Origin of the sequence: Mitsuaria sp. WAJ17, from assembly GCF_014174515.1 — a bacterium.
GTDB lineage: Bacteria > Pseudomonadota > Gammaproteobacteria > Burkholderiales > Burkholderiaceae_C > Roseateles_B.
Genome location: NZ_JACJUG010000010.1, coordinates 56395 through 170665, shown reverse-complemented (window position 1 = coordinate 170665; position 114271 = coordinate 56395). Strand labels below are relative to the sequence as shown.

General features: G+C 66.1%; 95 protein-coding genes, 8 tRNA genes and 1 pseudogene (2 of these 104 running past the window's edge). 67 read left to right on the top strand and 37 right to left on the bottom strand.

Translation table 11 applies throughout. The features are described from left to right. The 7 genes from scpA to H5407_RS10610 all read left to right on the top strand — a co-directional run. On the top strand, window positions 1–1933 hold the 3' portion of the coding sequence (gene scpA / locus H5407_RS10640) for a methylmalonyl-CoA mutase (protein WP_183104416.1). It extends 239 nt beyond the left edge of the window; the window shows 1933 of its 2172 coding nt (coding positions 240–2172); the start codon falls outside the window, past its left edge; its stop codon occupies window positions 1931–1933. Then, window positions 1933–2364, top strand: coding sequence for a GNAT family N-acetyltransferase (locus H5407_RS10635; protein WP_183104415.1), 432 nt, complete (start codon window positions 1933–1935; stop codon window positions 2362–2364). Before scpA ends, H5407_RS10635 begins: the two co-directional genes overlap by 1 nt. After that, entirely contained in the window at window positions 2361–3455 is a 1095-nt protein-coding gene (meaB, locus tag H5407_RS10630; RefSeq protein ID WP_183104414.1) for a methylmalonyl Co-A mutase-associated GTPase MeaB, read from the top strand. The genes H5407_RS10635 and meaB overlap by 4 nt, the downstream gene beginning before the upstream one ends. 10 nt (window positions 3456–3465) lie before the next feature. After that, window positions 3466–4998 (top strand): acyl-CoA carboxylase subunit beta, encoded by a 1533-nt coding sequence (locus tag H5407_RS10625; protein WP_183104413.1) that lies wholly within the window; start codon window positions 3466–3468, stop codon window positions 4996–4998. Window positions 4999–5005: 7 nt separating this feature from the next. Then, the gene (locus tag H5407_RS10620; protein WP_183104412.1) at window positions 5006–5611 is read left to right on the top strand and encodes a hypothetical protein; all 606 of its coding nucleotides are present in this window, start codon (window positions 5006–5008) and stop codon (window positions 5609–5611) included. A 178-nt stretch (window positions 5612–5789) separates the two neighbouring features. Beyond that, window positions 5790–7865: an acetyl/propionyl/methylcrotonyl-CoA carboxylase subunit alpha gene (locus H5407_RS10615; protein ID WP_183104411.1), complete on the top strand. Its 2076-nt coding sequence runs from the start codon at window positions 5790–5792 to the stop codon at window positions 7863–7865. 8 nt (window positions 7866–7873) lie between these two features. Then, the gene (locus H5407_RS10610; RefSeq protein ID WP_183104410.1) at window positions 7874–8338 is read left to right on the top strand and encodes a VOC family protein; all 465 of its coding nucleotides are present in this window, start codon (window positions 7874–7876) and stop codon (window positions 8336–8338) included. A gap of 22 nt (window positions 8339–8360) precedes the next feature. On the opposite strand, the gene H5407_RS10605 is transcribed toward H5407_RS10610, so the two are convergent. Continuing rightward, window positions 8361–9104, bottom strand: coding sequence for an ABC transporter substrate-binding protein (locus H5407_RS10605; RefSeq protein WP_183104409.1), 744 nt, complete (start codon window positions 9102–9104; stop codon window positions 8361–8363). A 199-nt stretch (window positions 9105–9303) separates the two neighbouring features. Here H5407_RS10605 and H5407_RS10600 point away from each other — a divergent pair, with 199 nt between their 5' ends. The 29 genes from H5407_RS10600 to H5407_RS10460 all read left to right on the top strand — a co-directional run bounded on the left by H5407_RS10600 (window position 9304) and on the right by H5407_RS10460 (window position 40249). Further along, the gene (locus H5407_RS10600; RefSeq protein WP_183104408.1) at window positions 9304–10239 is read left to right on the top strand and encodes a LysR family transcriptional regulator; all 936 of its coding nucleotides are present in this window, start codon (window positions 9304–9306) and stop codon (window positions 10237–10239) included. Window positions 10240–10272: 33 nt separating this feature from the next. Then, the gene (gene leuC / locus H5407_RS10595) at window positions 10273–11685 is read left to right on the top strand and encodes a 3-isopropylmalate dehydratase large subunit (RefSeq protein ID WP_183104407.1); all 1413 of its coding nucleotides are present in this window, start codon (window positions 10273–10275) and stop codon (window positions 11683–11685) included. Window positions 11686–11694: 9 nt separating this feature from the next. Further along, entirely contained in the window at window positions 11695–12339 is a 645-nt protein-coding gene (leuD, locus tag H5407_RS10590; RefSeq protein WP_183104406.1) for a 3-isopropylmalate dehydratase small subunit, read from the top strand. Between the two features lie 28 nt (window positions 12340–12367). Then, a complete protein-coding gene (locus H5407_RS10585; protein WP_183104405.1) occupies window positions 12368–12646 on the top strand; it encodes a hypothetical protein in 279 nt (92 codons plus the stop codon). A 24-nt stretch (window positions 12647–12670) separates the two neighbouring features. Then, window positions 12671–13786, top strand: coding sequence for a 3-isopropylmalate dehydrogenase (gene leuB / locus H5407_RS10580; RefSeq protein WP_183104404.1), 1116 nt, complete (start codon window positions 12671–12673; stop codon window positions 13784–13786). 93 nt (window positions 13787–13879) lie between these two features. Beyond that, window positions 13880–15010, top strand: a complete 1131-nt coding sequence (gene asd / locus H5407_RS10575; protein ID WP_183104403.1) for an aspartate-semialdehyde dehydrogenase — start codon at window positions 13880–13882, stop codon at window positions 15008–15010. A gap of 250 nt (window positions 15011–15260) precedes the next feature. After that, the gene (locus tag H5407_RS10570; protein ID WP_255501181.1) at window positions 15261–17819 is read left to right on the top strand and encodes a FimV/HubP family polar landmark protein; all 2559 of its coding nucleotides are present in this window, start codon (window positions 15261–15263) and stop codon (window positions 17817–17819) included. Window positions 17820–17987: 168 nt separating this feature from the next. Beyond that, entirely contained in the window at window positions 17988–18776 is a 789-nt protein-coding gene (gene truA, locus H5407_RS10565) for a tRNA pseudouridine(38-40) synthase TruA (RefSeq protein ID WP_183104402.1), read from the top strand. A 34-nt stretch (window positions 18777–18810) separates the two neighbouring features. After that, window positions 18811–19452, top strand: a complete 642-nt coding sequence (locus H5407_RS10560; RefSeq protein WP_183104401.1) for a phosphoribosylanthranilate isomerase — start codon at window positions 18811–18813, stop codon at window positions 19450–19452. Between the two features lie 44 nt (window positions 19453–19496). Further along, entirely contained in the window at window positions 19497–20795 is a 1299-nt protein-coding gene (gene trpB, locus H5407_RS10555; protein WP_183104400.1) for a tryptophan synthase subunit beta, read from the top strand. After that, window positions 20792–21601 carry a tryptophan synthase subunit alpha gene (trpA, locus tag H5407_RS10550; protein WP_183104399.1) on the top strand — a complete coding sequence of 270 codons (810 nt, stop codon included), beginning with the start codon at window positions 20792–20794 and terminating at the stop codon, window positions 21599–21601. Before trpB ends, trpA begins: the two co-directional genes overlap by 4 nt. 91 nt (window positions 21602–21692) lie before the next feature. Next, entirely contained in the window at window positions 21693–22565 is an 873-nt protein-coding gene (gene accD, locus H5407_RS10545) for an acetyl-CoA carboxylase, carboxyltransferase subunit beta (RefSeq protein WP_183104398.1), read from the top strand. Window positions 22566–22634: 69 nt separating this feature from the next. After that, window positions 22635–23996, top strand: coding sequence for a bifunctional tetrahydrofolate synthase/dihydrofolate synthase (gene folC, locus H5407_RS10540; protein ID WP_183104397.1), 1362 nt, complete (start codon window positions 22635–22637; stop codon window positions 23994–23996). Between the two features lie 99 nt (window positions 23997–24095). Next, on the top strand, window positions 24096–24941 hold the full coding sequence (locus tag H5407_RS10535) for an SPOR domain-containing protein (RefSeq protein ID WP_183104396.1): 846 nt from the start codon (window positions 24096–24098) through the stop codon (window positions 24939–24941). 4 nt (window positions 24942–24945) lie between these two features. Continuing rightward, window positions 24946–25434 (top strand): CvpA family protein, encoded by a 489-nt coding sequence (locus H5407_RS10530; protein WP_183104395.1) that lies wholly within the window; start codon window positions 24946–24948, stop codon window positions 25432–25434. Window positions 25435–25511: 77 nt separating this feature from the next. Continuing rightward, on the top strand, window positions 25512–27026 hold the full coding sequence (gene purF / locus H5407_RS10525) for an amidophosphoribosyltransferase (protein WP_183104394.1): 1515 nt from the start codon (window positions 25512–25514) through the stop codon (window positions 27024–27026). Beyond that, window positions 27023–28264 carry an O-succinylhomoserine sulfhydrylase gene (locus tag H5407_RS10520; RefSeq protein WP_183104393.1) on the top strand — a complete coding sequence of 414 codons (1242 nt, stop codon included), beginning with the start codon at window positions 27023–27025 and terminating at the stop codon, window positions 28262–28264. The genes purF and H5407_RS10520 overlap by 4 nt, the downstream gene beginning before the upstream one ends. Further along, window positions 28264–29670, top strand: a complete 1407-nt coding sequence (gltX, locus tag H5407_RS10515) for a glutamate--tRNA ligase (RefSeq protein WP_183104392.1) — start codon at window positions 28264–28266, stop codon at window positions 29668–29670. The genes H5407_RS10520 and gltX overlap by 1 nt, the downstream gene beginning before the upstream one ends. Before the next feature lie 124 nt (window positions 29671–29794). Further along, window positions 29795–29870, top strand: a tRNA-Ala gene (locus H5407_RS10510). A gap of 44 nt (window positions 29871–29914) precedes the next feature. Then, window positions 29915–29990 (top strand) — tRNA-Glu (locus H5407_RS10505). Between the two features lie 81 nt (window positions 29991–30071). Continuing rightward, window positions 30072–30148, top strand: a tRNA-Asp gene (locus H5407_RS10500). Between the two features lie 79 nt (window positions 30149–30227). Further along, a tRNA-Ala gene (locus H5407_RS10495) sits at window positions 30228–30303 on the top strand. Window positions 30304–30348: 45 nt separating this feature from the next. Next, a tRNA-Glu gene (locus tag H5407_RS10490) sits at window positions 30349–30424 on the top strand. Window positions 30425–30491: 67 nt separating this feature from the next. Next, window positions 30492–30568, top strand: a tRNA-Asp gene (locus H5407_RS10485). 548 nt (window positions 30569–31116) lie between these two features. Next, window positions 31117–32499 carry a TIGR03013 family XrtA/PEP-CTERM system glycosyltransferase gene (locus H5407_RS10480; protein ID WP_183104391.1) on the top strand — a complete coding sequence of 461 codons (1383 nt, stop codon included), beginning with the start codon at window positions 31117–31119 and terminating at the stop codon, window positions 32497–32499. Window positions 32500–32567: 68 nt separating this feature from the next. After that, on the top strand, window positions 32568–34685 hold the full coding sequence (gene prsK, locus H5407_RS10475) for an XrtA/PEP-CTERM system histidine kinase PrsK (RefSeq protein ID WP_183104390.1): 2118 nt from the start codon (window positions 32568–32570) through the stop codon (window positions 34683–34685). Then, complete coding sequence (gene prsR / locus H5407_RS10470; RefSeq protein WP_183104389.1) at window positions 34682–36049, top strand: PEP-CTERM-box response regulator transcription factor; 1368 nt, start codon at window positions 34682–34684, stop codon at window positions 36047–36049. Before prsK ends, prsR begins: the two co-directional genes overlap by 4 nt. Before the next feature lie 31 nt (window positions 36050–36080). Continuing rightward, window positions 36081–38855 (top strand): XrtA/PEP-CTERM system TPR-repeat protein PrsT, encoded by a 2775-nt coding sequence (prsT, locus tag H5407_RS10465; protein ID WP_183104388.1) that lies wholly within the window; start codon window positions 36081–36083, stop codon window positions 38853–38855. 104 nt (window positions 38856–38959) lie between these two features. Next, the gene (locus H5407_RS10460) at window positions 38960–40249 is read left to right on the top strand and encodes a GNAT family N-acetyltransferase (RefSeq protein WP_183104387.1); all 1290 of its coding nucleotides are present in this window, start codon (window positions 38960–38962) and stop codon (window positions 40247–40249) included. Window positions 40250–40467: 218 nt separating this feature from the next. On the opposite strand, the gene H5407_RS10455 is transcribed toward H5407_RS10460, so the two are convergent. Both H5407_RS10455 and H5407_RS10450 read right to left on the bottom strand, forming a co-directional pair. Then, the gene (locus tag H5407_RS10455; protein WP_183104386.1) at window positions 40468–41280 is read right to left on the bottom strand and encodes a PEP-CTERM sorting domain-containing protein; all 813 of its coding nucleotides are present in this window, start codon (window positions 41278–41280) and stop codon (window positions 40468–40470) included. Window positions 41281–41468: 188 nt separating this feature from the next. After that, complete coding sequence (locus tag H5407_RS10450; protein WP_183104385.1) at window positions 41469–42539, bottom strand: nitroreductase family protein; 1071 nt, start codon at window positions 42537–42539, stop codon at window positions 41469–41471. Window positions 42540–42707: 168 nt separating this feature from the next. On the opposite strand from H5407_RS10450, the gene H5407_RS10445 reads away from it, so the two are divergent. From H5407_RS10445 to H5407_RS10365, 17 genes are all read left to right on the top strand, one after another. Continuing rightward, a complete protein-coding gene (locus tag H5407_RS10445; RefSeq protein ID WP_183104384.1) occupies window positions 42708–43583 on the top strand; it encodes a ThiF family adenylyltransferase in 876 nt (291 codons plus the stop codon). A 248-nt stretch (window positions 43584–43831) separates the two neighbouring features. Then, entirely contained in the window at window positions 43832–44458 is a 627-nt protein-coding gene (locus H5407_RS10440; RefSeq protein ID WP_183104383.1) for an XrtA/PEP-CTERM system exopolysaccharide export protein, read from the top strand. Window positions 44459–44558: 100 nt separating this feature from the next. Then, entirely contained in the window at window positions 44559–46133 is a 1575-nt protein-coding gene (locus H5407_RS10435; RefSeq protein ID WP_183104382.1) for an XrtA system polysaccharide chain length determinant, read from the top strand. 2 nt (window positions 46134–46135) lie between these two features. Next, window positions 46136–47164: an XrtA-associated tyrosine autokinase gene (locus H5407_RS10430; protein WP_183104381.1), complete on the top strand. Its 1029-nt coding sequence runs from the start codon at window positions 46136–46138 to the stop codon at window positions 47162–47164. Then, window positions 47154–48704: a TIGR03016 family PEP-CTERM system-associated outer membrane protein gene (locus tag H5407_RS10425; protein ID WP_183104380.1), complete on the top strand. Its 1551-nt coding sequence runs from the start codon at window positions 47154–47156 to the stop codon at window positions 48702–48704. The genes H5407_RS10430 and H5407_RS10425 overlap by 11 nt, the downstream gene beginning before the upstream one ends. Before the next feature lie 4 nt (window positions 48705–48708). Continuing rightward, the gene (locus H5407_RS10420) at window positions 48709–49818 is read left to right on the top strand and encodes an XrtA/PEP-CTERM system-associated ATPase (protein WP_183104379.1); all 1110 of its coding nucleotides are present in this window, start codon (window positions 48709–48711) and stop codon (window positions 49816–49818) included. Then, window positions 49815–50675, top strand: coding sequence for an XrtA system polysaccharide deacetylase (locus H5407_RS10415; RefSeq protein WP_183104378.1), 861 nt, complete (start codon window positions 49815–49817; stop codon window positions 50673–50675). Before H5407_RS10420 ends, H5407_RS10415 begins: the two co-directional genes overlap by 4 nt. A gap of 109 nt (window positions 50676–50784) precedes the next feature. Continuing rightward, entirely contained in the window at window positions 50785–51993 is a 1209-nt protein-coding gene (locus tag H5407_RS10410) for a TIGR03087 family PEP-CTERM/XrtA system glycosyltransferase (RefSeq protein ID WP_183104377.1), read from the top strand. Next, window positions 51987–53561, top strand: a complete 1575-nt coding sequence (gene xrtA, locus H5407_RS10405; RefSeq protein WP_183104376.1) for an exosortase A — start codon at window positions 51987–51989, stop codon at window positions 53559–53561. The genes H5407_RS10410 and xrtA overlap by 7 nt, the downstream gene beginning before the upstream one ends. A 40-nt stretch (window positions 53562–53601) precedes the next feature. Next, window positions 53602–54882, top strand: a complete 1281-nt coding sequence (locus tag H5407_RS10400; RefSeq protein WP_183104375.1) for a nucleotide sugar dehydrogenase — start codon at window positions 53602–53604, stop codon at window positions 54880–54882. A gap of 156 nt (window positions 54883–55038) precedes the next feature. After that, a complete protein-coding gene (locus tag H5407_RS10395) occupies window positions 55039–57009 on the top strand; it encodes an XrtA/PEP-CTERM system amidotransferase (protein ID WP_183104374.1) in 1971 nt (656 codons plus the stop codon). Window position 57010: 1 nt separating this feature from the next. Continuing rightward, entirely contained in the window at window positions 57011–58240 is a 1230-nt protein-coding gene (locus tag H5407_RS10390) for a TIGR04063 family PEP-CTERM/XrtA system glycosyltransferase (RefSeq protein WP_183104373.1), read from the top strand. Between the two features lie 52 nt (window positions 58241–58292). Next, complete coding sequence (locus H5407_RS10385) at window positions 58293–59522, top strand: glycosyltransferase family 4 protein (RefSeq protein ID WP_220800545.1); 1230 nt, start codon at window positions 58293–58295, stop codon at window positions 59520–59522. Between the two features lie 81 nt (window positions 59523–59603). Continuing rightward, window positions 59604–60770, top strand: a complete 1167-nt coding sequence (locus H5407_RS10380; protein WP_183104372.1) for a TIGR03088 family PEP-CTERM/XrtA system glycosyltransferase — start codon at window positions 59604–59606, stop codon at window positions 60768–60770. Continuing rightward, window positions 60767–60991: a hypothetical protein gene (locus H5407_RS10375; protein WP_183104371.1), complete on the top strand. Its 225-nt coding sequence runs from the start codon at window positions 60767–60769 to the stop codon at window positions 60989–60991. Before H5407_RS10380 ends, H5407_RS10375 begins: the two co-directional genes overlap by 4 nt. Then, window positions 60984–62297, top strand: coding sequence for a putative O-glycosylation ligase, exosortase A system-associated (locus H5407_RS10370; protein WP_183104370.1), 1314 nt, complete (start codon window positions 60984–60986; stop codon window positions 62295–62297). The genes H5407_RS10375 and H5407_RS10370 overlap by 8 nt, the downstream gene beginning before the upstream one ends. 20 nt (window positions 62298–62317) lie before the next feature. Next, window positions 62318–64555 carry a polysaccharide deacetylase family protein gene (locus H5407_RS10365; protein WP_183104369.1) on the top strand — a complete coding sequence of 746 codons (2238 nt, stop codon included), beginning with the start codon at window positions 62318–62320 and terminating at the stop codon, window positions 64553–64555. A 45-nt stretch (window positions 64556–64600) separates the two neighbouring features. On the opposite strand, the gene H5407_RS10360 is transcribed toward H5407_RS10365, so the two are convergent. Then, window positions 64601–65914: a chondroitinase-B domain-containing protein gene (locus H5407_RS10360; protein ID WP_183104368.1), complete on the bottom strand. Its 1314-nt coding sequence runs from the start codon at window positions 65912–65914 to the stop codon at window positions 64601–64603. A gap of 36 nt (window positions 65915–65950) precedes the next feature. Between H5407_RS10360 and H5407_RS10355 the strand changes: the two genes are divergently transcribed. Then, complete coding sequence (locus tag H5407_RS10355; RefSeq protein WP_183104367.1) at window positions 65951–67018, top strand: GNAT family N-acetyltransferase; 1068 nt, start codon at window positions 65951–65953, stop codon at window positions 67016–67018. Window positions 67019–67037: 19 nt separating this feature from the next. Here H5407_RS10355 and H5407_RS24275 read toward each other — a convergent pair whose 3' ends face one another. From H5407_RS24275 to H5407_RS10340, 4 genes and pseudogenes are all read right to left on the bottom strand, one after another. Continuing rightward, a complete protein-coding gene (locus H5407_RS24275; protein WP_255501187.1) occupies window positions 67038–67391 on the bottom strand; it encodes an FKBP-type peptidyl-prolyl cis-trans isomerase in 354 nt (117 codons plus the stop codon). 24 nt (window positions 67392–67415) lie between these two features. After that, window positions 67416–67760, bottom strand: a pseudogene (locus tag H5407_RS24270) (FKBP-type peptidyl-prolyl cis-trans isomerase); the annotation flags it as partial. A gap of 63 nt (window positions 67761–67823) precedes the next feature. Continuing rightward, window positions 67824–68747: a tRNA glutamyl-Q(34) synthetase GluQRS gene (gene gluQRS, locus H5407_RS10345; RefSeq protein ID WP_183104365.1), complete on the bottom strand. Its 924-nt coding sequence runs from the start codon at window positions 68745–68747 to the stop codon at window positions 67824–67826. Further along, on the bottom strand, window positions 68744–69655 hold the full coding sequence (locus tag H5407_RS10340) for a LysR family transcriptional regulator (RefSeq protein ID WP_255501186.1): 912 nt from the start codon (window positions 69653–69655) through the stop codon (window positions 68744–68746). The genes gluQRS and H5407_RS10340 overlap by 4 nt, the downstream gene beginning before the upstream one ends. Before the next feature lie 187 nt (window positions 69656–69842). Between H5407_RS10340 and H5407_RS10335 the strand changes: the two genes are divergently transcribed. Further along, window positions 69843–70580, top strand: a complete 738-nt coding sequence (locus H5407_RS10335) for a pirin family protein (RefSeq protein ID WP_183104363.1) — start codon at window positions 69843–69845, stop codon at window positions 70578–70580. A 70-nt stretch (window positions 70581–70650) separates the two neighbouring features. Further along, window positions 70651–71370: a DUF599 domain-containing protein gene (locus H5407_RS10330; protein ID WP_183104362.1), complete on the top strand. Its 720-nt coding sequence runs from the start codon at window positions 70651–70653 to the stop codon at window positions 71368–71370. A gap of 421 nt (window positions 71371–71791) precedes the next feature. On the opposite strand, the gene H5407_RS10325 is transcribed toward H5407_RS10330, so the two are convergent. From H5407_RS10325 to H5407_RS10280, 10 genes are all read right to left on the bottom strand, one after another. Beyond that, window positions 71792–72559, bottom strand: a complete 768-nt coding sequence (locus H5407_RS10325; protein WP_183104361.1) for an ABC transporter ATP-binding protein — start codon at window positions 72557–72559, stop codon at window positions 71792–71794. Window positions 72560–72563: 4 nt separating this feature from the next. Beyond that, window positions 72564–73682 (bottom strand): succinylglutamate desuccinylase/aspartoacylase family protein, encoded by a 1119-nt coding sequence (locus H5407_RS10320; RefSeq protein WP_183104360.1) that lies wholly within the window; start codon window positions 73680–73682, stop codon window positions 72564–72566. Window positions 73683–73736: 54 nt separating this feature from the next. Continuing rightward, complete coding sequence (locus tag H5407_RS10315) at window positions 73737–74423, bottom strand: ABC transporter permease (RefSeq protein WP_183104359.1); 687 nt, start codon at window positions 74421–74423, stop codon at window positions 73737–73739. 12 nt (window positions 74424–74435) lie between these two features. After that, window positions 74436–75128 (bottom strand): ABC transporter permease, encoded by a 693-nt coding sequence (locus tag H5407_RS10310; RefSeq protein WP_183104358.1) that lies wholly within the window; start codon window positions 75126–75128, stop codon window positions 74436–74438. Window positions 75129–75255: 127 nt separating this feature from the next. Then, on the bottom strand, window positions 75256–76047 hold the full coding sequence (locus H5407_RS10305; RefSeq protein ID WP_183104357.1) for an ABC transporter substrate-binding protein: 792 nt from the start codon (window positions 76045–76047) through the stop codon (window positions 75256–75258). A gap of 72 nt (window positions 76048–76119) precedes the next feature. After that, entirely contained in the window at window positions 76120–77088 is a 969-nt protein-coding gene (locus tag H5407_RS10300) for an alpha/beta fold hydrolase (RefSeq protein ID WP_183104356.1), read from the bottom strand. 4 nt (window positions 77089–77092) lie between these two features. Further along, window positions 77093–77866, bottom strand: coding sequence for a sulfurtransferase (locus H5407_RS10295; RefSeq protein ID WP_183104355.1), 774 nt, complete (start codon window positions 77864–77866; stop codon window positions 77093–77095). Between the two features lie 49 nt (window positions 77867–77915). After that, entirely contained in the window at window positions 77916–78890 is a 975-nt protein-coding gene (locus H5407_RS10290) for a hypothetical protein (protein ID WP_183104354.1), read from the bottom strand. A gap of 8 nt (window positions 78891–78898) precedes the next feature. After that, window positions 78899–79894 (bottom strand): peptidylprolyl isomerase, encoded by a 996-nt coding sequence (locus tag H5407_RS10285; RefSeq protein ID WP_183104353.1) that lies wholly within the window; start codon window positions 79892–79894, stop codon window positions 78899–78901. Window positions 79895–80014: 120 nt separating this feature from the next. Beyond that, window positions 80015–80389, bottom strand: coding sequence for a VOC family protein (locus H5407_RS10280; protein WP_183104352.1), 375 nt, complete (start codon window positions 80387–80389; stop codon window positions 80015–80017). 169 nt (window positions 80390–80558) lie between these two features. On the opposite strand from H5407_RS10280, the gene dnaE reads away from it, so the two are divergent. Continuing rightward, a complete protein-coding gene (gene dnaE / locus H5407_RS10275; protein WP_183104351.1) occupies window positions 80559–84068 on the top strand; it encodes a DNA polymerase III subunit alpha in 3510 nt (1169 codons plus the stop codon). A gap of 18 nt (window positions 84069–84086) precedes the next feature. On the opposite strand, the gene H5407_RS10270 is transcribed toward dnaE, so the two are convergent. Next, window positions 84087–84254: a hypothetical protein gene (locus tag H5407_RS10270; RefSeq protein WP_183104350.1), complete on the bottom strand. Its 168-nt coding sequence runs from the start codon at window positions 84252–84254 to the stop codon at window positions 84087–84089. A gap of 261 nt (window positions 84255–84515) precedes the next feature. On the opposite strand from H5407_RS10270, the gene H5407_RS10265 reads away from it, so the two are divergent. Continuing rightward, window positions 84516–85793: a patatin-like phospholipase family protein gene (locus H5407_RS10265; protein WP_255501180.1), complete on the top strand. Its 1278-nt coding sequence runs from the start codon at window positions 84516–84518 to the stop codon at window positions 85791–85793. Here H5407_RS10265 and H5407_RS10260 read toward each other — a convergent pair. Continuing rightward, a complete protein-coding gene (locus H5407_RS10260) occupies window positions 85765–86148 on the bottom strand; it encodes a helix-hairpin-helix domain-containing protein (protein WP_183104349.1) in 384 nt (127 codons plus the stop codon). The two genes, H5407_RS10265 and H5407_RS10260, sit on opposite strands and share 29 nt — an antisense overlap. Continuing rightward, on the bottom strand, window positions 86120–87913 hold the full coding sequence (gene msbA / locus H5407_RS10255) for a lipid A export permease/ATP-binding protein MsbA (protein WP_183104348.1): 1794 nt from the start codon (window positions 87911–87913) through the stop codon (window positions 86120–86122). Before msbA ends, H5407_RS10260 begins: the two co-directional genes overlap by 29 nt. Before the next feature lie 64 nt (window positions 87914–87977). Between msbA and H5407_RS10250 the strand changes: the two genes are divergently transcribed. Beyond that, on the top strand, window positions 87978–89120 hold the full coding sequence (locus H5407_RS10250) for a glycosyltransferase (protein ID WP_183104347.1): 1143 nt from the start codon (window positions 87978–87980) through the stop codon (window positions 89118–89120). Between the two features lie 70 nt (window positions 89121–89190). Here the strand turns inward: H5407_RS10250 and H5407_RS10245 are convergent, their stop codons facing one another. The 13 genes from H5407_RS10245 to gyrA form a co-directional block, all read right to left on the bottom strand. Further along, window positions 89191–90207, bottom strand: a complete 1017-nt coding sequence (locus H5407_RS10245) for a glycosyltransferase family 2 protein (RefSeq protein WP_183104346.1) — start codon at window positions 90205–90207, stop codon at window positions 89191–89193. A 7-nt stretch (window positions 90208–90214) separates the two neighbouring features. Next, entirely contained in the window at window positions 90215–91189 is a 975-nt protein-coding gene (locus H5407_RS10240; protein WP_183104345.1) for a glycosyltransferase family 32 protein, read from the bottom strand. Further along, window positions 91186–91932 carry a glycosyltransferase gene (locus H5407_RS10235; RefSeq protein WP_183104344.1) on the bottom strand — a complete coding sequence of 249 codons (747 nt, stop codon included), beginning with the start codon at window positions 91930–91932 and terminating at the stop codon, window positions 91186–91188. Before H5407_RS10235 ends, H5407_RS10240 begins: the two co-directional genes overlap by 4 nt. After that, complete coding sequence (lapB, locus tag H5407_RS10230; RefSeq protein ID WP_183104343.1) at window positions 91932–93080, bottom strand: lipopolysaccharide assembly protein LapB; 1149 nt, start codon at window positions 93078–93080, stop codon at window positions 91932–91934. The genes H5407_RS10235 and lapB overlap by 1 nt, the downstream gene beginning before the upstream one ends. Continuing rightward, window positions 93070–93363: a lipopolysaccharide assembly LapA domain-containing protein gene (locus H5407_RS10225; RefSeq protein ID WP_183104342.1), complete on the bottom strand. Its 294-nt coding sequence runs from the start codon at window positions 93361–93363 to the stop codon at window positions 93070–93072. Before H5407_RS10225 ends, lapB begins: the two co-directional genes overlap by 11 nt. Window positions 93364–93467: 104 nt before the next feature. Next, window positions 93468–93773 (bottom strand): integration host factor subunit beta, encoded by a 306-nt coding sequence (locus H5407_RS10220; protein WP_183104341.1) that lies wholly within the window; start codon window positions 93771–93773, stop codon window positions 93468–93470. 114 nt (window positions 93774–93887) lie between these two features. Next, window positions 93888–95597: a 30S ribosomal protein S1 gene (rpsA, locus tag H5407_RS10215; protein ID WP_183104340.1), complete on the bottom strand. Its 1710-nt coding sequence runs from the start codon at window positions 95595–95597 to the stop codon at window positions 93888–93890. A gap of 216 nt (window positions 95598–95813) precedes the next feature. Continuing rightward, on the bottom strand, window positions 95814–97826 hold the full coding sequence (locus tag H5407_RS10210; protein ID WP_183104339.1) for a bifunctional 3-phosphoshikimate 1-carboxyvinyltransferase/cytidylate kinase: 2013 nt from the start codon (window positions 97824–97826) through the stop codon (window positions 95814–95816). Window positions 97827–97876: 50 nt separating this feature from the next. Next, window positions 97877–98761: a prephenate dehydrogenase/arogenate dehydrogenase family protein gene (locus H5407_RS10205; RefSeq protein ID WP_183104427.1), complete on the bottom strand. Its 885-nt coding sequence runs from the start codon at window positions 98759–98761 to the stop codon at window positions 97877–97879. Between the two features lie 20 nt (window positions 98762–98781). Beyond that, window positions 98782–99894: a prephenate dehydratase gene (pheA, locus tag H5407_RS10200; protein WP_183104338.1), complete on the bottom strand. Its 1113-nt coding sequence runs from the start codon at window positions 99892–99894 to the stop codon at window positions 98782–98784. Then, window positions 99887–101008 (bottom strand): 3-phosphoserine/phosphohydroxythreonine transaminase, encoded by a 1122-nt coding sequence (gene serC / locus H5407_RS10195; RefSeq protein WP_183104337.1) that lies wholly within the window; start codon window positions 101006–101008, stop codon window positions 99887–99889. Before serC ends, pheA begins: the two co-directional genes overlap by 8 nt. Before the next feature lie 31 nt (window positions 101009–101039). After that, complete coding sequence (locus tag H5407_RS10190) at window positions 101040–101639, bottom strand: DUF2059 domain-containing protein (protein ID WP_255501179.1); 600 nt, start codon at window positions 101637–101639, stop codon at window positions 101040–101042. 17 nt (window positions 101640–101656) lie between these two features. Then, window positions 101657–104335 carry a DNA gyrase subunit A gene (gene gyrA, locus H5407_RS10185; RefSeq protein ID WP_183104336.1) on the bottom strand — a complete coding sequence of 893 codons (2679 nt, stop codon included), beginning with the start codon at window positions 104333–104335 and terminating at the stop codon, window positions 101657–101659. 268 nt (window positions 104336–104603) lie between these two features. On the opposite strand from gyrA, the gene ompA reads away from it, so the two are divergent. Next, a complete protein-coding gene (gene ompA, locus H5407_RS10180) occupies window positions 104604–105260 on the top strand; it encodes an outer membrane protein OmpA (RefSeq protein ID WP_183104335.1) in 657 nt (218 codons plus the stop codon). Between the two features lie 224 nt (window positions 105261–105484). Here ompA and efp read toward each other — a convergent pair whose 3' ends face one another. Both efp and earP read right to left on the bottom strand, forming a co-directional pair. Next, window positions 105485–106039 (bottom strand): elongation factor P, encoded by a 555-nt coding sequence (efp, locus tag H5407_RS10175; protein WP_183104334.1) that lies wholly within the window; start codon window positions 106037–106039, stop codon window positions 105485–105487. A 258-nt stretch (window positions 106040–106297) separates the two neighbouring features. Continuing rightward, window positions 106298–107383 carry an elongation factor P maturation arginine rhamnosyltransferase EarP gene (earP, locus tag H5407_RS10170; RefSeq protein ID WP_183104333.1) on the bottom strand — a complete coding sequence of 362 codons (1086 nt, stop codon included), beginning with the start codon at window positions 107381–107383 and terminating at the stop codon, window positions 106298–106300. A 33-nt stretch (window positions 107384–107416) separates the two neighbouring features. On the opposite strand from earP, the gene uvrC reads away from it, so the two are divergent. From uvrC to H5407_RS10135, 7 genes are all read left to right on the top strand, one after another. Further along, window positions 107417–109537: an excinuclease ABC subunit UvrC gene (gene uvrC / locus H5407_RS10165; protein ID WP_255501178.1), complete on the top strand. Its 2121-nt coding sequence runs from the start codon at window positions 107417–107419 to the stop codon at window positions 109535–109537. Next, the gene (locus H5407_RS10160; RefSeq protein WP_310737636.1) at window positions 109524–110126 is read left to right on the top strand and encodes a hypothetical protein; all 603 of its coding nucleotides are present in this window, start codon (window positions 109524–109526) and stop codon (window positions 110124–110126) included. Before uvrC ends, H5407_RS10160 begins: the two co-directional genes overlap by 14 nt. A gap of 63 nt (window positions 110127–110189) precedes the next feature. After that, entirely contained in the window at window positions 110190–110756 is a 567-nt protein-coding gene (gene pgsA / locus H5407_RS10155; RefSeq protein WP_183104332.1) for a CDP-diacylglycerol--glycerol-3-phosphate 3-phosphatidyltransferase, read from the top strand. Window positions 110757–111064: 308 nt separating this feature from the next. Beyond that, complete coding sequence (locus H5407_RS10150; RefSeq protein ID WP_183104331.1) at window positions 111065–111337, top strand: HU family DNA-binding protein; 273 nt, start codon at window positions 111065–111067, stop codon at window positions 111335–111337. Window positions 111338–111351: 14 nt separating this feature from the next. Continuing rightward, window positions 111352–111427, top strand: a tRNA-Val gene (locus tag H5407_RS10145). Window positions 111428–111597: 170 nt separating this feature from the next. Next, window positions 111598–113514, top strand: coding sequence for a SurA N-terminal domain-containing protein (locus tag H5407_RS10140; protein WP_183104330.1), 1917 nt, complete (start codon window positions 111598–111600; stop codon window positions 113512–113514). A gap of 78 nt (window positions 113515–113592) precedes the next feature. Next, window positions 113593–113668: transfer RNA gene (locus tag H5407_RS10135), tRNA-His, on the top strand. A 224-nt stretch (window positions 113669–113892) separates the two neighbouring features. On the opposite strand, the gene H5407_RS10130 is transcribed toward H5407_RS10135, so the two are convergent. Continuing rightward, window positions 113893–114271, bottom strand: the 3' portion of a protein-coding gene (locus H5407_RS10130) for a response regulator transcription factor (RefSeq protein WP_183104329.1). 365 nt of this gene lie beyond the right edge of the window; only the last 379 of its 744 coding nucleotides appear in the window; the start codon falls outside the window, past its right edge — the gene reads right to left on this strand; its stop codon occupies window positions 113893–113895.

Sequence of the window (114271 nt, the reverse complement as noted above, 5' to 3'; positions counted from 1 at the left end):
GCGCCCCTGGACGATCCGCCAGTACGCCGGTTTCTCCACAGCCGAGGAATCCAATGCTTTCTATCGCAAGGCGCTGGCCGCCGGCGGGCAGGGCGTTTCGGTGGCCTTCGACCTGGCCACCCATCGCGGCTATGACAGTGATCACCCCCGCGTGACGGGCGACGTGGGCAAGGCCGGCGTGGCGATCGACTCCGTGGAGGACATGAAGATCCTGTTCGACGGCATCCCGCTGGACAAGGTCTCCGTCTCCATGACCATGAACGGCGCCGTGCTGCCGGTGCTGGCCGGCTATGTGGTCGCGGCAGAGGAGCAGGGCGTTTCGCAGGACAAGTTGAGCGGCACCATCCAGAACGACATCCTCAAGGAGTTCATGGTCCGCAACACCTACATCTACCCGCCTGAGCCGTCGATGAAGATCATCGGCGACATCATCGAGTACACGAGCCAGAACATGCCCAAGTTCAACTCGATCTCGATCTCGGGCTACCACATGCAGGAAGCGGGTGCCAACCAGGCGCTGGAGCTGGCTTTCACCCTGGCCGACGGCAAGGAATATGTGAAGACCGCCCTGGCCAAGGGCCTCGATGTGGACGACTTCGCCGGCCGTCTGTCCTTCTTCTGGGCCGTGGGCATGAACTTCTATCTTGAGATCGCCAAGATGCGGGCCGCGCGCCTGCTGTGGTGCCGGATCATGAAGGGCTTCAACGCCAGGAACCCCAAGAGCCTGATGCTGCGCACGCACTCGCAGACCTCGGGCTGGTCCCTCACCGAACAGGATCCCTACAACAACGTGGTGCGCACCACCATCGAGGCCATGGCCGCAGTCTTCGGCGGCACGCAGAGCCTGCACACCAACTCGCTGGACGAAGCCATCGCCCTGCCCACCGAATTCAGCGCGCGCATCGCTCGCAACACGCAGCTGATCATCCAGGAAGAGACCCACATCACCAACGTCGTCGATCCCTGGGCCGGCAGCTACCTGATGGAGTCCCTGACCCAGGACATGGCGGACAAGGCCTGGGCCATCATCGAGGAAGTCGAGGCCATGGGTGGCATGACCAAGGCCGTGGACTCGGGCTGGGCCAAGCTCAAGATCGAGGCCAGCGCAGCCGAGAAGCAGGCCCGCATCGACTCGGGCAAGGACGTCATCGTGGGCGTCAACAAGTACCGCCTGGCCAAGGAAGACCCCGTCGAGATCCTGGAGGTGGACAACCTCAAGGTGCGCGACGCCCAGATCTCCCGCCTGCAGTCCACACGGGCCAGCCGCGACAGCGCCGCTGTGCAGGCCGCGCTGACCGCGCTGACCGAGGCCGCGAAGAGCGGGCAGGGCAATCTGCTGGACCTGTCCATCAAGGCCATTCGCCTGCGCGCCACGGTGGGCGAGGTGTCGGATGCGCTGGAGTCGGTGTATGGTCGCCACCGTGCCGACACGCAAAAGGTGACCGGGGTGTATGCCGCCGCCTACGATTCCGCTGAGGGCTGGGCCAAGCTGCAGGCCGAGATTCAGGCCTTTGCCGACGATCAAGGCCGTCGGCCTCGCGTCATGATCGCCAAGCTGGGCCAGGACGGCCATGACCGCGGCGCCAAGGTCGTGGCCACCGCCTATGCCGACCTGGGCTTCGACGTGGACATGGGCCCGCTGTTCCAGACCCCCGAGGAATGCGCTCGTCAGGCCATCGAGAACGACGTGCATGCCGTGGGCGTCTCGACCCTCGCCGCTGGCCACAAGACCCTGGTGCCGGCCATCATCGCCGAGCTGAAGAAGCAGGGCGCGGATGACATCATCGTCTTCGTCGGCGGCGTGATCCCGCAGCAGGACTACGACTACCTCTACGAAGCCGGTGTCAAGGGCATTTACGGCCCCGGCACGCCCATCCCGGCCAGTGCCAAGGACGTGCTGGAGCAGATCCGCAAAGCCACGGTGGCCGCCTGATGCTGAAGCTGGCGCCGGTCGCGGCCGAGGACTTCGAGGCGATGCTGGCGCTTCGCATCGAGGCCCTGCGCGAGAGCCTGGAGCGGCTCGGCCGCTTCGATCCACAGCGGGCGCGCGAGCGCCTGGCCTCTCAGTTCGAGCCCGCCGCCATGCAGCACATCGAGCGCGATGGCCAGCGCATCGGCTTCTTCACCGTCAAGCCCCTGGCCGACGGCACGATGAGGCTGGAGCATCTGTACATCCGCCCGGGCGCCCAGGGGCAGGGCGTGGGACGCTGGGTGCTGGACGGCCTCAAGCGGCAGGGCCGGGACATCCATCTCTCGGCACTGAAGCTCAGCGACGCCAACCGCTTCTATGTGCGCGAGGGCTTTGTCGCGGTGGGCGAAAGCGACGTTGACATCGACTACTGCTGGAAGGCAGGCGCCGCATGAGCCTCGCCCCGCTCATCGTTGGCAGCCCCGGCCCGGCCCAACGCCGCGCCATGGCCAAGGCCATCACGCTGCTGGAATCCACCCGCGCCGACCACCGCGCCCAGGCCGACGCCCTGCTCGGTGAGTTGCTGCCTCACACGGGCCGCTCGCTGCGGCTCGGAATCTCGGGCGTGCCCGGGGTGGGCAAGAGCACATTCATCGAGGGGCTGGGCCTCTTCCTGATCGAGCGCGGCCACCGCGTGGCGGTGCTGGCCGTGGACCCGTCGAGCACGGTCTCGGGTGGGTCCATCCTCGGGGACAAGACCCGCATGGAGCGCCTCTCCATGGACGAGCGTGCCTACATTCGTCCCAGCCCCAGCAGCGGCACGCTGGGCGGCGTGGCTGAGAAGACGCGCGAGGCCATGCTGGTCTGCGAGGCCGCCGGCTTCGACGTGGTCATCGTCGAGACCGTCGGCGTGGGCCAGAGCGAGACCGCCGTGGCCGGCATGACCGACATGTACGTGCTGCTGCAACTGCCCAACGCCGGCGACGAGCTCCAGGCCATCAAGAAGGGCGTCATGGAGCTGGCCGACCTGGTGGTGATCAACAAGGCCGACGTGGACCCGGCGGCGGCCACCCGAGCCCAGGCCCAGATCATGTCTTCGCTGCGTCTGCTGGGCATGCACGGCCGGCCCGAGCATGCAGCGCATGACGAGACGCTGTGGCACCCCAAGGCCCTGCAGCTCAGTGCACTCAAGTTCCAGGGCCTGAGCGAGTTCTGGGCTGCAGTCGAGCAGTTCCGTCAGCTGCAGACTTCCGGCGGACGCTGGGCCGAGAAGCGCCAGAAGCAGGCCTTGTCCTGGATGTGGGAACGCATCCAGGGCGGGCTCAAGGCCGCCTTCATGGCCGATGCCACCGTGCGCGCGCGCCTGCCCGAGGCCACCGAGCGAGTGCTCGCCGGCCGCCTGGCACCCTCGACGGCTGCCCGCGAGCTGCTCAACGCATTCCACGGCCCGGCCTCTGCGCCCGGCCCGGCGCTCCCGACCTCCGACTCCCCCAGTTCCCAGGTGCCAGGTCTTGCCTCGCAGGCAGCTCCCGGCACTGCCCCGTGAAAGGACCGTTATGCACGACATCCAACAAATGCTTGAAGAGAAGCGCGCCAAGGCGCGGCTGGGCGGTGGCGAGAAGCGCATCGCCGCCCAGCACGCCAAGGGCAAGCTGTCGGCGCGCGAGCGCATCGAGCTGCTCTTCGACGAAGGCACCTTCGAGGAATGGGACATGTTCGTCGAGCACCGCTGCGTGGACTTCGGCATGGCCGACAACAAGATCCCCGGCGACGGCGTGGTGACGGGCTACGGCATGATCAACGGCCGCCTGGCCTTCTGCTTCAGCCAGGACTTCACCGTCTTCGGCGGCGCGCTGTCGGAGTCGCATGCCGAGAAGATCTGCAAGATCATGGACCAGGCCATGAAGGTTGGCGCTCCGGTGATCGGCCTCAACGACTCCGGCGGTGCGCGCATCCAGGAAGGCGTGGCCTCCCTTGGCGGCTATGCCGACGTGTTCCAGAAGAACGTGCTGGCCTCCGGCGTGATCCCACAGATCAGCCTGATCATGGGCCCCTGTGCCGGTGGCGCCGTGTACTCGCCGGCCATGACCGACTTCATCTTCATGGTGAAGGACAGCTCCTACATGTTCGTCACCGGCCCCGAGGTGGTGAAGACGGTGACGCATGAGGAAGTCACGGCCGAGGAACTGGGCGGCGCCGGCACCCACAGCAGCAAGAGCGGCGTGGCGGACCTGGCCTTCGAGAACGACGTCGAGGCCATCATGATGCTGCGGCGCTTCTTCAACTACCTGCCGCTGAACAACCGCGAGAAGCCGCCGAGCCGTCCCAGCGGCGATCCCGGCAGCCGCATGGACCTCTCGCTGGACACCCTGGTGCCGGACAACCCCAACAAGCCCTATGACATGAAGGAGCTGATCCTGAAGGTCGTCGACGACGGGGACTTCTTCGAGCTGCAGCCCGAGTACGCCAAGAACATCCTCACCGGCTTCGCCCGCATGGACGGCCAGACGGTGGGCATCGTGGCCAACCAGCCGCTGGTGCTGGCCGGCTGCCTGGACATCAAGAGCTCCATCAAGGCCGCCCGCTTCGTGCGCTTCTGCGACGCCTTCAACATCCCGGTGATCACCTTCGTCGATGTGCCCGGCTTTATGCCTGGCACCTCGCAGGAGTACGGCGGCATCATCAAGCACGGCGCCAAGCTGCTGTACGCCTATGCCGAGTGCACCGTGCCCAAGGTCACCGTCATCACCCGCAAGGCCTATGGCGGCGCCTACGACGTGATGGCGTCCAAGCACCTGCGTGGCGACGTCAACTTCGCCTGGCCCAATGCCGAGATCGCGGTGATGGGCGCCAAGGGCGCGGTGGAGATCATCTTCCGCGAAGACAAGGGCGACCCAGCCAAGCTGGCGGCCCGCGAGGCCGAGTACAAGGCCCGCTTCGCCAACCCCTTTGTGGCGGGCGCCCGGGGCTTCATCGACGACGTCATCCAGCCGCACGAGACGCGCAAGCGCATCTGCCGCTCGCTGGTGATGCTCAAGGACAAGAAGCTCGAGAACCCGTGGCGCAAGCACGGCAACATCCCTCTCTGACGCAACGATGCTGCCTGCGCTCCTGCTCATGGCCGCCCTGACGCCTGCCGCTGCCACGCCCGCATCCCCTGCGGACGTGGGCGCCTGCGTGGCGCTGCGGGCGCTGCCGTCGCAGAGCCTGGACCTGCTGGCGGCCCGTCACACCGAGGAGGGCCTCGCGGCGCTGATGGCGCTGGCGCAGACCGGTGGCGTGGCTGTCGAGGATCAGGCCTGGTGGCGCGAGCAGTTGACCGAGGCTGGTGAGGCCGGTGAGGTCGATGGCGATCGCCTGCGTCACTGGGCGGAGCAGGGCTTCGAGCGCTGCGCGGCCCGCCTGGCACCGCACAGCCCGCCCGAGCAGCGCGCGCTGTGTGGGGCCGACCTGGACACGCTGCCGGTGATCCTGCTCTACCGCGTGGATGGCGTGGCCCTGCCGGACGCCCGCCGCGACCTGAGCGAGGGCACGGCGGCGTTGGCCGACGGCGTCGAGCAGGGGCGGGCGCAAGCCATGCTGCGCTTCAGCTACGAAGGCGCCGCACCCCGCAGGGAGGCCGCCAGCCGCTGGATGCGCGAGCGCCAGGAACGTTGGGTCGCGCGCTGCCTGCAGGCGCGCGGGGCTGGGGCGCGCCCATGAACCACTGTCTGAAATTCGAATCGAAGGCTGGCGCTCTGCCAGCTTGGAGGCACCATGTTTAAGAAGATCCTCATCGCGAACCGGGGTGTTCGCGCCTCTGGCGCGGTCGCGTCAGCGACACATTGCGTGGCGGCCGGCGCAGCCGGTCGTGCAGGCGAGTTCACCACGGGGGCACAGCATGTTTAAGAAGATCCTGATTGCCAACCGGGGTGAAATCGCCTGCCGCGTGATCAAGACGGCCCGCAAGATGGGCATCCAGACCGTCGCCGTCTATTCTGAGGCCGACAAGGACGCCCGCCACGTTGAGCTGGCCGACGAGTCTGTGCTGCTGGGCCCGGCCCCGAGCCGTGAGTCCTACCTCGCGGCGGACAAGATCATCGCCGCCTGCAAGGCCACCGGCGCCGAGGCCCTGCATCCGGGCTACGGCTTCCTGTCCGAGAACGAGGACTTCGCCCGCCGCTGCGAGGAGGAGGGCATCGTTTTCATCGGCCCCAAGCACTATTCCATCGCGGCCATGGGCGACAAGATCGCCTCAAAGAAGCTGGCCAACGAAGCCAAGGTCAGCACGATCCCCGGTCACAACGAGCCCATCCTCTCGCCCGAGGAGGCTGTCGAGATTGCGAAGAAGATCGGTTATCCGGTCATGATCAAGGCCAGCGCCGGCGGCGGTGGCAAGGGCCTGCGCGTGGCCTTCAACGACAAGGAGTGCTTCGAGGGCTTCAGCTCCTGCCGCAACGAGGCGCGCAACAGCTTTGGCGATGACCGCGTCTTCATGGAGAAGTTCGTCGAGCAGCCGCGCCACATCGAGATCCAGGTGCTGGGCGATGCGCACGGCAACGTGGTTTACCTGCACGAGCGCGAGTGCTCCATCCAGCGCCGCCATCAGAAAGTGATCGAGGAGGCACCGTCGCCCTTCATCAGCGACGCCACCCGCCAGGCCATGGGCGAGCAGGCAGTGGCCCTGGCCAAGGCGGTGAAGTACCAGAGCGCGGGCACGGTGGAGTTCGTGGTCGGCAAGAACCAGGACTTCTATTTCCTCGAGATGAACACCCGCCTGCAGGTGGAGCACCCGGTCACCGAGTGCATCACGGGCCTGGATCTTGTCGAGCAGATGATTCGCGTGGCCGCCGGCGAGAAGCTGGGCTTCGGCCAGGCCGACATCCGCAAGGAAGGCTGGGCCATCGAGTGCCGCATCAATGCCGAGGATCCCTTCCGCAACTTCCTGCCCTCTACCGGCCGCCTGGTGAAGTACCAGCCGCCGGCCGCCGACCTGGAGCAGGGCACGCCGACGCTGCAGGGCCAGGCCTATGCCCTGGCGTCCTTCGGCGGCGTGCGCGTGGACACTGGCGTGCAGGAGGGGGGCGAGATCCCGATGTTCTACGACTCGATGATCGCCAAGCTCATCGTGCACGGGAAGGACCGCAACGAGGCCATCGCGAAGATGCGCGAGGCGCTCAACGGGTTCGTGATCCGCGGCATCTCCAGCAACATCCCCTTCCAGGCCGCGCTGCTGGCGCACCCGGACTTCGTCAGCGGCAACTTCAACACCGGCTTCATCGCGCAGCATTACGGCGGCGGCTTCCGTGCCGAAGACGTGCCGCATGCGGACCCGCGCTTCCTGGTGGCGCTGGCGGCCTTCATCCGCCGCAAGACCCGCGAGCGCGCCGCCGGCATCAGCGGCCAACTGCCCGGCCATGAGGTGCGCATCGACAGCGACTGCGTGGCCGTGGTGAACGAGGGCGCCGGCCAGCACACGCACCATGCAGTCCATGTGTCGGAGTTCGTGGGTCACAAGGGCGAGGCCACGGTCGAGGTGGGCGGCCAACGCTACCTGATCGTTTGCAACTCGCGCCTCAATGACATCCGCCTGGACGGCACGGTCAACGGGCAGCCCTTCGTGGCCCAGGCCGAGCGCGGGGCCGGAAAGAATCCGCTGGCCTACCGCATCAGCCACAACGGCTTCGCGATGGATGTCACCGTGCTGCCACGTCGCGCCGCAGAACTGCTCAAGCTGATGCCCTACAAGGCGCCGCCCGACACCAGCAAGTTCCTGCTCTCGCCCATGCCGGGCCTCCTGGTGCACGTCGCGGTGCAGCCGGGCCAGATGGTGCAGGCCGGCGAGCGGCTGGCCGTGATCGAAGCCATGAAGATGGAGAACATCCTGGTCGCCGAACGCGACGTGAAGGTGGCCGAAGTCATGGCGAAGACGGGCGAGAGCCTGTCCGTTGACCAGCCCATCCTTCGCTTCGAGTGAACCGCGCCATGAGCACCAAACCCTATCGAATCCTCGGTATCCAGCAGATCGCCATCGGCGGTCCCGACAAGCAGGCCCTGCGCAAGCTGTGGGTCGATGTGCTGGGCCTTGCTGTGACCGGCAACTTTGTCTCCGAGCGCGAGAACGTGGACGAGGACATCTGCGCCATCGGCAGCGGCCCGCACAAGGTCGAGGTCGATCTCATGCAGCCTCTGGACCCTGAGAAGAAGCCGGCCGTGCACGCCACGCCGCTCAACCACGTCGGCCTGTGGGTGGATGACCTGCCCAAGGCCGTCGAGTGGATGAGCGCGAATGGCGTGCGTTTCGCGCCTGGCGGCATCCGCAAGGGCGCTGCGGGCTTTGACATCTGCTTCATCCATCCCAAGAGCAACGACGAGTTCCCCATCGGCGGGGAAGGGGTGCTGATCGAGCTGGTGCAGGCGCCGCCGGAGGTCGTGGCCGCGCTGGGCTGAGATCGTTCCCTGGCCGGCTTGATCAGAGGCGGTAGCGCTCGCGCAACTGCTCAATCAGGCCGGCTTCCTGGGTGACGAAACGGTTCAGCGCCCTGATCAGCTCGTGCTGGCGCAGGCTGGATGCACGGTAATGCGAGGTCTTCAGGGGCATCAGGACGGTGTCTGGCACCAGGGCACCGGGCACGCCCATTTCCTGGAGCTGGTAGCTGGCGACTTCCAGTGGCATGTAGGCCCCGTCTATCCTGCCGCGCAGCACCATCTTCAGAAGGCTGGCGGGCTCGATGGCGCTTTCCGCCCGAAGCCCGCCGACCCGGATGCTCTCCTGGAACTTCCACGGTGTGAATCCATGCACCAGGCCCAATGAGCGCAGGGCTTGTCCGGGCGGCGGGCGCACCATGACGGCATCCTGAAAGGTCACCACATCAAAGGAATAGAGCAGCGGGGCCTGGTCCTTCTGCTCGGCATGCCATCTGGGCTCGTCGGGAAAGACGAGATCGACCTCGCCGGCCAGGTGGGCGGCCGTCAGGCGCTGGACGGGCAGCACCTTGTAGTGAAAGCGATGGCCGGCAGAGCGGGCGAACGCGTCCAGCACGTCCCTCGCGAAGCCTTCGTAGCTGCCGGCGCGACCCCGGGCAATCGGATACAGGTTCAGGTCTTCGATGCCGACCGTGTAGTCCGCCGCGCGGGCGGGCCCGGCCGCGGTGCCCAGGGCCAGCCAGAGGCCGGCAGCGACTAAAAGGCGTACACCCGGCAGCGATCTGTGCATGGGCACTTCCTGGAGGGAGCAGGGACAGTCAAATTGCAGTGAGGTGACCGGGACCGCGGCGGCGCGCGAGGCTGGTTCGCGCGGGTTCGCCAGTCCCCCCTCCATCGTGTATGCTTCGCTTTGCGCGAAGGCTTGTTTGGGTGATTGGGTAGTAACAAAGTCTTCCGCGAAGACTAAATTACTGCCAAGGCCACTCACCATGCGACTCGACCTCACCACCCTGAACCTCGTGCTGGCGATTGAACAGACCCGTTCGATCACCCGCGGCGCGGAGCGCGAGCACCTCGCGCTGGCTGCCGCCTCCAAGCGGATTTCCGACCTGGAGACGCGCCTGGGGGTGCAACTGTTCGAGCGCCGCGCCCGCGGCGTCGAGCCCACCGAGGCCTGCCGTGCGCTGGTGCGCCACATCCGTTCCCTGCATGCCTCGCTGCATGCACTGGAAAGCGAGGTGATGGAGTTCGCCCGCGGCATCAAGGGGCATCTGCGCATCGTGGCCAACAGCGGCGCCATCGCCGAGGCCCTGCCGCCGGACTTGGTGGCCTTCTCGCAGGCCCACCCGCAGATCCGCATCAGCCTGGAAGACCTGACCAGCGCCGAGGTGCAGGCCGCCGTGGCGGAAGGGCGCGCCGATGTGGGCGTCTTCACCGCGCCGCTGCTGGACAGCCGCATGCAGACCTTCAACTACCGCTCCGGCCGGCTGGCCGTGCTGGTGCCGGAAGGTCACGTCCTGGCGGACCGCGCCTCGATCAGCTTTGACGAGCTTCTGGATTACGACCTCGTCGGCCTGCATGCCGGCGCCGCCGCCCAGGAGCTGATGCGCGAGCAGGCTCTGGCCCGCGGTCGCACCCTCAACGCGCGGCTGCAGGTGCGCGGCTTCGATGCCATTGCCCAGCTCGTGGAATCGGGCCTGGGCGTCGCCGTGCTGCCCCAGGCTCCGGCCGAACGTTTTGCCCAAGTCTTCAAGGTCCGCCAGCTGCGGCTGGAGGAAGACTGGGCCCGGCGCGACTACGTGCTGGGCGTGCTGCGCCAGGAGCGCCTGCCCACTGTGGTCCAGCGATTCGTGGACGCCCTGTGCCCGCCCGAGACCCGGACCGAGACCACGGCCTCCACTCAACCCCTGCGCGGCACCGCCTGACCCGCCCGCCGCATCACAGCCAGAGAGACCCACATGAGCGCACGCACCCTCTACGACAAGCTCTGGGACGAGCACGTCGTGCACACCGAGGAAGACGGCACGGCCGTGCTCTACATCGACCGCCACCTCGTCCATGAGGTGACAAGCCCGCAGGCCTTCGAAGGGCTGGACATGGCCGGCCGCAAGGTCTGGCGCCTGTCCGCCAACCTGGCGGTGAGCGACCACAACGTGCCCACCACCGACCGCAGCGCCGGCATCGCCGACCCGGTCTCCCGCCTGCAGGTCGATACCCTGGATGCCAACTGCGACCGCCACGGCATCACCCAGTTCAAGATGAGCGACCGCCGCCAGGGCATCGTGCACGTGATCGGCCCCGAGCAGGGCGCCACGCTGCCCGGCATGACCGTGGTCTGCGGTGACAGCCATACCTCCACCCACGGTGCCTTCGGCGCACTGGCCCATGGCATCGGCACCTCCGAGGTCGAGCACGTGCTGGCCACGCAGACCCTGCTGGCCAAGAAGGCGAAGAACATGCTGGTGCGCGTCGAGGGTCAGGTTTTGCCTGGTGTCGGCGCCAAGGACATCGTGCTGGCCATCATCGGCAAGATCGGTACGGCCGGCGGCACGGGCTACACCATCGAGTTCGCCGGCTCCGCCATCCGGGCCCTGAGCATGGAAGGCCGCATGACCGTCTGCAACATGGCCATCGAGGCAGGCGCTCGCGCCGGCCTGGTTGCGGTGGACGACACCACCATCAACTACGTCAAGGGTCGCCCCTTCTCGCCGCAGGGCGTCGAATGGGAGCAGGCCGTTGGCTACTGGCGCACCCTGCACTCCGATCCCGGCGCGCATTTCGACGCCGCCGTGGAGCTGGACGCCGCCCAGATCCGCCCGCAGGTCACCTGGGGCACCTCGCCCGAGATGGTGCTGTCCATCGAAGACCGTGTGCCGGACCCTGACAAGGAGAAAGATGCCGTCAAGCGCGGCGCCATCGAGCGTGCCCTGACCTACATGGCTCTGGAGCCCAACAAGGCGATCAGCGACATCCGCATCGACAAGGTCTTCATCGGCTCGTGCACCAACAGCCGCATCGAGGACATGCGTGAAGCCGCCGCCGTGGTCAAGCGCCTGGGTGGCCGCATCGCCAGTCATGTGCGTCTGGCCCTGGTGGTGCCGGGCTCGGGCCTGGTGAAGGCGCAGGCCGAGGCCGAAGGCCTGGACCAGGTCTTCAAGGCCGCGGGCTTCGAGTGGCGCGAGCCAGGCTGCTCCATGTGCCTGGCTATGAACGCTGACCGGCTCGAGCCGGGCGAGCGTTGCGCCTCGACCAGCAACCGCAATTTTGAAGGCCGGCAGGGGGCGGGCGGACGCACGCACCTGGTGAGCCCGGCCATGGCCGCAGCGGCGGCCATGCAAGGCCATTTCGTCGACGTCCGCAAGATTGCCTGAGGCCCCGTCATGGAAAAGTTCACCCTCCATAAGGGCCTGGTCGCGCCCATGGATCGCGACAACGTCGATACCGACGCCATCATCCCCAAGCAGTTCCTGAAGTCCATCAAGCGTACCGGCTTCGGCCCCAATCTCTTTGACGAGTGGCGCTACCTGGACAAGGGCGAGCCCGGCCAGGACCCGTCCTCGCGCAAGCCCAATCCGGACTTCGTGCTGAACCAGGCTCGTTATGCCGGGGCCTCCATCCTGATCGCCCGCAGCAACTTCGGCTGCGGCTCCAGCCGCGAGCACGCGCCCTGGGCCCTGGAGCAGTACGGTTTCCGGGCGCTGATCGCGCCCAGCTTCGCCGACATCTTCTTCAACAACTGCTTCAAGAACGGCGTCCTGCCCATCGTGCTGCCGGAGAGCCAGGTGGCGCGCCTGTTCGACGAGGTCCATGCCTTCCCCGGCTACCAGCTGACGGTGGACCTGGCGCGCCAGGTGGTGCTCAAGCCCGACGGCTCCGAGCTGCCCTTTGACGTGCAGCCCTTCCGCAAGTACTGCCTGCTCAACGGCTTCGATGACATCGGCCTGACCCTGCGCCATGCCGAGAAGATCAAGGCCTTCGAGGCAGAGCGCCTGCTGGTCAAGCCCTGGCTGGGCCGGCGCATCTGAGGCGGGCGAGGGGGCAGCCGTGACCGCCATGAGAACCTGGTTCCGTCGCGTGGTGCTGGCCAGGCCCTGGCTGGCCTTTATCGTGATGGTGCTGAGCTTCTTCGCCTTCGGCATCGGCACGCTCAATCTCTTCCACCTGCTGTCCGCCAACGGCCGCTTCCTGCTAGAGCACGGATGGGACGCCATCGTGGAGGGCGGACTGCGCCAGCTGCTGGAGCTGCTGCTCAACGGATTCCTGGCCATGATGGCCTATGTGGTGTTCAAGGCCTGCGAGCACCGCCTGAGCCACTGGCTGTCTGACGACTGAACTCATTTTCGAGACTGACCCACAATGAAGATCGCAATCCTGCCCGGCGATGGCATCGGCACCGAGATCGTCGCTGAAGCCGTCAAGGTGCTGAAGGTCCTGGACCTCCCCTTCGAGATGGAGACCGCCCCCGTGGGCGGCGCGGCCTACGAGGCCGCCGGCCATCCGCTGCCCGAGAGCACCCTGGCCCTGGCCAAGGCGGCGGACGCCGTGCTCTTCGGCGCCGTGGGCGACTGGAAGTACGACACCCTGGAGCGCCGCCTGCGCCCCGAGCAGGCCATCCTGGGCCTGCGCAAGGAACTGGGTCTCTTCGCCAACTTCCGTCCGGCCATCTGCTATCCCGAGTTGACCCACGCCTCCAGCCTCAAGCCCGAGCTGGTCGCCGGGCTGGACATCCTCATCATCCGAGAGCTGACCGGCGACATCTACTTCGGCCAGCCCCGCGGCCGCCGTACGGCCGTGGACGGCCATTTCCCCGGTGCCGAGGAAGCCTTCGACACCATGCGCTACTCGCGCCCGGAGATCGAGCGCATTGCCCACGTGGCCTTCCAGGCCGCCCGCAAGCGCCACAAGAAGGTCACCAGCGTCGATAAAGCCAATGTGCTGGAGACCTTCCAGTTCTGGAAGGACGTGGTCACCGAGGTCCATGCCCAGTACCCCGATGTCGAGCTCGAGCATATGTACGTGGACAACGCCGCGATGCAGCTCGTGAAGGCGCCCAAGAAGTTCGATGTGGTGGTAACCGGCAATATGTTCGGTGATATCCTGTCCGACGAAGCGGCCATGCTGACGGGTTCCATCGGCATGCTGCCCTCGGCCTCGCTGAATGCGGCCAACCAGGGCCTGTATGAGCCCAGCCACGGCAGCGCGCCCGACATCGCCGGCAAGGGGATTGCCAATCCCTTGGCCACCATCCTCTCCGCTGCCATGATGCTCAAGTTTTCCCTCAACCAGCCGGAAGCCGCCGCCCGTATCGAGGCTGCGGTGCAATCCGTGCTGTCGCAGGGCCTGCGCACCGCCGACATCTACTCGGAAGGCACGCGCAAGGTGAGCACCCGCGAGATGGGTGATGCCGTGGTTGCCGCTGTCACGGGGAATTCCGTGGCGGGCGCCACCATGACCAAAACCATTAAGGGCTGATCCAGCTCCGGTTCGTCTCGCCTCCACAAACCCGGCGAACGAGCCGGAGAAGGACCGGAAGGGTTTGTGGTGTGAGATGACAAAGGAAGCAAGATGACGACTCTCGTAGGTTTGGTGGGCTGGCGTGGCATGGTCGGCTCGGTGCTCATGGACCGCATGACGGCCGAGGGCGATTTCGACCTGATCGAACCGCTGTTCTTCAGCACCTCCAACGCCGGTGGCCAGGCCCCGGCCCAGGCCAGGAACGAAACCAAGCTGCAGGACGCCTTCGATGTCGAGCAGCTGAAGCGCTGCGAGATCATCATCACCGCGCAAGGCGGCGACTACACCAGCGAGGTCTTCCCCAAGCTGCGCGCCGCGGGTTGGAACGGCCACTGGATTGACGCCGCGTCCACGCTGCGCATGAAGGACGACGCCGTCATCATCCTGGATCCTGTCAACCTGCCAGTGATCAAGGATTCGCTGGCCAAGGGCGGCCGCAACTGGGTGGGTGGCAACTGCACCGTCTCCTGCATGCTGATGGGCGTGGGCGCACTCTACAAGGCCGGCCTGGTCGAGTGGATGAGCACCCAGACCTACCAGGCGGCGTCTGGCGGCGGGGCCCAGCACATGCGCGAGCTTCTCACCCAGTTCGGCACCCTGAATGCCGAAGTGCGGGAGCTGCTGGCAGATCCCAAGAGCGCCATTCTCGAGATCGACCGCAAGATTATCGCCAAGCAGCGCGGCTTGAGCGCCAGCGAGACGGCCAATTTCGGCGTGCCCCTGGGCGGCTCGCTGATCCCCTGGATCGACAAGGACCTGGGCAATGGCAGCTCCCGCGAAGAGTGGAAGGGCATGGCCGAGACCAACAAGATCCTGGGGCAGGGCGAGGGCTTCGGCTCGCCGGCCGTGCCGGTGGACGGCTTCTGCGTGCGCGTCGGTGCCATGCGCTGCCACAGCCAGGCCCTGACCTTCAAGCTGAAGAAGGACGTGCCGCTGGCTGACGTCGAGGCCATGATCGCCGCCGACAACCAATGGGTGAAGGTCGTCCCCAATACCCGGGAAGCCACCATCCAGGACCTGACGCCAGTGGCCGTCACCGGCACCCTGACCATCCCGGTCGGCCGCCTGCGCAAGATGGCCATGGGCCCCGAGTACCTGGGCGCCTTCACCATCGGTGACCAACTGCTGTGGGGTGCGGCCGAGCCGCTGCGCCGCATGCTGCGCATCCTGCTGGCTCGGTAAAATCCCTGCTTCGCCTTCACTACCCGTTGCCCACATGCGACAGCTGGTAACCGGTAGTGAACCAGACGCTTGTCAAGGGTGAAATTCAGCCTTTGCATGAGTTGTCAGGCGTATATGCTTGACACTGTTGTGATTTCTGCAGCGCTGAAGCCGTGTACGACAGCATCTCGAGGGCTGTGATCCACATAACAAACATCGTCGAAACAGGCGGACACCCTGGGGTGCCCGCTTTGTTGCTTTGGGGGACGCCTTGAACAAGTACTCTCGCGCTTTCGGGCGCTTTGCCTTGACCCGCGTTGCGGTGGCCGCCTTGTCTCTGGCCAGCTTGCAGGCCTGGGGCCTCGGGCTGGGGAGCTCAAAAGTCCAGTCTTCGCTGGGCGAGACGCTCAAGGCCGAGATCGATGTGAGCAGCATGACGGCCGACGAGGCCGGCTCGCTGAAGGTGCGCATCGCTACGCCGGACGTCTACCGCGCCAGTGGCGTCGAATTCAATGCGGTGCTGACTTCCACCCAGGTCCAGCTGCTGCGTCGCCCCGACGGCCGCCCCTATCTGCGCATCACCAGTGATCGCGCCGTGCAGGAGCCCTTCGTCGATCTGATCCTGGAGCTGAACTGGTCCACGGGCCGCCTGACGCGTGAATACACGCTGCTGTTCGATCCGCCCGCGCTGGCCCGCCCGGCGGCGCCCAGCGAGGTCACCACGGCGCCGGTCATCGCCGCCGCCCCGGCGGAGTCCAGGTCCGTGGCCAGCCAGTCTCCCCAGCGTCCGGCCACGCAGCGTCCTGCCGTGACCGCACCGGCACCTCGTGCGGAGGTCAAGCCCGCCCCAGCGCCCGCCCCGGTGAACCCGACGGCCGCCAGCGACTATGCGGTGAAGCCGGGTGACACTCTGTCCCGCATTGCCGGCAAGACGCAGGTGGATGGCATCTCGCTGGACCAGATGCTCGTGGGGCTCTACCGCGCCAACCCCGACGCCTTCGTTGACAACAACATGAACCGGCTGAAGGCCGGCGTGGTGCTGAAGGTGCCCGGCAGCGAGAAGCTGGGCGAGCTGAGCCCGGCCGAAGCCCGCCAGGTCATCCAGGCCCAGAGCGCCGACTTCAACAGCTACCGCCAGCGCCTGGCCTCGGGCGCACCGCTGATCCGCCAGGACGAGAGCGACAAGTCCGCCAAGGGTCGCGTGCAGGCCGAGGTGGCCGACAAGAAACCCGCCGCCGCGGCCGCGCCGGACAAGCTGACACTCAGCAAGCCCAGCGCCACGACTGGCACTGAGGCCAAGGCCTCCAAGGACACCGAGAAGAAGGACTCCGCTGCGCGCGTCGCCGAGCTGACCCGCAATGTGGAAGAGCTGAAGAAGCTGTCCAGTCAGACCAAGCCGACCGTCACGCCTGCGCCGACCCCGGCACCGGCCCCTGCGCCCACGTCGGCACCGGCACCGGCACCGGCAGTGACCCTGCCAGCCGCGATGCCCACGCCTGCCAGCGCGCCCAGCCCGGCTGCGTCCGCCGCCGCGCCGGCGGCCTCGGAGGCCGCTTCCGCGGCCAGCCGACCCAAGCCTGCGGCCTCGCGCCCCAAGCCTGCTCCGGCACCTGCGCCTGAGCCCAGCTTCATCGATTCACTGACCGACGGCCCCATTCTGCCCATCCTGGCTGGCGTGCTGGTGGTGGCCCTGGGTGGCCTGGGACTGATGCGCCTGCGCAACCGCCGTCCGGAATTCAAGGCCGAGACCGCCTTCACCGAAAGCCGCCTGCAGCCTGATTCCTTCTTCGGCGCCAGCGGTGGCCAGCGTATCGACACCCGTGAGTCGGGTAATTCCAGCCAGAGCTCCATGAGCTACTCGCTGAGCCAGCTCGATGCCATCGGAGACGTGGATCCGGTCGCAGAAGCTGACGTCTATCTCGCCTATGGTCGCGACCTGCAGGCCGAGGAAATCCTGAAGGAGGCCCTGCGCGCCAATCCGGAGCGCCTGGCCATCCGCCTGAAGCTGCTGGAGGTCTACGCCAAGCGCCGTGACACCAAGGCGTATGAGCAACTGGCCTCGCAGCTCTATGCCGAGACCCAGGGCCAGGGTGAAGACTGGCCCAAGGTGCAGGAACTGGGTCGCCAGATCGACCCCGAGCATCCGCTGTACCAGCCTGGTGGCATGCCAGCTGCATTGGCCGCTGGTGACGCCGAGCAGCGCCCTGAGCCTATGAACGCGACCACCTTGCCTGCGAGCGCCGGCATGTTGGGTACGCCGGCGATGGATCCGGGCCCGGCGAGCAGCCTGGATCTCGATCTGGACCTCGATCTCGGTGGCTCCAGCGCCTCCATGCAGGCCACGCAGGCGCTGCCGGTGTCCGCGGCCCAGGCGCCCCTGCGCATGGATGTGGATCTGGGTGCGCCCAAGCTGCCGGAATCGGCCCAGGCGGCGGCAGCTGATCTGCAGTTCGACCTGAACGAGCTGGGTGACTTCGATGCCGCCACCGCGGCAGCCCCGCTGCCGCCGGATGCCCAGAGCCTGGACTTCGACCTGTCGTCCATCGACCTCGACCTGCCCGCGACGGCCGCTCCGGCGCCCACTGCCACAGTCGTGGATCAGCATGGCCTTGAGGCCCCCGGCCGCAGCGCTGCTGACCAACTGGCCGATGCCATCGATGCGTTGGCTGACGACGAAGGCGATCCCCTGCAGCGCCAGCTGGAACTGGCTGAGGAATTCCGCCAGATCGGTGACGTGGAGGGTGCCCGCGACGTCCTGCAGGAATTGGTGATGAAGGCCGAGGGCAGTCTTCGCGCCAAGGCCCAGGCCATGCTGGACGAGCTGCGCTGATCGGCGGAGCCACCGTGCGCGGCGCAATGTCCGCGACAATGACAAGGCGCCCGAGCTTCGGGCGCCTTTTTTCTTGGCCGCAAGACCTGACCCCGGTGCCGGGCCTGCGGTTCCTGTTGGCGGCATGCGCGGGGCGGCTGGCCCGGCATTTCCTGTGAGGACGATTCGATGACGCAGCGTGTGGCCCTGGGGGTCAGTTATCGCGGAGACGGCTACCTGGGCTGGCAATCGCAACCCAATGGCCGCACCGTGCAGGATGCCCTGGAGAAAGCGCTGTCCCAGTTTGCCGATGCGCCCATCCGCACCATCTGCGCCGGTCGCACGGACACGGGTGTGCACGGGCTCAACCAGGTCGTGCACTTCGACACCCAGGCTGTCCGCGAGCCCTTTTCCTGGGTGCGCGGGACCAACCGCTACCTTCCGCCCGACATCGCCACCCAGTGGTGTGCCTTCCCGGGGGCCGACTTCCACGCCCGCAACCACGCCCGTGGGCGGCGCTATGCCTATTTGCTGCTGGAGTCCGCTGTGCGGCCGGCCATCGAGAGCGGGGCCTGCGGCTGGGTGTTCCGTCCGCTCGACGGGGATGCCATGCGAGCCGCCGTGCAGCACCTGCTGGGCGAGCATGACTTCTCCTCCTTCCGCTCGGTGCAATGCCAGGCCAACTCGCCCGTGAAGGTGCTGCGCGCCATCGACATCCACCGCCGCGGCGCCTACTGGCGCTTCGAGTTCGACGCCTCTGCCTTCCTGCACCACATGGTGCGCAACATCATGGGCTGCCTGATCACAGTGGGCAGTGGCCTGAAGGCGCCCGAGTGGATGGCCGAGGTGCTGGCCGCGCGCAGCCGACAGGCGGCAGCGCCCACCTTCTCGCCGGCAGGGCTGTACTTCCTCGGCCCGTACTACGATGCCCCTCTGGGCCTGCCGGAGCGCACGGCAGCCATGGATTGGCTGCCGTGAGGCCGGCGCCGCGGTCCAGCCTGGGAGATCAGCCATGACCCGAACACGCATCAAGATCTGCGGCCTGACCCGCGAACAGGACCTGGACTTCGCCGTCCAGGCTGGGGCAGATGCCATCGGTTTTGTCTTCTACGAGAAGAGCCCCCGCCACGTGAGCCCGCTGCGTGCGGCCGAGCTTGCCCGGCGCCTGCCGCCTTTCGTCACACCCGTGGGCCTCTTCGTCAACGCCAGTGACGAGTTGCTGGCCGAGGCCATGGCGGCGCTGCCGAACATGCTGCTGCAGTTCCATGGCGATGAGACACCGCAGCAGTGCGAGCGCCTGGCACGCCCCTATTTCCGCGCGGCTCGCATGAGCCCCGGTTTTGATTTGCTAGACTTCGCCCAACAGTTCTCTAGCGCCCAGGCCATACTCGTTGACGCCCACGTCGATGGCTATGGTGGTGGTGGAAAGGTCTTCGATTGGTCACTGCTTCCTCGAAACGTGCCCTCTCCAGTCGTTTTGTCTGGTGGGTTGCATGCCGGAAATGTGATCGAAGGGATTCTTCGCGCCCGGCCCTGGGCCGTTGACGTCAGCTCCGGGGTGGAGGAGGCCAAGGGCCTCAAGAACCCGCTGCTGATGCGTCAGTTCTGCGAGGCTGTCCGTGAAGCGGACGCCCGCCTTGAAGATGCTGGCTGAGTCCGCCCGGGATGGGTGGCTCGGCCCCTGAAGAGAGAACCATCATGTCAAAGTACAACATGCCGGATGCCCGCGGGCATTTCGGGCCCGTGAACGGTCAGGTCTACGGCGGCCGCTTCGTCGCCGAGACCCTGGTCCATGCCCTGGATGAGCTCAACGAGGCCTACGCCCGCTACAGCCAGGACCCGGACTTCATCGCCGAGTTCAAGAAGGAGCTGGCCCATTTCGTGGGGCGTCCAAGCCCCATCTACCACGCCGACCGCCTCAGCCGTGAGCTGGGCGGTGCCCAGATCTACCTGAAGCGCGAGGACCTCAACCACACCGGCGCCCACAAGGTGAACAACACCATCGGCCAGGCGCTGCTGGCGCGGCGCATGGGCAAGAAGCGCATCATTGCCGAGACCGGTGCAGGCCAGCATGGCGTGGCCACGGCCACCATCTGTGCCCGCTACGGCATGGAATGCGTGGTCTACATGGGCAGCGAGGACGTCAAACGGCAGTCGCCCAATGTCTACCGCATGAAACTGCTGGGCGCCACCGTGGTGCCGGTGGACTCTGGCTCCAAGACCCTCAAGGACGCCCTCAACGAGGCCATGCGTGACTGGGTCACCAACGTCGAATCGACCTTCTACATCATCGGCACCGTGGCCGGCCCGCACCCCTATCCCATGATGGTTCGCGACTTCCAGCGCATCATCGGTGACGAGTGCCTGGAGCAGATGCCCCCCATGATCGGCCGCCAGCCGGATGCCGTCGTGGCCTGCGTGGGCGGGGGCTCGAATGCCATCGGCATCTTCTATCCCTACATCCCGCATGAGCAGGTGCGCCTGATCGGCGTCGAGGCGGCAGGCGAAGGCCTGGATGGGCGCAAGCACGCCGCCACGCTGAGCCTGGGCAGCCCCGGCGTGCTGCACGGCAACCGCACCTACCTGCTGCAGGACGAGAACGGCCAGATCATCGAGACGCACTCCGTCTCCGCCGGCCTGGACTATCCCGGTGTGGGCCCCGAGCATGCCTACCTGAAGGACATCGGCCGCGCCGAATACGTGGGCATCACCGACCAGGAAGCCCTGGACGCCTTCCATCGCCTGTGCCGCACCGAGGGCATCATTCCTGCGCTGGAATCCAGCCATGCTGTGGCCCACGCCATGAAGCTGGCGCCGACCCTGCGACCGGACCAGCACATCCTCGTCAACCTTTCCGGCCGGGGTGACAAGGACATCGGCACCGTGGCCGATCTGTCCAAGGCAGACTTCTACTGTCGCCCCTCCTGCCGCGGCCAATCGGTGAAGGGTGCTGACGCCGTGCTTGTCAACCTGCCCGCGAAGGGAGGTGCGCAATGAGCCGCATCCAAGCCACCTTCGCCCGACTGGCCGAGCAGGGCCGCAAGGCACTCATTCCCTATGTGACGGCTGGCGATCCCTACCCGGACTGCACGGTCGAGCTGATGCTGGCCATGGCCCGCGCCGGTGCCGACGTCATCGAGCTGGGCGTGCCATTCTCCGACCCCATGGCAGATGGCCCCGTGATCCAGAAGGCGGCCGAACGCGCGTTGGCGCACGGTATCGGCCTGAAGCAGGTGCTGGCCTATGTGCGGGCCTTTCGAGAGCAGGATGCCCAGACGCCCGTGGTCCTGATGGGCTATGCCAACCCGGTGGAGCGCTACGGCCAAGCGGCTTTCGTGACCGATGCCAAGGCGGCCGGCGTGGATGGTGTGCTGATCGTCGACTACCCGCCCGAGGAATGCGAGGCCTTCGCCGGGCTGATGAAGGCCGCCGGGCTGGATCCCATCTTCCTGCTGGCGCCCACGTCCACGGATGCGCGCATGGCCAGCGTCGGCAAGGTGGCCAGTGGCTATGTCTACTACGTCTCGCTGAAAGGCGTGACCGGGGCAGGGCACCTGGACACGGAGGCCGTGGCTCGCATGGTGCCGCGCATCCGGGCGCAGGTCTCGGTGCCGGTAGGGGTGGGATTCGGCATCCGCGATGCCGCCAGCGCCCAGGCCGTGGCGCGGGTTTCCGATGCCGTGGTGATCGGTTCCCGCCTGGTTCAGCTGCTGGAGGTCGAAGCACGCGATAATGTGCCCTCCACGGGGGCGGCCTTCATCCGCGAGATCCGCGAGGCGCTGGACGCCTTGCCTCGCAGCTGAAACCGCTGAAGCCCCTGTTGCACCCGGTGCCCCACGACCCAAAAGGCCGCGCGGTGCCCGACAACGAGACCTGAGACGAAGGAGTCTGCCCATGAGTTGGCTTGAAAAACTTCTGCCGCCCAAGATGCAGCAAAGCGAGGCCGCCGAGCGTCGCACCGTGCCTGAAGGGCTGTGGATCAAGTGCCCCTCCTGCGAGACGGTGCTCTACAAGACCGATCTTGAGCAGAACATCAACGTCTGCCCCAAGTGCAGCCATCACCACCGCATCGGCGCCCGCGCACGCCTGAATGCCTTCCTGGACGGGGAAGGGCGCTACGAGATTGGCCAGGAGGTCATCCCGGTCGATGCCCTGAAGTTCAAGGACAGCAAGAAGTATCCGGATCGCCTCAAGGAAGCGTTGGAGACCACCGGCGAGACCGATGCCCTGGTGGTGATCGGCGGGGCCGTGATGAGCGTGCCTGTGGTGGCTGCCTGCTTCGAGTTCGACTTCATGGGCGGCTCCATGGGCTCCGTGGTCGGCGAGCGCTTCGCCCGCGGCGTGGAGACGGCGCTGGAACAGAAGACGCCCTTCATCTGCTTCACTGCCACCGGCGGCGCCCGCATGCAGGAAGGCCTGCTGTCCCTGATGCAGATGGCCAAGACCAATGCGGCGCTGACCCGCTTGGCCAAGGCCAAGCTCCCCTACATCAGCGTGCTGACCGACCCGACCATGGGCGGCGTCTCGGCTTCCTTTGCCTTCGTGGGTGACATCGTCATCGCCGAGCCCAAGGCCCTGATCGGCTTTGCCGGCCCGCGCGTGATCGAAAACACCGTGCGCGAAAAGCTGCCGGCGGGCTTCCAGCGTGCCGAGTTCCTGATGGAAAAGGGTGCCGTGGACATGATCGTGGACCGCCGCCAGCTGCGCGAGACCATCGCCCGCCAACTGGCCATGTTGCAGCGCCAGAGCTCTGACGCCGTCGCCTGATCCGGCAGCGTCGCCTACTTGCGGCCAGGCCCCCAGCCTGGCCGTTTTGCATTCCGGACCCTCCCGCCCATGACTACCGCCCCGACTGCTCCCCAGAGCCCGCCAGCAAGTGCCGCCCAACAGCGCCTGGACGACTGGCTGGCCCACTGCGAGCGCTTGCACCCCAAGGAAATCGACATGACCCTGGCACGGGTCAATGCGCTGCGGGATCGCCTGGGCCTGCGCTTCCAGGTCCCGGTCGTGATGGTGGCGGGCACCAATGGCAAGGGCTCGACCTGCGCGATGCTGGAGTCCATCGCCCTGCAGGCGGGCTATCGCGTGGGCCTGTACATCAAGCCGCACCTGGTGCATTTCCAGGAGCGCTGCCGGGTGGCTGGGGCGCCGGTGGAGGCCGACAGCCTGCTGCCGCACTTCGAGGCCGTGGAGGCGGCGCGGGGCGAGGTGGCCCTGACCTACTTCGAATTCACGACCCTGGCCATCCTGAGCCGCCTGGCCGCGGAGCCGCTGGACCTGGTCATTCTGGAAGTGGGCTTGGGCGGGCGCCTGGATGCCGTCAACACCATCGACGCCGATTGCGCGGTGATCACCAGCATTGACCTTGATCATGTGGAATATCTGGGCCCGGACCGCGAGTCCGTCGGTCGGGAGAAGGCTCACATCATGCGACCGGGCAAGCCGGTGGTGGTCAGTGATCCCATGCCGCCGGCCAGTCTGGCCGCGCATGCAGCGGCTGTTGGCGCGGACTTGCGCCAACTGGGCAAGGACTTCAGCTATGGCGGCGATCGCCAGCAATGGCAGTGGGCGGGGCGTCAGCGCAAGTACAGTGGCCTGGCCTTTCCGGCGCTGCGCGGCGTGAACCAGTTGCTGAACGCCTCGGGCGTGCTGGCCGTTTTCGAGGCCTTGTATGAACAGCTGCCCATCAGCGCCCAGGCCGTGCGCACCGGACTGGCGCTTGTGGAGTTGCCCGGCCGATTCCAGGTGCTGCCGGGCCAGCCGGCCCTGGTGCTGGACGTGGCCCACAATCCCCATGCCATCGCAGCTCTGGCCCAGAACCTGGACCAGATGGGCTTCTTCCCGCGCACCCATGCTGTCTTCGGCGCCATGGCGGACAAGGACCTCGCCGAGATCCTTGCCCGCATCGCACCCCTGATCGACCGCTGGCACTTCTGCGACCTGCCGCTGCCCCGGGCCGCGACGGCGGCCGCGCTGGCCGAGCGTTTTGCCGCACTGCAGTCGCAAGGCGGGCTGAAACCGCCCAGGGACGTGCAAGTTGCCCAGCACTCGGACCCGCAATCCGCCCTCGCCGCTGCCGCTGCCGAGGCGGACCCCGCTGATAGAATTGTGGTCTTCGGTTCCTTCTACACCGTGGGCGGTGTGCTGAAGGACGGTGTGCCCAGGCTGATGGCCGGTGCAGCGGCTGCCAAGCCCTGAGCCTGCTCCCGCCCGCCGCCGGGCCGGCCGAGCCTCAACGCCTGTCTCACGCGGCCCTGGCGCCGTCCATCTCCGGCTCTCCAAGGTGCCGCATCACACATGGGTTTGCTGTCATTCTTCAAGCGTGCCGAGGACAACAAGACGGCAGCCAAGCCGGTGGCTGAGGGGCTAGATGCCGTGCAGCAACTGCGCCTGCGGGCCCGGCGCCGCTTGATTGGCGCAGCGGTACTGGTGGCGGCGGGCGTGATCGCCTTCCCATTGGTCTTCGAGACACAGCCTCGTCCGGTGCCAGTAGACCTGCCCATCGAGATCCCCAAGAAAGACAGCCTGCCGCCCCTGAATGTGCCGGCGGCCACGGCGTCGGCCACCAGCGCCGAGCGTCATGCCGCGGCGCCCGCGGACCAGGGCTCCGGCATCGTGAATGAAGGGCCGCCGCCGGTGGCCGAACCGGCCAAGCCTGTTGAGGTGCCCCGAACAGCGTCTCATCCGGAGCCTCGCAAGGAAGCCTCCAGCAAGCCTGAACCCAAGGCCGAGGCCAAGCTCGAGTCGCGCAAGGTCGCGGACAAGGCGCCGGAAAAGCCTCTGGACAAGGCCCAGGACAAACCTCATGCCCGCCCGCAGCCCGAGCGCGATGCCGACGCCGCGCGCGCCCAGGCCCTCCTGGAAGGACGCGAACCGCCCAAGCCGGCGGACAGGAAGGCCGATGCGCTTGCCGGCGCGCGCTTCATCGTGCAGGTGGGCGCCTTTGCCGAGGCCAAGGCGGCGCAGGACGTGCGGGGCAAGGTTGAGAAGCTGGGACTGAAGACCTACACGCAGGCCATCGAAACGCCTGATGGCAAGCGCATCCGCGTGCGCGTGGGGCCCTTTGCCAGTCGTGAAGAGGCTGATCGCGCCGCCGCCAAGCTGCGGGGCGGCGGCCTGTCCGGCACGGTGCTGACGCTCTGATCCGATGGGTTGGGTCGATCTGTCTCTGCTGATCGTGCTGGGCCTGTCCGTCGCGGTCGGGCTGTGGCGGGGCCTCGTGTATGAGGTGCTTGCGCTCGCCGGCTGGTTGGTCGCCTACCTGCTGTCACCGTGGCTGGCGCCTGTGGTGCAGGGCATGCTGCCCGAGGGCCGCCTGGGCCCGGCGCTGAGCCATGCGGCTGGCCTGGTGCTCGCCTTCATCGCCATCCTGGTGGTCTGGAGCCTGGTGGCCAAGCTGGTCAGGGCATTGGTCCAGGCCTCGCCCTTGTCCTGGCTAGACCGCCTGGGGGGCGGAGGCTTCGGGGCCTTGCGGGGGCTGTTCGTCGGTCTGCTGGTGGCCTTGTTGGTGGGCATGACGCCCCTGGCGCAATCCGAACCCTGGCAAGGCTCCGCGCTGGCACCCTGGCTGCAGTCGGGGCTGCGGGTGCTGCACCCCCTGCTGCCGGAGTCGGTCAACAAATTCATCCCGGCCTGAGCGCCACAAGCGCACGGGCCCTGTGTATCGTAGCGAGTGCTTCCAGCCCAGGAAGCCGACAAGTCGAGGAAGAGAACATGTGTGGCATCGTTGGTGTGATATCCCAGACGCCGGTCAACCAGCTGATCTATGACGCGCTGCTGCTGCTCCAGCATCGCGGCCAGGATGCTGCAGGCATCGTCACCATGCAGGGCAACAAGTGCTTCATGCATAAGGCTCGCGGCATGGTGCGGGATGTCTTCCGCACCCGCAATATGCGAGCGCTGCCGGGCAATGTGGGCCTGGGCCAGGTCCGCTATCCGACGGCGGGCAATGCCTACAACGAGGAAGAGGCCCAGCCCTTCTACGTCAATGCGCCGTTCGGCATCGTGCTGGTGCACAACGGCAACCTGACCAACGCCCATGCATTGAAGCAGGAACTCTTCGCCGTCGATCGCCGTCACATCAACACCGAGAGCGACTCCGAGGTGCTGCTCAACGTGCTGGCCCACGAGCTGGAGCAGGTCGCCCGCGAACTGCCGCTGACGCCCCAGGCCGTGTTCAAAGCCGTGCGCGCCGTGCACAAGCGCATCAAGGGTTCCTATGGCGTGATCGCGCTGATCGCGGGCCACGGCCTGCTGGCCTTTCGCGACCCCTTTGGCATCCGTCCCCTGTGCTTTGGCCACGGCGCCAACGGTGACGTGATGGTGGCTAGCGAGAGCGTGGCGTTGGAAGGCACGGGCGTCAAGCTGGACCGCGACGTGGCGCCTGGCGAGGCCATCTTCATTGACACGCAGGGCCAGGTCCACACCGAGCAGTGCGCCGAGAGTCCCTCGCTGAATCCCTGCATGTTCGAGTTCGTCTACCTGGCGCGCCCGGACTCCGTGATGGACGGCATCTCCGTCTACCAGGCCCGCCTGAACATGGGCGAGACCCTGGCTCAGCGGCTGATCTCGACCATGCCGCCCAGCGAGATCGACGTCGTCATCCCCATCCCCGAGTCCAGCCGCCCCTCCGCCATGCAACTGGCGCACAAGATCGGCAAGCCCTACCGCGAGGGCTTCGTGAAGAACCGCTACGTGGGCCGGACCTTCATCATGCCGGGGCAGGGCGCGCGCAAGAAGTCGGTGCGCCAGAAGCTCAATGCCATCGGCCTGGAGTTCAAGGGCCGCAATGTGCTGCTGGTGGACGATTCCATCGTGCGCGGCACCACGTCCAAGGAGATCGTGCAGATGGCCCGCGAGGCCGGTGCCAACAAGGTCTACCTGGCCTCGGCCGCACCGCCGGTGCGCTTCCCCAATGTCTACGGCATCGACATGCCGACCAAGGAAGAGCTGATCGCCCACGGCCGCAGCATCGAGGAAGTGCGCCAGTACATCGGGGCCGACGCCCTGATCTACCAGGACGTGGACGCCATGAAGCGCGTCGTGGCCGCGCTGAAGCCGGGTCTCAAGGGCTTTGAGGCGTCCTGCTTCGACGGCAACTACATCACCGGCGATGTATCAGCCGAGGACTTCGCCACCATCCAGGCTCAACGCAAGAGCCAGGGCGACGAGGAAGACGGCCCGGCACGCACCCGCCTGGCCCTGCAGAGCGGGGGCGATGCTCAATGAGCCAGAACGAGGAAGCGCGCCGCCTGGCGCGTGCTCAACTGCCCGGGGGCCTGCGTCCCGAGACCCTGGCCGTGCGCACGGCCCTCGCGCCCAGCCAGCATGGCGAGAATTCGGAGGCCCTGTTCCTGACCAGCGCCTACGTGCAGCCGGATGCCGCGACCTCCGCCCAGCGCTTCTCGCAGTCGGAGGACTTCACCTATTCGCGCACCAGCAATCCCACCGTGCGCAGCCTGGAGGCCCGCCTGGCCGCCATGGAAGGCACGGAGGCCGCCATCGCCACGTCCAGCGGCATGAGCGCCATCCTGCTGCTGTGCATGGGCCTGCTGAAGGCGGGTGACCACGTCATCTGCTCGCGCTCGGTGTTCGGCTCCACCATCAATCTTTTTGCCAAGGAGTTCGGCAAGTTCGGCGTTGAGACCAGCTTTGTCTCGCAGACCGACCTGCAGGAATGGAAGGATGCGCTGCGCCCTTCCACGCGGCTGCTCTTCGCCGAGACGCCCACGAACCCGCTGACCGAGGTCTGCGACATCCAGGCCCTGGCCGACATCGCCCATGCCGTGGGGGCCTTGCTGGTGGTGGACAACACCTACTCCTCCCCCGTGCTGCAGCAGCCCGCCAAGATGGGGGCCGACGTGATCATGCATTCGGCCACCAAATACATGGACGGGCAGGGTCGCGTGATGGCCGGAGCCCTGTGCGGCCCGAGCAAGCTGATCAAGGACGTCTTCGGCCCCGTGGTGCGCACAGCCGGCATGGTGCTGTCGCCCTTCAATGCCTGGGTTGTGCTCAAGGGCCTGGAGACGCTGAGCCTGCGCATGAAGGCCCAAAGCGAACAGGCCCTGGCCGTGGCGCACTGGCTAGAGACCCGACCTGAAGTGGCACGTGTCTACTATCCCTCGCTGCCCTCGCATCCGCAGCATGAACTGGCTATGCGCCAGCAATCGGGGCAGGGCGGGGCGGTGCTGTCCTTCGAGCTGAAGGGCGACACGCCCGAGGCCGCGCGGGCCGCGGCCTTCCATGTGATCGACAGCACGCGCGTGCTGAGCATCGCCACCAATCTGGGTGATACCAAGTCCATCATCACCCACCCGGCAACTACCTCGCACGGCCGGCTGAGCGAAGCACAGCGCCAGGCAGCCGGCATCGGCCAAGGGCTGATTCGCCTGTCGGTCGGGCTGGAGCATCTCGACGACATCACCGACGACCTGCTGCGCGGACTTTCCACCTTGAATCACTGATGAGCACCACTGCACTCACTCCCGTGCGCACCCGCATTGCGCCGTCCCCCACTGGATTCCTGCACCTGGGCACCGCCCGTACGGCGCTGTTCTCATGGGCCTTTGCCCGCCACCACGGCGGTGAATTCGTGCTGCGCATCGAAGACACCGACGTCGCGCGCTCCACCCAGGACTCGGTCGATCAGATCCTGGCCTCCATGCACTGGCTGGGCCTGGCATACGACGAGGGCCCCGTCTATCAGATGCAGCGCCTGGACCGCTACCGGGCCGTCGTCGATCAGTTGATCGCCGAGGGCAAGGCTTATCGCTGCTACACCACGCCCGAACAGCTGGAGGCCATGAAGGCCGCCCAGGAAGCGCGAGGGGAGAAGCGCCGTTATGACGGCACCTGGCGTCCGGCCCCTGGCAAGACCTTGCCCGCTATCCCCGAGGGCGTGCAGCCGGTGATCCGCTTTGCCAACCCAGTGGACGGCAACGTCACGTGGGACGATCTCGTCAAGGGCCCGATCACCATCGGCAACAAGGAGATCGACGATCTCATCATCATGCGCGCCGACGGCGTGCCCACCTACAACTTCGCCGTGGTGGTGGATGACTGGGACATGCGTATCAGCCATGTCTTCCGAGGTGACGAGCACGTCAACAACACGCCCTGGCAGATCAACATCTTCCAGGCCCTGGGAGCGCCGTTGCCCAAGTTCGGCCACGTGCCGGTGATCCTGGGTGATGACGGGCAGAAGCTGTCCAAGCGCCGCGGCGCCGTCAGCGTCACCGCGTACGAGGAAAACGGCTATCTGCCCGAGGCCATGCTCAACTACCTGGCCCGACTGGGCTGGAGCCACGGTGACGACGAACTGTTCAGCAGCGAGCAGTTGGTGGCCTGGTTTGATGGCAGCCATCTGTCAAAGAGCCCGGCTCAATGGGATGCCGCCAAGCTGGAGTGGGTGAACGGCCAGTACATCAAGCAGGCCGATGACGCCCGCCTGGCTGCGCTGGTTGCTCAGCAGATGGGTAAGCGGGGTCAGGTCGTGCCTGATGCCGCCCGCCTGGCTCGGATGTGTGCCTTGTTCAAGGATCGCTGCAGCACCACGGTCGCCCTGGCGGACTGGCTGTCCATGTATGGTGCCGAGGTCCGGGCCAGTGACGATGAGCGGGCCCAGCACCTGACCGATGCCGTCCGGCCGGCGCTGCAGGCCCTGGCTGACAAGTTCGGCGAACTGGAATGGACCAAGGCAGCCATCCAGGGTGCCATCAAGGAAGTGATCGCCGCCCATGGCCTGAAGATGCCCCAACTGGCCATCCCGGTGCGAGTGCTCGTGTGCGGTCGCGCGCAAACCCCCTCGGTCGATGCGGTGCTGGAGCTCTTCGACAAAGAAATTGTTGTGAAACGCTTGCGCTCCTTCTGAAAAGCGTTCTATAATCTTTTTCTCGCTTGAACGGCGCAACAAACAAAGCGCAACGCGATGGCTACCGAGCTTGGCTTGAGTGGCAGCAGTGTTGAGTGGCGTTTGCCCAAAGAAGAGATTCGATGGGGGTATAGCTCAGCTGGGAGAGCGCTTGCATGGCATGCAAGAGGTCAGCGGTTCGATCCCGCTTACCTCCACCAAATTCAAATGAATGGGTGGCGCGCAGTTCAAGAATGAAGGTTTAGTCCCCTTCGTCTAGAGGCCTAGGACACGACCCTTTCACGGTTGTAACAGGGGTTCGAATCCCCTAGGGGACGCCAAGTTTGACAAGGCTTGGCAGTTTGTTGAAAAACAGATTGCAAACTTGTTAAATATTGTGGTTATAATACGCTGCAATATTTGGAGTGGTAGTTCAGTTGGTTAGAATACCGGCCTGTCACGCCGGGGGTCGCGGGTTCGAGCCCCGTCCACTCCGCCAACAATTTGTATGCAGTTAACAAATACTGTGTATAATATATATAGCTTGAACGGCGCGCCGTTATTGAGCCAGGCTCAATGGGGGTATAGCTCAGCTGGGAGAGCGCTTGCATGGCATGCAAGAGGTCAGCGGTTCGATCCCGCTTACCTCCACCAAATTTCTTTTGAAATGGTGGCGCGCGGTTCAAGATAGAAGGTTTAGTCCCCTTCGTCTAGAGGCCTAGGACACGACCCTTTCACGGTTGTAACAGGGGTTCGAATCCCCTAGGGGACGCCAAGTTTGACAAGGCTTGAGGGCATTGCTCTGAAACTTGTTCTGTGCCGCCTCGCACGAGGCGGCATCAGGAGTGGTAGTTCAGTTGGTTAGAATACCGGCCTGTCACGCCGGGGGTCGCGGGTTCGAGCCCCGTCCACTCCGCCAAATTCAAAGCCCTGGTTGCAATGCAGCCAGGGCTTTTTCTTTTGTCCCTGCGATCTTGCTGTGCGGTGTTGCCTGGCTTCTGCAGGCTGGTTCATCGGCATTTCAGGCCGGCACGATTTTTGCCGTTGCTGTCAACTAGGAGCTGCTGTGGCAAATCATCGCAGGAAGGGTATGGTCGGGGAATATCGATCGTACGGAAGAAAATATTGCTGGCGAACGCAATGGGGGCAGTTTCTTCTGCCTCGCGTGGAGTGGGGTGTGGCCTCCGCGACCAGGAGCCGTCAATAATCCTTCACGGTTCGCCGCTAATCTTGCATACGATTTCATCGTGACATTTTCCATAATCATTGGGGTGCGGTGAAACAAAAGGTATCGGCGCGCCCTTGTGAACTACCGCACCAACTCAGGGGGCGCCCCTCCAAACAGGGGGCTTTCATCGAAGGGGCCTGGAGGCATGATGCACCGCACTGCAAGTCCGGCGGAGTCCTGATGGCGCAGAAGGCCATTGGGGCAGCCCGTTTGATCGGGAAGCGTGTTTGGGGATTGGCATGATCAGAATTTTTAACCACTACCTTCATCGGCGCACGCTGATGCAAGTTGCGCTCGACCTGGGCCTGATCTTCCTGGCAACGATGCTTGTCGTGATGGCAAAAGGGGATTCGGCCGATGCGCTCATTCCTTTCGCCGCTTCGCAGGGCCTGTCTTTGGCAGGCTTCATGTTTGTCATCAATTCCGCTTCTGGCCTGTATCAGCACACGCATAACCGCTCGCTGACGCAGTCTTGCGCCCGAGCACTGCTGGCTACCCTGGTGGCGCTGCCTCTGGCTTATGGCTTCTCGCGCCTGGTACCGGCTTCCATTCCCCATCGTGACCTGCTGGTGCTGGCGGCCATGGCTGCCATCGCTGCCGTGATGGTGCATCGCGTCTATGCCGCGCATTCTTCGGTCCATGCGCGCTCGCGCACCAAGATCCTGATCTTCGGTGCCGGCCCCGTGGCGAAGTCTGTTGGGGCCACACTGAACTCCGCCGATCCACATGCGGAGATCGTGGGTTATTTCGCCGGTCCCAATGAGACCGAGACGGCTGTGGCTCATGCACACATCATCCAGCCGCAAGGCACCCTGACTGAAACGGCGCTGCGCTTGGGCGTCGATGAGATCGTCGTGGCCCTGAGCGAGCGTCGCGGCGGCAGCATGCCGCTGCGTGAACTGCTGGACTGCAAGATCTACGGCGTGCGCGTCGTGGACATCGCAACCCACTTCGAGAAGACGCTGGCCCAGATCAAGATCAGCCATGTGAATGCGGGCTGGCTCATCTTCGGTGACGGCTTCAACCAAGGCATGTTCCGGACCTTCGTGAAGCGCAGCTTCGACCTGCTGTTCTCGGGTCTGCTGTTGGTCTTGAGCAGCCCCATCATGCTGCTGGCGGCGTTGGCCGTCCGACTGGAATCGCGCGGCCCGATCTTCTACAAGCAGGAACGCGTGGGGCTGAACGGCACGACCTTCGAGGTGGTGAAGTTCCGCAGCATGCGCACTGACGCCGAGAAAGACGGCAAGCCGCGCTTTGCCAGCAAGAACGACGACCGCGTGACACGCGTGGGCCGCTTTATCCGTCGTGTCCGGATCGATGAACTGCCGCAGCTGTTCAATGTACTGCGCGGCGAGATGAGCCTGGTCGGTCCGCGACCCGAGCGTCCCTTCTTCGTAGATGACTTGACTACCAAGGTGCCGTACTACGCCGTCCGTCACAGCGTTAAGCCAGGCGTGACCGGTTGGGCCCAGGTGCGCTACGAGTACGGGTCTACGCTGGAAGACTCCGTCGAGAAGCTGCAATACGATCTGTACTATGTCAAGAACCACACGCTGTTCCTGGATCTGCTGATCCTGCTGGAAACCGTTGCAGTGGTCCTGACAGGCAAGGGAGCTCGCTGAGCCGCGCTCCGTCACGTGGGTGGCGCGGCCCTGCCGCGGCGCTGTTCATACATTGATGCACATCGCTGATGTCATTTGATCTGGGCGTGGCCGGCTTTCTGCTGGCCTTGCTTTTTTATGGGGCGTTTGCAGTCGCCTATGGCCTGCAGCTCAGGCGACTGCAGGGAGAGCAGCGCCGTGGCGCCTGGTTCTTCTGGGCGGGCCTGCTGTTCAGCGCTGCCTGGGCTGCCGCGGGACTGCTCCAGGAGCTGCAGACCCGCGATGGCATCCTGCAGGCCCTGCCTCCCTTGCTTGACGCCGCCCGCTACCTGGCCTGGCTGGGCTTCATGCGCTGGCTTCTGCAGGAAGGGCGGAACTTGGACGACAGGCGTCTGATCCATCGCAGCGCGCAATGGCTCGCCCTGGCCCTGCTGCTGGGCAAGGCCGTGTTGGAAGGGCTGCCCCAGTTGCTTCCCGCCCCGCGGGCCGTGCTGAACCATTGGGCCGCCTTTGATTGCCTGGCGCTGGCCGTACTCGGCTTGGTGCTGGTCGAGCAGCTGCACCAGAACGTCCAAGCCAGCGCGCGCTGGAATGCCAAGCCGGTCTGCATTGCGCTGGGCGTGATCTTCGCCTTCGATCTCTATCTGTATTCGCAGATGGCGCTGTTCAGGGAGTCCGACCTGGACGCCGTGAGCATTCGCGCCGGCGTGCACGCCATTGCGGTTCCTCTGCTTTTTGTCGCGGCTAGAAGGCACAAGGATTGGATCGCCAAGCTGCACGTGTCACGGGCTGCGGTTTTCCATTCGGCGACGCTGATACTCAGCGGCCTGTACCTCCTGTCGGTCTCGGCCGTGGGGTACTACCTGCGCTACACCGGCGGCGGATGGGGCCGTGCCCTGCAGATCGGCTTGCTGGTCCTGTCTTTGGTCGGATTGCTGCTGCTGTTCTTCTCCGGGGCCCTGCGCGCCAAGCTGCGCGTCTACATCAGCAAGAACTTCTTCAGCTACCGGTACGACTACCGCGAGGAATGGCTGCGCTTCACGGCGATGCTGTCCTCCCAGAACTCGCCGGAGGCATTGGGGCAATCCATCATCGAGGGCCTCGCCAACCTGGTCGAGAGCCTGGGCGGATCCTTGTGGCTGCCCTCGCAGACCCAGGGGGGCTTTGTGCAAGCAGTGCGCCACAATGCGGTCCGCAGCCCGCTGGTTATTCCCGAGCAGGACGAGTTCGCACAGTTTCTGTCCGGCACCGGATGGATTCTGGATCTGGACCAGCAGCGTGCCGGCGGCGCCGAGATGGGCAAGCAGTGGGTCCGGGTGCCCCAGGCTCTGCTGGACGAGCCCAGGCACTGGCTGATCGTGCCCTTGCTTGCCGGCCCGCGCCTGATTGCCTTCGTGGTGCTCGAACGCTCGCGTGCCAGCCTGGATGTGAACTGGGAGGTTCGCGATCTGCTCAAGACAGCGAGTGCCCAGGCGGCCGGCTTTCTCGCCCAGGTCCAGGCGGCCGAGGCCCTGCTGGAGGCTCGCAAGTTCGACGCTTTCCACAAGATGTCCGCCTTCGTGGTCCATGACCTCAAGAACATCGTCACCCAGCTGTCGCTGATGATGAAGAACGCGCAGAAGCATCGTGACAACCCCGAGTTCCAGGACGACATGCTGGCCACGGTCGAGAACTCGCTGGAGAAGATGCGCCAGTTGCTGATGCAGCTCCGCGATGGCCAGCGACCCCTCGGTGCTCAGGGCGGCGTGGAACTGCAGGCCTTGCTTCGACGCCTGCAGGCACAGGCCGCAAAGAAAGGGCGTTCGCTGGAGCTTGGCGAGCTGGAGTCCATCCAGTGTCGAGGCCAGGAGGACCGCGTCGAACGCGTGTTAGGCCATGCCGTGCAGAATGCGCTGGACGCGACCCCGCCCGAAGGCAGGGTATGGGCGAGCCTGCATCGTCATGGCAGCAATGCCGTGGTCACCGTGAACGACACAGGCGTGGGCATGAGCGAGGACTTCATCCAGACCAAGCTCTTCCGGCCCTTCCAGACGACCAAGGAGACAGGCATGGGCATCGGCGCCTTCGAAAGTTTCCAGTATGTCCAGGAATTGGGGGGCAAGATCGAGGTGGCAAGTGTGGTGGGCGAGGGCACACGCCTCACAATCAGCCTGCCGCTGCTTTTGACACAGGAAGGCCAAGGCTTGGGGATGGTGGATGCTGCATGAGTAACGAGAACACACGTCAGCTGCTGATCGTCGAGGACGATCTTGCCTTGCAGAAGCAACTCAAATGGTCGCTGGATGGTTTCGACGCCGTACTGGCCAGCGACGCCGCCAGCGCGGTGCAGCAGTTCCGGCGTCACCAGCCGGCCGTGGTCACGATGGACCTGGGGCTCCCCCCGGACCAGGACTCGGTCAGCGAAGGCTTCAAGCTGCTGGAGCGCCTCCTGGAGCTGGATCCTGCTGCCAAGGTGATCGTGCTGACCGGACAGAACGACCATGCCAATGCACTGCGCGCCATCCGCTTGGGCGCTTATGACTTCCTGTCCAAGCCGGTGGATCCCGATGTGCTGTCCCTGACGGTGGAGCGTGCCTTCCGCCTGCATGAGCTGCAGGAGGAAAACCGGCGTCTTCAGCGCGAGCAGCAGCACGATGCCCTGGGCGGCCTGCTGACCCGGGATCCTCAGATGGTGAAGATCTGCCGCATGGTCGAGCGGGTGGCCCCCAGTGATGCAACCGTACTGATCCTCGGCGAAAGTGGCACCGGCAAGGAGGTGCTGGCCCAAGGGCTGCATGCTGCCTCGCGCCGCAGCGGCAAGTTCGTGGCTATCAACTGTGCGGCCATTCCTGAGGCACTGCTAGAGAGCGAGTTGTTCGGTTACGAGAAGGGCGCCTTCACCGGGGCAACCAAGACCACCGTCGGCAAGATTGAGACTGCCAGTGGCGGCACCCTCATGCTGGATGAAATTGGCGATCTGCCCATGGCACTTCAAGCCAAGCTCCTTCGATTCCTCCAGGAGCGCAGCATCGAGCGTCTGGGCGGGCGGGGCGAGATTGCGGTGGATGTGCGCGTGGTAGGCGCCACGCACCAAGACCTCCAGGCGCTGATCGCCGAGGGGCGTTTCCGCGAGGACCTTTATTACCGCCTGGCAGAGATCGTGGTCGAGGTGCCGCCTTTGCGCGAACGGCTGGGCGACGCCGTACTGCTCGCGCATGCCTTCGTGAAGCGCTTTGCTTCGGAGCTCCGGCGTCCCGGCTTGAGCCTGGGCGAGGATGCGCAGTCCGTCATCGAGCGCTGGAAGTGGCCGGGTAACGTCCGCGAACTGCAGAACGTGATCAAGCGCGCCGTGATCATGGCCGAGCATGAGCGCATCGCGGCCGCGGACCTGTCCATCCGCGGGGCGGTGGATGACGGTGCGCAGCCCGTCAATCCAGAGTTGGATCTGCGGCAGGTGCGTGAGCGAGCCGAGCGGGAGGCTGTGGTCAAGGCGCTCGCGCGAACGGACGGCAATATCGTCCGCGCCGCTGAGCTGCTGGGTGTCAGCCGCCCCACGCTGTACGATTTGATGAACCGCTTACAGTTGAAATGAGCGGCCAGAGACCGCGCTAAAGGAGGCAGCTTTGCTGGCATTTTCCAGAACGATTCTTGCCGCAGGCCTGGCGGCAGCCCTGCTCGGCGGCTGTGGCAGCAAGACGCCGGAGCAGCACCTCACCGCCGCCAAGGCCATGCTCGCCAAAAACGACGGCAAGAGTGCCGCGATCGAACTCAAGAGCGCACTGCAGGGTGATCCCTCCATGGCTGAGGCCAGGTTCCTCCTTGGCACCACCTTGTTGGCCCAGGGCGACCCCATCAGCGCCCGGATCGAGCTCGAGAAGGCGCGCGAGCTGGGCTATCCGGCCGACCAACTGGTGCCACCGCTGGCCCGGGTCCTCTTCATCTATGGCGAGTTCGAGAAGGTCATCAGCGAGTTTTCCCGAACGCAATTGGATGCACCGGCCGCCCAGGCCGACTTGATGACCACCCTGGCCGAATCGGCCTTGCTGCTGCGGCGCAAGGAATATGCAGAGCGCTTCATCCAGTCGGCCTTGAGTCTTGATGCCCAGCAGCCGCGGACCCTCCTCGTGGCCGCCAATGTTGCGGGCTATAGCGGCGACTATGAGACGGCATTGCAGCGTGTGTCCCAGGTGCTGGCGGACGAACCCAAGAATGCCAAGGCCTGGCTGGCGAAAGCGGAGTTCCTGCGCTTTGGCCTGGGGCGTGACTCTGAATCCGTGGCGGCCTATGAGCAGGCGCTTTCCCTGGATCCGAAGTCCGTCGGCGCCAATGTAGGCTTATCGACGTTCCGGCTCACCAAGGGCGAGTTGGATGCCGCGCGCAAGCAGGTCGAGCTGATGCGCAAGGCCTTGCCCAACCATCCCCAGACCCGCTTTGTTGCGGCACTCGTGGCCCTGGAGGCCGGCGACCTCAAGCAGGCCAACGAGGAATCCCAGGCCATGCTGAAGCTGGGGCCCGAGGATGCACGTTTCCTGCATCTGGCCGGCGCCATCGCTGCGCAGTCGGGTGCGCTGCTCGTGGCCGAGAAGTATCTCAGCCAGTCACTGAACCAGTCGGCAGACAACCCCTCCGCACGCTTGCTGCTGGCCCACACCTTGCTCAAGGCGGGTGAGGCGGGCAAGGCCCTCGGCGCGCTGCAGCCCCTGATGGAGCAGCAGGGCCGCAGCCATGCGGCCATGGCACTGGCCGGGCAGGCCTACCTGATGCAAGGGGAGACCGGCAAGGCCGTGGAAGCCTTCCGCAAAGCCGTTGATCTGGACCCCAAGGACGTCCGCAGCAAGACCGCCCTGGCCGTCGTGGACCTGGAGAAGGGCCGCATCGACGAAGGCCTGGGGGCTTTGAAGGGTCTGGCCGCCACTGACGCCACCGGCTACACCGCGGATCTGGCGCTGATCAGCGCCTTGCTGAGCCGGGGCGATGCTGCCGGCGCGCTGCAGGCCATTGCCCAGCTGCAGCAGAAGCAGCCCAAGCTGGCTGATGCGCCCTACCTGAGAGGGAGCATCCAGATGCGGGCCAAGCAGCTCCCTGAGGCCCGGGCTTCATTCGAGCAGGCGCTGCAGCTGGCGCCGGGCCACTTCCAGGCTGCCGTTGCACTGGCCATGCTTGATGTCGATGCAGGGCATATCGCCGATGCCATCAAGCGCTTTGACGCCATGGTGGAGAAGGACCCCCGCAATGCCCGCGCCCGCATGGCCGCCATCGAGCTGCGCGTCCGGGCCGGTGCCAGCGCCAGCGAGTACGAGCAGCTGCTGCAGGGGGCCATCAAGGCAACACCTGATGCGGCGGAGCCGCGGCTGGCATTGATCCGGCACCGCATGGCGCAAGGCGAAGTCAAGCAGGGCCTGCAGGCCGCGCAAGAGGGCCTCAGCGCCATTCCTGACAGTGCCGAGATGCTGCTGGCCCTGGGCCAGGTGCAGGCGCTCAGCGGCGACGTCAACCAGGCTGTCAGCACCTTGAACAAGCTGGTGGCCAAGATGCCCAACTCTCCGGACCCCTACCTGCGTATGGCCGAGGTCCATGCACAGGTCAAGGATCTGGCCGCTGCCGCCCAGGACCTGCGCCGAGCCATGGTACTGGCGCCTCGCAATGTCGAGGTCGTGGGCAAGTTGGTGGCTGTTCAAGTGGCGCTGGGCAAATTTTCCGATGCGCGGGCAGCCCTGAAGGACATGGAGGTGGCGGGCGTGGCCAAACCCGTGATTCTTGCGGCCAACGGCGACGTGGCCTATGCCCAGAAGGCCTGGCCCGAGGCGGCGCGCCAATACCGGGCCGCCCTGGACCTCCAGCGCGATGATGTGACGCTGGCCATCAAGCTGCACAGCGTGCTGCTCAATGCGGGCCAGTCGGCAGACGCTGCGCGGCTGGCTTCCGGCTGGATGGCGGCCCACGCACAGGATGCCCATTTCCTCAGCCACCTGGCCACCCGGGCATTGCAGGCGGGCAAGCTGCCCGAGGCGGAGTCCTTGTACAGGCAAGTGCTTGCGATCGAGCCCCGTCACTCGGCGGCATTGAACAACCTGGCATGGATCCTGATGAAGACAGGTAAGCCAGGAGCCTTGGAGTTTGCCCAGCGCGCCGTTCAGGTGCGCGACGATGTGGATGACTATTGGGATACCCTGGCCATGGTCTATCTGGCGGGCAAGGAGCCTGCCCGTGCCTTGGAGGCCTTGCGCAAGGCCGTTCAGCTGAATCCGGCAGCTCACGCGTCACGGGTACATTTGGCTCAGGCTCTGCTTGACATGGGTGACAAGCGTGGCGCCAAGGCGGAGCTGCTCAAACTGGATGCGGTGCAGCTGTCAGGCGAGCTCAAGCGGCTCAAGGACGAGCTGCAACGTCAACTCTGAAATAGCGAAGCGGCGGGCAAGAGTAGATCGCGCTCCTGGCGGCCTTCTTGCAGTAAGCTGCATCAGCCTCAGGCCTCGACGAGGCTTGGCAGGGAGGTACGTTCATGGCCGCCATCAAGCGATCAAGTCTGCGCAAACGTCTGCATACAGGCCTGCGTGCCTTGTTCGCCGGACTGCCCTGGGACTGGAGATTTGCGATCTATCGCCGCATGGTGGATTGCGACCCGCAGCCGGACGCCCGGCTGCAACTGAAGATTGCCGAAACCCAGGAAGAGTTGGAAGCCTGCTTCCGCATTCTTCATGATGCCTATGTGGCTGCCGGCTTCATGAAGCCAGACCCCTCCGGCATGCGCATCACGATCTATCACGCGCTCCCGACCACCACCACCATTTGCGCAAAGTGGGACGGTCGGGTCGTGGGGACGATCTCCATGATTCGCGAGGGGGTCTTTGGGTTCCCGCTTCAAAGCGTGTTCGATCTTGCCGGGGTTCGGCGCAAGCGCGGCAACATCGCCGAGATTTCTGCACTTGCCGTGCACCCGGATTTCCGCAAAACCGGTGGGGCGGTGCTGTTCCCCCTCATGAAATTCATGCACCAGTACTGCACCGAGTATTTCGATACCCGGCATCTGGTCATTGCGGTCAATCCTGACAAGATCGAACTGTACGAAGCCCTGCTGTTCTTCGAGCGCCTGCAGGCTCACACCGTCGATGCCTATGATTTTGCGAACGGTGCTCCGGCGGTGGGAGCGACTCTGGACCTCAGCCAATCGGAAGCACTGTTTCGGGCGGTGTACCAGTTCCGACCACCGCGCAAGAACCTCCACCACTTCTTCTACCGCCAGTCGCTGGACAACATCTTGCTACCCAGCCGGCGCTATTTCACGACCAACGATCCGGTGCTGACGCCCGCATTGCTGGACCATTTTTTCAATACGCGCAGTCCTGTCCTGCAAAACCTGGACGACCGCAAGAAGGCTTTGCTCTGGTCCATCTACAACACCGCTGAGTACCGCCAGGTGCTGCCCATGCTGGCCGGGCAGGCGCTTGAGCATCACCCGCTCCGACAGCATCAGCGGTATTCGATTCGTTGCCCTGCGGAAATGCGACTGGTGTCCGCCACCGGCGAGCGCGTCTGTGTGTTGGACATCATCGAGATCTCCGCGGCCGGCTTCCAGGCTCGTTGCGGAAATGACTTACCCCTGGAGGCTGTCGGGGATGTGGTGGTCGATCTGGGCGAACATGAGCGCGCCAGGTTGCGAGCGCAGGTTGTGCGCAAGCGCGAAGGAGAACAAGGACGCTTCTTCGGTTTCAAACTGGTGGACGAAGCCGATGCGCCCTGGCGCAACTGCGTAGCTGCCTTCGAAACCGGGCAGACGCATCGGGACTTGTGAATTGTCCGGAACCCTTGCCCCCACAAACGGGGCAGGGCTTGCTCGCGGCACAACCTTGTGTTGCGTGTTAGCAGGGCGCTGCTGAGTCGTGGCACCGCGTGCCGGGTGCCTGTTGGCCGGTGTAGACAGTGGTGCACACGGGCCTGTGGAGTTCAGCGGCTGAACGTCAATGAAAAAGGGGTGCCATCGGCACCCCTTTTCTTGGTCAGCGAAGCTGATTACTTCTTGGCGCTGCGACGACGAGCCACGCCCAGACCCAGCAGAGCGACGCCAGCCAGGGCGATGCTTGCGGGCTCGGGGATGTCACGCACCAGGTAGGCATCGCCACCGGAAGCCACGGTCACCTTGGAGCAAACCTTGGTGGCGTCGAAGGAGCAAGCGCCGGTGCCCAGGAAGCCCGTGGTGTTGTTGTTGGTCACGGCTTGGAACAGCACCTTGCCCATGGCCATATCAGCAGCCAGGTTGTTGCCCAGGCTGTCCTTGATAGCGAAGCTGGGGTTCAGCGTGTTCAGCACCATGGCCAGCAGGGTGGAGTCGCCGTTGAAGCCACCGATCACGGCGGTCGACGAGGCGTTGCCGCCCAGGCCGACGATGGAGCCGGAAGCGTAGGCACCACCGAGGCCGGACATCATGAAGGTGCCCGACGTGAACTGGTACTTGAAGCCGCCGCCCGGGTTCAGAGCCACGACCTTGCCGGCCACGTTCGAGAACGAGATGGTCAGCATGTCGCCCAGCATGCTGGGAGCACCAAAGTCACCGCCGCCGGTCACGTTTTCCTTGGTATAGGTCAGCGAGTAGATCGAGCCGGTTTCCGTGAACTTGGCGCCCACGAAAGCCTGACCCAGGCCGTTCACCTGCTGCTCAACCACGGCGGTGCCGCTGGTCAGATTCAGGCGACCGATGTTGGGGGTGCTGGTGGTGGGCGTCTGCAGCTGCCAGCCATCCAGCACCACATAGCCTGCGGAAGCCGAGGCACTGGCTGCGACCAGGGCTGCAGCGGCTGCGGTGCGCACAAAGTGCTTGAAGTTCATATTTCTCTCCATTCCTTGTTTCAGGTTGGTCAGCTTGCGAGTCGCTGAGCCGCCTGCGGTCTTACTTGCAATCCCTGTGCCAATGGAAAAAACATCAATAAATTCAATGGCTTGTTCACTCATATTTTTGGGAGGGGGGCCATTGGGGTGTGGGATGTAAAGTGCGCCGACAAGCCCTCAAGGAGGGTTCAGGCACGCAGTGATGACAAGGGCTTCCGAATCGAGCGTGCTTGTGCTGCAGGTCCATGACCCAAGCGGCCCATGAAGACCGCCCGTTCAGCCAGATCTGCGCCAAGTAGCCGCTCCAGGCGGGCGCGGATATCGTGGGCCATGGGCATGGCATGCGCAGATCGAGAGAAGACGCGTGACTCGCGTGAATACCTGCTGAATACCAATGGGGTTACTTCAGGTTGCAGTTGTAGTCGCAGTGCGCTGGCCTGAAGCCAGAATCGCTGAATGGCGCGCCCGGCCGCAACATAGTCCTGTGGCTCATGCGCGGGGCTGCCTGCGTGAATCACGAAATGCGCGGCGCAGCAGATGGACGGCACGAAATCGAGTTCGATGCGTGGCGCCCAGGTTCCCGCTAGAAAGGTGTTGAAAAACTTGACACGCTGCCAGCTCTTCATTACCTGGCGCATCAGCAGCACCGTGCCCGGATTCGCGCCAAGCGCCTGGTCGGGGACTTTGTCGGCACTGAATTGCGCGTGCCATTCAATGATGTCCCGGTGGACTTCGTAGGCTTCCTCGATGGTCAGCCGCAACTTGGCGGAATGAAACAGCAGTTTGGCGGTTTTCAGCCTGTCGAAGCCCTGGTCGAGCCAATGGACGGTCATGCCCTCTGGGAGGCAGGTCTGCAGCGCAGATTTCTCCTGCTCAGTGAGGGGGGTGCGATGCAGCGGGCGTCGTTGCACGCTGCGCTTCGCGATCTGGGCTGCCAGCTCCTGCTGGCTCGGGGCATCGGCGGGATGGATGCTGACGTCGAAGCGCGGACGAGCTTCGTTACTGAAATCCATGCGGTCGATGTCCATGCGCCAGCCCTGGCTGGCTGCCGCGATCGAGAAGGTCTCCAGCCAGGTGCCGAAACTGATTTGGCTGGGATGGCCGTCCAGGTCATAGACGCAATGGTCGCGCGTATCGAAGCCATGGACACGCAGCTGCCGCTCGCCGAGCCTTTCGAAGCGCCAGGGCTGGGTGTTGTCTCCGCTTGGGGCCCATCGGGCCATGTCCATCAAACGGTCCAGCATATCGGGCTCGGTCATTCAAGTCTCCCTGTTGGCGAATTGCCGGGTCTTCTGGAATCTTGACATAGCTTCCGAAGATTGGCGCAAACTGGCGGGTGCGATGGATGGTCCAAATGCCGGGCGCAGAATGCAACAAGGGAAGCCTTCGGCGCTGGGTGATCATTGAAGAACATCAGGGAAGAGCATATGCAAGAACACTCCGGATTCGATTACAGCAAGGCCTTTTCCCGAAATATCGGATGGGTGACTGAAGCTGAGCAGCAGAAATTGAGGCGGTCCACCGTGGCCATCGCAGGGCAGGGCGGGGTGGGTGGTGCACACGCCCTGACGCTTGCCCGCCTGGGGCTCGGGGGCTTCCGTCTGGCAGATTTCGATGAGTTCGAGGTGCACAACTTCAATCGCCAGGTCGGCTCTTCCATGGAGACGATCGGCAGGCCCAAGGTCCAGGTGATGGGCGAGATGGTACGAAGCATCAATCCCGAGGCCGATGTTCGCTGCTTCGATCAGGGGGTCACCGAGGCTAACGTCGTAGCTTTCCTAGACGGTGTGGATGTCTATGTTGATGGCATCGACTTCTTTGCCGTGGATGCGCGCCGCCTGCTCTTTGCTGAATGCGCGCGCCGCGGAATTCCGGCGCTGACGGCTGCTCCGCTGGGGATGGGTGTGGCGCTGCTGTATTTCAAGCCTGGAGCCATGAGTTTTGAGGAGTATTTCAAGGTTGATGGCCAGCCGCGCCAGGAACAATATGCCCGCTTTATCGCAGGGCTGTCTCCCGCCATGCTGCAGCGCCCTTATCTTGTGGAGCCGCTGGCCGTCAATTTCGCCGAACGAAAAGGGCCCTCGACCATGATGGCCTGTGACCTCTGCGCCGGCATGATGGGGACTTCGGTACTGAAGGTGCTGCTGGGGCGGGGTGAGCTGCGTCCTGCGCCGTGGGCCATGCAGTTTGATGCCTACCGGCAGAAACTCAGCTACACCTGGCGCCCTGGGGGGAATGACAATCCCTTGCAGAAACTCCTGATGATGTTCATCCGGCCGGTGCTGCGCGGCACAAACTCGTAAGCACTTGTGAGTACCTGGCGTGCTGCACTCATACGAGGGATGGGCATGCCGCGGCGAGTGGTGTGCAATCTCCGCCTGGGAAAATGGCCCTCGACGGCTGCCCGCGGTGGCCGGTGTCGGCGAGGCATGCGGGAATGCTTGCGGGCTGTCGTCGCCCCCTATGGCATGATGACTCGCCGGGTGCGTTGGCCTGGCACGCAGTGCGCTTAGTCATCCCTTTCTGTAGATCAGCGAAGAAGGACAGCTCTATGTTCAAAGCCCTTGCCCTGCGTGGGTTCGTCGTTGTCGCGCTCGGCGCGGTTCTGGGCCTGCTCGGCGCCTGTGCCACGTCCGGCAAGTATCCGCAGGCTCCTGCCAAAGTGGGTGAAGGCAATTACAGCTACATCATCGGTGCCGGGGACAACCTGAACATCATCGTTTGGCGCAACCCCGAGCTGTCCATGACGGTGCCCGTCCGTCCGGACGGCAAGATCGCCACGCCGCTGATCGACGAACTGGTCGCCCAGGGCAAGAACCCGGTGGAAGTCGCTCGAGACATCGAGAAGCAGCTGTCCAAGTATGTCCGTGATCCGGTGGTCACCGTGATCGTGACGAGCTTTGTCGGCCCTTACAGCGAGCAGATCCGCGTGGTGGGCGAAGCAGCCAAGCCTCAATTCCTGCCCTACAAGCAGCAGATGACCTTGCTGGACGTGATGATTGCCGTGGGTGGCCTGACGGACTTCGCGGCAGGAAATGAAGCCACCATCCTGCGTTCGTCGGAAGGCAACAAGCAGTATTCGGTGCGCCTCAAGGACCTCATCAAGCGGGGCGATGTGTCCGCCAATGTCGAGATGCGTCCTGGCGACATCCTCATCATTCCGCAAAGCTTCTTCTGAGCCCCATGGCCGGCTTGGTTTCGCCAGGGCCGGGCACGCAACTTGACGGCGGTGGTCGCAGAGGCGGTCACCGCTGATTGCTTCCGACAAGCGGACAACAATGGAACAGTTATTCTCTCAGTTGCTGACGTTGGGTCGGCGCATGTGGAAGTACCGTTGGGCCGGTCTTCTGGCGGCCTGGCTGGTGGGGGCGCTTGGTGTCCTCGTGGCCGTGTTGCTGCCCAATCGGTATGAGGCCAGCGCCCGCATCTACGTGGATACCCAGTCCATCTTGAAGCCCCTGATGAGCGGCCTGGCTGTTCAGCCCAATGTGGACACCCAGGTGCAGATGCTGAGTCGGACGCTGATCAGCCGTCCCAATATGGAAAAGCTGGTCCGCATGGCGGACCTGGATCTGGGCAACCAGAGCAAGGCCCAGCAGGAGGCGCTGATCGAGGTGCTGACGCGCGAGCTGTCTATCCGCAGCACGGCCAAGGACAACCTCTATACGCTGTCCTATCGCGACAAGGATCCCGACACCGCCAAGCGTGTCGTCCAGTCGCTTGTGTCCATCTTCGTCGAATCCAGTCTCGGCGCCAGCCGCAAGGAAACTGCGACGGCGACCACCTTCATCAACGAGCAGATCAAGAACTACGAGGCCAAGCTGGAGGAAGCCGAGGCACGGCTGAAGGAATTCCGACTGCGCAACCTCGAACTCACTGCCAGTGAGGGCAAGGATGCGGCCTCGCGGCTGGGCGAGCTCAGCAACCAGTTGGACCGCGCACGCCTGGAGCTGCGCGAAGCTGAGAACGCACGCAGCGCTGCCAAGCAGCAGCTGGCCGCCGAGCGTACCCGCCTGGACAGTGCGGCACAGGCCGCACTGCAGGACCCCTCCGCCTTTGCCATGCCGGAAATGGACGCGCGCATCGATGCCCAGAAGCGCAACCTGGACGTGCTGCTTCAGCGCTTCACGGATCAGCATCCGGACGTCATCCAGACCCGCAAGCTGATCAAGGACCTTGAGGAGCAGAAGAAGCGCGAACTGGCCGACATGCGCCGCAACAGCAGTGGGTCCACCAGCAGCGGCAGCAGCAGCTCGGGGACTCCGGTGCAGCAGGAACTGTCCCGCATGTTGGCAACTACCGAGGTGCAGGTCGCCCAGTTGCAGGCGCGTGTGGGTGAGTACTCGGCGCGCTATCAGCAGGCACTGTCCGCACTGAAGACTGCGCCTCAGCTGGAGGCTGAGGCTGCCCAGTTGAACCGGGACTACGCTGTCCACAAGAAAAACTACGAGGAGCTGGTGGCTCGTCGTGAATCGGCTGCCATTTCAGGCGAACTGGACGTCGCTTCCGGGGTGGCAGATTTCCGTTTGATCGATCCGCCGCGGGCGTCCAATCAGCCTGTGGCTCCCAACCGCCTGGTCCTGCTTGCAGCGGCCTGGGGGCTGTCGGTGGCGGCAGGCCTGGGCACATCCTTCATCGCCAGCCAACTGCGCCCGGTGTTTCACGACACTCTGGAACTGCGTGACGTGACCGAGCTGCCTGTGCTGGGGGTGGTCGGCCGCCTCAATACGCCGGCGGAGGTGTCGCGGTCGCGGCGCAGCATGCTGCGCTTCTGGTCGGCGGGTGGCCTGCTGTTCATCTGTTTTGCCATCGGAATTGCCGCGATGGCCGTCATTGCGAATCGGGGGGCTTGATCATGGCCGGCAGTCTGATTGAACAAGCAGCGCAGCGTCTTGAGCAACTGCGGCAGGCTGGGGTGGATATCGACCAACTGACCCCTCCTGCCTCGCCCCCGCCCATGGTCACGGATGACCTGGCCTCGCCCATCCCGGCCGCTCCCGCCGCGGCAGCGGCCGGCCAGAGAGCGGCCCCTGTCTCGCCTGTGGCAGCTCCGGCCCGCAGCCCGGCGGCGCCCGCCCCTGCGGTCTCCAAGCGGGTCGAGCTGGACCTTGAAGCCCTGGCCGCCATGGGCCTGGTGACGCCCAATGCCCCGCGTACGCCCATGGCTGACCAGTACCGGGTGATCAAGCGCCCGCTGATCCGCAATGCCACCGGGCGTGGCGCGGAGATGCTCAACCATGGCAATCTGATCATGGTCACCAGCGCCTTGGCTGGCGAGGGCAAGAGCTTCACTTCCCTGAATCTGGCGATGAGCATCGCGGCCGAGCTGGATCACACGGTGATGTTGGTCGATGCCGACGTGGCCCGCCCGTCCGTGCTGCGCATGCTGGGCCTGCCGCCCGGCCCGGGCCTGCTGGACGTCCTTGAGGAGTCCGTGGACCTGGCCGACGCACTGCTGCGCACCAGCATCGACAAGCTGACCGTCCTGCCCAGCGGAACGCCTCATGCTCGCGCGACCGAGCTGCTGGCCAGCGATGCCATGCGCAAGCTGCTGGACGACATGGCCCGGCGCTATCCTGACCGCATCATCATCTTTGATTCGCCGCCCCTGCTGCTGACCACCGAGTCCGCCGTGCTGGCCTCTCAGATGGGCCAGATCGTGGTGGTGGTGCATGCCGAGAGCACGCCTCAGTCCGCGGTCCGCCGGGCCCTGAGCACCATCGAGGCCTGCCCGGTCCGCCTGATGCTGCTGAACCAGGCGCGCGTCGATGCCGACGGCAGCTATGGCTACGGATACGGCTATGGCTATGGCTACGAGCACAGCGAGTCGCCCGATGCCTCAGTCAGCCTGCAGCCTGCTGAGGTGGCTGGACATGAGCAGTAAGGCGCTGGATCGCTCGTCGCCGCTGGTGGTGGGCGTCTGCATGGCGGCCGGTTTGCTGGGGCCGGCATGTGCCCAGGAATCGGCTGAGGGCCCTGGCGGCGTGAGCCGGCGGCAGGTCACGCTGGAACCGCGCGTCGTGGTGTCCCAGGGCTACACCAGCAATCTCAAGCTCTCGAGTGCCTCGCCGGATGCGGCCCTGGTCACTACGTTGGCGCCGGGGTTGTCCCTGCAGGCGCGCGGTCTGGAGCTCAATGGCAATCTGGACTACTCGCTGAACGGGAACTACTACATGAAGTCCCCAGAGCCGGATCGCGTCTATCACCGGCTCAGCTCCCAGCTCCGCTGGGCGCCCACCGATGGCTCCATGTTCGTGCAGGCGGCCGCCACCATCTCGCAGCAGAACCTCAGTGCGCTGGGGCCGCGCAGCGTGGACCCCAACCTGCCCAATCCGAACTCGACCCAGGTGGCTAACCTCAGTGTGATGCCGGGCCTGCGCTTGCGCCTCGGGGATGCCGCGATTCTGGAGTCGCAGGTCAACCTGACGCTCAACCGGGCCAAGGACACCAATCTCGGAGACAGCAGCGGCTATGCCGCCGGTGCGGTGCTGAGGCCCTCGCGGAGCGGTACGCTGATGGGCTGGCAGGTCATGGCCGACCTGCAGTCGAGCCAGCCGCGGGTCGGCCGCCGGGTGGCCAGCGACCGCCTGATCGGCATGCTGACCTACCGCCCGAATCCTGACTGGGAGGCCAGCGTCAACTTCGGTTCTGACGCCAACAATTTCACCAGCGAGCACAAGGAACGCAAGGCAGCCTACGGTTTCCAGCTGGGATGGAGGCCGTCGCCGCGGACGACGGCCTCGCTGGGCGCAGACCACCGCTCCTATGGCAGCACGCACGCCCTGTCTTTCGAGCATCGGCTTGCGCGGCTGTCTCTGCGGATTTCCGACATCCAGCAGATTGCGCCGCCGGGCGTGCAGGGCGGCCTCGGGACGAGGACCAACTACGACCTGCTGTTCCAGATGCTGGCGTCGCTGGAGCCCGATGCTGGCAAGCGCCGGGAGCTGGTGCTTGCGACCCTGAAGGCCAGCGGGCTTTCACCAGATGCCGTGTCGGCGCCCGGCTTCCTCAGCTCGGCGGTTAGCCTGTCGCGCTCGCGCCAGGTGGGACTGCTCTGGCAGGGCTTGCGTACCACCGTGAGCGTGTCGATGGCGCACAGCCGCAACCAGCGCCTGGGCGCGGTGAGCCTGCCGGGCGATGACTTCGGCCTGGGCGATCGCATCACGCAGCAGGGCGGGGTGCTGGCCTTGTCGCACCGCCTGACGCCCATGAGCAGCCTGTCGCTGGGTTATACCGACCAGCGCACGCACACCGAGCAGGCCTCCGTGAACAGTACGCACCTCCGCACGCTCAGCGCGGCGCTGAGCGTGCGTCTGCCGCAGTCACGGACGCTGTCCTTCAGCGTCCGCCGGGCCGAGATGGAAAGCCCTTTGCAGCCCTATGTGGAGAACGCCGTGACCGGCACTCTGCAGCAATTGTTCTAGTTCCATGTATGAAGCTTTTTACGGGCTGACGAGCAAGCCGTTCCAGCTCAGCCCGGATCCCAATTTCTACTTCGGCAGCAAGCAGCACCGGCGCGCCAAGGCCTATCTGGACTACGGGGTGCTGCGCAACGATGGGTTCATCGTCATCACCGGCGAGGTGGGGGCAGGCAAGACCACGCTGCTGCGCGGCCTGCTGGACAGCCTGAATCGCAGCAACACCGTCATCGGCAATCTGGTGACGACGCAGTTGGACGCCGAGGACACGTTGCGCCTGGTCGGGGCGGCCTTCGGCGTGCGGGTCAAGGACCTGCCCAAGTCCGAGCTGTTGATGGCACTGGAGGCCTTCCTGGTGAGCCAGGCGGCCCAGGGCAAGCGTTGCCTGCTGGTGGTGGATGAGGCGCAGAACCTCAGCGCCCGCGCCGTGGAGGAGCTGCGCATGCTCTCCAACTTCCAGTACGGCAACCAGTCGCTGCTCCAGACCTTTCTGGTTGGTCAGCCCGAGTTCCGCGCCATTCTGCAACGGCCGGAAATGGAGCAGTTCCGCCAGCGCGTGGCCGCCACCTGCCACATTGGCCCGCTGGACGAGGAAGAGACGCAGCGCTACATCGAGCACCGCCTCAAGTGCGCGGGCAGCACCGGCAATCCTAGCTTCGAGACTGCGGCCTTCGCCGCCATCCACAAGGCCTCGCGCGGCATCCCGCGCCGGATCAACAGCCTCTGCGATCGCTTGCTGCTGCTGGGCTTCATGGCCGGTCGCATGCTGCTGACGCAGGCGGATGTCGAGGAAGTCGTCAGGGACATCCGGGACGAAGCCGCCATTCCTGATTCCGCCCATGCCGCGTTGGCCAGCGGCCCGGCCTCGTTGCCGGCTGCGCATCTGGGGCAGGTCGGCCTGGACATCGACATCAGCCAGATCCAGTTGCAGACGGGGGCGGGGCAGGGCATGTCCGCCCAGATCCTCAACCTGGCCCAGGATCACCACACGGACCGGCTGCAGCGCCTGGAGCGCAGCCTCATGCGCCTGGAGCGCATCAATCTGCAAACACTGGCCCTGCTGCAGAAGCTGGTCGATGCGGCCAGCAGCAAGGAAAGAAGGGAAGGGTCGGAGTCATGAAGCCGGTCAATGCCATGACCATCGACGTGGAGGACTACTTCCAGGTCTCCGCCTTTGCACCCTACATCCGCCGCGAGCGCTGGAGCGAGCTGGAATGCCGCGTCGAGCGCAATGTCGATCGCATCCTGGCGCTGCTCGCCGAACATGACACGCAGGCCACCTTCTTCACCCTGGGCTGGATTGCCGAGCGCTATCCGGCCCTGGTCAAGCGCATCGTTGCCGCGGGTCACGAGCTGGCCAGCCATGGCTATGGGCACGAACGCGCCAGCGACCTGAGCCCCGAGGCCTTCCGCGAGGACCTCAGCAGGGCCAAGAAGGTGCTGGAAGACCTGGGCGGCCTGCCCGTGCTGGGCTACCGGGCCCCGAGTTTCTCTATCGGCAAGGGCAATCTCTGGGCCTTCGATGTATTGCTGGAGACCGGCCATCAGTACAGCTCCAGCGTCTATCCCATTGCCCATGATCATTACGGCATGCCTGATTCGCCGCGTACGCCGTATTTCGTCCGCGAAGGCCTGCTGGAGATTCCAATTACCACGCTGCGCCTGTTTGAGCGCAATCTTCCCAGCAGCGGTGGGGGTTATTTCAGGCTGTTTCCCTACGGGCTTTCACGCTGGATGCTGGAGCGTGTCAATGCCCATGAGGCACAGCCGGCGGTGTTCTATTTCCATCCCTGGGAAATCGACCCTGATCAGCCGCGCGTTCAGGGGATTGATGCCAAATCCCGCTTTCGCCACTATGTAAATCTTTCGCGCACGGAGGGGCGGATTGCCCGTCTGTTGAAAGATTTCAAATGGGGCCGCATGGACGAGGTTTTCCTCAAACCTCGCTTGACGGCTCAAGCAGCGGGTCAGCACTGAATGTCATTCGAGTTGGAAGTCCAAGGCCTGGCGTCCATGGCTCAGGTCCGGGACGGGCATGTGCGCCCGGCGTGCAGGCGTTCTTGCGCCGACCTGACGGAGGGATGAGATGGCCAACATCCTCTACCTCGTCCACCGCCTGCCTTACCCGCCCAACAAGGGCGACAAGGTCCGCTCCTGGCATCTGCTGAAGCACCTGGCGCAGCGCCACCGCGTCTTCCTGGGCACCTTTGTCGATGATCCGGAAGATTGGCAGTACCTGGACAAGCTGCGCGGTGTCTGCGCGGATGTTTGCGCGCTGCCGCTGAATCCTAAGCTCGGCAAGCTGCGAAGCCTCAAGGGGCTGTTCAGCGGCGAGCCACTGGGCCTGCCCTACTACCGGGACGCCGCCATGAGCGCCTGGGTGCAGCGCTGCCTGAAGGAGCAGGACCTCGCGGCCAGCATCGTCTTCTCCTCCACCATGGCCCAGTACGCCATGGACCTGCCCCTGCCCATGTTGGTCGATCTCATCGACGTGGACTCGCAGAAATGGGTGGGCTATGCCAGGGCCCGTCGCTGGCCCATGTCTTGGGTGTACGGTCGCGAAGGGCGCACGCTGCTGGACTACGAGCGCCGCATCGTCGCTGCGGCTCGCATGAGCTACCTGGTGACCGAGCCGGAGCGGCAGCTGTTCCTGGGCCTGGCCCCGGGGATGGATGACAAGATCCAGGCCCTGTGCAACGGTGTCGATAGCGATTTCTTCCAGTCGCAACAGGACAGTCCGAGCCCCTTCTCCGGGGCGGGGCCGCATCTCGTGTTCACTGGCGCGATGGACTATTGGCCCAATGTGGACGCCGTGTCCTGGTTTGCCGAGGCGGTGCTGCCGTCCGTGCTGCAGAGACATCCCCAAGCGCAGTTCCACATCGTCGGGCGTAGCCCCACGCCGGCCGTGCAGGCCCTGGCCAGCCCGCAGGTGCGGGTGACCGGCACGGTGCCCGATGTGCGGCCCTATCTGCAGCATGCCGACGCTGTCGTCGCACCGCTGCGGCTCGCTCGGGGTGTGCAGAACAAGGTGCTTGAGGCCATGTCCATGTGCAAGCCTGTGGTCTCGGCGCGCGGCTGCGCGCAGGTGATCGGCGCGCTGCATGGCGAGGCCTTGTACGAGGCGGAGACGGCAGAGGAATACCTGGCAGCGCTCGAGACCCTGCTGGCGGATCGCGAGCAGTTGCTGCGCGTCGGCCAGGCCGCGCGCCGCTATGTGCTGGATCACTACAGCTGGGATGCGCACCTGTCGGCAATCGATGGGGCGCTGAGCCGGGCCACGGGGGGCGCATGCTGAAGGAACTGCTGCAGGACTGGGTCCACGACACCCGCAGCTTCTGGCACCGCCTGCCAGATGGCCTGCGGGCCAGGTGGCGTTCGGCGTTGCTCGCCTGGCTGCTGTGCACCGGGGCCGCCGTCGGCCTGCTGTGGCCGTCCTTCGAGTCCATGGTGGGCATCTGGTCGCGCTCGGACACCTTTGCCCATGGCTACTTGGTCTTCCCGGCGGTGCTGTGGCTGGTCTGGCGCAGGCGCTATGACTGCCTGGTGCTGACGCCGCGCCCCTGGTGGCCGGCCCTGGCTGGCCTGGCCCTGCTACTTCCGGCCTGGCTGGTGGTGCGCCTGGCCCATGTGAACGCGGCCGAGCACTTCGCCATCGTGGCGCTGTTGGTGTTGCTGGTGCCTCTGGTCCTGGGGCGGGCTGTTGCCCTGCGCCTGCTCTTTCCGCTGAGCTTCAGCTTCTTTGCCGTGCCCTTCGGTGAATTCCTGCTGCCCACGCTGATGAACTCCACGGCCGACTTCACCGTGGCGGCGCTGCGTGCCACCGGCATCCCGGTGTACCGCGAAGGCCTGGAGTTTGTCATTCCCAGCGGGCATTGGTCGGTGGTGGAGGCCTGCAGCGGCATCCGCTACCTGATTGCTTCCTTCATGGTGGGCACGCTGTTCGCGTACATCAACTACCGCAGTGCCTGGCGCCGCTGGACCTTTGTGCTGGTGTCTCTGGTGGTGCCCCTCATCGCCAACTGGCTGCGGGCTTACATGATCGTGATGATCGGCCATCTGTCCGGAAATGAGCTGGCTACCGGCGTGGATCACATCATCTACGGGTGGGTCTTCTTCGGCCTGGTGATGACCCTGTTGTACATGGTGGGCATCCGCTACGTCGATGCGCCGCTGGTCGAGCCGCAGCCTGACGTGCCTGCCCAGCTTGAGAGCGCTCGCCCGCCCTGGCTGCAAACGGCTCTGGCCCTGGTGCTGTTGGTTGTGCCGGCTGGCTGGGCTTACCACGTCGAACATCTGCCCGGTGCGAATGCGCCAGTCGTGCTGGCGCCGCTGGACCTCGAATCTCAGGGCTGGCGCCAGATCGACAGCGCAGGGCAGGGTGGCTGGAAGCCCGCCTATGGCGGCGAGAGCGCACAGCGCCAGTCCTGCTACCAGAAGGACGGGCGCTCCTTCTGCCTCTGGGTGATGTTCTACCGGGGGCAGGACGAGGAGCGCAAGGTCATGAATTCGGAGAACCGACTGGCCGGCTTCAAGGACAACTGGGTGGAGCAGGCCTCGGCCGAGGCTAGCCCCGCCTTGGGTATCTGGCGCGCCGCCCAGCTGCGCCAGCGCATGCACGTGACCGGCACCCGCGAGGCGCTGCAGGTGATGCAGACGCACTGGGTGGACGGCCATTTCACCAACTCCTCGGTCCGGGCCCGTCTGCTGACGGCCTGGTGCCTGCTGGGAGGGCGCGTGGACAATGCGGCGGCCGTGTTCGTCTATGCGCCGCAAGCGGAGGACGGGCGCACGGGGCTGGCAGATCTGCTGCCGACCCTGACCCCCGCGATTCAGGGCTACCTGCAGTCACAGTCTCAGCGCTGATGACTCGCCATAATTCGAGAATCTCAAGAAAGGCATTTGTATGACGACATTGGCAGTGATCGGTCTGGGCTATGTGGGCCTGCCGCTCGTCGTGGAATTCGGCAAGCAGATCAAGACGATCGGTTTTGACATCCACCAGGGCAAGGTGGACGCCTGCAAGCGCGGCACCGATCCATCGCGCGAACTGAGCGACGAACAGGTTCAGGCTGCCAAGCATGCGGTCTACACCTCGGATCCCGCCATGCTGGGCGAGGCCGACATCATCATCGTCGCCGTGCCCACGCCGGTGGACGAGGCACACATCCCCGACTTCAAACCCCTGATCGGTTCCTCGACCAGCGCCGGTCGCCACATGAAGAAGGGCGCCATCGTGGTCTATGAGAGCACCGTGTATCCCGGTGCCACCGAGGAGGTCTGCATCCCCGTGCTGGAGCGCGAATCCGGCATGAAGTGGAAGCAGGACTTCTTCGTCGGCTACAGCCCCGAGCGCATCAACCCGGGCGACAAGGAGCACACCCTCACCAAGATCCTGAAGATCGTTTCGGGTGACACCCCCGAAACTCTGGATCGGGTGGCCAAGCTCTACGAGATGATCATCGTGCCGGGCGTGCACCGCGCTTCCAGCATCAAAACCGCCGAGGCGGCCAAGGTCATCGAGAACACCCAGCGCGACCTCAACATCGCGCTGATGAACGAGCTGGCCATCATCTTCGACAAGATCGGCATCGACACCAGCGAAGTGCTGGAAGCTGCCGGCACCAAGTGGAACTTCCTCAAGTTCAAGCCTGGCCTGGTGGGGGGGCACTGCATCGGCGTGGATCCCTACTACCTGACCCACAAGGCCGACATGCTGGGCTACCACCCGCAGGTCATCTTGGCGGGCCGTCGAATCAACGACAGCATGGGCAAGTTCATCGCCGAGCAGACCATCAAGCAGATGATTGCCAGCGGCTCGCACATCAAGGGTTCCAAGGTCAACGTGCTGGGCCTGACCTTCAAGGAGAACTGCGGCGACCTGCGCAACTCCAAGGTGATCGACATCATCAACGAGCTCAAGACCTACGGCGTGGACGTGATCGTGACCGATCCCCAGGCCGAATCGGCTGAGGCCGAGCACGAGTACGGCGTGAGCCTGACGCCCTGGAGCGAACTGCCCAAGGCGGATGCCATCGTGGCTGCCGTGTCGCACCGCGAGTTTGCCAGCCTCAGCGTGGCGCAGCTGGGCGAGAAGCTGGTGGCGGGCGGTGCCTTCGTCGATGTGAAGGCCGCCTTCGACGAGGCGGCGCTGAAGGCGGCAGGCTATCGGGTCTGGCGCCTGTGATCTCCCTGGCGGATCCGGCCGGGCCTGAGGCCTGGCGCAGGGCCGCCGCCCACGATAGTGAAGTTTGCTTGCCGAGCTTGCTCGGCAAGCTTGTTTCCGGACCAGGCCAGAGCAGGGCCTTGGCCCGGTAAGGGCATTGCGGATTGAAGGCAGACCATGTGCGGCATTACCGGCATTTTTGACACCCGCCAGGCGCGCGCCATCGACGGCGCGGTGCTTCGTCGCATGAACGATTCCCAGCACCACCGCGGTCCGGACGAGGGCGACCTCTACATGGAACCCGGCCTGGGCTTCGGCCACCGCCGCCTGTCCATCATCGACATCGCCACGGGCCAACAGCCGCTGTTCAATGCGGACCGCAGCGTTGCCATCGTCTTCAATGGCGAGATCTACAACTACCAGGCACTCATCCCCGAGCTGCAGGCCCTGGGGCATCAGTTCCACACCCGCAGCGACACGGAAGTCATCGTCCATGCCTGGGAAAGTTGGGGCGAGCGTTGCGTGGATCGCCTGCGCGGCATGTTCGCCTTCGTGATCTGGGACCGCAAGAAGCAGTGCCTGTTCATGGCCCGCGACCGCCTGGGCGTGAAGCCCCTGTACTGGACGGTGCTGGACGATGGCCTGCTGCTCTTCGGCTCGGAGCTGAAATCCCTGCTGGCCCACCCGCAGTTGCGCCGCGAGATTGAGCCTCAGGCGGTGGAGGAGTACTTCGCCTTTGGCTACGTGCCCGAGCCGCGCACCATCTTCAAAGGCATCCACAAGCTGGACGTGGGCCATACCCTGCGCATCCAGCGCGGCGAACCCATCCCGGCCTCCAGGTCCTACTGGGACCTGCGCTACACGCTGGACAACCCCATCAGCCTGGTCGATGCCCAGGCCGAGCTGCTCGAGCGCCTGCGCGAGTCCGTGCGCCTGCGCATGATCGCCGAGGTGCCGCTGGGCGCCTTCCTGTCCGGTGGCGTCGATTCCAGCGCGGTCGTGGCGACCATGGCCAGACTGTCGGACCAACCGGTGCGCACCTGCGCCATCGCCTTTGACGATCCGCGCTTCAACGAGTCCGAGTTCGCCGCCATGGTCGCCCAGCGCCATGGCACGGCCCATGTCTGCCACACCGTGGGCAGCAATGACTTCGACCTGGTGGACACCCTGGCACGGCTCTACGACGAGCCCTACGCCGACAGCTCCGCCATCCCCACCTACCGCGTCTGCGAGATGGCCCGCCGACATGTCACCGTGGCCCTGTCGGGTGACGGGGGCGACGAGGCCTTCGGTGGCTACCGCCGCTACAAGCTGCACATGCTGGAGTCTGGCCTGCGCGGCATGCTGCCAGGGCGCATGGGGCAGAGGGTGTTTGGCGCACTGGGCCGGGCCTATCCCAAGCTGGACTGGGCACCGCGCTTCCTGCGCGCCAAGACCACCTTTCAGGGCATGGCCATGGACCCGGTCAGCGCCTACTGCCACTCGGTCTCCCAGAACAAGGCTCCGCTGCGCCAGCGCCTCTTCAGCCCGGCCATGCGCCAGGCCCTGGCCGGCTACAGCGCCGACCAGGTCTTTCACCGCCATGCGCAGAATGCCCACACCGACGACCAGCTGGCCCTGATCCAGTACCTGGACACCAAGACCTACCTTGTCGGCGACATCAACACCAAGGTGGACCGCGCCAGCATGGCGCACTCCCTGGAAGTGCGCGAGCCGCTGATGGACCACCCGCTGCTGGAGTGGCTGGCGACGCTGCCGTCTGCACTCAAGCTGCATGGCCAGGAAGGCAAGTACCTGCTCAAGAAGAGCATGGAAAGCCAGCTGCCTCATGAGGTGCTGTACCGGCCCAAGATGGGTTTCTCAGTGCCTCTGGCCAATTGGTTCCGCGGGCCCTTGAAGGACAAGGTGCGGGAGTCCGTGCTGGGCTCGCGCCTGGCCGACACCGGCTGGTTCAACCCCGATTGCCTGCGCGATCTTGTCGAGCAGCACCAGTCGGGCAGGGCCGACCACAGCACGGCCCTGTGGTCCCTGACCATGTTCGAGGCCTTCCTGCGTGTCGTGGTCGATGGCCCTCATCCCGTGGTGCCCGAGCATGCCATCGCCAGCAAGGCCACGCCGGCCCATGCCACCCCGTCTGCCGCATCCTGATATGACCGTCCGCGTCCTCCACATCCTCGACCACTCCCTGCCGCTGCACAGCGGCTACACATTCCGCACGGCCTCGCTGCTGCGCGAGCAGCGCAAGCTGGGCTGGGAGACCCTGCATGTCACGAGCCCCAAGCACGAGCAGAGCTCGGGCCGGCAGGATGGCGCGCTGCAGGAGCAGGTTGACCACTGGACCTTTTTTCGTACGCCCATGGCCGAGGCCGGCAAGCTGCCGGTGCTCAAGGAGATGCAGCTGATGCGCGCGCTCGAACGCCGCATCGAGACCCTGATCCAGGAGCACCGCCCCCACATCCTCCACGCTCATTCGCCGGTGCTGAATGCCTTGCCGGCGGCACGCGCCGCGCGACGTGCGGGACTCCCGGTGGTGTACGAAATCCGGGCCTTCTGGGAGGACGCCGCCGTCGATCACGGCACCACCACCGAAGGCAGCCTGCGCTACAAAGCGACGCGCGCGCTGGAGACCCGCGCGATGAAGCGCGTGGACCACGTCTTCACCATCTGCGAGGGCCTGCGTGGCGACATCCTGGGCCGTGGCATCCCCGCTGCCAAGGTCAGTGTGATCCCGAACGCCGTGGACATCGCCAGCTTCGAACCCGGCGGTCAGCCCGACCCCGCCTTGCAGGCACAGCTAGGCCTGCAGGGGGCCAAGGTGCTGGGCTTCATCGGCTCCTTCTATGCCTACGAGGGCCTGGACCTGCTGCTGGAGGCCTTGCCGCAGATGCTGCAGCGCGACCCCAGCGTGCGCCTGCTGCTGGTCGGCGGTGGTCCGCAGGATGCGGCGCTGAAGGCGCAATGCCAGGCCCTGGGCCTGGCCGACAAGGTGGTCTTCACCGGCCGCGTGCCGCATGCCCAGGTCCAGCGCTACTACGACCTGATCGACGTGCTCGTGTTCCCCCGCCATCCCATGCGCCTCACCGAGCTGGTGACACCGCTCAAGCCACTGGAGGCCATGGCCCAGGGGCGGCTTCTGGTGGCTTCGGATGTCGGCGGCCACAAGGAGCTGATCGAGGACGGGCAGACCGGCCACCTCTTCAAGGCAGGTGACCGCCAGTCCCTGTCGGACGTGGTGATGCGGGTGCTGGCAGCCCCCATGGACTGGCCGCGTGTGCAGGCCAACGGGCGGCGCTTCGTCGAGGAAGTGCGCAACTGGCGCAACAGCGCCGCCAATTACGTGCCGGTCTACGAGCGCCTGCTGGGCCGTTCCGTGGCTTGAGGCTGCCGACGATCGCATCACCCCCGGGCCTCGCCCCCTCGACCCTCCCCGCATGGACCGTCCAATCCGCACCCTGCTGTTTTCCACGCTGTATCCCAGCCCCAGCCGACCGGGGCATGGCATTTTCGTGGAGACCCGGCTGCGCGAGCTGCTGAAGGCGGGCAAGGTGCAGGCCAAGGTGCTGGCGCCGGTGCCCTGGTTTCCTTCCTCGAACCCGCGCTGGGGTGCCTGGGCCAAGATGGCGGCCACGCCGCGCCAGGCCGTGCACAACGGGGTTGAGGTCCGCTATCCGCGCTACCTGCTCCCGCCCAAAGTGGGCATGAACGTGGCCCCGCACCTGCTGGCCCTGCGCTCGGCCCTGGCCATCCGCCGGTGGATGAAGGAGGGGCTGGTATTCGATGTCATCGACGCCCACTACTACTACCCCGATGGCGTGGCCGCCGCCTGGCTGGCCCGGTACTTCGACAAGCCGCTGACCATCACCGCCCGAGGCTCGGACCTCAACCTCTTTCCGACCTACCCTTGGCCGCGCAAGCTGATCCAGGGCGCAGCCCGGCAGGCGGATGCCTCCATCGGCGTGTGTGCCGACCTGATGGAGCGCCTGCATGAGCTGGGCGAGCCGCGCGAAAAGCTGCATGTGTTCCGCAATGGTGTCGATCTGCAACGTTTCCGCCCTCTGGGCCAGGCCGAGATGCGCCAGGCGCTGGGCCTGGAGGGCGGGCCGCTGATGCTGTCGGTGGGCCACCTCGTGCCGCTCAAGGGCCACGAGCTGTGCGTCGAGGCCCTGGCCCGGTTGCTGCCGCAGTTCCCGCAGACGCGGCTGGTCATCATCGGGGAGGGCGTGGACCGGCCCCGCATTGAGGCCACCATCCAGCGTCTGGGACTGCAGGACAAGGTCCGCATGACCGGAGCCCTTCCCAATGCAGAGCTGCCGCGCTGGTACAGCGCCGCCGACATGCTGCTGCTGGCCTCCAGCCGCGAGGGCTGGGCCAATGTGCTGCTGGAGGCCATGGCCTGCGGGGCGCCCGTGGTGGCCACGCCGGTGGGGGGCTCGCCGGAGGTGGTGCGCAACGACATCGCCGGCCGCCTGGTGGGCTCGCGCGACGGCGATGGCATTGCCGCGGCCGTCGCCTCCCTCTGGAAGTCCCACCCCGGGCGCGATGCCGTCCGCCGCTATGCTGAGGACTTTTCCTGGGACGCCACCAGCGAGCAGCAGTACCAGCTGTTCCATCGCCTGGTGGAGGCACATGCGGCCAGGTCCCCTGCACGGAGCACCTCATGACCGTCGCGAAACGGGCCACACTGCCCTTCTGCCCGGCTCCTGAGCATGCCGCCCCCTGACCCCGGCCCTCTCGCCCTCTCCATGAAGACTGACTCCCGCCTGCACGTCATGCACCTGGTCTACCGCTTCTCCAGCGGCGGCCTGGAGAATGTCGTCACCCAGCTGATCAACGGCCTGCCGCGGGACCGCTTTCGCCACACGCTGGTCGCACTCACCGAGGTCGATCCTGTCTACCGGGCGCGCCTCGAGACGCCGGACGTGCAATGCCTGGCCCTGAAGAAGCAGCCCGGTGGCCCGCTGCCCTACTGGCCGCAGGCTTTTCGGCTGTTCCGCGAGCAGGCGCCCGATGTGCTGCACAGCTGCAACCTGGCTGCGATGGACTTCCTCCCCATGGCTGCCCTGGCCCGCGTGCCGCGCCGCATCCATGCCGAGCATGGTTGGGATGTCAGCGATCCGGGCGGCAGCAATCTCAAGAACCGTCGTAATCGAAGGCTCATGGCGCCTTTCGCCCAGGACTTCATCGCTGTCTCCGACCAGGTGCGCGATTACCTGAGCGACATCATCCGGGTGCCGGCCGCACGCATCCAGCTGATCACCAATGGCGTGGACACCGAGCGCTTCCGTCCACCGCAGTCAGGCGAGGCCTGGCCCGAAGGGTTGCCCTTCCGCGCCGGGGAGCACCTGCTGATCGGCACAGTCGGCCGCCTGGATCCGGTCAAGGACCAGGCCCGGCTGATCGAAGCCTTTGCCCAACTCCAGGCCATGGACGACGAGGCTTGTCGCAGGGCGCGCCTGGTCCTGGTGGGGGAGGGGCCACTGCGGCAGGCGCTGGGCGAGCTGGTGGAGCAGCGAGGACTGCAGGACCGCGTCTTTTTTGCTGGCCAGCGCCAGGACGTGCCCGCCGTGTTGCGCGCGCTGGATGTGTTCGTGCTGAACTCCCTGACCGAGGGCACCTCCTGCGCCCTGCAGGAGGCGCTGGCCACGGGCATGGGCATCGTCGCGAGCACCGTGGGCGGCAACGCGGCCGTGCTGGGCGGCGGGGCAGCCGGCCATCTGGTGCCGCCCTCGGACACAATGGCGTTGGCCCAGGCGCTGAGGCAGGCCCTGGCACAGCGCCTGGACCCCGGCGCACGCCAGGCCCAGCAGGAGGCCGCGCGCTCACGGGCCGAGAGCGCCTACTCGCTGCAGGCCATGCTGGCCCGCTATGAGGCCCTGTTTGCCAGCCGGAAAGGGCAGGTCGTGCGATGAAGGAGTACCTGGTCATCTTTGCGCAGCTGCTTTGTGTGGGCTGGCTGCTGCGGACCATGTCCAAGGCCCGAGGCAAGCTGGACGAGGAGGAGCTGGGCTGGTTCGACATCCGCTTGGGCGGCAAACAGCCCAAGCAAGCCAAGAGCCCCAAGACGCCGCCCCCGGCGCCCAAACCCGCCGCCTCGGACCGTGCCGGCGAGGGGAGGGGCCCGCGTGCGTGACATCATCACCCTTGTCTTCATGATGGGACTGGCGCCGCTGGTGGTCCGCAGCGCCTTCGCGTCCCTGCTGATGTGGTCCTGGGCCAATCTGGCGGCGCTGGGCTTCTACATGTTCGGCTTCATGGCCAGCGTGCCCTACGTGATGATCTTCGCGGTCTCGACGCTGGTGCTGATGCTGACGCAGCGCAAGCAGATCGTCGGGCGCTGGGAGCTGGGCGGGACGCAGGTCCTGTTCCTGCTGTTCTCTTTGCATGCCCTGTTCGTGGCCAGCCTGGCCTATGCGGGCATTGAGCGCAACTGGGAGATCGCCACCAATCTGCTGAAGAACATCCTGCTATGCCTGCTGATGCCTCTGCTGGTGGTCAACCGCACCCGCCTGGTGGCCATGGTCATCATCATGGCGCTGGGACTGGGCGGGCACGGCGTGGTGGAGGGCCTCAAGTTCCTGGCCTCGGGCGGGGCCCATATCGTGCTGGGCAATGCCAAGCTGGGGGACAACAACCACTTCGCGCAGTCGGTGCTGCTGTCGGTGCCGCTGGCCTTCTACCTGTGGCAGTACAGCAAGACCCGACCCTGGCGCTACGCCCTGCTGGGCTTCATGTTCCTCGTGGCCATGGCGGTGATCGCCACCAAGTCCCGTGGGGGGCTGATCGGCTTCGTCTGCTTCGGTGTCTGGATGGTGCTGATGGGCCGACAGAAGTTCAAGGGACTGATGATCTTCCTGGCCATCGGTCTGGCCATCTACGCCGCGGCGCCGTCCAGCTGGTTTGAGCGGATGGAGACGCTGCAGGCCGCCAACGAGGATGCCTCCTTCATGGGCCGGGTAACGGCATGGAAGCGTGCCAGCGCCATCGCGGTGGAGAACCCCGTCTTCGGCGGTGGCTTCCGGGCGGTGCAGGCGCCGGTGATCTTCGAGCAGTTCCGCTACAAGCAGGGGATGCTGGGTTTCGTCGAGACGCCCAACGTCAACTACCCGGCGGCGGCCCACAGCATCTATTTCGAGGTGCTGGGTGACATGGGCTTCGTCGGCCTGCTGATCTTCGTGGCTCTCATGTGGACCGCCTTCACGGCGCGCGGCGAGGTGCAGCGCCTGGTGAAGAAGTCCGGGCGGGACGACCTGCTCTGGGCCGCTGACATGATCAACGCCGTGGCCGGCGCGATGTTCATCTTCCTGATCACCGGCGCTGCCCTCAGCGCTGCCTTCTACGACTTCCAGTACATGCTGGTGGCCCTGGCGGACTGCGTGCGCCGCCATGTGCGCGAGCAGGTCAATCCCCGGAAATCCACGGCGGCGCTGCGGCCCTGAGCCCGGCCCGAGCCATGCCCATGATGCTATCTCTCACCCGCAGGTTCGGCCGTGGCAAGCTGACCATCCTCTCCTTCCATCGCCTGCCCCGCGAGGAGCAACGGCTGGACCCCCACGAGTACAGCTTCGAGCGCTTCCAGGACCTGGTGACCGAGCTGCGGTCTTCCGTCCGCATCCTCGCCTTGACTGAGGCCGTGGACCTGCTGCGCGCCGGCCTGCTCAAGGAGCCGGCTGTCGTGCTGACCTTCGACGATGGCTACAAGAGCTGGATCGAGCATGTTGCGCCTTGGCTGCAGGGTCAGGGCTTGCGTGGCACCTTCTTCATCACCACGGCACAGCTGCGCGGGCAGCCGCTGTGGAACGAGCGCATCGAGCACGCCATCCACCACCTGCCGCAAGGGCTGACGACCCTGTCCGGCGTGCCGGGGGCCACGCCCGGGTTGAATGTCAGCTGCCGGGAGGGGCGTGTCGATGCGGTGCGGCTCGTGACGGCCGCGCTGAAGTACCAGCCCCAGGACCAGCGCCACGAAGCCATGGCCCAGCTGGAGCGCCTGTGCGGACCCGACTATGCCGGGCCCCACTGCTTCGGCAGCGAGGACTTGAAGGCCTTGCAGGCCATGGGCATGGAGATCGGTGCCCATTCGGTCAACCATCCCATCCTGTCCTGCTGCAGTGAAGAAGAGGCGGAGCGCGAGATCCGCGAGAGCCGCGCTGATATCGAAGCCGTCCTGGGTCCCCAGCGCATGCCTTTTGCCTATCCCAATGGTGAACCCGGCAAGGATTACACCAGCCGGCATGTGGAGATGGTGCGCCGTGCCGGCTATGCCTGCGGCGTCAGCACCCAGAAGGGCTATGCCACGCTGGAGAGCTGCTTCCTGCAGCTGCGCCGCTTCACGCCGTGGGGCGCCACGGCCAGGTCCCGGGCCTTCCAGTTGCTGGGCAATCTGATGCGACCGCCCGAACCCGACCCGGCGCGACCCGCACGTCCCCATGCCGCCTTGATGGTGGCCTTCCATTTCCCGCCGCAGGCGGGCTCCAGCGGGGTGCTGCGCAGCCTCAACTTTGCCAAGATCCTGCCGGAGGCCGGCTGGGACGTGAGCCTGCTGTCGGCCAGCGCCAGTGCCTATGAGCGCACCAGCGTGGACCTCATGGCCCAGGTGCCGCCGGACATCCGCCTGGACCGCGCCCTGGCCCTGGACGTGCGTCGCGATCTCTCCATCCGGGGCAAGTACCCCGAGCTGCTGGCCATGCCCGATCGCTGGTCCAGCTGGTTCTTTGGCGGCGTGCGGCGCGGCATCCGCCTCGTGCGCAGCCGCAAGGCGCAGCTGGTCTGGAGCACCTATCCCATCCTGTCCGCCCATCTGATCGGCGGCATGGTGGCCCGCTGGACCAACCGCCCCTGGATCGCAGAGTTCCGAGACCCTGTCTACCACGAGGACTGGGACGCCAGCCGCCTCAAGCGCTGGTTGCTGCCGCGCCTGGAGGGCTGGGTGGTGCGCCGCTCCACCTGCTGCGTGGTGACGACGGAAGGCGCGCGTCAGCTCTTCGAGCGCCGCTACCCCGAGGCCCGAGGCCGCGTCCATGTGATCGAGAACGGCTACGACGAGGGCTCTTTCGTGGGTGCCGAGGCGCAGCGCTTCGACATCGCCCCCGGGCGCCTGCTGATGCTGCACAGCGGCGCCATCTATCCCAAGGAGCGCGATCCCAGCAACCTCTTCCGCGTGATGGCCCGACTGCGCGACAGTGGCCGCATCGAGGCCTCCCGCCTGTGCGTGCGTTTCCGTGCGCCGGGCGCCGACCAGGCCATCCGAGAGCTGGCCCAGAAGTTCGGTGTGGAGGACATGGTCGATGTGGCCGGCCCCGTGCCCTATCGCCAGGCCCTGCAGGAAATGATGGGCGCGGACCTGCTGCTGGTGTTCCAGGGCTCGGCCTTCAACAACCAGATCCCCGCCAAGATCTACGAATACCTGCGGGCGCTTCGGCCCATCCTGGCCCTGGTGGACTGCGCGGGCATCACGGCGCAGCGCCTGGCGCAGTTCGAGGGCGTGCGCAATGTCGATGTGCTGGACGAGCAGGCCATCGAGGCGGCCTTGCTGCAGTCCTACGATGCCTTCGCGGCGGACGCGGCCAGCTGCCGCCAGCCGGTGCGCACCCTGGAGGCGGTGTCGCCCACCTCGCGCCAGCATGGCGCCTGGCAGCTGGCGCAGTTGATGATCTCCATCGACGCGCGCAGCAACGATGCACCGCTGCGAGGCTGATCACTCGCACCACCCACTCGCACCACCCACTCGCACCACAAGGGCTCAGGGCAGGATCTTCAGCTGTGCGTCCAGCGGCGCGCGGCCCAGGCCGTCGCTGCTGACGTCCTTGTTGGCGAAGGTCCGCACGGAGCCGTCGCCCAGGTTGCCGATCAGCCGTGCCGCGGGGCTGGTGCCGCGCACGTTGATGCCGGCGGTGTTGATCAGCACATTGCCTTCCAGCGTGATGCTGGTCGAGTGGTTGATGTCCAGGCCGGCGTCATTGCAGTTGGCCACGATGTTCGCGCGTGCGAGACCGTTCTCGTGCTCGGTGCGGCACAGCTGATCCCGGCAGAAGCTGGGACCGGTCAGCCCTCCCCCGAAGGAAATCCCCAGCCGCGTGCCGCGCGAAGATACGCCCTGGGCCGCGCAGATGACCAGGTTGCGCTCGATGCGGCCGCTGCTGCCGCCGCCCTTCATGAAGATGCCGTAGCTGCTGGTCTTGTCGTCGGGGTGCACGAAGTGGCGCACGATGTTCTCGCCGATCACCCAGTGGCTGGCGGCCACGATGTCCACCGGGTTGGCCGGGCGTGCACTGACGCGCTCGCCCTTGTTGAGCAGGGTGTTGCGGCTCAGGCGGCCATGGTCGGGGAACAGCCCCTTGCTGCCGTTCACCTTGACGTGTGAATCGAAGTCGCTGATCACGTTGTTCTCCGCCCGGAAGTGGCTGGCCTTGCCCGTCACATGCAAGGCGTGCTCACAGCCGGGCGGCTTGCAATGCCCTTCGATGTCCAGGTCCTCGAAGTGCCAGTGGGGCTCGGTGATCTCGAACAGCGTGGCCGTCTCCGAGACCAGCACGGCGGCGCGAGGGTGGGCCGCGCGCAGGGTGATAGGCTGCTCGGCCGTGCCTGCGGTGCGCGTCCACAGCGAGCGGGTGATGGGGTAGCGGCCATCGGCCAGCTCGAGGATGTCACCGGGCCGGGCCTCCTGCAGGGCCTGCTCCAGGGCGGCGGGGCTGTCCACCAGTCGCAGGCGCCGGCCCAGGTCCTCGTCGATCTTGCCGTGCCCGGCCAGGGCCTGCTGTCTTACACTGCGGGCGCTTTCGGCGCGCGCGCCGCGGCCGTGATCGGGGTGCTGGCTGAGGTCCACCTCCGGCTCCAGCCAGGACTGCCAGCCCTGCAGCAGTGGCTGGAAGACCGTCTCCAGCTTGGGATGGCCTTCCAGGCGCTTGAGCAGGTAGCGGGCGTAGTCATTGCCGCGCTTGGAGGTCCAGGGCGTGCCGCCCAGGCGATCCAGGTCCGCGTAGACCAGCTTGAACGAGACAATGAGCACGAGCAGCAGCAGGGCAGCAGCAATGAGGGGCAGTCGTCGGACTTTCATGGACATGGGCGGGGCAATGGCAGCCCCGATTCTCTGATGTCCTTGTTCCAGACGGCGCCCTGGTTTCGCCTCATGGCCTCCCGTGGTCTGGGGGGGGAGGGTGAGCCCGAGTTGTTCAGTGCCGAAGCCAGTGCCGGTCGTCGCCTGTCGATATGGCTGTGCCGGCATGCGCGCCCCGTCGCGCCTGCCGGTGCCCGGCTGACGGCGCTTGGCAACTACTACAGCCCGCGCTTCGGGCCGCTGATTGAGCCTTCGGCACCGGCCTGGGATTCGATCGAGGCCTCGCAGGCCGCTGCGCGGTTGGGCCAACAGCTGCGGGCAGATCCGCAAGGAGCCGTGCTGAGCCTGCAGCCCTTGCAGGCGGGCAGTGCCGAGTTGCGCCTGCTGCAGGGCGGGCTGGCATCAGCGGGCTACCGCACGGACCTGTACCACTGCTTCGAGAACTGGGTGCTGCCCTGCGAGGGCCTGCGCTTCGAGCCCTACTGGGCGACGCGCTCGTCCAGGCTGCGCAACACCGAACGCCGCGCCCGCAAGCGCCTGGTGGCCGAGCATGGGCTGAGCGTCGAGATTGTGAAGGCGCCGGGACCGGCGCTCGACCGCGCGCTGCAGGACTTCGAGTCGGTCTACCGGGACAGCTGGAAGCAGGGCGAGGCCCGCCCCGAGTTCATCCGCGAACTGGTACAGCTGCTAGCCGCCGACGGGCGCCTGCGACTGGGCGTTCTGCGCCTGCAGGGCGTGGCACAGGCGGCCCAGCTGTGGTGGGTGCACGAGGGGGTGGCCAGCATCTACAAGCTGGCCTACCGCGACAGCGCCGCGAGGCTGGGCGTGGGCACGGTACTGTCTGCCAACCTGTTCCAGGACACGCTGAACAGCGGCGAAGTGCAGCTCATCGACTACCTCAACGGATCCGAAGCCTACAAGCGCGACTGGGTCAGCGAGCGCCGCGAGTTCCTGGGCCTGGTCGCCTTCGACCTGCGTCGCCCGGCGGCCTGGGTGCCGGCTCTGCGGCATTTTGGCGGCCGTTGGATCAAGGGCTTGCTGAAAAGGCTGCGCCCGCACAGTGCGGGCACAGAAGTGGCCGACACGGCCCAGGACGTGGCCTGAGCCTGGTTCAGCGGGAGGCTCAGACGGCGAGCAGCTCCACCTCGAACAGCAGCGTGGCGTTGGGCGGGATCACGCCGCCAGCGCCGTAGGGGCCATAGCCCAGCTCGGAGGGGATCACCAGCATGCGCTTGCCACCGACCTTCATGCCCTGCACGCCCTCGTCCCAGCCCTTGATGACTTGGCCGGCGTCGAGGTGGAACTTGAAGGGGTCATTGCGGTCCTTGCTGGAATCGAACTTCTTGCCGCGCTGGCCGTTCTTGTAGAGCCAGCCGGTGTAGTGCACGATCACACGCTTGCCGGAGACGGCCTCGGTGCCTTCGCCCAGGACCACGTCCTCGAACTGCAGGCCGCTGGCGGTGGTCTGCAGATTCAGTTCCAGCGGCTCGGAACCGCCGGACAGACCCAGCAGCTCCACCTCGAACATCAGCGTGGCATTGGGCGGAATGACGCCACCCGCGCCGCGGGCGCCATAGCCCAGCTGCGCCGGGATCACCAACACACGGGTGCCTCCGATCTTCATGCCTTGCACGCCCTCGTCCCAACCCTTGATCACCATGCCGCCGTCGAGCTCGAATTCGAAGGGCTGGCCGCGGTCCTTGCTGGAGTCGAACTTGGCGCCCTTGACGCCGTCCTTGTACAGCCAGCCGGTGTAGTGCACGCGCACGTCATGGCCGGCTTTGGCCTCGGCGCCGTCGCCGACCTGGGTGTCTTCGTACTGCAGGCCGGTGGAGGTGGTGATCATGGATGGAACCTCGTGGAGAGAAATGCAAAAAACGCGAAATGCGCGAATCCCGGGATCATGCCATCAAAGAAGGGCTGCGCCGGCCGCCGTCCATGCCCTCACGGCGGCGGCCAGCCAGTCGGCGATCGTCGTGCCGGGAAGGGCGTTCAGGCCCAGGGCGGCGCCGGCGCGCTGCAGCGTGGCCAGCGGCTGGTCCAGATCCAGCGGTCGTGCGCCGTTTTGCTTGGAGAGCTTCTCGCCATTGGCACCCAGCACCAGGGGCGTGTGCAGGTAGCGCAGGGCGGGCAGGCCCAGGAGCTGCTGGAGACGGATCTGGCGCGGCGTGTTGTCCGCCAGATCCTCGCCGCGGACGACGTCTGTGATGCCCTGATCGGCATCGTCCACCACCACACAGAGCTGGTAGGCCCACAGCCCGTCCGCGCGGCGCAGCACGAAGTCGCCCACGGCCTCGCTCAGTGACTGCTGTTGGGGGCCCAGGCGGCGGTCCTGCCAGCTGAGGGTCAGGTCTTGCGTGCCTGCGAGGTCAGCGGTGCTCAGCAGGCGCCAGGCGCGGGCCTGCGTCGGGCCGAGGTGGCGATGCCGGCAGGTGCCGGGGTAGACCAGCTCGCCGTGCCTGGGCTTGCCCGGTGCCTGCGCGGCCAGGGCGTCGGCGATGGACTTGCGCGTGCAGTCGCAGCCATAGACCCAGCCGCTCTCCATCAGGCGTTGCAGGGCCCGGGCGTACAGCGCCTGTCGCTGCGACTGCCAGACGGGCGGCTCGTCGGGCATCAGCCCCAGGGTCTGGAGCTGGGCGAGGATGGCCTGATCCGCACCGGGCACGCAACGGCCCTGGTCGTGGTCCTCGATGCGCACCAGCCATTGACCGCCGTGGGCGCGCGCGTCCAGCCAACTGGCCAGTGCCGCGACCAGGGAGCCGGCATGAAGAAGGCCGGTGGGAGAGGGGGCGAAGCGGCCACGATAGGCAGGGCCCGCTGCGTATCGACTCACAGCAGCAGGCCCTCATGCTGCTCCAGCAGAGCCCCCCGTGTGACGGGGCTGCGCAGCTGCTGCAGCCACCAGGTCAGGGCACGCGCCGGCGGATGGCCGGCGCGCCAGGCGTAGTTCAGCACCACGGGTGGGCGCGGCTGGGCATAGGGCTTGTGCACGAGGCGGCCCGCCTCCACATGCCGCCGAACCATGGAGCGGGGCAGGGAACCGCAGCCCAGACCGCGCAGCAGGGCCTCCAGCTTGGCGGCCATGGAGGGCATGGTCAGCACCTCCTGGCCTGGCATGACGCCAACGGTCATGGGCAGCAGTTGCCGGGCCGTGTCGGCTACCGCGATGATGCGGTGCAGGGCGATGGTGCCCGGGTCCAGCGCACCCTCATGGCTGGCCAGCGGGTGGTGGGGGGCCACGACGAAGATCATCTCCATCTCGCCCAGGGGCTCGCAGTGGAAGCTGCTGCCGGGCGGCTGGGTGGTGGTGCCGATGGCCAGGTCGGCCTGGCCCGAGCTCAGGGCCTCCCAGGTGCCCGCCAGTACCTCGGTGCGCAGCTTCAGCCGAGTGGGCGGCGGCAGGCCGTCCTCCCTCAGCTGGAAGAAGGCTTCCATGAGGTCATAGACCGCCCGGCGGGCGATGGCGTCGTCAATGGCCACCGTCAGTGTGCTTTCCCAACCCGTGGCCACGCGACGCACGCGGTTGGCCACGGCGTCCATTTCCTGCAGAAGGCGGCGGCCCTCGGCCAGGAGCTCCTGCCCGGCAGCGGTCAGCACGGCCTGGCGCGAGCTGCGGTCGAAGAGGAGCACATCCAGGGCGTCCTCCAGTTGGCGCACGCTGTAGGTGAGTGCGGAGGGCACCTTGCCCATTTCACGCGCGGCGGCGGCGAAGCTGCCGGTGCGGGCGATGCTGTCCATCATGGACAGGGCTTCGGGCGTCAGCACGCGTCGGCTGGTCTGCTGGGTTTCCAGCGAAAGGGTGCCAATGGCGTAGGGGCTGGCAGGTTCTTTGGGCGGCATGGCTTCATCTTATTTGAACGATGGCTTCAAGCGCACTCGACCCCGGCCTGGGCGGGGATCCCTACAGTGAGGACAGGAGAACCGCACCATGTCCCAAACCCAGCTGATCCGTTCCTGTGACCGAGGCTATGCCGACCATGGCTGGCTGAAGAGTTTCCACAGCTTTTCCTTTGCCGACTACTACGACCCGGCCCGCATGGGCTTCGGTGCCCTGCGAGTGATCAACGAGGACCGCATTGCCCCCGGCACTGGCTTTGGCACCCACGGCCACCGCGACATGGAGATCATCAGCTACGTGCTGGACGGCGAGCTGGCCCACCGTGACAGCATGGGCAACGGTGATGCTGACGCCGCCAATGCGGGCGTGATCCGCCCGGGCGACGTGCAGCGCATGAGTGCTGGCACCGGCGTGCTGCACAGCGAGTTCAACCACGCCAAGGACCGCGCCACCCACTTCCTGCAGATCTGGATCCAGCCCAACCAGCGCGGCGTGGCGCCGGGCTATGAGCAGAAGCACATCGAGGTGCAGCGCAAGCGCGGTCGCCTGGCCCTGATCGCGGCGCCGGCGGGCGAGGCCAGTGCCGTGGACGCCGTGATGATCCATGCCAACGCCCGGGTCTACGCCGGCCTGTTTGATGGTGCGGAAAGTGGGACCCTGGCCCTGCCCGCTGGCCGTCTGGCCTATGTGCACCTGATCCGCGGCAAACTCAGCGCCAACGGCCAGCGCCTGGCCGCTGGCGATGCCCTGCAGCTGAAGGATGTGGAGCAGCTCCAGTTGGCCGACGGCGAGGGTGCCGAGGTGCTGGTCTTCGACCTGGCACCCTGATCGACCCTCGCCCTGTCGCAGGGGCCCAAGGGCCGCGTCGGCGCCCATGGGCCCTCGCTACACTGCCGAGATGCAAAAGCTGTTCTCGCATCTGGGCCTGTTACCCCTGGCCGACTGGCTGGCCCTCGCGGGCTTCTTCGTGGCCTGGGTGGGCTACGCCCAGTTTGCCCGGCACCGGGCCCAGCAGAAGGGCTCGCTGTTGGCGATCACCAACCAGGTCCGGCGCCGCTGGATGATGCAGGTCACCTTCCGGGAGGTGAGGGTGATCGATGGCGTGGTGGTGCAGAGCCTGGCCTCCAGCCCCTCCTTCTTCGCCTCCACCACCATCCTGATCCTGGGCGGCCTGCTGGCGGCGCTGGGTGCCAGCGACAAGGCCAGCGAGCTGGTCAAGGAGCTGCCCTTCGCCGCGACCACCAGCAACCTGGTCTTCGACCTGAAACTGGTGCTGCTGACGGCCATCTTCATCTACGCCTTCTTTCGCTTCACCTGGAGCATGCGCCAGTACACCTTCGGCGCGCTGCTGGTGGCTTCGGCGCCGGAGTCCGAGCAGTACCTGAACGAGGGCCTGGACCGCGACGCCTTTGCTGACCGCGCGGGCCGCGTGGTGGGAATGGCCGCCGAGACCTTCAACGATGGCCTGCGGGCCTACTACCTTGCCTTCGCCGCCATCGCCTGGTTCTTCTCGCCCTGGGCCATGCTGGCCGCAACCGTGGGCGTTATTTACATCCTCTACCAGCGCGAGTTCCACTCCGAGGTGCTGGATGTGCTGCGCGAGGCGGTGCAGCGCTGACGGCCGCCAGCCCTCAGTGCAGCGGCGTCGCCCCCCTGCACTGAGGGCCAGCGAACCGGAGATGTCCTGACCGGTGGCGTCCTCGGAGAAGCTGCAACCCGAGGGCGAGCCCCCGACTAAGAGGCGCGCCGCCCAATGCAAAACGGGACCCGTCAACGGTCCCGCTTTGCCTCCAGCGGAGCTTGGAGATCCGGCTCCGCCGGGCTCCCGAGCTCGCCCCCCCTGGGGGGGCCGGCGCAGCCGGTAGGGGGGGGCTGCTTCAACCCGAGGGCGAGCCCCCGACTAAGAGGCGCGCCGTCCAATGCAAAACGGGACCCGTCAACGGTCCCGCTTTGCCTCCAGCGGAGCTCGGAGATCCGGCTCCGCCGGGCTCCCGAGCTCGCCCCCCTTGGGGGGGGCCGGCGCAGCCGGTAGGGGGGGGCTACTTCAATCCCCCGCTAAGGAAGGCCTTGAGTCGATCGCACTGCGGATTGACCAGGATCTCCTTGGGATGCCCCTGTTCCTCCACCCGGCCCTGGTGCAGGAAGAGGGTGTGGTTGGACACCTCGCGGGCAAAGCCCATTTCATGGGTGACGACGATCATGGTGCGGCCTTCGGCGGCCAGGTCGCGCATCACCTTCAGCACCTCGCCCACCAGCTCCGGGTCGAGGGCCGAGGTGGGTTCGTCGAACAGCATCACCTCGGGCTCAACCGCCAGTGCTCGGGCGATGGCCACGCGCTGCTGCTCGCCGCCCGAGAGCTGGGCCGGGTAGACATCCTTGCGATGGGCAACGCCCACACGGGCCAGCAAGGCCTCGGCCTTCTCCAGGGCCTGGGCCTTAGGCACCCCCAGCACGTGTACGGGGGCCTCGATGACGTTCTCGATCACGGTGCGGTGGGCCCAGAGGTTGAAGTTCTGGAACACCATGGCCAAGCGGGAGCGCCAGTGCTGCAGCTGCTTGGCGTCGGCGGCCTTGAGGCTGCCATCGCGGTCACGCACCAGTTTCATTTCCTCGTCGTGCAGCCACAGCTGGCCCTCGTAGGGCTGCTCCAGCAGGTTCAGGCAGCGCAGGAAGGTGCTCTTGCCGGAGCCGCTGGAGCCGATCAGGGTGATGACGTCGCCTTTGTTGGCGGTCAGCGAAACGCCCTTGAGCACCTCGCGGTCGCCGTAGCGCTTGTGCAGGTTCTCGACTTTCAGGCTGGCACTCATCTTGTCAGGCTCCCAGCAGCTTGCCGCTGCGCAATGCATTCAATCCGGCCACCTTTGCGACGCGTGCGCCCGCGGTGACGAAGCGCAGGTTGTCCCGCGCAAAGAGAAGACCGTCCACCGGGCTCTTGAGCTCCGTCAGCCGGGCGGTCACGGGGTCGATCACATGGGCAAGCACCTCACCCTCGCGGACCTCCTCGCCGGGCTGGCGCAGGAAGGTCAGCACGCCACTCGCGGGCGACTTGATGGGCATGGAGCCAGCCAGCGGGCGGGCGTCGCCCACCGCCTCGGGCACGGCCTTGGCCTCACCGGCCAAGGCGCCGCGCCAGCGCAGGTAGTCGAGGATGTTGGCGGCATCCTGCTCGGCCAGCGCATGCTCCACGTCCTGCTGGCCGCGCAGCTCCACGGTGACCGAAAGGCAGGCCTGCGGGATAGGGAAGCGATCGCCAAAGTGGCGTTGCCATTTCCACCAGACCTGCGAGCAGGCTTCGTCGAAGGGGTTGTCACCCGAGTCGGTGGCCAGCAGGGTGACGCGCGAGCCCAGGAAGCGGGCGAGCGGGGCGCACTGGTCCGCCGCCGGCGTCTCGCAGTAGAGGTGCAGCACGGCCTGCGCGTCGCAGTGCAGGTCCAGCACCACGTCGGCGTCGCAGGACAGACCCATCAGCGTGCGGCGCAGGCTCTGTAGCTCGGTGTCCACGGGCTGGGCCAGCACGGCCTTCTTCAGCTCCCGGCGCAGCACGGCCACATTGAGGGCCGGATCCGCGCCCAGCTCGGGCTCGGCGGCGCGGGCCGCAGCCTCGATCTGGTCGGGGTAGTGGCGGTTGAAGTTCTCGCCTGAGAGCAATTCGAAGCGGCCCAGGTGGCCCTGTAGCAGCCATTGCGAGAGGCCGATGGGATTCGCCATGGGCACGAGCACGATCTCGCCGGTGATCTGGCCGGCGGCGTCCAGCGCATCGAGCTGCCGGCGCAGGTGCCAAGCGGTGAGCATGCCAGGCAGCTCGTCGGCATGCAGGGAGGCCTGAATGTAAACCTTGGGCCCGCGACCGGGCTGGCCGTAATGCAGCGAGACCAGCTCGCGCTGCGTGCCCGGGGACGGTGAGAGTAGGGAATGGGTCTGGATCTGCATGGTGAGGACTCCGGCGGGGTGCGCGCTTGGGCGCCCCCGCCCGTCGGCGCAGGGTCAGCGCGGCATCAGCGGCTTGAGCCAGCGGGCCTCGGCCTTGTGGAAGAGGCCGACCAGGGTGAGCGTCATCAGGAAGTAGAAGACGGCGGCGGTGATGAAGGCCTCGAAGGGGATGTAGTAGGTCGAGTTCACTTCACGGGCCACGCCGGTGAGGTCCATGAGGGTCACGATGCTGGCCAGCGATGTGCCGTGCAGCATGAAGATGGCCTCGTTGCTGTAGGCCGGCAGGGCGCGACGCAGGGCCGAGGGCAGCACGATGCGGCGGAACATCACCCAGGGGCTCATGCCCAGGGCGCGCGCGGCCTCGATCTCGCCAGCCGGCAGTGCGCGGATGGAGCCCGCGATGATCTCCACCGTGTAGGCGCAGGTGTTGAGCACGAAGCTCAGGCAGGCGCAGAACCAGGCGGAGCTGAAGTACTCCCAGGCCCAGCTTTGCTGCATCCACTCGAACTGGCCCAGGCCGTAGTAGATGAGGAAGAGCTGCACCAGCATGGGCGTGCCGCGGAAGACATAGGTGTAGAACCAGATCGGGCCCGAGATCCACTTCCGGCGGCTCACCCTCAGCACGGCCAGCGGGATGGCGGCGCTCAGCCCCAGGGCCAGGGAAATGGCCAGCAGCTGCAGCGTGACCCAGGCGCCTTCGAGGTAGTGGGGCCAGTTCTCTTGGATGGCTTCGAAATTCATGGCGCGCTCCGCTCAGAAATGGCTCTGGCGCACGCCGATCGACAGGCGCTTCTGCAGCCAGTTGAACAGCAGCTCGGAGAGCGTGGTGAAGCCCAGGTAGATCACCGCCACGGCGGCATAGAAAACGAAGGGCTCGCGCGTGGTGCCGGCCGCCTGCGAGCCACGGGTCATCAGGTCATGCAGGCCGATCACGGAGACGATGGCCGTGCTCTTGATCAGCACCAGCCAGTTGTTGGACAGCCCCGGCAGCACATGCCGAAACATCTGCGGGAAAGTGACGCGCCAGGCGATCTGCGCGGGCGACATGCCATAAGCCAGGCCGGCCTCGCGCTGCCCCGGCGGCACGGCCAGGAACGCGCCGCGGAAGGCCTCGGTGAGGTAGGCGCCGAAGATGAAGCCAATGGTCAGCACGCCGGCCACATAGGGGTCGATGTCGATGTATTCCTCGTGGCCCAGGGACTGGGCGATCGAGTTCACCGCCACCTGGCCGCCGAAGAAGATCAGCAGCATCAGCACCAGGTCCGGCACGCCGCGGATCAAGGTGGTGTAGATGTAGGCCAGGGTCTTGGCCCAGCGCCAGCGGGACAGCTTGGCCATGGCCCCGAGCAGGCCCAGCACCATGGCCAGGGCCATGGAGGCGAGGGCCACGCTGAGCGTGATCACCGAGCCTTGGAGCAGGCTGGGCAGGAAACCGTGCAGGAACATCGGTGGTGGTACTGCGAGATAGAAAAACCGAGGCGCCCCCGGGTCGCGGCGGGCGCCTCCATGAATCGAGGTCCGGGCGCATTATCAGCGCATCCGGACCCCCGGGGCGCGGGGCCCCGCTCCGGTCTTACTTGGCCGAGATGTCGTACTCGAAGTACTTGTCGTTCAGCTTCTTGAAGGTGCCATTGGCCTTGACGGCGCCGATGGCGTCGTTGAACTTCTTGGCCAGGGCCTTTTCATCGGCCTTGCGCATGCCCACGCCGGAGCCGATACCGAAGTACTTCACGTCGTCATAGCTGGGGCCCTGGAAGGCGAAGCCTTTGCCGGCCGGGGTCTTCAGGAAGCCCTGGTCCACGGCCACGAGATCGGCGATGGTCAGGTCGATGCGGCCGGACTTCAGGTCCAGGAAGGCCTGGTCCTGGGTGGCGTAGCGCACGATATTGCTCTGCTTGAAGGTCTCGGCCACGAACTTTTCGTGGATGGTGGCGCGCTGCACGCCGATCTTCTTGCCCTTCAGGCCGGCGGGGCTGAAGTCAAACTTGGCATCGGCCTTGGCGGCGAAGCGGGCCGGGGTGTTGTAGTAGGGGTTGGAAAAGGCGATGGCCTTCTTGCGCTCGTCCGTGATGGACATGGAGGCAATGATGGCGTCGATCTTCTTGGCCTGCAGGGCGGGGATGAGGCCGTCGAAGTCCTGCTGCACCAGGGTGCATTCAGCCTTCATCTCGGCGCACAGGGCCATGGCCAGGTCGATCTCGAAGCCCTTGAGCTTGCCGTCAGCACCGACTTCCGAGAACGGAGGGTATGCGCCTTCGACGCCGATGCGGATCTTCTTCCAATCGGGGGCCTGGGCCGAGGCGCTGATGGCGCTGAAGCCCAGGGTGGCCATGGCGGCCAGTGCGATCAGATGGCGTTTCTTCATGGGGTCTCCTGCTCGTCTTGCGAGACTGGGTTGGAAAAACTCGATCTTGCACGGCCGCAGGCGGCGCTCGCATCAGGGTTTGAGCGAGTGCAGGAACTCCTGCACCGGCCCAAGCGTCTGCTGCGGGTCCTCCTCCTGCGGCACATGCCCCAGGGTATCAAAGACCACCAGCCTGCTATTTGCAATGCTTTGTTTCAGCTGCCGACCATAGGCCAGCGGGATCAGGCGGTCGCGCCCGCCCCAGAGGATGAGCGTCGGCTGCCGGATCTGGGGGAGCATGTTCGCATAACGCCCGGGCTCCAGTTGCTCGAATCGTTGCACCAGGGCCGCACGGTTGCCCTCGCGCAAGGTCAGCTCGAAATAGCGGTCGATCAGGGATTCGCTGACCTTGGAGGGGTCCCCGAAGACGTTGCGCACGCTGCGCTCCACCATCTGGCGCGGCAGCAGCTGCGAGGCGAGGCTGCGCAGGCCGGGCAGCCTGGCCACGCGAAAGGCCAGAGGCACCGACTCGGACTGGAACTCCAGCCCGCCGGCATCCACCAGCACCAGGGCCTGGACGCGCTCGCCGTGACGCGCCGCGTACTCCCAGGCGATCTGCCCGCCCAGGGAATTGCCGCCCAGGACCACCGGCCCCAGCTTCAGGTGGATGAGCAGGGCGTGGAGGAAGTCAACATAGCTGGCGTCGTGGTAGTCCCCCAGCACACTGGGACCGGTGAGCCCGAAGCCGGGCAGGTCCAGGGTGATGACGCGGCGCTGAAGGCTCAGCGCCGCGACCCAGGGCTCCCAGGTGTGCAGGCTGGCCGAGGTACCGTGCAGCAGCACCAGTGGCGGCTCGGGACCGCGCGGGCCCTGGTCGCGCAGGTGCACCAACTGGCGCCGGCCCTGCCAGGGCAGCTCGATGAAGTCGGAGGGCGGCGGTGCCCATCGCGCCACAAGCGACTCCAGCGGCCGCTCCGGCGCCTTGAAGGCCGCGGCACCCAGCGCCAGAAGCAGGATCAGCAGACCCAGTCCACGCAGCAGCCAGGCGCCCAGGGTCTTCATGGGGTCAGGCCTTGCCTGCCGGCTTGATTTCGGAGGAGGGCGCCAGCCCGGCGTCCAGGGCCTCGCGCTGGTCGAAGACGAAGCAGCTGCCGTGGTAGTGGGCGCCGTCGGTCTCTTCGAAGTACTTCAGGATGCCACCCTCGAGCTGGTAGACGGGCCCGTCCAGGCCCTGCTGCTGCAGCACGATGGCGGCCTTCTCGCAGCGGATGCCGCCGGTGCAGAAGCTCACCACGGTCTTGCCCATCAGCTCGTCCTTGCGCGCGGCCAGCGCGGCGGGGAACTCGGTGAACCTGGCAATGCGCCAGTCGATGGCGCCGTCGAAGGTGCCGTAGTCCACCTCGAAGGCATTGCGGGTGTCCAGGGTCACGACTGGACGGCCGTCGTCGTCATGGCCCTGGTTCAGCCAGCGACGCAGCGTGGCGGCAGGCAGAGCGGGGGCGCGCGGCAGCTGGTCGGGCCGGATCGCGGGCATGTTCATGCGGATGATCTCGGGCTTGACCTTGACCAGCAGCTTGCGAAACGGTACGGCCTCGCTCCAGCTTTCCTTGGGAGACAGCGTGGCAAAGCGCGCGTCGCCCTTCAGCATCGCCACCCAGCCACGCACGCCCTCCGGCGGACCAGCCAGGAAGAGGTTGATGCCTTCCTCGGCCAGCAGCACAGTGCCCTTGAGTTCGCGGGCCAGGGCCTCGGCGTGCAGGCGCTCGCGCAGTTCGGCGGCATCTGGCAGACCGACGAACAGGTAGCAGGAAATGTTGAGAACGGGCGCTGGGGACGACATGGCGCCGGATTCTAGGCCGCGGCCGTCCAACGGCCCGCACGGCGCTTGCTCAAGCGGGATAGCTGGCAAAGACCAGCGCAGCCAGCGCTTCATCCCGTGAACGCCTGCCCTCGAGATAGGGTTGCCAGTGCGTCGCCAGCGGGGTGACCGCGAAGCCCCAGGCCCGCTCCAGCACCCGCCAGCGCTGGGCATAGGGCTCGTAGGTCCGGCCCGCCTCGGCAAGCAGGCGCTGGGTGAGGTGGCCCACAGTGAAGAATTGCGTCGCATGCCAGAGGCCGCGCTTGTCGGTCAGGCCGCGCGGGGCCAGCAGGGCGTTGATGTCGCGGATCAGCCGGCTGTCCATGCCGGTGTGGCAGGCCTCGTGGAAGAGCATCTCCAGGCTGGCGTCGCCCTGGTAGCTCTTGCGGGTGCTGGGCATGATGGTGTGGGCCGGGCCTGGATGCGTGTAGGCGCCGGCGAAGTTGGCGGCGCAGGCCACCACATCCACGGGGAGGAACTCGGGCATGGCCGGCTGCAGCACGGCCTCCAGGCGTTCGCGCAGCCGCTGGCCATGACTGCCGAGCAGGGGCTGCGCCTGATGGATCCAGGCCTCATTGAGGGCCGCATGGCGGCTCCACAGATGACGGCGATAGGGCCCGGCCGCCTGCTCCAGGGCGTGCCCGAAGGGGCGCAGCGCGGGCTCCAGCGTTGGGAGGGGCTGCCCATCCGCGACCCCCAGCAAGGCCAGGCGCAGGGCCTGGAAGCGCTCGTCAAAAGGAATGTCCGCCTCAGCGAAGGCTTCGCGGTAGCGGTGCTGCGCGGCCTGCCAAGCCTGGCCCTCTGCGTCAGGCCACCGGTGCGGTTGGCGCCAGTCGGCCAGCCCGCTGTCCGTCTGGACGAGTTCCGCCAGCACATGGTGCAGGTTCATCCAGAAGCGGCTGCGCAAGCGAAAGGGCAGGGGGCGGGCCGGGGTCAGGTCTTGCGCGAGGGCAGGCAACGGACCCGCGGGAACTGCCAACAGCGCCAGGACTTGTCGACGATCCATGAGCCGCTTCACGGCGCGGTGCGCACCGGCGGCAGCGCGCCGCACAGCTCCACCTTGGATGGCTCGTGCACGAACCAGCCGCCGCCGCGAAAGCGCCGGCTGTTGAGCCAGGCCTGCCAGGTGGCGGTGTCGGTACGCAGCACCTGCAGGCGCGGACGCTCGGCCTCGGGAATGTCGGCCAGCACGCGGACGCGGGTGATGGGGGTACGCTCCTCAGCCTTCTCGTAGAAGCCCAGGGCGCCGGTGCCGCGGGGCAGGCTGCTGAGCTTGTCCATGCCCTGCAGCACGCGGCCCACGGTGGTGATGTTCAGGTCCAGAGCGCGCGGGGCATGGCCGATGATCGCGTACAGGCCGCTGCCGTCGCTGGAGTCGGGCGCATTGCCCCGGGCAGCGCCCACGATGCCATTGCAGTGCGGCAGCCAGGCGCGGCCCGTCTTGGGGTCCACGGCGACTGGCCAGCCGTCCACGAACCCGACGCGGGCGGCCCAGGTGTCACGCTCCGGCAGTGCGGTGACCTTCAGGCCCTTCAAGGGACGGTCGAATTCGGCCGGGGCCTTGGTCAGGGTGTCCGGCTTCTTGCGGGCCCGGGCGTCCTCCTCCTCGGCGTCACCCCACTGAGTGACGTAGTTCTCCTGGGAACGGATGATGGCCAGGCCGTCGAAGTAGCCGGCACGGGTCAGTTTGACGATATTGGCCGCATGGACAGGCGCGAAGGCGCTGGCCAGCTCGATGATGACCTTGCCGCCGGGCAGTTCCATCTGCAGGGTCAGCTCCGGGTCCGCGGCACGCCAGTCGGCGGGCTTGGAGGCGGCCAGGATGTCGGCGCTGGACGCCTTCTTGCCGGCCGCGGGGCCGGCCGGCTTGGCTGCGGGCTGGGATGCGGCAGGGGCCGGGGCCGCGGCCTGGGACCAGGCCAGGGTGGCGCTCAGCAGGCCGGTACAGGCGCCGAGCGCCAGTGCCAGGGTGCGGGGGGTGTTGCGGCGATCATGGCAGCGTTCTTGCATGGGGACTCTCGGCGTCAGCAGGGATGGCGGGGCAGCATACGGCAGGCCGCCAGCTTGCGTCCCCGCATGATCCCTGAGTCCTGTCCGGACGGGCGCTGAGCGCCCGCGCCGCCGTCAGGCTCAGTTACCCTCGGGGTGGAAGACGCGCAGGCGGTGGCCGTCCGGGTCCGTGGCGACGAAGGTGTAGCCGAAGTCCATGGCCACAGGAGCCTGGGCCATGGGGACGCCGGCAGCGCTCCAGCGCGCGTGCAGGCTGTCCACGGCGCTGCGATCTGGCTGGGCAAAGGCCAGTTCGGTACCGCCGCCGGCCGCCGTGGGGCCGGGTTCGGCCGTGTGGCGGGACCACAGGCCCAGGCGGGCACTGTCACCCAGGGCCAGCATCGCGAACGTGGGGGAGGACTCCAGCACGCGGGCGCCGAAGTGCTCGCTGTAGAAGGCCGCGCTGCGGTCAGTCTGGTCCACGAAGAGGATCTGGAGGCTGGGGCTGAGGTTCATGTCGTTCTTCCTGAGGATAAGGGCGGCCGTCGCTGGACGGCGCTGGTTGCGGGGGGCTCCCTGTGCTGGAGCTGACGCCATGCTAGGGGGCGCTGTTGACAGGATGTGTCAGTAGTGTCGAGGCCAGGCGTCTGTGCCGTGTGGTTCGCGCGCCTCTCTACAATCCGGCATGGCTTTTGTTCACCTGCGCACCCACACCGAGTTCTCCGTCGTCGATGGCACCCTGCTGATCGACGACGCCGCCGCCGCCGCTGCCAAGGATGGCCAGGTGGCCCTGGCCGTCACCGACCTCGCCAACATGTTCGGTGCGGTGAAGCACTACAACGCCAGCCGCAAGAAGGGCGTCAAGCCCATCCTGGGCGCGGACTGCTGGGTGGAGGCCGAGGTGGCCGACAAGCCGCCGCACCGCCTGCTGCTGCTGGTTCAGAACAAGAAGGGCTACCTGAACCTGTCCGAGCTGCTGTCCCGGGCCTGGATCCAGGGTGTCCAGCGCACGCAGGCCTGCCTGAAGCTGGAGTGGATGCAGGAGCTCAACGAGGGGCTGATCTGCCTCTCCGGCGCGCAGATGGGGGCCATCGGCCAGGCGCTGCTGGTCGGTGACCAGACGCGGGCGCGTGACTGGGCCGGCAAGCTCTCGGTCATCTATCCCACGCGCTTCTACCTGGAGCTGCAGCGCGCCGGTCTGCCGGGCCAGGAAGCCGTGGTGGCGGCCACCGTGCCCCTGGCCGCCGAGCTGGGCCTGCCTGTGGTGGCCACGCATCCGGTGCAGTTCCTGACCGAGGAGGACTACGACGCCCACGAGGCCCGCGTCTGTATTGCCGACGGCGAGACCCTGGCCAATCCCAAGCGCGTCAAGCGCTTCCTGCCGGGTCAGTACTTCCGCTCGCAGGCAGACATGGAGGCGCTCTTCGCCGACATCCCGACGGCGCTGGCCAACACCATTGAGATCGCCCGCCGCTGCAGCCTGTCGCTGGTGCTGGGCAAGCCGCAGCTGCCCAACTTCCCCACGCCCATCCTGGACGACGGCCAGCCCATGCCCATGGACCGCTACTTCCGGGAGCTCAGCTATGAGGGCCTGGACGCGCGACTGAAGCAGCTCTTCCCCGATGAAGCCAAGCGCGAGGCCCAGCGCCCGCGGTATGTGGAGCGCCTGGAGTTCGAGCTCGAGACCATCATCAAGATGGGCTTCCCCGGCTACTTCCTCATCGTGGGTGACTTCATCCGCTGGGCCAAGCAAAACGGCTGCCCCGTGGGTCCGGGCCGGGGGTCCGGCGCCGGTTCCCTGGTGGCCTATGTGCTGCTGATCACGGACCTGGACCCGCTGCAGTACAACCTGCTGTTCGAGCGCTTCCTGAACCCCGAGCGGGTCTCGATGCCCGACTTCGACATCGACTTCTGCCAGGGCAACCGCGACCGCGTCATTGAGTACGTCAAGGACAAGTACGGCCGCCCCGCGGTGAGCCAGATCGCCACCTTCGGCACCATGGCCGCCAAGGCCGCGCTGCGCGACATCGGCCGCGTGCTGGGCATGGGCTTCGGTCATGTGGACTCCATCGCCAAGCTCATCCCCGCGCCCCCGGGCAAGACCGTGACCCTGGCCAAGCTGCCGCCGGACTTCGACCCGGAAAAGTCAAAGGTCATCTACGCTCGCCACGAGGCGCCGGAGATCGAAGAGCGCGAGCAGCAGGAAGAGGAAGTGGCCGAGCTGCTGAAGCTGGCGGCGCGCGTCGAGGGCATGGTGCGCAATATCGGCATGCACGCCGGGGGCGTGCTGATCGCGCCGGGCAAGATCACCGACTTCTGCCCCATGTACCAGCAGCCGGGCTCCACGAGCGCGGTGAGCATGTACGACAAGGACGATGTCGAGGCCATCGGCCTGGTGAAGTTCGACTTCCTGGGCCTGGCCACGCTGACCATCCTGGAGTTGGCCAAGGACTTCATCGTGGCCCGCCATCCGGCCCAGAAGGACTTCGCCTTCGAGACCATCCCCCTGGACGACAAGAAGGTCTACAAGCTCTTCTCGGACGGCCTGACTGAGTCGGTGTTTCAGTTCGAATCCCGCGGCATGCAAGGCATGTTGCGTGACGCCAAGCCCTCGCGCCTGGAAGACCTCATCGCCCTGAACGCGCTGTACCGCCCGGGCCCCATGGACCTGATCCCCACCTTCGTCGCGCGCAAGCACGGCAAGGAGGTGGTGGAGTACCCGCACCCGCTGACGGAACCCGTGCTGGCCGAGACCTACGGCATCATGGTCTACCAGGAGCAGGTGATGCAGACGGCCCAGGTGCTGGGCGGCTACAGCCTCGGCGGCGCCGACATGCTGCGCCGGGCCATGGGCAAGAAGAAGGCCGAAGAGATGGCCATGCACCGCGACCTGTTCCGAAAGGGCGCGGCGGAGAAGGGCATCGACCAGGCTAAGGCCGACGAGGTCTTTGACCTGATGGAGAAGTTCGCGGGCTACGGCTTCAACAAGTCGCACGCGGCGGCCTACTCCCTGCTGGCCTATCACACCGGCTGGCTCAAGGTGCATTTCACGGCGGAGTTCTTCGCCGCGAACATGACCATCGAAATGGACGACACCGACAAGCTCAAGGTCCTGCTGGAGGACGCCAAGCTGTTCGGCATCGAGTTCCAGCCGCCTTGCGTGAACCGCGGCGTCTACCGCTTCGAGCCCATCCACGACAAGCTCGTCAACTACGGCCTCGGCGCCGTCAAGGGCACGGGCCAGGGCGCCATCGAGGCCATCCTGCGCGCCCGCAAGGAGGGCGGACCCTTCAAGAGCTTCTTCGACTTCTGCGCCCGCGTGGACCGCAAGGCCGTCAACAAGCGCGTGGTGGAGGCCCTGATCAAGGCGGGGGCCTTCGACACCCTGGAGGCCGATCGTGCCCGCCTGCTGGCCAGCGTGGCCCTGGGCTACACCTACGGCGAAAACCTGGCGGCCAATGCGGACCAGGGCGGGCTCTTCGACTTCGACGACACCCACGGCTCTTCCACCGCCGAGCCGGAGCTGGTCAACGTGCCGCCCTGGAGCATCAAGGAGAAGCTGAGCCTGGAGAAGACAGCCATCGGCTACTACCTCTCCGGCCATCTCTTCGACCAGTCCGGCGAGGAAGTCCGCCGCATGGTGCGCCGGCGCATCGCCGATCTGCAGGACAGCCGCGAGCCGGTGCTGGTGGCCGGCATCGTGTCCGACATGCGCATCATCAACGGCAACCGCGGCAAGGTGGCCATCTTCAAGCTGGACGACAAGACCGATGTGATCGAGTCTGTGGCCAATGAGGAGCTGATCAACAGCGCCAAGGGCATCCTGGCCGACGACGAGCTGATCGTCGTCTCCGGCAAGGTGCAGAACGACCGCTTCTCCGGCGGCCTGCGCATGAACATCCAGGCCGTCTGGGACCTGGCCGGCGCCCGCGCCCGCTTCGGCAAGTTCCTGCGCCTGGCGGTCAACGGCACGGTGCCGCCGGTGCAGGAGGTGGTCAAGACCTGGCCCCCGAAGGTCGTCGAGACGGAGCAGGGCACGCTGACCCACGGCCTAAGCCTGCGCCTGAGCCTCAAGCGCGAGGGCGCCGTGGCCGAGCTGGAGCTGGGCGACGCCGCCAAGTTCTGGCCCTGCGACGAGGCCCTGGCTCGCTTTGCCGGGCCCAAGGGCGAGCCGGTTCAGATCAGCTACGAGTGATTCCTGCGTGGTGCGAGCTCAGCCTCGTGCGTGCTGCACCGCCTGCCTGGCCTGCTCCAGGAAGTCGGCTTGTTGCCGGTGCGATTCGAAGGCCCGGTCGGGGACCCCATGGGCCTGTAGCGAGGAGATGTAGACGGCCACGAAGCCGGGGCAAGACAGCACCATGTGCACGCGAGGCCAACGCACCAGCGTCTGCGTGAGAGAGGCTCCTCATAGACGCCATCCGTGTGCAGCGACCGCAGGTTGAAACGGATTCGCTTGTGGAAGAGGCGAGTGGCTTCAAGTGGCTCGACCGCGCCGCCTACTCGTAAAGCCCCCTGGTTTAGGGGCCGATGCGACTTCATTTTCCATCCGCCCCGGCAGGCTTGCTGCGATGATGGGCCCAGCAGAGGCGCCAGGCTGTCTCCCGGCGCCTCCTTTGCAGACCCGCTGTACGGAGGTCCTGCCTTGAGCGCGACTGCCCACACGCCACGCACCGGCCTCATCCTCACCGGAGGCGGCGCCCGCGCGGCCTACCAGGTCGGAGTGCTGGCCGCCATCGCCCAGCTGCGGCGTGATGCGGGCGTGCAGGGCCCCAACCCTTTTCCAGTGATCGCCGGCACGTCGGCCGGCGCCATCAATGCCGCCACGCTGGCCTGCCAGGCGGATCAGTTCGATGCCGCGGTGGACGGCCTGATGCACATCTGGCGCAACATCCACGTGGAGCAGGTCTATGCGGCCGACTCTCTGGGCGTGATCCGTACCGGCGCCCGCTGGATGACCATGATGAGCCTGGGCTGGGCCCTGGCGCGCTGGCGCCGCAGCAAGCCGCGCAGCCTGCTGGACAACGACCCGCTCTCCCATCTGCTGAAGCGCTGGATCCGCTTCGAGCGACTTGAGGCCATGCTGGACAGCGAGCATCTGGAGGCCCTGGCCATCAGCGGCTCCAGCTACACCTCGGGCCAGCACGTCACCTTCTACCAGACCCACAAGCCCTACCAGCCCTGGCTGCGCTCGCAGCGCATCGCCGTGCGGGCGAAGCTGGGCATCGAGCATCTGCTGGCGTCCTCGGCCATTCCCTTCATCTTCCCGGCCCAGCAGCTGGAACTCGACGGCCAGTTGGAATGGTTCGGCGACGGCTCCATGCGCCAGAGCGCACCGGTCTCGCCGGCGGTGCATCTGGGGGCGGAGCGCGTGCTGGTGATCGGCGCGGGCCGCATGCACGAGCCGCCGGGCCGGCGGGTGACGCTGGTGGAGGGGCATCCCTCCATGGCGCAGATCGCCGGGCATGCGCTGTCCAACATCTTCCTGGATGCCCTGGCGGTGGACGTGGAGCGGCTGCAGCGCATCAACAAGACCCTGTCCCTGCTGCCGCCCGCAGCGCGCGAGGGCACGCCACTGCGACCCATCGATGTGCTGGTGATCGCGCCCAGCCGCCGCCTGGACGACCTCGCAGCCGAACACCAGGGCAGTCTGCCGCCGCCCATTCGCGCCATGCTGCGCAGTGTGGGCGTGTCCGGCGAGGGTAAGGGCGCAACGGGTTCGGCGCTGACCAGCTACCTGCTCTTCGAGCCGTCCTTCACCGTAGACCTGATCAACCTTGGAATGGCGGACACCCTGGCGCGCCGGGGCGATGTGCTGCGCTTCTTCAATTGGCCGGCGCAGGCTGCGCGGCCCGATCCCGCGCGGCAGCGTCGCGGTATGCGTGAGGAGCCCATCAAGGCGGTGGTGACGACGCCGGCCTGAGTGGGGCCGCGGGGGCGGCATCCAGCGCTTGTCGATTGACGCGCAGGCCTGCCGCCGACAGCCTCGCCATCATCCTGGGCCCCATGCCCTTCACCCGGTGTGCCAGGTCTTGCCAGCTTGCAAAGGGGGCCTGCTGGCGTGCGGCCAGCATCCGGGTGACCAGCGAAGGGCCGAGGCCTTGCAGGGACTCCAGTTCGGCGCGGCTGGCCTCGTTCAGCTCCAGGGGTGACGGGGCCAGGTCTTGCCCCTGGCTGCCGCTGGCAGCGATGACGAGGGCCAGGCCGGCCACCCCGCGAAGGACGCGGCGCCGGGCACCGGCCGATTGCTCAATGCTGGGCGCGCACCATGCCGGCATAGACGCCCTCCTGGGCCAGCAGGGCCTCGTGCGTACCGCTCTCGATCACGCGGCCCTGGCTCATCACATGGATGCAGTCGGCATGCCGGATGGTGGACAGGCGGTGCGCGATCACGATCAGCGTTTTCTTGCCCTGCCACTGCTCCAGGGCCTGCTGCACGGCGCGCTCGCTCTCGGTGTCCAGTGCCGAGGTGGCCTCGTCGAAGACCCAGACAGGGGCCTCCTTGTAGAGGGCCCGGGCGATGGCCAGGCGCTGGCGCTGGCCGCCTGAGAGCAGGCTGCCGTTGGCGCCAACGGGGCTGTCCAGGCCCTGAGGCTGCTGGCGGACGAAGTCCCACAGGTGTGCGGCGCGCAGCACCTGCTCCAGCCGCGCATCGTCGCGGTGCTGGGCGTAGGCGATGTTGTCGGCGATGCTGCCGTCGAAGAGAACGATGTCCTGGGAGACCACCGCGAACTGGCGCCGCAGGCTGGCGCGCGTGTGAGCGGTAATGTCCCTGCCGTCCAGCAGGATGCGACCCTGCTGCGGCCGGGCGAAACCCAGCAGCAGTTGGATCACCGAACTTTTGCCAGCACCGGAGGATCCCACCAGCGCGGTGGTCCGGCCGCTGGGGATGTGCAGCTGCAGCGCGTCCAGGGCCGGCCTGTCGGCATTGGGATAGCGCAGGGTGACGGCCTCCAGGCGCAACTCGCCCTGGCAGTGCTCGAAGATGCCGCTGCCGCTGTCCTGCTCGCGCGGCGTGTCCAGCAGCTGCAGGCAGCCCTGGGCCACGACCAGTCCGTTGATGATGGGTTGGCTGACCTCAGTGAGATGCCGCAGGCGCGAGGTCAGCAGCAGCAGGGCAGTGATGAAGGCGCTGAACTCGCCGACGCCCGTGTGCGCGCCGCGCGCTTGCAGCAGGGCCAGGCTGACGATGACCGATAGCCCGATGCTGGCCACAAACTGCGACAGCGGCTGGGCCGAGGCATTGGCCGCCGCTGTCTTGAGCGCCGCGCGCTGGGCCTCACGGGCCAGTTGCTCGAAGCGCTGGCGCTCGTGCTCGGCCGCATCGAAGCTGCGCACCACGCGCCAGGCACGGCTGACGTCCTCGACCTTGCCGACCAGGCCCAGCTGGGCGTCATAGGCGGCACTGCCCATGGCGCGTACCCGCCTGCTGACCTTGCTCACCACAAAACCCATCACGGGGGTGGTCACCATGGACAGCAGGGTCAGCTGCCAGTTCAGGTAGAAGAGGTAACCCAGCATGGCCAGGGCCGGCAGGCCGTCACGAAGCACGGTGATCACGCTGGTGGAGAGGCGCTCCATGATCTGCTGCGGATCATTGACCACCTTGGAGACGGCCACGCCCGGCTGCAGGCTGGTGTAGACAGCGGCGTCGGCCTGCAGCAGGGCGTCCACCAGGGCCAGGCGCAGGCGCATGACGGTCCGGGAGCTGGTCCAGTTCAGCAGGTACTGGCCCAGAAAGCTGAAGATGCCACGCAGCACGAACAGGCCGATCAGCACGACGGGCACCCACCACACGGCGAACGCATCGACACGGAAGCCATCGCCGAAGACCTTCTGGATCAGGGCCGGGATCAGGGGCTCGGTGGCGGCCGCCCCGAGGTAGGCCAACATGGTCAGGGCCAAGCCCCAGCGCTGAGGCCAGAAAAAGGGCAGCAGGCGGCGGGCGGTCTGCCGCAGGCCCGGCGTCGAGGCGCTGACCGCCGGCTGGGGCAGGGAGTCCAGGGGCTGGGGACGGTGATCGGAAGGCGGGCTTGCTTGCATGTGCTTGCATTGTCGCTGCGAATACCGATCGATTCCGCTTGACGCCCCTGCCTATACTGTTCGCATGTCGGATGCTTCCACCTCCCCATCCAAGCCCTTCACCCGATCCCTGCCCATTCAGGAGCAGGTGGTGATGCATTTCGTGACCGGCGGTTTCTCCGGTGCGACACAGGTCGCGGTCGATCTGTGCAATGCCGCCAAGGCCCCTGGCAGCGGCATGCGCGCCGTGCTGGTCTTGCGCCGCAAGCGCAACACCGACCCCCAGCGCCTGCAGGATCTGCAGGACCGCGGGCTCGATGTGCATGTAGTCCCGGGCTGGTCCCATGTGCTGACGGTGTGGTCGCTTTATCGACTTTGCAAGCAGATGAAACCGGATGTGCTGGTCGCCCATGGTTTCAGCGACCACATCTGGGGCCGTCTGGCTGGATGGCTGGCGGGCGTGCCGACGCTTGTGCATGTGGAGCACAACACCCGCGAGCGCTACAGCCGCTGGCGCCTGATGCAAGCGCGCTGGCTGGCCAAGCACACGGCTCGCTTCATTGGCGTTTCGGAGGGGGTGCGCCGGCGCCTGGTTGAGCTGGGCTTCCCGGAGGATCGCAGCTTCGCCATCCCCAACGGCATCGACCTCTCCAAGTTTCCCGAGAGTCGCATCCGCGGCTTTGCCGAGCGTCCGGCCTGCATCGTCATGTCGGCCCGCTTTGCCCGCCAGAAGGATCAGAAGACCCTGATCCGCGCCCTGGCCATCCTCAGCCAGCGCGGGCTCAAGCTGCCCCTGCTGCTGGCCGGCGCGGGCAAGGATGGCTATCGCAAGGATTGCGAGGCCGAGGTGCACCGCCTGGGCCTGCAGAAGCAGGTGCAATTCCTGGGTCACCATGCCGAGATGCCCAAGCTGCTGATGAACTCGGCGGTGTTCGTGCTGTCCACGCACTGGGAGGGCATGCCGCTGGCCCTGGTGGAGGCCATGGCCGCGGGCTGCGCCTGCATCGCGTCTGACGTGCCTGGCGTGGAGGGGGTGATCGAGCACGGCCGCACCGGCTTGCTGGTGCCGGAATCCGATCCAGCCTCCCTGGCCATGGCACTTGAGCGCGTGTTCAGCGAGCCCGGTCTTGGGGAGCAGCTGTCTCAGGCCGCGCGCCAGCAGGCGCTGCAGGCCCATGGCCTGGACCTGATGCGCTTGCGCTATCAGGCGCTGCTGGCCTCGATCTGAAGGCTCAGCGGGCCGCGGCTGCGGGCCGTTTACAGGGGGGCTCCAGCCCCTTCAAGGGCTCCGGGGCTCGTCAGCCGGGCATTGGCGTCGCTGCGCTGCGCCCCAGCCAGTGACGTAGACGCAGCGCCCGCCACCACCATCCACGCCACAGGTACTGGGCCATCAGGTCATCCAGGGGCATGCACAGCGCGGCGAGGAAGGCCTGGCGGTAGTGCCCCATCCGCACGGCATCGCTCTGGCGGTTCGCAAAACGGACGGCGCCGATGAAGCTGCGTGCCGCGAAATGGGAGGCGGCGAAGCGCACGCCGGCATCCAACTCGCTGTAAGGGTGCAGCCGCTGCGGCAGGTCATGCAGCGCCCGCATCATGTCATCGGTCTTGTTCAGCGAGGCGCCTGCCAGGATGCTGCCGGCGCGCTGCCGATAGCCGATCCAGACTTCCGGCACATGGATATAGCTGAGGGCGCGCATCGCGAGGTCCGGCGTGGTTGCCATGTCCTCGAAGGTATGGCCGACGGGGAAGCACAGGTCGTCGCTCCAAAGTGAGCGCCGGGCGACCTTGCTCCAGCTGTGCAGATAGCCCAGCTCGAGCAGGCCGGTCAGCAGACCAGGGGTGTCAGTGAGAGGTGAGTTCGAGGGCCCGGCGAAGGTGCGGACGTGCTGCTCGCCGCGCAGGCGGTGCTTCAGCTTGGGCCGCGCGCGCAAATAGGCGAAGTCGCACAGCACCAGATCCACCAGCTGGCGGTCGAGCGTTCGCCGGAGCGAGGCGATGGCGCCGGGGGTGAGCACGTCGTCGGAGTCCAGGAACCAGACGTAATCGCCCCGCGCGGCCTCCAGGAGATGGTTGCGTGCAGCGCTAAGGCCCTGGTTGCGTTCATGGCGCAGCAGACGGGCGTCCAGCTCGGGATGGCGCTGCAGCCAGTCCTGCGCCAGGGCCGGGGAGGCGTCGGTGGCGCTGTCGTCCATCAGCAGCAGCTGGACGCCGCTCAGGTCCTGGCTGTCAATGGAGTCCAGGCAGGCAGGGAGCCATTCGGCGACGTTGTAGACCGGCACCAGCAGGCTCAGCCAGGGGGCGGGGGCAGCGCTCATGTCAGGGTCAGCTCAGCTGTCGGGGTAGGGTGGGGAGGTAGCGGGCCAGAAGGCTGCCCGGGCGCAGCGGGCGCTTGCGCAGCTGGGACTCCAGCGTGCGGCGATCATTGCCGCGCAGCTTCACGAGTGCCGGCACGCGCCGGGGCTCCCCCATCAGCGCCAGCCGGACGTACAGATGCCGTTTCTTCCAGGCCAGGGCCTGTTGCAGGGCAAAGGCGCTGTCCTCGGCGCGCTGCAGGGCCAGGCGGTAGCGGCTGGCGTCGGCATCCAGCAGCGAGGAGGCGGCCACGTGCATGACCAGGTACTCATGCAGGCTCGGGTCTATGGCCTGGATCACCCGCTCAAAACGTCCGGCGTCGCGCAGGGTCTGCAGATAGGCCGCCTCGCCCATGGCCAGGGCGCGGACGAACTCGGCATTGAGCTCGGCAATGAAGCGGCTGCCCGGCACAGCGGCCATGAACCAGTTCTCGACCAGGGGCAGCTCGGGGCGATTGCTGAGGCGGTCGATGTAGAAGCCGACGAACTCGGCTCCGGTGCCGGCCTGCTGTTGATGCACCCAATCCAGGTCGCGCGTCAGCACGGTGGACGCATCGATCCAGAGTCCGCCCTGGGCCTGCAGCAGCTGCAGGCGCAGCCAGTCCGCCTGGCGGAAAGGCGGCAGGCTGTCGAGCAGACTCAGGTCCGTGCCGGCGGGCAGCCATTGCCGCACGGTGCCGGGCGTCAGGAAGCGCAGCTCGTGGTCGGGCGCCTGGGCCCGCCAGTTGTCAGCGCAAGCTTGGATCAGCGGAGGCAGGGATTCGCTGTTCCAGTAGCTCCAGATCAGGCGGGGAATTTGGGCCCCGCCCGACAAGGGCGCGGCCGTTCCCAGCTGCCTGCTGCGGATCTGGGCCGGAGCCTGTGCTCGCAGCAGTCGCAGCAGCTCCCAGCCCAGCAGCGCCAGCAGGAGCAGCGGCAGCAGGGCCAGCCAGGCGAGGAGGCTCATTCGCGCCAGTGCTCGGCGATCCAGGGGGCCGGCCTGGCCTTGCGCCAGTTGCCGTTGCTGCGACCGGCCAGGGCGTCGGGGGGGTTCATCACGCCGTGGAAGATCAGGATGCGCGCGCCCTTGGGGATGCGCGGCGGCTTCCAGTAGTTGCTGGGCCAGGTCGGGATGCAGTGGTATTTGTAGCTGGCGCACCAGGCGGCGTCCCAGTACTGCAGCTTGCCCTGCTGGTGGATCTCGTCGGAGAGGTAGGCCTGCTCGTTGCGGAAGCGGGTGCGGATGGCCTCGTGCTCGCGCCGGAAACGCTCCAGCACGTCGGCGTGGGCGCCCAGCCTGAAGCGATAGACCGAGGAGTTGCCGGTGATGCGCCAGGGGCGCTTCCAGTCATGGATGATCAGGAACTCGCCGGGCACCTTGAAGAAGGGCGTGATGTCATCGACGATGACCACATCCAGGTCCAGGAACAGGGCCGTGCCCTGCAGCCCATGGAGATCAGCCTCAAAGGTGGTGAGCTTGGTCCAGCCGCGCTCCGGGATGCCGGCGGGCAGCTTCAGTTCAGGGATGGGCAGGCACTGGACTTCCGGGCGGATGCCCTCGTTGCGGTCGGTCAGGCAGACGAAGCGGAAGGGCCCGCGCAGATGCCGGGCCACCATGCCGTAAAGCCGGTTTACGTATTCGGGGCCGTACTTGGTGCCCCACTTCATACAGAGGATGACGCGATCGCTCGCAGCTTGGGATGGACTCATCAGAGTTCCTCGACGTGGCGAGGCGGATAGGTGTCCCAGTTGAGGCAACCGGGGCACTGCCAGAAATAGTGCTGGGCTTCGAAGCCGCAGGCGGCGCAGCGGTAGCGCTGCAGGGGGCGCACGGCCTTGTCCAGGGCGGCAGCGACCAGGGGGGCTTCCTCGTCGCTGAGGCGGGACTGGGACTGAGCCAGCAGGGCGCGCGCAGCCGACAGGGCCGGCTCGGCCTGCAGATGCTGGCGCAGGCGGCGACGCTGGGCCTCGCCCTCGGGCTCCAGCAGGGCCAGGGCCAGCAGCAGGTGCATGCTGGGATGGCGCTCGTACTGTGTCTGCAGCGCGCGCTGGGCCTCGGTCGGCTTGCCGGTCTGCAGGGCGGCCTGCGCGTAGTCGCGGGCCACGAGGTTGAAGGCCTCAGGGTTGGCGGCCAGCAGCTCGGCATAGGCGGCCATGGCCTGCTCGGGCTGATCCCGCCGGCTCAGCAGTTGGCCGGCCAGCACATGGGCTCGGGCCGACTGCGGCGCAGCCTTGCGGGCTTCTGCCAGCAGGGCCTGGGCTTCGACATCCTGGTTGCGTGCCTGGGCTTCCAGGGCCAGCTCGCAGAGGTAGTGGGCGATGCGCGAGGCAAAGGAGCCCGTGCCGCCCTGTTCCAGGTGGCGGGCCACCTCGGCGGCCTTGCGCCACTCGCGCGAGCGTTCGTAGAGGGACAGCAGGGCCAGCTCGGCCTCGCTCTCGAAGCGCGTGCCGCGCAGGGCAGCAAAGGCTTCCTCGGCACGGTCGAAGAGGCCGGCCTTGTAGAAGTCCTGGGCGAGGGCGTGCTGGGCGCGGTCGCGCTCGGACTTGGGCAGATCGCCGCGCTGCAGCAGGTGCTGGTGCACGCGCACCGCGCGCTCGTACTCACCGCGGCGGCGGAAGAGATTGCCCAGCGCGAAATGCAGTTCGGAGGTGTCCGGGTCGGCCTGCACGGCCTCGATGAAGGCGTCGATGGCCTTGTCCTGTTGCTCGTTGAGCAGCAGGTTCAGTCCCTTGAAATAGGCCTTGGGCGCATCGCGCTGCTCGCGCTTCCACTGGCGGGAGTCCAGTTTGGAGGCCAGCCAGCCGAGGGCGAATACCAGGGGCAGGGCGATGAGGAGGGCGCTGAGTTCAAAGCCCATCGTGCACGCCCGGATTGGCCAGGGGGTCAGGTGTTGCTAGGGTGCTCTGCTGGGCTTCGATCTGCCGCGTGGCGACACGGCGGTGGCGCCACCAGGCCGGCACCATGGCCAGCACGCCGAAAGCACAGCCCAGGCCGAAGCTCAGCAGCACCACGATCACCAGGGGCGAATGCCAGGCATGGCCGAAGAACCAATGCACGGCCACCTCCTGGCTGTTGTTCAGCGCGAAGGAAAACAGGGCGAAGAAGATGAAGGCCCAGAAGAGCCGGACGATGAATCGCATCGTGGCGGATTCTAAGGGGCAGGGGCGGGGGCGTCAGCCTTGGCCGCGGGAGCGCCTGCAAAGAGCGGCGCTGACTGTGGCGCGCGAGGCGCAGCCGATGGGAATCAGGAGGCGCTGTCGTCGACTGGCAGTTGGGCATCGACGGCTTCGCGCAGGGCCTTGCCCGGCTTGAAGTGCGGCACCAGCTTTTCAGGGATCAGGACCTGTTCGCCGCTGCGCGGATTGCGGCCCATGCGGGGCGGGCGACGGTTGATGGAAAAACTGCCGAAGCCACGGATCTCGATGCGGTGGCCACGGGCCAGGGCATCGGACATGGCGTCCAGGATCGTCTTGACGGCGAATTCGGTGTCGCGCTGCGTGAGCTGGCCAAAGCGGTCTGCCAGGTGCGCGACGAGATCGGAACGGGTCATGACGATGGAATTCCAGGCTGAGGAGAAAAACAGGCTCGCCCCCGTGAGAGTGGCGAGCCTGCGTTGGCAGCTGGGGCCCAGGCTACCAGAGCCCGGGCCTTCGCGGAACAGGGATTAGCTGTTCTGATTGTCCAGCTTGGCACGCAGCAGGGCGCCCAGGCTGGTCGTGCCAGCGTTTTCACGCTCGGACGTTGCCGACAGGCGCTGCATGGCTTCTTGCTGGTCGGCGCTGTCCTTGGCCTTGATGGACAGCTGGATGTTGCGGGTCTTGCGGTCGATGTTGACGATCAGGGTCGTCACTTCGTCGCCTTCCTTCAGCACGTTGCGGGCGTCTTCCACGCGATCGCGGGAGATTTCCGAAGCGCGCAGATAGCCCAGCACGTCTTCAGCCAGCTCGATCTCGGCGCCACGGGCGTCGACGGTCTTCACCTTGCCGGTCACGGTCATGCCGCGATCGTTGATCGAGGTGTAGCTGGTGAACGGGTCAGCGTCCAGCTGCTTGATGCCCAGGGAGATGCGCTCGCGCTCGACATCCACAGCCAGGACCACGGCTTCGACTTCCTGGCCCTTCTTGTAGTTGCGAACGGCGGTCTCGCCCGGCTCGTTCCAGGACAGGTCGGACAGGTGCACCAGGCCGTCGATGCCCTGAGCCAGGCCCACGAACACACCGAAGTCGGTGATGCTCTTGACGGGGCCCTTGACCTTGTCGCCGCGCTTGACGTTCTCAGCGAACTCTTCCCAAGGATTGGCCTTGCACTGCTTCATGCCCAGGGAGATGCGACGCTTGTCTTCGTCGATTTCCAGGACCATGACTTCCACTTCGTCGCCCAGGGAGACGATCTTGGAAGGCGCCACGTTCTTGTTGGTCCAGTCCATTTCGGAGACGTGCACCAGGCCTTCGATGCCCGGCTCGATCTCGACGAACGCGCCGTAGTCAGCGATGTTGGTGACCTTGCCGAACAGGCGGGTGTTGGCCGGGTAGCGACGCGACACGCCGAACCAGGGGTCGTCGCCCAGCTGCTTCAGGCCCAGCGAGACGCGGTTCTTCTCGGCGTCGAACTTCAGGACCTTGGCGGTCAGTTCCTGGCCGACTTGCACCACTTCGCTCGGGTGACGGACACGGCGCCATGCCATGTCGGTGATGTGCAGCAGGCCGTCAATGCCGCCCAGATCCACGAAGGCACCGTACTCGGTGATGTTCTTGACCACGCCCTGGACGATCGCGCCTTCCGACAGCGTCTCCAGCAGCTTGGCGCGCTCTTCGCCCATGGAGGCTTCCACCACAGCGCGACGCGACAGCACAACGTTGTTGCGCTTGCGGTCCAGCTTGATGACCTTGAATTCCATGGTCTTGCCCTCGAACGGGCTCATGTCCTTCACCGGGCGGGTGTCCAGCAGCGAACCGGGCAGGAAGGCGCGGATGCCATTGACCAGGACGGTCAGGCCGCCCTTGACCTTGCCGGAGACGGTGCCGGTCACGAAGTCGCCGGACTCCAGAGCGGTTTCCAGGCTCAGCCAGGAAGCCAGACGCTTGGCCTTGTCGCGCGACAGGATGGTGTCGCCGTAGCCGTTTTCGATGGCGTCGATGGCCACCGAGACGAAGTCGCCGACGTTGACTTCGAGTTCGCCCTGGTCGTTCTTGAACTCTTCGATGGGCACGTAGGCTTCAGACTTGAGGCCGGCGTTCACCACCACGAAGTTGTAGTCAACACGGACGACTTCGGCCGAGATGACTTCGCCCGAGCGCATGTCTGCGCGTTGCAGCGATTCTTCGAAGAGAGCGGCGAAGGATTCGCCGCCGGTGGCGGTTTGGGTTTGGGACATGTTGATTCCTGAATCGACGCGCACAGCGAATGAAGAAACTCTGGGAAGCGCCGACGGTGAGTGCAAGTTGCCTTGCGGGTTAGGTTGCAGACAAAGCGCACCCGGTGGACTGTCGTCCGGAGGGCAGGTGCGCCCGCTTTGGGGACGGCACGCTTTCGAGCGCCCTCCCGTGGATCCGTTCGCGAACTGTCATCGCCGGGGGATCCAATCCGGCCCTCAGAAGGGCTGGCGCTCCTGCCACCATCCCAGCACCAGATCCTTCGATTCCTCGATGGTCTGGCCGGAGTTGTCCAGCAGCTGCGCATCCTGCGCGGGCTTCAGTGGCGAGGCGGCGCGACCCTTGTCGCGGGCATCGCGCGCCTCAAGGTCCGCACGCAAGCTCTCCATATTAGCGGAAATTCCCTTGCCAATCAATTGCTTATGACGGCGCTCGGCGCGCGTCTGGGCACTGGCCGTGAGGAAAACCTTGAGTCCGGCGTCTGGGAACACGGCGGTGCCCATGTCGCGGCCGTCGGCCACCAGGCCTGGCAGGCGCCGGAAGTCCAGCTGGAGCTGGTGCAGCGCCTGGCGGACCTCAGGGTGCGCCGCCACCTGGGAGGCCATCAGGCCGGTGGCTTCCTCGCGCAGCAGCTCGCTGATGTCCTCGCCCTGGAGGATGGCCCGGCCCTTGCGGAAATGCAGGTCCAGGCCGGCGGCGACGCGCGCCACGGCGGGGCCGTCGTCCAGGCTGATGCCGGCGCGGAAGGCGGCCAGGCCGGCCGTGCGGTACAGGGCGCCGGAATCCAGCACGATATAGCCCAGCTGGTGCGCCACCTCATCCGCCAGCGTGCCCTTGCCTGAGGCGGTGGGGCCGTCGATGGTGATGACTGGAATGTCCGTGCGGCGGGCCTGCACCACCTCGAACAGGGTCTCGAAGTAGTCCGGGAAGGTCTTGGCCACGCAGGCCGGATCCTCGATTCGCACCGGCACCGGCCGTCCGGTGATCAACGGATTCAGCGCGGCCAGCGAGAAGCACATGGCCACCCGGTGGTCGTCATAGGTGTGGATACTTGCCGCGCGCCAGTCCTGCAGCGGGTGGATGCGCAGCCAGTCCGCGCCTTCCTCGACCTGCGCGCCCAGCTTCTTCAGCTCGGTGGCCATGGCGGCAATACGGTCGGTCTCCTTGACCCGCCAGCTGGCGATATTGCGAAGCGTGCTGGGGCCGTCGGCGTAGAGCGCCATCAAGGCCAGCGTCATGGCGGCGTCGGGGATGTGGTTGCAGTCCAGGTCCAGGGCCTTCAGCGGCCAGGCACCGCGGCGGACCTCCACCCAGTTCGGACCCTGCTCGATGCGGGCGCCCATCAGTGCGGCGGCCTCGACGAAGCGCACATCGCCCTGCAGGGAGGCCGAGCCCACGCCCTCGATGCGCACCGGCGCCTCGATGCCGGCCAGCGCGCCCAGCGCGACGAAATAGGAGGCGGAGGACGCATCGCCCTCCACATGGGCTTCGCCGGGAGAGCCGTAGCGGCTGCCGGCCGCAATGGTGAAGCGCTCCCAGCCCTCGCGGCGGACCTCGATGCCGAAGCGCTTCAGCAACTCCAGCGTGATGTGGATGTAGGGCTTGGAGATCAGCTCGCCGACCACCTCGATGACCACATCCTCGCGCGCCACCAGAGGCAGGGCCAGCAGCAGGGCCGTGAGGAATTGGCTGGAGACGTCGCCGCGCACGCGCACCGGCTCCGCCAGCTTCAGCGTGGCTGGGCCGCCCAGGCGCAGCGGCGGGTAGCCCTCCTGGCCGAGGCAGGTGATGTCGCAACCCAGCTCACGCAGGGCATCGACCAGGTCGCCGATGGGGCGCTCATGCATGCGCGGCACGCCGCTGAGCTCGAACTGCCCGCCCTGCGTGGCCGCCAGCAGGGCCAGAGCCGCCGCCAGGGGGCGCATGGCCGTGCCGGCATTGCCCAGGAAGAGCTTCAGGCCGGCCTCGCGCACAGCGGGCGCCAACTGGCCGCCGATGCCGCGCACGCGCAGCTGAGCACCGTCCCGCGAAATGCCGCAGCCCAGCTGCTTGAGCGCCTCCAGCATTACCGCGGTGTCGTCCGAGTCGAGCAAGTCATGGATCAGCGTCTCGCCCTCGGCCAAGCCGGCCAGCAGCAGCACGCGGTTGGAAATGCTCTTGGAGCCCGGCAGGCGCACCGTGCCGGCTGCGGCCTGCAGCGGGGGCAGGTCGAGGAAGGGAATCTTGTACATGAGGAAACCGTAAAGACGGGGAGCGGACTCAGCGCAGGCCAGTCATCATCTCAACGCGGACGACTGCCGGGCAACTGGCCCATTTGCCATTGCGAGCGACCGTCCGAGGCCTGCTGCAGCAAGGCCTCCAGGGCCTGCGCGTTGTCCTGCTGGAGGAGCTGCTCGAAACGGGTGAGCATGTCGCGGAAGCGCTGGGACTGGGCCAGTACCTCCTGCTTGTTGGCGAGCAGGATGTCGCGCCAGATGGCCGGGTCACTGGCCGCGATGCGGGTGAAATCGCGGAATCCCGGTCCCGCCAGGCTGAGGTAGTCACGACCAGCGGATTGGTTGGCAATGGTGCTGAAGTAGGCGTAGGCCAACAGGTGCGGCAGGTGGCTGACGGCGGCGAAGGCCGCGTCATGGTTCTGCGGCGTCATCTTGAGGACCTGGCAGCCCAGGGCGGACCAGACGTCGGTGGCTTTCTGGATCAGCGAGGCATCGGTCTGCGGCAGCGGCGTGAGGATGACCTGGCGACCCTGGTAGAGCGTGGCGTCTGCCGCCTGCACGCCGGACTGCTCCTTGCCGGCGATGGGGTGGCAGGGCACGAAGGACCCGATCTGCTTGCCCAGCACGCGCTGGGCGGCATCGACCACGTCGCATTTGGTCGATCCCACATCCATCATCAGGACTTTAGGGTCGACCAAGTGCTTGACGGCGCGGAAGGTGGCTTCGGTGGCGGCCACAGGCACGGCCACCAGGACGATATCCGAGCCGGCCACGGCCAGCAGAGCGGATTCGGCGGCGATGTCGATCACGCCCAGGCGCTTGGCGGTCTCGGTGGTGGAGGGGGACTTGCTGTAGCCCACGACCCGCTTGACCAGGCCGGCCTTCTTCAGGGCCAGCGCGAAGGAGCCACCCATCAATCCACAGCCGATCACACCCAGTTGATTGAACATGGTGTCCTTTGCTTTGCTCATCAGCCTTTGCGGGGATAGGCGCCGATGACCTTGTAGAACGCGCACAGGGCGCGCAGCTCGTCCAGGGCGGCGGCCACATTGGGCTCGCTGGGATGGCCGTCCAGGTCGATGTAGAAGTAGTACTCCCACTGGCCTGTGCGGGCCGGGCGGGACTCCAGGCGCGTCATGGACACACCGTGTTTCTTCAGCGGGACGAGCATGTCATGCATGGCGCCGGGCTTGTTGGTCACGGAGACCACGAGGCTGGTGCAGTCGCGGCCGGTGGCCGGCGGCGTAGCCATGGTCTGTGGCAGCGTGATCACGGCAAAGCGTGTGCGGTTGTAGGCCTCGTCCTGGATGGCGTGGGCCACGATGTGCAGACCGAAGAGCGTGGCGGCGCGCTCGCTGGCGATGGCGCAGAACTCGGGGTTCTCGGAGGCCAGGCGGGCGCCCTCGGCATTGCTGGAGACCGCGCGGCGTTCGGCGTCGGGCAGGTGCTTGCTGAGCCAGTTCTGGCACTGGGCCAGGGCCTGCGGATGCGCCAACACGGCCTTGACGCCGTTCAGGCTGTTGTCCTTGCGCAGCAGGTTGTGGCGAATCAGCAGGCTGACCTCGCCGACCACATGCGTGGGCGTGTGCAGGAAGAGGTCCAGGGAGCGGGTGACCACGCCCTCGGTCATGTTCTCCACGCCCACGACGCCGTACTGGGCGCTGCCGCTGGCGGTGGCATGAAAGACCTCGTCGAAGCTGCTGCAGTAGATCAGGTCCGCGGCGCCGCCGAAGTACTCGATGGCGGCCTGTTCGCAGAAGGTGCCCATGGGGCCCAGCACGGCCACGCGCTGCGGCGATTCAAGAGCCAGGCAGGCCGACATGATCTCGCGCCAGATGGCGGCCACATGCTCGTTCTTCAGCGGGCCGGGATTGGCGGCCTGGATCTTGTGGATGACCTGGGCTACGCGGTCCGGGCGGAAGAAGGGCGTACCTTCGCGCCGCTTGAGTTCTCCGACCTGCTCGGCCACATGGGCGCGCTCATTCAGCAGGCGCAGAAGCTGCCCGTCCAGGGCGTCGATCTGGTCGCGCAGGGCCAGCAGGGCCGGGTTGGCAATGGGTGCAGGGGGCTTGTCCTCAGCCATGACGGGTCTCAAAGTCCTTCAGGAAGTCCACGAGGGCATGCACGCCCTCCAGGCTCATCGCGTTGTAGATGGAAGCACGCATGCCGCCCACCGACTTGTGGCCTTTGAGTTGCAGCAGTTGCCTCTCCCGGGCTTCATCCAGGAAGGCTTGATTGAGTTCAGGGGTGTCATGCGCGCCGCGCAGGTAGAAGGGCACGTTCATGCGTGAACGGCAGGCCGGCGCGACGCGATTCTCGAACAGGGTGCTGTGGTCCAGTGCTTGATAGAGCAGGGTGGCCTTGTCGATATTGCGCTGCTCGATGGCAGCCAGGCCGGTCTTGCCGCCGTACTCGAAGCGCTTGAGCCACTGGAACACCAGGCCGGCCACATAGATGGAGAACGTGGGCGGGGTGTTGTACATGGACTGCGCCTCGGCCACGGTCTTGTAGTCGAAGGCCGAGGGGCAGATGGGCAGGGCGCGGCCCAGCAGGTCTTCCCGGATGATGACCAGGGTCAGGCCGGCAGGGCCGATGTTCTTCTGCGCGCCGCCAAAGGCCAGGCCCACGCGGGACCAGTCCACCGGGCGGGATAGCACATGGGAGGAGAAGTCAATGACCAGGGGCGCATCGACGCCCAGGGCCTTCAGGTCGGGCAGCTCGTGGAACTCGAGACCGTCGATGGTCTCGTTGCTGCACAGGTGCACGTAGGCGGCGTCTTGCCGCAGCTGCCATTCGGCCGGCGCAGCAATGGTGCGCTGGCCGTTGGTCTGGGCATCGGCGGCGACTCGGACGTCGGCATAGCGCCTCGCCTCCTGCGCACTCTTGCGGGACCACGAGCCGCTCACCACCACGTCCACCTTGCCGCCTTGCGACAGGTTCAGCGGCACGATGGCATTCTCGGCCAGCCCACCACCCTGCATGAAGAGGATGCGGAACTGGCTGGGCACCGCCAGCAGTTCGCGCAGGTCGGCTTCGGCCTGCTCGCAAATGGAGACGAACTCCTTGCCGCGATGGCTCATCTCCATCACGCTCATGCCAGAGCCGTGCCAGTCCAGCATCTCCTGTGCGACTTGCTGCAGTACCTCCTCCGGGAGGGCGGCGGGTCCGGCAGAGAAATTGAACGGGCGTCGATTCATGGCATGCAGGTGCAGGGGGCGAACGGAAGGTTTACTTCTTGGGCGAGTTCTTGTTGCCGGCCGGGCTGCTTGCTGCGCCGGGCATGGGGACGCCCAGGTGCTTGGCCACGTTCTGCTGCAGCACCTTGAAGCGTGCGTCCAGCGTGGCGCCGTTCTCGGCTAGCAGCTTGTCGCCCAGGGCCTTCTGCATCTCGCCGCCCAACTGACCGAACTTCTTGCTGACCGGCGAATCCAGCCAGGCCAGGATCTGCTTCAGCTCGTCCTCGGTGAACTTCTCTTCCAGGATGGCGCCGACGGTGCTGGGGGCCAGCTTCTGGGCCTTGTCGCGCAGGAAGGGGCCGTTCTCCTCGACGAACTTCTTGACGTCGGCTTCGATGGCCTTGGCCGCGGCCTCGCGCTTGTCAGCGGGCATCTGCTGCAGCATGCCGCCCGCGCCTTGCATCAACTGGGCCACCGGGGCCTGCAGCATGTTGCGGGCCATGATCTCCACGCCCTGCTGCTGATGCTGCAGCACCTTGGCAACCAGTTCCTTCTTGGCCGGCGAGCTGGCCGGAGTGGCGGGGCCCTGGGCCATCGCGACGCTGGCGCAGGCCAGGGTGGTGGCGGCTACGAGCAGCTTCAGTGCGTTCATGCGGGGTGCCTTCACGTTCATTCCTTGTTGGAGTCCTGGTCGTCGGCCGGGCCGGCGCCGACGTCGTCACCGGCATCGCTGCCGGCGTCATTGCTGATTTCGCCGCTGGCTTCGTTGGCATCGTTCTCCACGATGCGCTGCAGGCCGGAGAGCTTGGCGCCGTCGTCCAGCGCGATCAGGGTGACACCCTGGGTGGCGCGGCCCAGCTCGCGGATCTCGGCGACACGGGTGCGCACCAGCACGCCCTTGTCAGTGATCAGCATGATCTCGTCCTCGGGGCGCACCAGCGTGGCGGCGACCACGCGGCCATTGCGCTCACTCTGCTGGATGGCGATCATGCCCTTGGTCCCGCGGCCATGGCGGGTGTACTCGATGATGGAGGTGCGCTTGCCATAGCCGTTTTCGGTGGCGGTCAGCACGCTCTGGCTTTCGTCCTCGGCCACCAGCATGGCGATGAGGCGCTGCTCGGGCTCCAACATCATGCCGCGCACGCCGCGGGCCTGACGGCCCATGGGGCGGACGTCGTCTTCGTCGAAGCGCACGGCCTTGCCGCCGTCGCTGAACAGCATGACGTCGTGCTTGCCGTCGGTCAGGGCTGCGCCGATGAGGAAGTCCCCCTCGTCCAGGTCCACGGCGATGATGCCGGCCTTGCGCGGGTTGCTGAAGTCCTTCAACGAGGTCTTCTTGACGGTGCCCAGGGCAGTGGCCATGAAGATGAAGTGATCCTCAGGGAAGCTGCGGAACTCGCCGGTCAGCGGCAGCACCACGGTGATCTTCTCGTCCTGCTGCAGAGGGAACATGTTCACGATGGGCTTGCCGCGCGAGTTGCGCGAGCCTTGCGGCACTTCCCAGACCTTGAGCCAGTAGACGCGGCCGCGGTTGGAGAAGCACAGGATCCAGTCGTGGGTGTTGGCGATGAAGAGCTGGTCGATCCAGTCGTCGTCCTTGGTGGCGGCGGCCTGCTTGCCTCGACCGCCGCGACGCTGGGCGCGGTATTCGCTGAGGGCCTGACTCTTGATGTAGCCCGTGTGCGAGAGCGTCACCACCATGTCGGTCGGGGTGATCAGGTCTTCGGTGCCCAGCTCCTGCGCGTTGCGCTCGATCACGCTGCGGCGGGCGCCCAGCTTGGTCTGGCCAAACTCCTGGCGCAGCTGGACCAGCTCCTCGCTGATGATGGTGGTCACGCGCGAGGGCGTGGCCAGGATGTGCAGCAGATCGGCGATCTGCGCCATCACGTCCTTGTATTCGCCGACGATCTTGTCCTGCTCCAGGCCGGTCAGTCGCTGCAGGCGCATCTGCAGGATCTCGCTGGCCTGGTCGTCGGAGAGGCGGTAGAGGCCGTCCGGCTGCATGCCGTACTGGGCGGGCAGGCCCTCGGGGCGGTAGGCATTGCGGCCGCCGGTGGTCTCGGTCTCGGCCCGTGCCAGCATCTCGCGCACCAGGGAGGAGTCCCAGCTCTTGGCCATCAGTGCTGCCTTGGCGACAGGCGGGGTCGGCGAGGTCTTGATGGTCTCGATGAACTCGTCAATATTGGCCAGCGCCACCGCCAGGCCTTCCAGCACATGGCCGCGCTCGCGGGCCTTGCGCAGTTCGTACACGGTGCGGCGGGTCACCACCTCGCGACGGTGCTCCAGGAAGACCGTGATCAGGTCCTTCAGGTTGCAGACCTTGGGCTGCCCATCGATCAGGGCAACCATGTTGATGCCGAAGGTGTCCTGGAGCTGGGTCTGCTTGTACAGATTGTTCAGCACGACCTCGGGCACTTCTCCGCGCTTGAGCTCGATCACCACGCGCATGCCGGACTTGTCGGACTCGTCCTGGATGTGGCTGATGCCTTCGATCTTCTTCTCGTGGACCAACTCGGCGATGCGCTCCAGCAGGGTCTTCTTGTTGACCTGGTAGGGGATCTCATCAACGATGATGGCCTGACGGTTGCCGCGGTCGATGTCCTCGAAATGGACCTTGGCGCGCATCACGACCTTGCCGCGGCCGGTGCGGTAGCCCTCACGAACGCCGTTCAGGCCGTAGATGATGCCGGCGGTGGGAAAGTCGGGCGCCGGGATGATCTCCATCAACTCATCGACCGAGCACTCCGGGTTCTTCAGCGCATGCAGGCAGGCATCGACGACTTCGTTAAGGTTATGCGGCGGGATATTGGTGGCCATACCCACCGCAATACCGGCCGAGCCGTTGACCAGCAGATTCGGCAGTCGGGTCGGCAAAACCAGGGGCTCCTTCTCGGAGCCGTCGTAGTTGGGGCCGTAATCGACAGTTTCCTTGTCGATATCCGCAAGCATTTCATGGGCGATTTTGTCCAGGCGGATTTCGGTGTATCGCATCGCCGCGGCGTTGTCGCCGTCGATGGAACCGAAATTGCCCTGACCGTCCACGAGCATATGGCGCAGCGAGAAATCCTGAGCCAGTCGGACGATGGTGTCGTAGACCGCGCTGTCGCCGTGAGGGTGGTACTTACCGATCACGTCGCCGACGATACGGGCCGACTTCTTGTAAGGCCGGTTCCAGTCGTTATTCAGTTCATGCATCGCAAACAGCACCCGGCGATGCACGGGCTTCAAGCCGTCCCGGGCGTCGGGGAGGGCTCGACCCACGATCACGCTCATCGCGTAGTCGAGGTAGGAGCGCCGCATTTCCTCTTCGAGGCTGATGGGCAGGGTTTCCTTGGCGAACTGAGTCATGCGCGTTGCGGCGCCTGGTGCGAACCGGCGCCGAATCTGGTACGGACGGGAAGGGCTGATTCTATGCTGGCTGGCATGTCGCTCTCGCACAACATGGATCCATGGCTTTTGGCAGGTAGGCAGCAGAATGCTGAACGCCCCGGGCGCTATGGCACAATTGCTGAGTCCCTAGTGGAAACCCTTGGCTTTGGCTGGGTGGAGTCTGCTTGGCATTTCAAAGATCCGGACATTTCGCAGGGCAACTGCGTCTTTCCTTGAGAGGATAAACATGAAGAAATTGAACCGTGTGGCGTCGCTCTTCGCAGTGGCTGCTGTCCTGTCGTCTGGTGCCTTCGCCCAGAACGTTGACAACTGGCGCTCGAACGACGGCACCGTGTGGAAGAACGGCAGCAACGAGTACTGCTGGCGCAACAACTTCTGGACGCCCGCCACCGCCGCCAAGGATTGCGACGGCGCACTGAAGCCGGAAGTCAAGAAGCCTGTAGAGGCGGTCAAGCCTGTGGCTCCGACGCCCGCCGTGGAGCCTGCCAAGCCCGTGGCTCCGGTGGCTCCCCCAGTGGTCCAAAGCGAGAAGGTCACCTTCGCCGCTGATGCCTTCTTCGATTTCGACAAGGCTGTGCTGAAGCCCGAAGGCAAGGCCAAGCTGGATGACCTGGTGTCCAAGACCTCGGGTATCAACTTGGAAGTGATCGTTGCCGTCGGCCACACCGACAGCGTCGGTTCCGACGAGTACAACCAGAAGCTGTCGGTGCGTCGCGCTGAAGCCGTGAAGGCCTATCTGGTCTCCAAGGGCATCGAGAAGAACCGCGTCTACACCGAAGGCAAGGGCGAGAAGCAGCCTGTGGCCGACAACAAGACCACCGAAGGCCGCGCCAAGAACCGTCGCGTGGAAATCGAAGTGGTCGGCACCCGCGCCAAGAAGTAATCCAGTCCTCAGCCTCGGCTGATGCCTGAAGAGAATCCCCGCCTTGGCGGGGTTTTTTTATGCCCTTGCGGGGTCTTCTGCTTGGCCTGCTTGTTGTCGTGTGGGGCTTGCGCGCCTGACAGGCTGTCGCTCCTGCTGCTGGGCTTGTTTTGTGGCCCTCAGGCTCTTGCGGGCAAAGAAAAAGGCGCCCGAAGGCGCCTTTTTCTCGCATGCCGAGCCGGCGCTTAGACGCGCTTGCGGTACTCGTTGGTGCGGGTGTCGATTTCAATCTTGTCGCCGTTTTCGACGAACAGGGGCACGGGGATCTCGAAACCGGTGCCCTTCACGCGGGCGGGCTTCATGACCTTGCCGGAGGTGTCGCCCTTGACGGCGGGCTCGGTCTCGATCTCGCGCACGACGGTGGTGGGCAGCTCGACGGAGATGGCCTTGCCATCATAGAACACCACTTCGACGCCCATGTTGTCGTCGAGGTAGTTCAGGGCGTCGCCCATATTCTCGGCTTCGACTTCGAACTGGTTGTACTCGGTGTCCATGAACACATACATCGGATCAGCGAAGTAGGTGTAGGTGCACTCCTTCTTGTCCAGGATGATCTGGTCCATCTTGTCGTCGGCCTTGAAGACGACTTCAGCGCCTGCGCCGTTCAGCAGGTTCTTCATCTTCATGCGCACAGTGGCGGCGCCGCGGCCGCCGCGGCTGTATTCGGTCTTCAGAACGACCATCGGGTCCTTGCCCTGCATGATCACGTTGCCGGCGCGGATTTCCTGAGCGAGTTTCATGGTGTTGTCTTGCTGATGTCTTGATGGGATGCGCTGTTTCGAGCGCTGTCTTGAGCAATCTTCTGAGCGATCCTGTTGTGATCGCCAGCGTGTGACCGCCAACGCTGGGCGATGCTGAAACCGTGCCCACGGAAGGCTCGACCCTTGCATCGCAGCTCGCGCACCCGGGACTCCAGACAAGAGGCTAAAGGCAGGGTCAACGCGGCAAAGCTGCCTATTCTAGCTCGAAGTGGCCCGACGAGGCCGCGGTCCGCCCGCTCACCGCAGCAGGAAATCCTGCAATTGCGTCACAAGGTCGATCTGCGTCAACAGTTCGGAGCGCCAGGATCGGAAGACCTCGGTCGCGGGCGCCAGTGCCGGCGGCCGCAGCGCGCCGCTGGCCTCAGCCTCGGCATCCAGGCCGTTCCAGGCCCTCCACAAGGCCTGCCAGGCTCGCCGCTGCGCAGGTGTCATGCCGACGAAGGCGCGGTCCATGAAGGCTTGCAGCTTGGCCTCGTGGGCGCCGTCATCCTGTGGGTAGATGTGCCAGACGAAGGGCCGCCCGGCCCACTGGGCGCGCACGAAGGAGTCCTCGCCGCGCACCAGGTTGAGGTCGCAGGCGCTCAGCAGGCGGTCGAAGTCGTCCTGGTGCATGAAGGGGAGGTGCTGCACCCTCAGGCCTTCCGGCAGGGCATTCGCAGCCTGCAGGGTCTGGAGCATGCGGCTGCCGGGGCCGGGGCAGGCCAGAACCAGGGTCGGGGTGTCGGCCAGGCCTCGCATCAGGCGGGGCAGTGCGGGGTTGTCGTAGCAGAAGAGGCTGACCAGGCGCTCGCCGGCCTTGGGCGAGACGCCCTGCCGGGCCAGCCATGGCTGATGATCGGCAGCGTCCAGTGCTTCGATCAGTCCGGGTTCTCGCAGCAGGCCGCCCGTGCGGGTCGTGAAGCCGGGGTAGAAGAAAAACTTCTCCAGCCCTGCGGCCGGGCCCTGCCACTGCGGCGATCGAAGGCCATGGCTGCGCTCCACGTAGTCTTCAGCGCTGAGGTATTCCAGGTTGACCCACTGCGGTGTCGGTGTGGCCGCGGCCATGCGCGCCTTCACGGCATCGGGCAACTCGCATCCGAAGGCCTCGATCACGACGCCGCCGGGCCGTGCCTCGAAGTGCAGGGCAGCCTCGTCCCAGGCCATGAGCTGGACGGCCTCAAGGCCGGCGGGGTCTGCCATCCACTGCAGGGGCCGGGCATCGTCGATCCACAGCCTGACTTGATGGCCGCGCCGCGCAAGGTCCTGGCACAGGCGCCAGCAGACGCCGGCATCGCCGTAGTTGTCGATGACGCGGCAGAACACGTCCCAGGCTCTTGAATCCATCGGGGCATTATCGGCGGCGGCACAATCGCGCCCATGAGCAAGAAGACGCCGGGTCCCGTGACGAGCACAGAACTGCCAGAGAGCATCGCCAGGCCTGCGGAGGCGGGCATGTCAGTGTCGGGCCAGGCGGCATCCGGGGCGCCCTCGGCGCTGGGCGAGGCACAGATCTCGGCCTGGGCCGAGGAGCGCGAGGCAGTGGAGCGAGCGGAGGCCCAGCGCGTGGCCGAGGTCGAGGCCGCGGCACTGGTCGTGCGGGATCGGGTGCTGGCTGAGGTCGCTGCCCTGCCGGGGCTGCCGGGCGTCTACCGGTACTTCGATGCGCAAGACCAGGTGCTGTACGTCGGCAAGGCCAAGAACCTGAAGAAGCGGGTGTCCAGCTATTTCCAGAAGAACCATGGCGGGACCCGCATTGGCCTCATGGTGGCCCGCATCGCACGGCTGGAGACCACGGTGGTGCGCACCGAAGCCGAGGCCCTGCTGCTGGAAAACAACCTGATCAAGGCGCTGAACCCACGCTTCAACATCCTCTTCCGGGATGACAAGAGCTATCCCTATCTGCGCCTCAGCGCCCATGCTTATCCGCGGGTGAGCTACTACCGCGGCGGCGTGGATCGCCGGCATCGCTACTTCGGGCCGTATCCAAGTGCATGGGCGGTCAAGGAATCGATACAGCTGATTCAAAAGGTATTCCGGCTGCGCACCTGTGAAGACACGGTCTTCAACAACCGCAGCCGGCCTTGCCTGCTGTTCCAGATCCGCCGCTGCTCTGGGCCCTGCGTCCCCGAGAACCAGGGTGAGGCCTACGCGCGCGATGTGCGCAATGCCGAGCGCTTCCTGCTGGGCGAGACAGACGAGGTGCTGCAGGGCCTGCAGGTGCAGATGATGGCCTATGCCGAGGCCTTGCAGTATGAGCAGGCTGCCGACGTGCGCAACCAGATCTCGGCCCTATCCCGGGTACTGCAGCAGCAGGCCGTGGACGAAAGCAGTGCGACCGGTCGGGACCGTGATGTCGATGTGCTGGCGGTCAAGGTCCAGGGCGGGCGGGCCTGCGTCAACATGGCCATGGTACGCGGTGGGCGCCACCTCGGTGACCGCGCCTTCTTTCCCAAGCATGTGGAGGAGGGCACGCAGCTCTTTGTCGAGGATGAGGCGGAAGAGCTCGACGGCGGCGGTGCGGCAGCGACCCGTCCCAGCCCCGAGCGGCAGGTCCTGGAGGCCTTCATGGCCCAGCACTACCTGGAGGCCGCCGTGCCGTCGCTGATCGTCGTCAGCGAGGCAGTGGACGAGGGCCTGGCTGCTGCGCTGAGTGCCCAGCAGGGCGCCAGGGTCACCGTGCAGGCGCAACCCCGCGGCCAGCGCCGCATCTGGCAGGAGATGTGCATCAAGGGGGCTGAGCTGGCCCTTGCCCGTCTGCTATCGGAGGAGGGCTCCCAGCAGGCACGCACCCGCGCCCTGGTCGAGGCCTTGGATCTCAATGTGGCGGACCTGGAGGCATTTCGCGTCGAGTGCTTCGACATCAGCCATACCGCGGGCGAGGCCACGCAGGCGTCCTGCGTCGTCTTCCAGGGGCATCAGATGGTCAGCAGCGAATACCGCCGCTACAACATCGAGGGCATCACCGGCGGCGATGACTACGCCGCGATGCGCCAGGTGCTCACACGCCGTTACGCCAAGCTCGCCGAGGCTGTTCAACTGGGCACGGGGCGCATGCCGGACCTGGTGCTGGTCGATGGCGGCAAGGGGCAGATCTCCATGGCGCGTGAAGTGTTCGAGGAACTCGGGCTGGACCTCGGTCTGCTGGCCGGCGTCGAGAAAGGCGAGGGCCGCAAGGTCGGTCTGGAGGAGTTGGTGTTTGCCGATGGCCGCGAAAAAGTCTATCTGGGTCGCGACTCGGCGGCCCTGATGCTGGTGGCGCAGATCCGGGACGAGGCCCATCGCTTCGCCATCACCGGCATGCGAGCCAAGCGTGCGGCCGTGCGCACGGGTGGCTCGCGCCTGGAAGACGTGCCTGGAGTGGGCCCCAAGAAGCGCGCCCAGCTGCTTCAACGCTTCGGCGGTGTACGCGGTGTGGCTGCGGCCAGCGTCGAGGATATCGCCAGCGTCAAGGGCATCTCGCGTGAACTTGCCGAGGAAATCTATCGTGTCCTGCATTGACAAGTCGTCGCGCCCCCGTGCAGGGGCTGCCTATTTCCTGCCCGGCCACCGTTGCGTAGCGGGCTCAGGCCTGGCCCTGCTGCTGGCGCTGTCAGGCTGCAGCAATTCGCCCACCTCGGCACCCCACTCGGCGCCCGGTGCCACGCCCTCCCCGGGCGCGTCGGCGTCCCCCTCTCCCGCCAAGGGCGGCGGTGCGCCGACTTCGTCCGTGCCGGACAAGGGCGGGGCAGGGGGGCAGGTCTCGCTGGGGCCGCCCAGGACGCCGCGTTCCCATGCGGAGCTGCGGCGCCAGGCGGCGCAGCGCCTGGTTGCTGCCAACCCTGATCGCAGCTACATGGGCACGGTGCCGGAGGTGCTGCTGGCCATCCCTGTGCTCGAGGTGGAGCTGACGGTCGATGGCCATGTGCGGCACATCAAGGTCCTTCGCAAGCCCGGGCAGGCGCTGGACACCGTGCAACTGGCCATGGATGCCGTGCACCGCGCTGCTCCCTTTGGCAACGTCTCGGCACTGCCCAAGCCCTGGGTCTTCAGCGAGACCTTCCTCTTCAATGACCAGCGCAAATTCAAGCCACGAACGCTGGATGAATGAGCGCAGCATCACAGCAACAACGTACAGGCCTGAAGGCCGTTCGGGCTCGTGCACAATGCGCCCATGTTTCTGACCCTGCCAACCTTGCTGACCTGGGCGCGCATCGTCGCGATTCCGCTGATCGTCGGCGTGTTCTACCTGGACATCGAGCCGGGGCACCAGAACCTCTTTGCCACTTCGCTGTTTGTGCTGGTCGCCCTGACTGACTGGCTGGACGGCTACCTGGCCCGCAAGCTGAACCAGACCTCCTCATTCGGGGCCTTCCTGGATCCGGTGGCCGACAAGTTCCTGGTCTGCGCCGCTTTGCTGATCCTGCTGGAGCTGGGGCGGGTCAATGCCCTGGTGGCACTGGTCATCATCGGCCGTGAGATCGCCATCTCCGCCCTGCGCGAATGGATGGCCCAGATCGGCGCCTCGCGAAGTGTCGCGGTCCACATGGTGGGCAAGCTCAAGACGACCGTGCAGATGGTCGCCATCCCCTTCCTGCTGTACGACGGTCGGCTTTTCGGCCTCATTCCCACACGTGTCTGGGGAACCTGGCTGATCCTGGCCGCCGTGGTGCTCACGATCTGGTCCATGGTCTATTACCTGCAGAAGGCCGTGCCGGAGATCCGCGCCAAGGCGCGCTGAGGGCTTGGCTTTCCTGGAGGCTCCCGCCCTGTCCCGCAAGCAGGGTGCATGGGTTCTCGAGCGCCGGACCGCCGCGGCCTGCAAGGGCCTGACATCCGGGCTTGTACCCGTCCGGGCGGCCGGCTGATTCGGTCTAGAATCCGCTTCCCCAATGGACGCTTGCTGCCAATGCGGCACCGGCTCCGGGCGGGCGTTGTGCATCCAGCAGGGCATCCATCAGGACTTCCCGCGGGGCTTCCAGCAGGGCGCCAACAGGGCATTCATTGCGAGCGCCTGCGCGTCCAAGCATGTTGTTGAGGGGTAGGTTTGTGAACAAGTCTGAATTGATCGAACACATTGCCAAGCAGGCCGACATCTCCAAGGCCGCCGCCGCCCGTGCGCTGGAAGCCATGATCGGCGGCGTGAAGACCACGCTCAAGAAAAACGGCACGGTTTCTCTGGTAGGCTTCGGCACCTTCAGCGTGACCAAGCGCGCTGCGCGCAGCGGACGCAACCCTCGCACCGGTGACACGATCAAGATCAAGTCTGCCAAGGTGCCGAAGTTCCGTCCCGGCAAGGCGCTCAAGGACGCGGTGAACTGAATTCCTTTCTTTGCGGGTGCTTAGCTCAGTTGGTAGAGCGCTTCCCTTACACGGAAGATGTCAGCGGTTCGAGCCCGTTAGCACCCACCAGTTCCTACACCCATGATTCGCACTGCGCGGTGCGTGTCGGTGGTGCGGGATAGAATGCCACGCAGCAAAGGCGAACTCCGGTTCGCCTTTGTCGCAATTGATGCGGCCTTTGTCAGGCCCTGTGATCCGCCAGTACGGGGTGCCCGTCTTCGGCCCTTCCGAGGTTTTGAATGTTTGATTTCGTCCGCAAGCACAACCGTCTGTTCCAGCTGATCCTGCTGGTCCTGATCCTGCCGTCTTTTGTGGCCCTGGGGGTCAATGGCTACAGCAACTTCATGGATGGCAGCAATGCCGCGGTGGCTCAGGTTGACGGCCAGAAGATCACCCGCGCCGAGTGGGATGCTGCGCATCGCCAGCAATCCGAGCGCCTGCGCCAGCAACAGCCCAATCTGGATCCCAAGCTACTGGACTCGGCCGAGGCACGCCAGCAGTCGCTGGACAACCTCGTCCTGGATCGTGTACTGCAGGCCGCAGTGCGCAAGCAGCACTGGCAGGTCTCGGACGAGCAACTCAAGCATGTCTTCCTGACGGATCCGCAGTTCGCGGCGCTGCGCCAACCTGATGGATCGCTGAATGCTGCCCTCCTGGCCTCGCAAGGTATGAACGGTCCGATGTTCGAGCGCCGCCTGCGCGACAACATGGCCCAGGAGCAGGTCCTGCGTGGCGTGATGAACTCCGCCATCGGGGGGGGCACGCTGTCGGCCCAAGCCTTCGATGCCTTCTTCCAGCGACGCGAAGTGCGCCTGCTGACCCTGAGCCCGGCCGAGTTCGCTGCCCAGGTGAAGCCCACGGATGGCGATGTGGATGCCTATTTCAAGGATCCGGCCAACGCCAGCAAGTTCCAGCTGCCCGAGGTGGCCCAGATCGAGTACGTGGTCCTGGATGCCGAGGCCCTGAAGGCCGGCGTCACGGTGGCCGAGAAGGACCTGAAGGACTACTACGAGCAGAACCGTAACCGCTACACCGTCGCTGAAGAGCGCCGCGCCAGTCACATTCTGATCAAGGTCGATAAGTCGGCGCCTGAGGCCGAAAAGGCCAAGGCCCGAGCCCGCGTCGAGGAGCTGCTCGCCCAGGTGCAGAAGGCGCCGGCCAGCTTTGCCGAAGTGGCCCGCAAGAACTCGCAGGACGAAGGTTCGGCCAGCCGTGGTGGTGATCTGGACTTCTTCCCGCGCAGCAATGCCATGGTCGAACCCTTTGCAGCTGCGGCCTATGCGCTCAAGCCGGGTGAGATCAGCAAGGTCGTGGAGACCGAGTATGGCTTCCACATCATCCAGTTGACCGCCGTGCGCGGTGGCGACACCAAGTCCTTCGACAGCGTCCGCTCGGAGATCGAGAACGAGGTCCGCAAGCAGCTGGCCCAGAAGCGCTATGCCGAATTGGCCGAGACCTTCAGCAATACCGTCTACGAGCAGTCGGACAGCCTGAAGCCGATCGCCGAAAAGCTCGGCCTGAGCATTCGCAGTGCCCAGGTTCAGCGCAAGCCCTCGGCGGATGCGCAAGGGCCGCTCGCCTCGACGAAGCTGTTGGATCATGTGTTCAGCAAGGACTCGCTGCAGAACAAGCGCAACACAGAGGCCGTCGAGTTTGGTCCGAGCCAACTGGTCGCCGCCCATGTGACCGAATACAAGCCTGCCCGCATGCCGGCCTTTGACGATGTGAAGGCCCAAGTGACGCAGTTGCTGGTGGCCCGCCAGGCCGCCGCCTTGGCGGTGAAGGCGGGCACTGAGAAGCTCGCGGCCTTGAAGGCCTCGGCCGACCCGACGGCGCTGCCGGAGGTCCAGACGGTGTCCCGCATGCAGCCCGGCAAGCTGTCGCCCAAGGTGCTCAAGGCGGTCCTGCAAGCCGACGCCGGCAAGCTGCCCAGCTTTGTGGGGCTTGAGGCGGGCGAGGGTAGCTATGTAATCGCTGCGGTGACGCAGGTGCTGCCGCGCGAGGGGCAGATGGCCGATCCCGCGCGTGCCGCGCAGCAGTACGCCAAGGCCTGGAGTGCGGCTGAAGCCAACGCCTACTACAAAGCGCTGAAGGTTCAGCTCAAGACCACCATCAAGGCGCCGGCTGCCGCAGCATCCGCTGCTTCGTCCAACTGATTTTCGGCGGTTTGAAAAAGTTTTCCGAAAACTCTTCCCAAGCGGGTGAAATACTGCTTATAATCTAAGGCTTCACCGGTGGCTGTAGCTCAGTTGGTAGAGTCCCAGATTGTGATTCTGGTTGTCGTGGGTTCGAGTCCCATCAGCCACCCCACCGGATAAAAGCGAACGGCGGCAAGAATTCAGGTTCTTGTCGCCGTTTTGTTTTGGTGCTTCGGTTTTTCTCCTGGTGGTTGTCCTGTCTAGGCTTGATATGGCTTGGCAAAAGTGACAGCAAGGGTCAGCCGCAAGGGCGAAGGGGCAGTGGCCAAAAAGCAAAGGCGCCCTAGGCGCCTTGTGCAGTGGATATCGACGGGTTTGACTGCGCAGGGCTGAAGGTCAGACCAGGCCTTGCTTGCTGGCCAGCACGGCAGCTTCTGCACGGCTGGAGACGTTCAGCTTCTTGTAGATGCTCTTGATGTGGTCATTGACGGTGAACCACTTGATGCCCATCAGGTTGGCGATTTCCTTGATGGTGAAGCCCTTGCTCAGATAGGTGAGCACTTCGTTCTCGCGCGGAGTCAGGCGCTCCCACTCGGGGGCTGGGTCCAGGGCCACGGTGCGGCTGTTGGAGAAGCCGCCAGGGCTGGTCAGGGCGCCGAAACCTGAATTCAGCCCCATGGGTCCGCTGTCACCGCTGGCGCCAGGACGGAAGTGGGACAGCAGGCGACGCGCAATGGCCGGCGACAGCGGAGGCTGGCCGCGCACAATGCGCTGC

Coding starts and splice junctions, on each gene's coding strand:
- H5407_RS10330 (WP_183104362.1), top strand. CDS start 70,651: ATGCAAAAGCTGTTCTCGCATCTGGGCCTGTTACCCCTGGCCGACTGG.
- H5407_RS10440 (WP_183104383.1), top strand. CDS start 43,832: ATGTTCAAAGCCCTTGCCCTGCGTGGGTTCGTCGTTGTCGCGCTCGGC.
- H5407_RS10610 (WP_183104410.1), top strand. CDS start 7,874: ATGAGCACCAAACCCTATCGAATCCTCGGTATCCAGCAGATCGCCATC.
- H5407_RS10410 (WP_183104377.1), top strand. CDS start 50,785: ATGGCCAACATCCTCTACCTCGTCCACCGCCTGCCTTACCCGCCCAAC.
- H5407_RS10620 (WP_183104412.1), top strand. CDS start 5,006: ATGCTGCCTGCGCTCCTGCTCATGGCCGCCCTGACGCCTGCCGCTGCC.
- H5407_RS10235 (WP_183104344.1), bottom strand. CDS start 91,932: ATGAGTCCATCCCAAGCTGCGAGCGATCGCGTCATCCTCTGTATGAAG.
- H5407_RS10300 (WP_183104356.1), bottom strand. CDS start 77,088: ATGAAGACCCTGGGCGCCTGGCTGCTGCGTGGACTGGGTCTGCTGATC.
- H5407_RS10460 (WP_183104387.1), top strand. CDS start 38,960: ATGGCCGCCATCAAGCGATCAAGTCTGCGCAAACGTCTGCATACAGGC.
- earP (WP_183104333.1), bottom strand. CDS start 107,383: ATGGATTCAAGAGCCTGGGACGTGTTCTGCCGCGTCATCGACAACTAC.
- prsR (WP_183104389.1), top strand. CDS start 34,682: ATGAGTAACGAGAACACACGTCAGCTGCTGATCGTCGAGGACGATCTT.
- lapB (WP_183104343.1), bottom strand. CDS start 93,080: ATGGGCTTTGAACTCAGCGCCCTCCTCATCGCCCTGCCCCTGGTATTC.
- leuD (WP_183104406.1), top strand. CDS start 11,695: ATGGAAAAGTTCACCCTCCATAAGGGCCTGGTCGCGCCCATGGATCGC.
- H5407_RS10420 (WP_183104379.1), top strand. CDS start 48,709: ATGTATGAAGCTTTTTACGGGCTGACGAGCAAGCCGTTCCAGCTCAGC.
- H5407_RS10355 (WP_183104367.1), top strand. CDS start 65,951: ATGTCCTTGTTCCAGACGGCGCCCTGGTTTCGCCTCATGGCCTCCCGT.
- H5407_RS10340 (WP_255501186.1), bottom strand. CDS start 69,655: ATGATGGACAGCATCGCCCGCACCGGCAGCTTCGCCGCCGCCGCGCGT.
- H5407_RS10310 (WP_183104358.1), bottom strand. CDS start 75,128: ATGTTCCTGCACGGTTTCCTGCCCAGCCTGCTCCAAGGCTCGGTGATC.
- H5407_RS10240 (WP_183104345.1), bottom strand. CDS start 91,189: ATGAGCCTCCTCGCCTGGCTGGCCCTGCTGCCGCTGCTCCTGCTGGCG.
- pheA (WP_183104338.1), bottom strand. CDS start 99,894: ATGGCTGAGGACAAGCCCCCTGCACCCATTGCCAACCCGGCCCTGCTG.
- H5407_RS10480 (WP_183104391.1), top strand. CDS start 31,117: ATGATCAGAATTTTTAACCACTACCTTCATCGGCGCACGCTGATGCAA.
- trpB (WP_183104400.1), top strand. CDS start 19,497: ATGTCAAAGTACAACATGCCGGATGCCCGCGGGCATTTCGGGCCCGTG.
- folC (WP_183104397.1), top strand. CDS start 22,635: ATGACTACCGCCCCGACTGCTCCCCAGAGCCCGCCAGCAAGTGCCGCC.
- leuB (WP_183104404.1), top strand. CDS start 12,671: ATGAAGATCGCAATCCTGCCCGGCGATGGCATCGGCACCGAGATCGTC.
- efp (WP_183104334.1), bottom strand. CDS start 106,039: ATGAAACTCGCTCAGGAAATCCGCGCCGGCAACGTGATCATGCAGGGC.
- accD (WP_183104398.1), top strand. CDS start 21,693: ATGAGTTGGCTTGAAAAACTTCTGCCGCCCAAGATGCAGCAAAGCGAG.
- serC (WP_183104337.1), bottom strand. CDS start 101,008: ATGAATCGACGCCCGTTCAATTTCTCTGCCGGACCCGCCGCCCTCCCG.
- msbA (WP_183104348.1), bottom strand. CDS start 87,913: ATGCAAGCAAGCCCGCCTTCCGATCACCGTCCCCAGCCCCTGGACTCC.
- prsK (WP_183104390.1), top strand. CDS start 32,568: ATGTCATTTGATCTGGGCGTGGCCGGCTTTCTGCTGGCCTTGCTTTTT.
- H5407_RS10140 (WP_183104330.1), top strand. CDS start 111,598: ATGTTTGATTTCGTCCGCAAGCACAACCGTCTGTTCCAGCTGATCCTG.
- H5407_RS10320 (WP_183104360.1), bottom strand. CDS start 73,682: ATGCAGATCCAGACCCATTCCCTACTCTCACCGTCCCCGGGCACGCAG.
- H5407_RS10425 (WP_183104380.1), top strand. CDS start 47,154: ATGAGCAGTAAGGCGCTGGATCGCTCGTCGCCGCTGGTGGTGGGCGTC.
- H5407_RS10375 (WP_183104371.1), top strand. CDS start 60,767: ATGAAGGAGTACCTGGTCATCTTTGCGCAGCTGCTTTGTGTGGGCTGG.
- purF (WP_183104394.1), top strand. CDS start 25,512: ATGTGTGGCATCGTTGGTGTGATATCCCAGACGCCGGTCAACCAGCTG.
- H5407_RS10605 (WP_183104409.1), bottom strand. CDS start 9,104: ATGCACAGATCGCTGCCGGGTGTACGCCTTTTAGTCGCTGCCGGCCTC.
- H5407_RS10585 (WP_183104405.1), top strand. CDS start 12,368: ATGAGAACCTGGTTCCGTCGCGTGGTGCTGGCCAGGCCCTGGCTGGCC.
- H5407_RS10360 (WP_183104368.1), bottom strand. CDS start 65,914: ATGAAAGTCCGACGACTGCCCCTCATTGCTGCTGCCCTGCTGCTGCTC.
- H5407_RS10520 (WP_183104393.1), top strand. CDS start 27,023: ATGAGCCAGAACGAGGAAGCGCGCCGCCTGGCGCGTGCTCAACTGCCC.
- H5407_RS10220 (WP_183104341.1), bottom strand. CDS start 93,773: ATGACCCGTTCCGATCTCGTCGCGCACCTGGCAGACCGCTTTGGCCAG.
- pgsA (WP_183104332.1), top strand. CDS start 110,190: ATGTTTCTGACCCTGCCAACCTTGCTGACCTGGGCGCGCATCGTCGCG.
- H5407_RS10325 (WP_183104361.1), bottom strand. CDS start 72,559: ATGAGTGCCAGCCTGAAAGTCGAGAACCTGCACAAGCGCTACGGCGAC.
- H5407_RS10295 (WP_183104355.1), bottom strand. CDS start 77,866: ATGTCGTCCCCAGCGCCCGTTCTCAACATTTCCTGCTACCTGTTCGTC.
- H5407_RS10450 (WP_183104385.1), bottom strand. CDS start 42,539: ATGACCGAGCCCGATATGCTGGACCGTTTGATGGACATGGCCCGATGG.
- gltX (WP_183104392.1), top strand. CDS start 28,264: ATGAGCACCACTGCACTCACTCCCGTGCGCACCCGCATTGCGCCGTCC.
- H5407_RS10205 (WP_183104427.1), bottom strand. CDS start 98,761: ATGTTCAATCAACTGGGTGTGATCGGCTGTGGATTGATGGGTGGCTCC.
- meaB (WP_183104414.1), top strand. CDS start 2,361: ATGAGCCTCGCCCCGCTCATCGTTGGCAGCCCCGGCCCGGCCCAACGC.
- H5407_RS10430 (WP_183104381.1), top strand. CDS start 46,136: ATGGCCGGCAGTCTGATTGAACAAGCAGCGCAGCGTCTTGAGCAACTG.
- H5407_RS10625 (WP_183104413.1), top strand. CDS start 3,466: ATGCACGACATCCAACAAATGCTTGAAGAGAAGCGCGCCAAGGCGCGG.
- H5407_RS10190 (WP_255501179.1), bottom strand. CDS start 101,639: ATGAACGCACTGAAGCTGCTCGTAGCCGCCACCACCCTGGCCTGCGCC.
- dnaE (WP_183104351.1), top strand. CDS start 80,559: ATGGCTTTTGTTCACCTGCGCACCCACACCGAGTTCTCCGTCGTCGAT.
- ompA (WP_183104335.1), top strand. CDS start 104,604: ATGAAGAAATTGAACCGTGTGGCGTCGCTCTTCGCAGTGGCTGCTGTC.
- H5407_RS10245 (WP_183104346.1), bottom strand. CDS start 90,207: ATGAGCGCTGCCCCCGCCCCCTGGCTGAGCCTGCTGGTGCCGGTCTAC.
- H5407_RS10250 (WP_183104347.1), top strand. CDS start 87,978: ATGTCGGATGCTTCCACCTCCCCATCCAAGCCCTTCACCCGATCCCTG.
- H5407_RS10260 (WP_183104349.1), bottom strand. CDS start 86,148: ATGCCGGCATGGTGCGCGCCCAGCATTGAGCAATCGGCCGGTGCCCGG.
- H5407_RS10445 (WP_183104384.1), top strand. CDS start 42,708: ATGCAAGAACACTCCGGATTCGATTACAGCAAGGCCTTTTCCCGAAAT.
- H5407_RS10280 (WP_183104352.1), bottom strand. CDS start 80,389: ATGAACCTCAGCCCCAGCCTCCAGATCCTCTTCGTGGACCAGACTGAC.
- H5407_RS10305 (WP_183104357.1), bottom strand. CDS start 76,047: ATGAAGAAACGCCATCTGATCGCACTGGCCGCCATGGCCACCCTGGGC.
- H5407_RS10635 (WP_183104415.1), top strand. CDS start 1,933: ATGCTGAAGCTGGCGCCGGTCGCGGCCGAGGACTTCGAGGCGATGCTG.
- H5407_RS10530 (WP_183104395.1), top strand. CDS start 24,946: ATGGGTTGGGTCGATCTGTCTCTGCTGATCGTGCTGGGCCTGTCCGTC.
- leuC (WP_183104407.1), top strand. CDS start 10,273: ATGAGCGCACGCACCCTCTACGACAAGCTCTGGGACGAGCACGTCGTG.
- H5407_RS10400 (WP_183104375.1), top strand. CDS start 53,602: ATGACGACATTGGCAGTGATCGGTCTGGGCTATGTGGGCCTGCCGCTC.
- gyrA (WP_183104336.1), bottom strand. CDS start 104,335: ATGACTCAGTTCGCCAAGGAAACCCTGCCCATCAGCCTCGAAGAGGAA.
- rpsA (WP_183104340.1), bottom strand. CDS start 95,597: ATGTCCCAAACCCAAACCGCCACCGGCGGCGAATCCTTCGCCGCTCTC.
- H5407_RS10600 (WP_183104408.1), top strand. CDS start 9,304: ATGCGACTCGACCTCACCACCCTGAACCTCGTGCTGGCGATTGAACAG.
- asd (WP_183104403.1), top strand. CDS start 13,880: ATGACGACTCTCGTAGGTTTGGTGGGCTGGCGTGGCATGGTCGGCTCG.
- truA (WP_183104402.1), top strand. CDS start 17,988: ATGACGCAGCGTGTGGCCCTGGGGGTCAGTTATCGCGGAGACGGCTAC.
- H5407_RS10365 (WP_183104369.1), top strand. CDS start 62,318: ATGATGCTATCTCTCACCCGCAGGTTCGGCCGTGGCAAGCTGACCATC.
- H5407_RS10560 (WP_183104401.1), top strand. CDS start 18,811: ATGACCCGAACACGCATCAAGATCTGCGGCCTGACCCGCGAACAGGAC.
- H5407_RS10380 (WP_183104372.1), top strand. CDS start 59,604: ATGAAGACTGACTCCCGCCTGCACGTCATGCACCTGGTCTACCGCTTC.
- H5407_RS10395 (WP_183104374.1), top strand. CDS start 55,039: ATGTGCGGCATTACCGGCATTTTTGACACCCGCCAGGCGCGCGCCATC.
- H5407_RS10285 (WP_183104353.1), bottom strand. CDS start 79,894: ATGCAAGAACGCTGCCATGATCGCCGCAACACCCCCCGCACCCTGGCA.
- H5407_RS10455 (WP_183104386.1), bottom strand. CDS start 41,280: ATGAACTTCAAGCACTTTGTGCGCACCGCAGCCGCTGCAGCCCTGGTC.
- H5407_RS10390 (WP_183104373.1), top strand. CDS start 57,011: ATGACCGTCCGCGTCCTCCACATCCTCGACCACTCCCTGCCGCTGCAC.
- H5407_RS10615 (WP_183104411.1), top strand. CDS start 5,790: ATGTTTAAGAAGATCCTGATTGCCAACCGGGGTGAAATCGCCTGCCGC.
- H5407_RS10535 (WP_183104396.1), top strand. CDS start 24,096: ATGGGTTTGCTGTCATTCTTCAAGCGTGCCGAGGACAACAAGACGGCA.
- H5407_RS10415 (WP_183104378.1), top strand. CDS start 49,815: ATGAAGCCGGTCAATGCCATGACCATCGACGTGGAGGACTACTTCCAG.
- uvrC (WP_255501178.1), top strand. CDS start 107,417: ATGAGCAAGAAGACGCCGGGTCCCGTGACGAGCACAGAACTGCCAGAG.
- xrtA (WP_183104376.1), top strand. CDS start 51,987: ATGCTGAAGGAACTGCTGCAGGACTGGGTCCACGACACCCGCAGCTTC.
- trpA (WP_183104399.1), top strand. CDS start 20,792: ATGAGCCGCATCCAAGCCACCTTCGCCCGACTGGCCGAGCAGGGCCGC.
- H5407_RS10315 (WP_183104359.1), bottom strand. CDS start 74,423: ATGAATTTCGAAGCCATCCAAGAGAACTGGCCCCACTACCTCGAAGGC.
- H5407_RS10385 (WP_220800545.1), top strand. CDS start 58,293: ATGGACCGTCCAATCCGCACCCTGCTGTTTTCCACGCTGTATCCCAGC.
- H5407_RS10335 (WP_183104363.1), top strand. CDS start 69,843: ATGTCCCAAACCCAGCTGATCCGTTCCTGTGACCGAGGCTATGCCGAC.
- H5407_RS10290 (WP_183104354.1), bottom strand. CDS start 78,890: ATGGATCGTCGACAAGTCCTGGCGCTGTTGGCAGTTCCCGCGGGTCCG.
- H5407_RS10225 (WP_183104342.1), bottom strand. CDS start 93,363: ATGCGATTCATCGTCCGGCTCTTCTGGGCCTTCATCTTCTTCGCCCTG.
- H5407_RS10210 (WP_183104339.1), bottom strand. CDS start 97,826: ATGTACAAGATTCCCTTCCTCGACCTGCCCCCGCTGCAGGCCGCAGCC.
- H5407_RS10435 (WP_183104382.1), top strand. CDS start 44,559: ATGGAACAGTTATTCTCTCAGTTGCTGACGTTGGGTCGGCGCATGTGG.